The following is a 113,570-nucleotide window of genomic DNA, read 5'->3' on the forward strand; positions in this document are numbered from 1 at the left end:
TGGTGGCCAGAAACGCCGGTGAGCGCGGCTCATGAATCGACAGCAGCTCACCGGTCGTCTGTTCGGCGCGACCGTACATGGGCGAACTGTCGATCACCTTCCCACCCTTCTCGAACAACGCGCGCAGCACCGCAGGCAGTTGCTTGTAGGCCGGACTTGAAGGCACGACATCAAAACCGCGATACGTGCCCAGCCCAACGATCGGTAAGCGTTCGGCGCTGGATGGAATGGTCCGGGTCAGCATGTTCTTGCCTCCTGTTTCGGTCGACGGCGTGGATGCTGCAAAAGCCGGATCGAAGGTGAAAACCACCGAAGCACCGGCAGCCAGCGTGAGTATTTTTCGACGCGTGTAGCCATCAGTGTGGCTCATGAAATTGCCCTTCCACATTTTTGCTGTCAGCCACGGTCCACTGCACGTCTCGCGCCGCACGCACGAGGCTGGCCACATCAGCATAGCTACCGGCGACTGCGCCGCTTTTTCCGACGGCAGGACGTTGAGCCATTTCACAGCGACGGGCATGGGTGCCCCTCCCGGTGCGTCGCGCGATCGGTCTACTACACTCTGACAGCGATCAAGCGATAGCCGTCTTCAGGCCAGAGCCGCCAATGCCGCCCACTAAAGTTAGCCGAATGCCACGCATCCTGGTGTCAACCGTCGTCATCATCGCCGTCGTGTATCTGGCGCTCTGCGCTGCGCTGTTCGTGTTCCAGCGCGCCCTCATCTACTTCCCGCAACCCCGCGCCGTCGGCACCTCGGCAACGCTGCTCACGCTATCGGTCGACGACGCGCAGGTGCTGGTGTCTGTCAGGCCTCACGAGGGGCCGAACGCGTTGATCTATTTCGGTGGGAATGCCGAAGATGTCTCCCGGAGCCTGCCTTCGTTTTCCGCAGCCTTTGCCGATCACGCCGTCTACTTGCTGCACTACAGAGGCTACGGTGGCAGTTCCGGATCGCCCTCCGAGGAGATGATTTCGCGCGACGCCCTGACCTTGTTTGATCTGGTCTACGCCACCCATCCACACATTACGGTGGTCGGTCGCAGCCTGGGCTCGGGCGTCGCCGTGCGCCTCGCCAGCCAACGCCCGGCGGCGCGTCTGGTGCTGATCACGCCCTACAACAGTGTTGAAGAACTCGCCGCCCGGCAGTTCCCCATTTTCCCGGTGAAGTGGTTGCTCAAGGACACCTTTGAATCCTGGAAATACGCCGCCCACATCACGGTGCCGACGCTGTTGATCGCGGCGGAGCACGACGAAGTGATACCGCGTTCCAGCACCGAGCGGCTCTTCACGCATTTCGCCAAGGGGGTGGCGTCGCTGAAGGTCATACCGGGTACGGGGCACAACTCGATATCCGAGAGCCCCGAATACCTCAAGGTGTTGGGCGCTGGTTTGTAAATGGCGGCGACTAGCGCAGCGACCGGAACGCAGTGCGAAGCTCCTCGGTAAACAGCTGCGGCTGTTCCCAGGCCGCAAAGTGGCCGCCCTTGTCGGCCTGATGGAAGTAGATCAGGTTGCTATAGGCGCGCCGGGCCCACGACTCCGGCGGGCAGTAGACATCCTCTGGAAACACGGTGACGGCCACCGGCAGCGAAATCTCGGTGGTTTTCTGTGCGGCCGAAGAAAGCGGGCTTCGTCCCATGTTCTCCCAGTAGAGCCTGGCTGCCGAGGCGGCGCTATTGGTCAGCCAGTAGAGGGTGATGTCGTCCAGCACTTCATCCTTGGTCGGCAACTGTTGCGGGTCGGCGCCGTATGTCCACCGGGCAAAGCCTGGATGCACGAGCATGAGCGCGGCGAGGAAGGCCGGTGAATCCGTCGCGCCGTAACCGATCATCTGTGGCCGCGCGGCCATCATCGCGCTGTACGCCAGGTTCCCCTGTTTGACGAGCGTGGCGACGGCGTCATAGGTCGCGCGTTCCTTGTCGGAAAATCCCGCCGGTGCCGGTCCGCCGACAGCGAGCGCCGCGCTCGCTTCCGCCGGTATCGTGGCGGGCAGGTTAAGGTGAATGCCGCGCAACCCGGTCGGCGCCTGGCGCGCCATCGCGCTGGTAATGGGCGCGCCCCAGTCGCCACCCTGGGCGACGTAGTGGGTGTACTTGAGGCGCTGCATCAGTTGCGCCCAGACCCGCGCGATGTGGTCCGGATCCCAACCGATACCACTCGGTTTGCCGGAGAAGCCGTAACCAGGAATGGAGGGAATCACCACATCGAAGGCATCTGCCGCATTGCCCCCGTGCGCGGTCGGGTCGGTGAGCGGACCAACGACCTTGATGAACTCGAATACCGAGCCTGGCCAACCGTGGGTCATGATCATCGGCAAAGCGTTCGGATGCGGGGAGCGCACCCAGATAAAGTGGATCTCGACCCCGTCGAGGGTGGTCACGTACTGCGCCAGATTATTGAGCTGCGCTTCGGCCTTGCGCCAGTCGTAGTCCGTGCCCCAATAGCGAACCAGTTCCTGCAGCTGTGCCAGCTGTGCGCCCTGTGATCGATCGGAAACCGTCTCTTTGTCCGGCCAGCGGGTCGCCGCGATACGGTTGCGCAGATCGGTGAGGTCCTTGTCCGCAACATTGAAGTGGAAGGGTTGAATGGCCTGGGGATCGGCGGCGGGAGCGGCGCTGGCGAGGGCCGAGACACAAAGCACGAGGATAGCGATAGCAACCGCGAATAGGGGCTTCATCTTCATTACCTCAGTTGAGGGTCACGATAAGTGATGAGTTTGCGCTTATCGGTCACCGAAGACGCTTTACCAGCCGGTCAGAGAACGCATTGGGTAATGCCATATCGCAAGGGCGAGAGCTTCGCCACGCGTCAGGGCGCTTGCGTAATCTGCGGCGGACTGGACCTTTCAATATAGATGGCGGTGGGCGACTTCGGGCTATGAATAGGCACCAATCACCCACTTCACTTTTTCCAGCGCCTCCCGCAGTGCGCCCATCTCTGCCGACCCCAGCGCCAAGCGAATTGCATGCGGTACATGGGCAGAAGTCGCAAAAGGCTCAGCGGTTGAAATCGCGACTTTTTCACGCAGCAGCGCCGCGGCGATCTGGTCGGCCCTTGCATCTTCAGACAGAGGCAGCCAAAGAAAATAGGACGACGGGTGGCGAATGCACGGAAGCCCCGCCAGCACTTCTGCGGCGATGGCTTGCCTGGCCTGCGCATCCTGGCGTTTTTCAGCTTCCAGTTGCATGACGGTGCCATCGTCGAGCCACGTGCTCGCAATCGCCGTCAGCACACCCGGAGTATTCCAGGTGGTTGCCCTGATCGTGCGCTCCAGCGCGGGGACTTTTTCGGCCGGGGCGGCGACGAAACCTACGCGCAGTCCGGTGGCCACACTCTTGGAGAGTCCTGAAACGTAAACGGTCCGCTCGGGTGCGAGTTGCGCTATCGGTACCGGCGGGTTCTCGGCAAGGAACGCATAGGCGGCGTCCTCGATGATTTGCAAGTCATGCTTGCGCGCAATCGTCACCAGCGAATCGCGCTGATCGGCACTCATCACCCACCCCAGTGGATTGTGCAGCGTCGGCATCGAGTACACCGCCCGCACGCGGCGACTTCGGCACAGACGGTCCAGCGCCTCCAGATCAGGCCCCTGTTCGGTCACGGGAATGGGCACGATTTCAAGGTGCAAGGCTTCGGCCAGCACGATGAACCCTGAATAGGTCAGCGCATCCGCAGCAATCACATCACCGGGTTGCAGCAGCGCCATCATCGTCACGGCCAGCCCATGCTGAGCGCCACTGACTATCAGCACTTGCTCGGCCTCCACCGTCAGCCCTCGGGCGAGTAAATGACGCGCCACCGAGGCGCGCTCATGCAGGCGCCCGGCGTGTGGCTGGTAGCGCAACAGGGATTCCAGATCACCGCCCGAGGCGAGTTGGCGCAGGGCATTTCGCAAGAGTTCTGCCTGCCCCGGCAGCGAGGGATAGTTGAAGTTGAGGTCGGTCATTCCCACGGCAACGTTTTTCTGGTCGATGCCCAAACCCGGCGGCAAAGACGTCTCCCGCACGAACGTGCCTCGCCCCGTCTCGCCGCTGACCAGGCCCATGGCTTCGAGCTCTGCATAGACCCGGCTGGCGGTCACCAGCGCCAACCCTTCTGTCGCCGCCAGTTGGCGATGCGTCGGCAAGCGCGTGCCCGGCAACAATCGGCCTGACCGGATGTCAGCCGCCAAAGCATCCACTAATGACTTGTACCGTGAGCGAGGCATGTCGAGATGTATCCATGACAATTTTTTGATTGTAGTGATCATCGACCATACGATGGATCTCTGCAAATTCAGAGAGCCCTCACATGGAACGGACCCTGCAAAACCCAACGACGGAAAAGACCGCGAGCGGATGGCTCAACGGGTTCATCGGCGTGCTGATTTTCAGCGGCTCGCTGCCGGCCACACGGCTGGCCGTGCTGGAATTCGATCCGGTGTTCCTTACCGTTGCCCGAGCGGCGATTGCCGGGCTCCTGGCCCTTTGCATGCTGGTGCTGTTTAAAGAAAAACGCCCCGCCAAGCATCAGCTTATGCCTTTGGCGATCGTGGCAATGGGCGTTGTAGTAGGGTTTCCGCTGCTGACGGCGCTGGCGCTGCAGTACGTGACGTCGGCGCATTCCATCGTCTTCGTTGGCTTGTTGCCACTCGCCACTGCGGTGTTCGGCGTGTTGCGCGGCGGGGAGCGTCCACGGCCGGTGTTCTGGTGCTTCTCGGTGCTGGGCAGCGCGTTGGTCGTGGGATTTGCCGTCTCCCAAGGCCTGACCGCTTCGCCGACCGGCGACATCCTCATGCTGCTGGCCATCCTCGCCTGCGGGCTGGGTTATGCCGAAGGTGCGAAGCTTTCAAGAACCCTGGGAGGTTGGCAGGTGATCTCTTGGGCATTGGTCCTGTCGCTGCCCGTCATGATCCCGTTGAGCTGGTTCATGGCCCCGGCTTCGTTCTCGGGAATCACCCCATCCGCGTGGTTGAGCGTGGCTTACGTGTCGCTCTTCAGCATGCTGATCGGCTTCGTATTCTGGTACCGCGGGCTGGCCCAAGGAGGGATTGCCGCCGTCGGCCAGCTGCAACTGCTGCAGCCATTTTTTGGGTTGGCGCTGGCGGCCACGCTGCTTCACGAGCACGTCAGCATCGGCATGCTGGGGGTTACCGTCGCGGTGATCCTTTGCGTGGCCGGGGCGCGAAAGTTTTCGAGGTGAGTGGGCGCGACAAGCGTTGTTGCCAGTTTCCGCCATTGGCGCGCTGGCAGGCTTCTTCAGAATCGAACTGCACATGGGCCGATACCGGGCTCACGAGAACGTCCGCTTCGCTTAACGCAATGGCAGTCAACTCGAGCATGCGCTCGCCCTGCCCGCTGGCCAGCGCCTGATCTTTATTGGCCTGCGTATCGAAGACCCAGATGACCCGCAGACTGGAGGGAAACAGGTCGTAATCGACCTCGTGGGTCAGCCAGCAGAACCCGACGATGTCCGCCTTGGCCGTCTCACACGCCTCGGTCAGGGTGGCAATCAGGCGACGCTCGATCTGCGCCTGATCGCGTTTGCTTAACGGCATGGGTGATCCTTGTGACGGGTAAAAAGGAGCCATCATACGACACTGCTATGTCCTCGTTAGCGGACGCACTGCGCCCAGCGCAAATATGTCTCTTTCGCCCGTGAACCTTGTGTTGAAGCGCCAGTCATAGCCGAGCCGTGAATTCCACTTGCCCGCTCAGAGCTATTCATCCATGCGCCAAACCCGCCCGTTCGTTCGCGTTGCCTCGCTCTGTTTCATTCCTCTGTTTTCCCTGTTCGCCAACTCCGCCCACGCCGGTGCCGAAAGGCAGTTGGTGGAAGCCATCAACGACTACCGCGCTCATCCCGATCGCTGCCTGGGGCGCGCGGGTCGTGCGTTATCGCCGCTGGCGTTGAAGTCGAACCTGGCCTTGCCGATCGGCTATGGCGGCGGTTTGCGCGATCGATTGAAAGCATCGGGTTATCAGGCAGTGACGGTGCGCACGATTCGCGTGGTCGGTGCGCAGGATGCCGATGAGGCCTTCGACATGCTCCAGAGCGATTACTGCGGGGCGTTGCTCGATACCCAATATGCCGACATTGGCGTCAGTCGCGCCCGGAGTGAATGGCAGGTGGTGCTGGCGCAGCCCGTGCTGGACAGTCGTGTGGGTGATTCGCGAGCCGTCAGCAAAGCGTTGCTGGCACAGGTCAATGCGGCACGCTCCACGCCGCGACTTTGCGGTCGTCAGCGCTTCGCCGCCGCACGGCCATTGGCCTGGAACGCAGCCCTGGGCGCAGCGGCGCAAGGGCACAGCAAGGCGATGGCCTACGGCAACTACTTCGCCCACAAGGACCCCGACGGTGACATGCCCGCAGACCGGGCCAGAGCCGCAGGTTTCCGTGGTCGGCAGATCGGCGAGAACATCGCCGCCGGCCAAGGTTCACCGAGCAAGGCCATGTCGGGCTGGCTAGCCAGCCCGGGACATTGCGCCAACCTGATGAACCCGATGTTTACCCAGATGGGCGCAGCCTATGCGGCGGATGCGCGTAGCGATGAAGGCGTTTATTGGACGATGTTGTTTGGCGCGCCTTGAGTGATTGAGCGGCGCCTTATTCAGGGCGCCGCACCGCCCTCACCTTCCCACTGCCACCACCGCCGCAGAAAAACTGATCGCCGCCGTCCGATTCAAGCCCCGACACCCCGACGCCAGCCGGCAGCTTCACACTCTCCAGCACCTCGCCGGTGGTCGAATCGATATGGCGTAACTCACTCTCGTCTTCTTCCCAGGTGCCATGCCACAACTGACCGTCAACCCAGGTCACCCCGGTGACAAAGCGGTTGGATTCAAGGGTGCGCAGAATCGCGCCGGTCTCGGGATCGATCTGATGAATCTTGCGATCCCGATACTCGCCGACCCACAGCGTCCCTTCCGCCCACGTCAGCCCTGAGTCACTGCCGCCAGGCGCCGGAATTGTCCCGAGTACACGGCCGGTCTGCGGGTCAATTTTCTGGATGCGGTCCTCGGCGATCTGGAACAGGTGCTGGCCGTCGAAGGCGGTGCCGGCATGGGCAGCGACATCGATTGAACGCAGTGTCTTGCCGCTCGCCGGGTCCAGGGCGTTGAGTTTGTCGCCGGTGGCAAACCACACGTGCTGGCCGTCCCAGGTGACGCCGTGCACCTTGTCGACACCGGCAAAGGGTCCATATTCACGAACGATTTTGGCTGCTGACTGTTTCATGTTGGCATTCCTCGTTTCGGGTGGGTGACGTTCATCCTAGTCACCCGGCAGAGGCACCGGGAGTAACAAGGTCGTCGCGAAACCCGGCACCGGCGGGGTCATCCAGCGACGCGCCCGACCACGACCGAACGACTGCACCTTGCCCGCGCGGGCCAGTTCGTCGAGCGCCCGTTGCACCGTGCGCTGGCTGGCGCCAAGGGCCAGCGCCAGGGCCGAGCTCGACCACGACTCACCATCGACAAGAAAAGCGAACACCGACCCGTGCTTCTCTTCGACGTGTTGCGCCAGCACCACAACGTCGGAGGCAACCAGCGACACCAGGGCAAACCCGCGTTGGGTAGCCGTCACGCCGGCCAAGGGTTTCAGCGCCGCGCGCAGTCGCCCGACTTCGACTCTCAACCGCGCGCGAAGGGACTCATCGGCATGCTTCAAACGAAAGGCCCGGGCAATCAGCATTTCCCTCGACACGTCGGCTGGCCACGCTTCGGCCAGTGCCCGTGCGAGGGCGAACAAGACCGGGCGTGTGGCGAGGGAGACCGACATGCCGGCGCCACGCACCACGTAGCGACACGCATCCACGACCAGCGACGTCGACGCTAGCAACGCTTCAACCTCCTCCAGCAACAGAGGCCGTTCTTCGCCATGGGCAATCAAACGCGCGACGGGCGTGTTCAGGACAAGGGCAGCGTTTTCCACCTCGGCCGTCAGCGCAGGAATATCGGCATCGCGCGCGGCGTGCTCGGCCCTTGTGAGTGCAGACCGCGCCTTGTTCGTCTCGAGTCGTCGCATCGCGATCCCCGCCACGACCAGTTCATGGGCGGCGCGCAATGCCGGCGGCAATGGCGCGGGGTCAAGCTCGGCGAGCAGCACATCAGCCTCTTCGAGATGCCCGATCAGCAGCAAACGCCGAATCTGCAGATACCGCGCATGGGCGGCGTTCACTCGATCGCCGTGCGTCTCAAGCGTCACCCGCGCTGACTCGAGTGCCTTCACCGGCCAGCCCAACTCCCGGGAGGCCAGCGCGATCTCGGCCTCGGCGACCACACAGCGTGCTCGAGACAAGGCTTCCTTCGGTCCGAAGGCCCGCGCCGCCCTCTGCACCAGCGCCTTGGCTCGCACCAGATCGCCGAGTTGCGCCATCGCAATCCCGCGCAACGCCAGCGCCGGCGCATCGTCGCGCAACGCGACCCGGTTCAGCGCGCCGAGCGGATCACCCGCTGCCAGCGCCTGCGCTGCGGCCGTGATCAGCGAGTCCATCGCAATCCCGCCACCGTTGTCACTCCCACTGTCGGATGTTCGCTGTTGAGTCTATCTCACGATGCACCATCACGAGGGCGTGACTCTAAAGCCGCAAGTGCCTGCCTCGCCGCTGGGAAATCCTTAAGCGGGTATCGGTTTTTCTTATCGGGTGATTTAAAACGGTTGCTCAGCCTGAGGAACGGCGCGTTTTTGCTTGCACAGCAAAACCACACACTCGCTGACGAAGGCGCCGACCACCGCCAACGCCATGTCTTTCTGTGAATCCCAGGGATCGTTCTGCGCACCGACGAAGGCACGCGAAGTGTCGTCGCCGAGGTAGGCGCCGCCGATCCATTCCACCATTTCGTAAATGGCCGACGTCGACAGAATGATGTTCAACGCCATAAACACCAACCAGAAACCCCGCAACGGCGTCAGGCGCACCAACACTTCTCGAATGGGATAAACCATAAACAGCCCATAACTCAAATGGACCAGCCGATCAAAATGATTGCGATGAAACCCCAGCGTTTTATCGAGGCTGACCCCGGTCAAAGCTGAACACCATTGGTCGTACGGCACCTTGGCGTAGGTGTAGTGAGAACCGAGTTCGTGAATGCACAGGAAAACGAATACCAGGCTGATGGCAACCGCCGACAGGCGAAACCGGCCAGAAACCGCCACCAGTGTGCCCACCAGGAACAGCACCAAGAGGTTTTCCAGTGCCCAATCCACTCGGCTGCGGGGTGAATAACCCGACACCACGACGATCAACACAAACAGCATCAGCAGCGTCAGGTCGTATCGCTGGTGTGCCTTGGGCTGCATGGTTTGAGTTCCTCAGTCGGAGAGTGACGACGGCTCCCGGGGCCTTCTATATTGATCAATTGATCGCGAGTCCGGTTCAGGCACACCGACTAAAGGCAGCCCTCGCAACCTCATCGTCCCACCGAGCGCAGGCCGGCGGTGTTCAGTGGCAACTGATACGCCGTCGTAAAGTCCCGTGATGTAAGCGCTTTCGCCTGCGAGCCGCGTCTATGGGTCCAGATAGACGCGGCCCCGCCCCGTGACGCCAGTAAAAGACTCTGCCTATCACGACCCAATACTCCCCCTATTAGCTGACTTCCCAACTGGGGTCTAACCTTATTCGAGCGCCGGCACCATAAGCCGGCCGGTCAAGAGCTGATAAGGAGATAGGAATGGGTCAGAAACCTGACTAAACCTGCCGTAGGCCACCGTGCAGGCAACTCGATTGCCGCTGTTCAGAATTCCCCTGTGATCAAAACAATCAGTTGATCAAACTGCTGGCCCTGCAGCCTGTGTCATTGGTTTCGCCCGTTGCTGTTTAACGCCCACGTTGGGCCGGATAGCCGGATGAATACGACCAAAGGTAGCTCACACATGGCAAACGAATCGAAATGCCCGTTCATTAGCGCCGCTGGCGGTGGCACGACAAACCGCGACTGGTGGCCGAACCAACTGAATCTGAAAATCCTCCATCAGCACTCGTCCCTGTCCGACCCCATGGACAAGGACTTCAACTACGCCGAAGCCTTCAAAAGCCTGGACTTTGAAGCGGTCAAAAGAGACCTGACTGCGTTGATGACCGATTCCCAGGACTGGTGGCCGGCAGACTTCGGTCACTACGGGCCACTCTTCATTCGCATGGCCTGGCACTCCGCCGGTACGTACCGCACCGGTGACGGTCGTGGTGGCGCCGGTTCCGGCCAGCAACGCTTCGCGCCGCTCAACAGTTGGCCGGACAACGTCAGCCTCGATAAGGCACGTCGGCTGCTCTGGCCGATCAAGCAAAAATATGGCAACAAAATTTCCTGGGCTGATCTGATCGTCCTCACCGGCAACGTCGCCCTGGAGTCCATGGGCTTCAAGACCTTCGGCTTTTCCGGCGGTCGTCCGGACGTTTGGGAACCGGATGAGGACGTCTACTGGGGCTCGGAAAACAAGTGGCTGGGCGGCGACACCCGCTACGGCAAAAAAGACGAGCCCATGCAAGAACCCGGCGAAGGCCCACTTGTAGCTGAGCCAGGGGAAAACGAGGCAAGCCGCACTGAACAGGGGCGCAACCTGGAGAACCCGCTCGCCGCCGTGCAAATGGGCCTGATCTACGTCAACCCGGAAGGCCCGGAAGGCAACCCGGATCCGGTCGCTGCGGGCAAGGACATCCGCGAAACGTTCGGTCGCATGGCGATGAATGACGAAGAAACCGTGGCACTGATCGCTGGCGGCCACGCCTTCGGCAAGACCCATGGCGCCGGACCTGCCGACAATGTCGGGGCCGAGCCCGAAGCCGCTGGCCTCGAAGCCCAAGGCTTTGGCTGGAAGAACAGCTTTGGCACCGGCAAAGGCGCAGATACCATCACCAGCGGCCTGGAAGTGACCTGGACCACCACGCCCACAAAATGGAGTAACAACTACCTGGAGAACCTGTTCGGCTTCGAGTGGGAACTGAGTAAAAGCCCGGCCGGTGCGAACCAGTGGATACCGAAAAATAACGCCGGCGCTGGCATCATTCCGGATGCTCACGATCCGTCCAAGCGTCGCAATCCGACCATGCTGACCACCGACCTGTCGCTGCGATTCGACCCGATCTATGAACCGATTTCGCGGCGTTTCCTGGCTAATCCAGACCAGTTGGCCGACGCGTTCGCCCGCGCCTGGTTCAAGCTGATCCACCGCGACATGGGTCCCCTCTCCCGCTACCTCGGCCCGGAAATGCCGAGCGAAGAGCTGCTGTGGCAAGACCCGATTCCAGCGGTCGACCATGCCTTGGTCAACGACAGTGACGTCGCCGCGCTCAAGAGTAAAATCCTCGATTCTGGCCTGAGCGTCTCGCAGCTTGTATCAACGGCTTGGGCGGCGGCTTCGACCTTCCGCGGCTCCGACAAACGCGGTGGCGCCAACGGTGGGCGTTTGCGTCTGGCCCCGCAAAAGTTCTGGCAGGCCAACCAGCCTGAGCAACTGGCGAGCGTGCTGGCGAAACTCGAGGGTATCCAGAGCGAGTTCAACAACAGCGGCAAGAAAATCTCGCTGGCAGACCTGATTGTGCTGGCCGGTAATGCCGGCGTCGAACAGGCGGCGAAAAATGCCGGTCAAACCGTGACGGTGCCTTTCTCACCTGGGCGGATGGATGCCTCCCAAGAGCAGACGGACGTGGAATCTTTCGGCTTCCTCGAACCCATCGCCGATGGCTTCCGCAACTACCTCAAAGGCAAATACAGCGTCCCGGCCGAGCATCTGTTGATCGACAAGGCGCAACTGCTGACACTCACCGCGCCAGAAATGACCGCGCTCATTGGCGGCATGCGGGTGTTGAACACCAACGTCGGACAAACCAGGCACGGTGTATTCACCCAACAGCCGGAAGCATTGACCAACGACTTCTTCAAAAACCTGCTGGACATGGGCGTGGAATGGAAACCGGTGTCGGAGGCTAATGAGGAGTTCGAAGGGCGTGATCGCAAAACCGGCGAATTGAAATGGACCGGCACCCGCGTCGATCTCGTGTTCGGCTCGAATGCGCAGTTGCGAGCGTTGGCTGAAGTCTATGCAACCGCTGATGCGCAGGAAAAGTTCGTGAAAGACTTCGTCGCCGCCTGGGCCAAAGTGATGGACCTGGATCGCTTCGACCTCAGGTAACACGAGCGGTATCGCTGAAACTGCAACGCCTCCCACGGTGGAGGCGTTGTGCTTTTTGTCACTTGACGCTTCACGCCGTTAAATGGGAAAACGTGCGTGGCCCGGATGCAAGCGTTGGGTTCAACATGAATCAAGGAAGACTCATCAAACCATGAAAACCCTATTGTGCTTGCTGATCGCCACCGGCGTCGGCACCGCGTTGCAATATGCCGGTCTCCCTCATGGCCTGTTGCTCGGCTCAATACTCGCCACTGCATTGATCGCCAGCAATTTGCGTTTTTCCCCCGCGCTGCCCTTCAGCCTTGTTTATGTGCAAATCGTGTTGGGGATCGCGACCGGCCTGATGTTCACCTCGTGGAACAGCCAAACGGCGGCCGCCATGTTGCCGAGCCTGGGCTTCATGCTGCTGGGCTTGATGGTCCAGAGTACCGTGGCCGGTTTGTGGCTGCTCAGCGTCTCGGGATGGAACCCGAAGGACTCCCTGTTAGCCGTGTATCCGGGCGCACTCGCCGCCGTATTCGATTTACTCGAGTCCGAGCGCGCGTCCAGCAAAGTGATCGTCGTCCACCTGGTGCGACTGCTGTCGATCACCGTGCTGGTCAGTTTCTGCATTCCCGGACAGACCGACGTGGCACTTGCCGAGAGCAGCCCGCTACTCATGAGCACGGTGCTGACCCTGCTGTCGCTGATCGCCCTGTGCCTGTTGCTCGGCCGCTTGCTGTTGCGCGTTGGCGTTCCAGCACCGTTCATGCTCACCGCGATCGTCGTCACCGGCGTCTACCTCAAGATGGGCTATCTCCAGGCCTTCCACCTGCCGTCATGGAGTGTCGACACCGCCGTGGTCCTCCTCGGTGCGCTGATTGGCTCGAAATTCAAAGACATCAGCCTCGCAGAACTTGTCCGCCACGGACGAGCCGGGTTGATGGCCGTCGCCTTGATGCTGCTGATCGCAGCGGCGTTTGCCGCAGTGGCCGGACGGGTCCTGGGCAGCGATCCCTTGTCGCTGTGGCTGGCGTACATGCCTGGCGCCATCGAAACCATTGCCCTCGTCGCCTTCAGCGGCGGGCTGAACGTGGTGTTCATCCTGACCCATCATTTGGTGCGCATGGTCGTGCTGCACTTTGCGCCAGCGCTGGTCGTTCAGGCGCGGCGCTGGCGGGAGGACGTCTGATCGCAGAAAGGACTAAGTCGGAGAGATCGTGGCCAGGGCACCAATCAAAATGGTCAACACCAGAAATCCACCCAGGAAAATCGCCATCTTGCCCATTGGGCCTCCTACATTATGAGTTTGCGGTGCAGCAGTCGCCGTGACTGCGGAGCGTGCCGTTATTGTGAGCCGGCGGCTGTGTGCATTACAGATGCAGATGGCGATGGAAAATACGGATCAGAACACCGAGTCGGCGCTAGATCGCCTTTGAACGTCAATTGCGCCAGGATCTATTTATGCCGCTGAGCTTTCATAAAATGCACGCCAATGGCGATGACTTCGTCATTGTCGACTCGCGAAACGCGGCCAATCCAATGACAAGTACCCTGGCTCGGCGAATGGGTGATCGGAACCGAGGCGTCGGATTCAATCAACTCGCGGTGGTGCTCGATTGCGAGGATGCAGATGCGCGTTTGATGTTTTGGAACGCAGATGGCTCCACGCTGGACGTTTGTGGCAGCGCAACGCGGGGCGCAGCGGATATGTTGATGCGCGAATCAAATACCACTTCGATAGCGCTCCGAACCAACCGTGGTCTACTCACTTGCGAACGAACTTCAACCGGCGCAATTTCCGTCAACATGGGAGAGCCACTTTTCGGCTGGTCGGATATTCCGCTGTCTCTGGAACTGGATACAACTGTTTTGCCACTTGCTGGTGCCCCAACAGCTTGCAGCATGGGAAATCCGCACTGCACTTATTTCGTGGATGATCTAACAGCCATTGATATAGCGACCATCGGCCCGACAATTGAAACAAATCCCCTATTCCCCCTCAGGACGAACGTGCATTTCGTCCAGATCATCAACCGAAAACACATTCGGTTGCGCATTTGGGAACGCTGGGGTGGCATTCCGCTCGGTTCAGGTTCCTGCTCTTGCGGTGCCGCAGTTAATGGAATTCGTTGTGGCTTGTTAGACAACTCCGTTGAGGTTGAATGTGATGGCGGAACTGTGACGGTTCAATGGGATGGCGTGGGACCTGTGTTTCTTATTGGACCGGTAGAGGCCGCTTTTTCGGGGACAATCGCGGATAACCTGTTACACGTTTTATAGTGACTCAAGTTTGCGCAGCAGCCAGGCCAGGTCGTAAAAAACACTGTTCGATCACCCTTTTGCCCCATTGATCCCCCTCTTGTTCCTGTTCCAACTTAAAACCAAAGCCTTCATACAGTTTACGAGCGGCATCAAGACCTTTGAACGTCCAAAGCCGCGTCGCGCAAAAACCCTGTTCGTCACAGAAATTTATCGCTTCAACCAACAAGCGTTTGCCTGCTCCCTTACCTCTCGCTGAGTCATCAAGAATGAAACAGCGGAGAATCGCTTCGCCGCCCTCTCCTTCGCCGTCTATCGCGATGGAACCTACAATTCGCTGGCCGTCCAACGCCACCCACACCTCGTTGCGTGGATTGTCCAAACGCCCCATCAACTCCGCCATGTCTGATGCAACCAGACTTTCAAACGGCTGACCGAAGTCCGAATATCTTGCGTAGTAGTCAGCATGCATTTCGACAATGCGGCCGATGATTCCGGGACGGTAGCCCCGAGCAATGTCCAATTGCGCGGGAGGCAATTGCTCTGTACCAAGTCGATGGGCTTGCAGCGCGACCGCATAGTGGGCGATACCCTCACTCACTGCCTGCTGTTGCTCATTCGTTAAGTGAGTCAAGGCAGCGCTCACCTGTTCTTTCGCGAATGAATCAATGGCTCGAAGGGTCTTCTTGCCTTTCGCCGTGAGTCGCAGTTTCTTGGAACGTGCGTCATCCTCGTGTGGAGCCTCTTCTATCTCGCCGGCCTCAATCAGCTTGCGCACCATACGGCTCACGGTGGACTTTTCCAGGCCGAGGAGCTCCACAAGCTCCACTGCCGTCATCGAACTCCGCTCCCCAATCTCCACAATCGTGTGGACGGACGAGGGTGGATAGTCCGTCGCAGCCAGCGTGGCTTGCATGAACCCCAACTCTCGCACCATGAGACGCGACACCGAACGGACTTGGTTAATCAGGTTTGATTGGGAATGAATCACGAGAAGCACCTCGAACGAAACGTCTGATTAGTTGTATAGCACAACCAAATAATCGTCAATTGAGGCTGGCTTCTGACCCAGTGCAACCGAGACACTGAGAATTCCAAACGCCCACAAAAAAACCCACTGACTGTCACCGGTTCAGTGGGCTTTTGATCAGGCTTCTAGTTACAGAGCCATATCAGTCGCAGCATTAGCCTTCGGCGCCTTGGCCGCAGCAGCCGGAGCCGGAGCCGGAGCCGCCACCTGACCAATCACCGGCGGCGGAGTTCGACTTTTTCTGCTTAACCGCTACGCGGCAAGCTCCACGTAGCTCGACTCCCCACCTCCGGTCGCGCCCGACAACCAACCCCATACGAAGGTCAGCGTGGTACGTCCTGCGTGATCAATGCCTACCGTGCCACGAGACCAGCCGGAAAGAATCTCACCATCCGTGGTCAAGCACTGATAAAGAAGCTCAATGGTATCGGGGCCTGTCACGCGCCCGACTTGATTACCCCTGCGGATATGACCACCCTGGTAAGTACCCCAAATAGCACCTTCCTCGACATGGTAGTGAAATACTGTGCGTGCATCAGATAGCCCGTAGGCGTTGTCTGCTACCGAAAATCGGCGATTGTTCAAACGCTCGCTGATTTGAGAAAAGGGGATTTCCATAAATGTCGCGTCCTTTAGTCGAGATGTTCCATTCCAGCCTTTGATGATCTTAAGCCATTTTGTCGCGACGGATGAGGCACTGCTTTGGCCATCTCTGGAGATGCGAGCTCACGACGATATAAAGCAAGATGGGTTCACCGCACGCTTAAGTACGACGAGGAGTAAATCCGCCCTATTCAGGTCTGCTTCGCAGCCCAACGGGGGCAAGCCCCCTCGCCACAAAAACTCGTCAGTCTTAGCATTTCGTGATCTGCAAGATCGAATTGCGGACACAAAAAAGCCCACTGACCGTCACCGGTTCAGTGGGCTTTTGGCTCACCGAATACCTACAGGACTGAGACAGATCATGAGCATTTTTAGTCGTATCAAAGCCCTCATAAAGCAGGAACCGAAAGAACAAATCGTCGGATATTCCATACCAGAACTGAAGTTGATATTCACTAAGTCTTTATTAAACATTGATCCTCCCCTACCCGACTATCCGCAAAACACGTCTTTGGAGGACATAGGCATTCCAGCCTACTACTCTCCATTTTTAATCGGCAACGAAGATACTCATAAGCTCTTGACGCTCGTCGAAGACAACTTCACGTATGCGACTGAAAAAACGTTTAACGAACTACCCGTAAAGCAGTATGTAAACACTCAAAAAACTGAGCACTTGGTGTTTTTCATATCTACCAGAGAATTCAATTCTGTGACTGTACGACTAGTCACCAATAGTGTTGATTTCTTGGCCATCATTGCTCGCGAGAAATTCTCCGTGCCTCCTCCATGGGTTGTTTTCGAGGGGTATAACCCTTCTTGGTGGGGAGGCGATATGCAAGGCGCTCAGGGCTACTATAACGACAGCTACTTCTCGCCGTTTTTCACAAATTTAAGCGCCGCAGAAAGGGAAATTTATTACGCAAGATACAGCGCGACGAATGAATGGATAAAAAGCTTGGAATTGATGTACGACGTTGAGTGATCGTTTACCTTTCTGGGGCTGCTTCGCAGCCCAACGGGGGCATGCCCCCTCGCCACAAAAAACTCGTCAGCCTAAGCAATTCGTAATCTGCAAGATCGAATTCCAGACACAAAAAAGCCCACTGACCGTCACCGGTTCAGTGGGCTTTTGATCAGGCTTCTAGTTACAGAGCCATATCAGTCGCAGCATTAGCCTTCGGCGCCTTGGCCGGAGCAGCCGGAGCAGCAGCCGGAGCCGCCATCTGACCAATCGCCGGCGGCGGAGTCAGCTGCAACATCTTGGCGGTGTAAGCCCACTCTTCAGCCACTTTCTCAGGGTTGCCATTCAACTGAGTGCCATAGCTCGGCACGATCTGGTGCAGCTTTTCCTGCCAGGCAGGCGATGCCACCTTGTCCTTGAACACCTTCTGCAGCACGGTCAGCATGATCGGTGCAGCCGTCGAAGCGCCCGGCGATGCGCCCAGCAGACCCGCGATGGTGCCGTCTTGCGAGGCAACAATCTCGGTACCCAACTTCAGCACGCCGCCCGCGGCTTCATCACGCTTGATGATTTGCACGCGTTGGCCGGCTTGCCACAGGCGCCAGTCTTCGGCTTTGGCGTTCGGGAAATATTCTTTGAGGGCGTTGAGGCGGTCTTCGTCAGACAGCATCAGTTGGCCAGCAAGGTACTCGACCAGCGGGTATTCCTTGATGCCGACTTTGGTCATTGGCCACACGTTGTGCGTGGTGGTGGTGGTCAGCAGGTCCAGGTACGAGCCTTCTTTGAGGAACTTGGTGCTGAAGGTCGCGAATGGGCCAAACAGGATGACGCGCTTGCCGTCCAGGACGCGGGTGTCCAGGTGCGGAACCGACATGGGCGGTGCGCCAACGGAGGCTTTGCCGTAGGCCTTGGCCAGGTGTTGCTCGGCGATGGTCGGGTTCTCGGTCACAAGGAACGAGCCGCCAACCGGGAAGCCTGCGTATTCCTGGGCTTCAGGAATGCCGGACTTCTGCAGCAGGTGCAGTGCACCGCCGCCCGCGCCGATGAACACGAACTTGGCGTCGGTTTCGGTTTTTGTGCCGTCTTTCAGGTTTTTGTAGCTGACGCGCCAGCTGCCGTCTTCGTTCTTGGTGATGTCTTGCACTTCGCTAGACAGTTTCAAGTCAAATTTCGGCGTGGTTTGCAGGTGCGCAACGAACTGGCGGGTGATCTCGCCAAAGTTCATATCGGTACCGATCGGGCTCCAGGTGGCCGCGACTTTCTGGTTCGGGTCACGCCCTTCCATCATCAGCGGAACCCACTTCTTGATCACAGCCGGGTCTTCGGAGTACTGCATGCCGGCGAACAGCGGGCTCGCTTGCAGGGCTTCGTAGCGCTTCTTCAGGAACTTGATGTTGTCATCGCCCCACACAAAGCTCATGTGCGGCGTGGAGTTGATGAACGAACGCGGGTTCTTCAGCACGCCTTGCTGAACCTGCCAGGCCCAGAACTGACGGGAGATCTGAAAGGCTTCGTTGATTTCAACGGCTTTCGTGATCTGGACGTTGCCTTTATCGTCTTCCGGGGTGTAGTTCAATTCGGCCAGGGCGGAGTGACCGGTACCGGCGTTGTTCCAGCCGTTGGAGCTTTCCAGGGCAACGCCGTCGAGGCGCTCGATCATTTCCATCGAAGTGCCAGGTTCCAGCTCATTGAGCCAAACACCGAGGGTCGCGCTCATGATGCCGCCGCCAATGAGCAGCACATCGACTTTCTTTGCCTCTTCCGCGTGAACGGACGTGATCCCCATCGACAAAGCCAGCCCCAGCAGGGCCGTGTTCATTTTCTTAAACATCTGTAGCACCTTTGATAAAACGCCATCCGCCCTTCCATCCCCATGCTTGATGCCCCTGGTTCACGGCATGCAGGCAGCATGCTGCGGGTTGCGTACGCATAAGGATTGGAGGGTGGGCACACAAGGCCGACGTGTCTCCATCGACCTCAGTTTATATGTCCCTACTGAACTGACTTTTTATCGTTATTGGCTTCAGCTACTTGAGCGACAGTGATTCTGTTGGCGCGTCTCAAGGACGCACAAACTGAATAGGTCAAAGCAAGTTGGCGCGCAGAATATCACGACACGGCAAACCCGCGCGTCTGTTCCCGACTTGATAGTCCGCCTCGGCCACTATACTCATCGTGCTTTTCTCGATGAGCCGGTGAGGAGATGTCATGAGCGACACAGTTGATCTGCGCAAATATTCCTCCCAAGTGGTCGACGGCGTGGAACGCGCGCCCGGACGATCCATGCTGCGTGCCGTGGGTTTCACCGACGAGGATTTCAAAAAACCGCAGATCGGTATCGCCTCCACCTGGGCGATGGTCACGCCCTGCAACATGCACATCGACAAGCTGGCGATTGAAGCCGAAAAAGGCGCGAATGCCGCTGGCGCCAAGGGCATCATTTTCAACACGATCACCATTTCCGATGGCATCGCCAACGGCACCGAAGGCATGAAGTATTCGCTGGTGTCGCGTGAAGTGATCGCCGATTCCATTGAAGTCGTGGCCGGCTGCGAAGGCTTTGACGGCCTGGTAACCGTGGGCGGTTGTGACAAGAACATGCCGGGCTGCCTGATCGGTATGGCGCGGCTGAATCGCCCATCCATCTTCGTCTATGGCGGCACCATCCGGCCGGGCGCCGGCCACACCGATATCATCTCTGTGTTCGAGGCCGTGGGTCAGCACGCGCGGGGGGATATCAGCGAGATTCAGGTCAAGCACATCGAGGAAGTGGCGATTCCGGGCCCCGGCTCCTGCGGCGGCATGTACACGGCCAACACCATGGCTTCCGCCATTGAAGCGTTGGGCATGAGCCTGCCTGGTTCCAGCTCTCAGGACGCCGTCGGCAGCGACAAGGCGTCGGACAGTTTCCGCGCCGGTCAGCAAGTCATGGAGCTGCTCAAGCAAGACATCAAACCGCGCGACATCATGACCCGCAAGGCCTTTGAAAATGCGATTCGGGTGGTGATCGCCCTCGCCGGCTCGACCAATGCCGTGCTGCACCTTCTGGCCATGGCGCATGCGGTGGATGTCGAGCTGACGCTGGATGATTTTGTCGAGTTGGGCAAAGTGTCCCCGGTGGTGGCCGATCTGCGTCCCAGCGGCCGATACATGATGAGCGAACTGGTGGCCATCGGCGGCATCCAACCGCTGATGAAGCGCATGCTTGCCGCCGGCATGCTGCATGGCGATGCGCTGACGGTCACCGGCAAGACCCTGGCCGAAAACCTGGAAAACGTGCCCGACTATCCCGAGGGACAGGACGTGATCCTGCCCTTCGACCAACCGATCAAAAAGGACTCCCATTTAGTGGTGCTGCGCGGCAACCTTTCGCCCACCGGCGCAGTGGCCAAGATCACCGGCAAGGAAGGTTTGCGCTTTGAAGGCTCGGCTCGCGTGTATCACGGCGAGGAAGGTGCACTGGCCGGCATCCTCAACGGCGAAGTCAAGGCCGGTGATGTGATCGTGATTCGCTACGAAGGCCCCAAGGGTGGGCCCGGCATGCGCGAAATGCTCTCGCCGACGTCGGCGGTCATGGGCAAGGGGCTGGGCAAAGACGTTGCGCTCATCACCGACGGCCGCTTCTCCGGCGGTTCACACGGGTTTGTGGTGGGCCATATCACGCCCGAAGCCTTTGACGGCGGGCCGATAGCGCTGATTGAAGACGGCGACAAGATCACCATCGACGCCGAAACTCGGCAGATTACGGTCGATGTCTCCGACGCCGAACTGGCCGAGCGCAAAACCCGTTGGGTGCGCCCGGATTCCAAGTACAAACGCGGTGTGTTGGCCAAGTACGCGAAGACCGTGTCCAGCGCCTCGGAAGGCGCGGTGACGGACAAGTATCTGTAATCGACGTTGTCAGGACTGAAGAGGCCTTCAAAATCACCGAAACCAACTGATCGGTACGCAAGCCTTAAAGCCTGAACCGATCCACCGACTGCGAGAGTTTGCCTGCCAGGGTGGACAGCTCATCGGTGGTCGAGGCGGTCCGGCCGATGACCTTGCTGTTGCCTTCGGACATGCCGGCAATCATTTCGACCTGATGGGCGATTTCGTTACTGGCCAGGCTCTGCTCACCGATGGTGCGGGTGATGTCATTGACCAGTTGCGTGGTGTTCAGCGTGGCGTCGAGAATTTCGCGGATGGCGCGCTCGACGTCGGCGGTCACAGCCATGCCTTTGTCGACCTGCGCCACGCCCGCCTCCATGCTGGTCACCGCCTCGCGGGTGCTTTGCTGGATGCGTGAGACCATCGTGGCAATTTCCTGGGTAGAGGCGCTGGTGCGTCCCGCCAGGCTGCGCACTTCGTCTGCTACCACGGCAAATCCACGGCCCTGCTCACCGGCACGAGCGGCTTCGATCGCGGCGTTGAGCGCCAGCAGGTTGGTTTGATCGGCGATGCCCTTGATCACCTGAATGATGCTGAAAATCCCTTCGGACTCCTTGTCCAGCGTGCGGATCACTTGGGCCGATTGCTGCGCCGAACGCGCAATGCCGTCCATGTCGTTGACCACCTGATGGATCACGCGACCGCCATCCTTGGCCAGTGCCTCGGCCTGATTGGCCATGTTCAGTGCGCGCTCGGCATGCCGGGTGATTTCCTCAATGCTCGCGGTCATTTCGCTGGCGGCAGCCGCCATGGTGCTGGCCGCTACGCTTTGTTGCTGACTGCTGCCGGCGACTTCGTGGCAGCCGCTGCTCAATTGTTCGCTCATGCCGCTCACGCCGTGGGCGTTGCTGCGCACGGCTTCGATCATGCCGCGCAGGTCGCGCTGCATGGTCGCGAGGCTGCGAATCAGGGCGCTGGCTTCGTCGTTGTGGGTGGGTTCGACAATCGGTTCGCTCAGGTTGCCATGGGCGATGCTGTCAGCAATGCGGCTGGCGGTCTGCAACGGCCCCATGATGCTCAGCATCACTGAGCGCCCCTGGGCCAGCAGCAATAACAGACTGGCGATCAGGACACCGCCGAGGGTGAAATTGGCATTGCTGATGACGTTCTGAGTGTCGGCACGGGTCTGTTGGGTGTTGGTCTCAATCAGTTCGCTGAGGGCGGCCAATTGACTTTCCAGCTGGCTGAATACGCTACTGAAACTGCCCAGTTGTTGCTGCGCGGCCTGCGGATTTTCCAGCGCCACCCCAACAATGCCTTCGGCTGCGCTGATGTAGGTATCAAGGCTGGGCTTGATCTTGTTCAGGGCCCCTTTGATGGTGTCGTTGACCGGCTGCTTAAGGTTTTCACCAAGCATTTCACGAAAATGCGCCGCATGTTCCTCGATGGAACTGCGCACCTCGGCTTTGCTGCTGGTGCTTTTGCCCAACCCGACCAACATCGCGGACAGCACGTCGGCGCGTAACGCGTCGTGCATCATGTCGGCTTCGAGGTGATTGCGCAGCACGGTCATACTGACCTCGTTGTCATTCACCGCAGCAGCCATCTGGGTATTTCCCAGGTAACTGACCAGGCTCATGATCAACGCGGTAGCCAGCCCGGTGCCAATCAGCAGAATCAAACGTAATTTTATGGACACTCTGTGGTTCCTCTCTCGGCACGTTTGTCAGTTGCGTTGAAGCCAACTGCGGATTGGTTTGCTAAAGAGGTTATCGACCGGCACGAGTGGTTAATGAAGCGAAAGTCCATACGCGCATGTCTTTACGACATGCGGTATGTTTTTTCGGTTTTGAGGACGCCTGAATCAGGCAGCGGAGAAGAAGTAGCGCGTCAGGTGAAAGAAGATCGGCGCGGCGAAGCAAATCGAGTCCATCCGGTCGAGCATGCCGCCGTGACCTTTGATCATGGTGCCCCAGTCCTTGGCGCTCAGACTGCGTTTGATCGCCGACATGACCAGACCACCGAGGAAACCCATCACCACGATGACGAACGACATCAGCAGTGACTGCCAGAAGCTGAAGGGGGTCATCCAGAACATGCAGCCGCCAATCAGCGTTGCGGACAGGCCGCCACCGACCAGACCTTCGACCGTTTTTGACGGACTCACCAACGGCGCAACTTTGTGCTTGCCCAAGAGTTTGCCGAACACGTACTGCAACACATCACTCAACTGAACGACGAACACCAGATAGAACAGCAGCAACGCGTTTTGACCCGCGAACCCTTCCAGATCCAACAGCAACAGCGCGGGCGCATGGCTGATGCAATAAATGCAGATCATCACGCCCCACTGAATCTTTGCCGTCCTTTCCAGGAAGCCGTCAGTGTCCTGGCTCAGCACCGCAATCGCCGGTAGCAGCAGGAATGAATACACCGGAATCAGCAGCGTAAACATCGAATACCAGTGCGTACCGATCAGAATGTATTGCAGTGGAATCAGGATGAAAAACGCCGAAAACAGGGCGTTATGGTCACCCCGCCTGGTCGGAGTCAGGGTGATGAACTCCCTGAGCGCGAACAGTGAGATGAATCCGAACAGGACGACCGTTGCATTGCCGCCCAGCAGGTAGGACACGAAGAAGATGATGACCATCCCCCACCAGGCATTCACGCGCTGATTGAGGTTTTCGATGGTCGAGACAGCGCCTTCCGTTTTGGCCCGCCGGGCCAGCAATCGACCGGCCAGCGAAGCAATCGCCAGCAAGCAGGCCAATCCGAAAAAGAACCACAAAAACTTTGCTTCAAGACTCATTTCGACAACCCCACAATGGCGTTACGCGCGCGTTCCAGAAACACCTGTTTATCCTCGCCAGCAATCCTTTCCATCGGATTGCCGATACGGATCGTGCAGATGATCGGCAGAGGGACGTGTTTGCCTTTGGGCATGGAGCGATGAAGGTTTTCCAGGTAGATCGGCACCAGGTCGACATCGGGGAAGGTCTCGGCCAGCCGGTAAAGACCTGATTTGAATTCCCCGGGCAGTGCCTCGGATGAGCGCGTGCCTTCCGGAAAGAAGATAATCGAATGACCCGCCTGCACCACATCGAAAATGGGCTCCAGCGCGTTTTTACCGGGCGCCGGTTTACGGTCGATCAGCACAGCATTCAGGCCTTTCTGGGAGATGTACGAGAGAAATCGGTTCTTCCCCCAGTAATCGGCAGCGGCGATCGGCTTCACATTCAACCTCGCCTCAGGCGGCAGGGCCGCAATGATGGCCAAGGTGTCCATGTGACTGGTGTGGTTGGCGAAATAGATTCGCTGACGCGTCAGATCCGGCGGGCTCTCCCATCTGGCCGTGACGCCAATCAGCAGTCGAAGAACAGAAATCAGCGCATTACTGATCCACATGGTCGGCCCCCTTCAACTGCTTGGCGATCGCCAGCGTTCGCGTGACGCACGTGGCGACTGAACCAAGGGCGATGACAACCAGCGCGATCAACAGTACGTAGTGAGTGCCATAAAACTTTGCTTCGATGGCATTCAGCAGCAGTCCTGCGGTCATCACGGCCATTCGATGCTGCTTGGCCATAGGGCCGATGAAGGTCTGCTTGAGGCCAATCGAGCCGCCGAACACCCTGACATAAGCAGTCAGTGCCGCCGCCAGGGCAGCAAACCATCCGAGGTCGGATTGGCCAATGGCATACCCCAACCCTACGATCAACAAACTGTCGGCGATCCGGTCGGGGAATTCGTTGTAGAGGCTGCCGATGTCGGACTTCTTGCCGCCCTCTATCGCCACCATCCCATCGAAAAGGTTGCACAGCAGGCGCAACTGAATGCCGATCGCGCAGCAGATCGATCCAATGACACCGCTATCAATATTGAGCGCCACGACGCCGGCAAGCGCGAAGGCGATGCTGGCGACGGATATCTGATTGGGGGAAATGTCTCTTTTCACCAAAATGTCGGTGATGTGTTTTGCCCAGCCCGCAGAGCGCGTCTTGATGGGCCTTCTGTTGTCATCCACTGGCCAATATCCCTATAAGTGATGAGTTACTACGTGTTGCATTGTAATGGCGAGTCGCGCTGACTACCCAGGAATATGAGCCCTCAACGCAAGTTCGTTTTTTTCTCGGCTGCATGCTAGGTTGTACGATGACCGATAAGTGATATTTTTCACTCTCGCTCCTACAACCCACAACAACAAGGAAACACCGATGAAAAAAGTGAAACTGCTGATTGGATTCTTGTGCCTCTTCAGCGGCTACGTAGCCGCCGCCCCCGCTTCCGCGGACAAGGATGTTGCGCAAGCCGTCGATCATCTGACGCAAGCCATGCTGCACAAGAACATTGCCGAACTGAAAGCACTGACCGCCGAGAACCTGACCTACGGGCACTCCAGCGGAAAGATCCAGGACAAGAAAGCATTCATCGACGATATCGAAACCGGCAAAAGCGCGTTCAAAACCCTGGAGATGCAGAACCAGACCATCACCATCTCGGGTGACGTAGCGTTGGTCCGCCATCACTTCTCGGCTCAAGCACTCAAAGGCACCGAAGTGGTTCCGACCGAAATCGAGAACTTCCAGATCTGGCAAAAACAGAAAGGCCACTGGTTGCTGGTCGGCCGACAAGCGTTCAAGTTCTGATTTTTGTGTAACGAGGGGACATCGGTTAGCCCGGCTACGATGTCCCCTGCCTTCTCCTTCACTACAAGACGACCGTTGATCCGCGAGTGCGCGGCGGAAATGTCTGTCGATTCAAACTGCGACCACTCGTAGAAAAGGCCAACGAGCCTGATAACTCCGGGCCTTCTGATCGAACAGATCGGGCTGATGATTCACCGGATTGATCCGCAAAAGCCCTTCTTCGACATCGCTCAAACCGTAAGGCGCGTACACTTCGCCGGTCACCACATCCAGACCGATACACGTCCCCGCAATCAGATACCGATCAATGCCATCCTTTGCCGACTGAAGCTTGGGATAAGCCCTGCCAAATCGCTGACCGTACCAAAGGTGAACCCGTGCCTGGTTCTTGATTTCGATGTTCACGTCCAGGTCGTAAAAGAGCTTCCGGGCGGCAACGATGACTTCATTCTCGGCCTCCCACGACACGTCTTCATCAAAGTAGAAAACGTCGTAATCCTTGATGCCCCAAGCGGCGGGAAGCCCGGCTTGATGATTCCAGACCGCCTGAAAAAGACAGCCCGCCGTCAACATGCATTGGTCCAGGCCAATAGAAGGCAAGCGCCGGGCAATCTCGGCGTTTGCCGGATTGGCCATCGCGATCTCAATCAACGTTTCAGCGGTTAACGTCATGTTCTCTCCATGGGTTGCCTCAACTCCTGGGGGCTGACGATACATTAAAACCGCCTGACGAAAGACCGGACACCTGGGTTTCACTCCACTCGGCAGACCGCTACAGTGGCGCGACCGAGACTTGAGAAACGATGAACATGGATGCACTTCACCAAGGAAGTTGCCTGTGCGGCGCAGTGAAATATCGGGTGGCCGCCGAGCTGAAAGCGGTTACCCATTGCCATTGCAGCCAATGTCGCAAGGGCCACGGGGCAGCGTTCGCGACGTATGCAAGCGCACCCAGGACGTCTATTACAATCATTGCGGGTGTCGAGACGCTGAAAACCTATCACTCATCTGAACGTGTCGTCCGACAGTTCTGCGGCGATTGCAGCTCTTCGCTGTTCTGGTCTGATTCCAAAGGCGAGTATTCGGATTGGATGTCCGTGGCGATAGGCACGCTGGACACACCGTTCCTGAGTGAAAAACAGAAACACGTGTGTGTTGCATCGAAAGCGCCGTGGTACGCAATCGAGGATCGGTGGCCGCGGATGGAGTGAGCGCTTTCGGCCAAGAAGCGAAAGCACATGAGGTACATTGATACCGGACGCTAAATTCACTGATGGGAGGGACCGTATATGACGACGCGAACTGAAACTGCGATCCTGGCCGGCGGTTGCTTCTGGGGCATGCAGGATTTGCTGAGACGCTACCCTGGCGTGCTCTCCACGCGGGTAGGCTACTCGGGCGGCGATGTACCCAACGCGACTTACCGCAACCATGGCACCCACGCGGAAGCGATCGAAATCGTGTTCGATCCGGACCAGATCAGCTATCGCCAGATCCTCGAGTTTTTCTTTCAGATCCACGACCCGACGACGAAGAATCGTCAGGGCAACGATGTGGGTATGAGCTACCGCTCGGCACTCTTCTATCTCAACGATGAACAGAAGCAGGTGGCCGAGGACACGGTGGCCGACGCTGATGCATCCGGCTTGTGGCCTGACAAGGTCGTCACTGAAATCGTGCCCGCTGGCCCGTTCTGGGAAGCAGAACCGGAACATCAGGACTACCTCGAACACTATCCCAACGGTTACACCTGCCATTTCATTCGGCCAGACTGGAAGCTGCCTAAACGAGGGTGATGGTGCGGCGCATCGGCGAAGGGTCAGGAGGCAAGGTGATTTGTATCGCTCTGTATGTTCGCGGGTGATCTTACAGAACGATACATAATCGCCGGATCAGGACACATACGCATTACATGAAGGTGGAAAAGTGGGCGGCGTCGAACACCTGGCGTTCTCCGATGAACCCAGGCTAATGAGCCCAACACCCCAGCAGGAGCCACCTCATGATCAATGAAATCGATACCGTGCTTTACACCGGCAAGACCCACACGACCGGAGGCCGTAACGGCGAGTCGCGAAGCGACGATGGACGTTTGGACATCAAGCTTTCCGCACCTGGCTCGTCAGGGAGTGGCACCAATCCCGAACAGCTGCTGGCTGCAGGTTGGTCGGCCTGTTTCATCGGTGCAATGGGTAAGGCGGCTGTCGCGTTGAAGGTGACCTTGCCGAGCGACGTCGCCGTCGATGCCGAAGTGGACCTGGGCAGGACCGAAGACGCCTTTTTCCTCCAGGCGCGCCTCAATGTCAGCCTCCCGGGTCTGGATCCTGCAGTCGCACGAGCGGTGGTGGATGGTGCCCACCAGCGGTGCCCGTACTCGAAGGCTACCCGTGGCAACATCGACGTCACGATTAATCTGGTTTGATCAAAGGACCCTGTGCGGCGCTGTTCACTTAAGATCGGGGGCATATCCGTTTCTGCGGTAAGGCGGCTGGCGGTTTCTTTCTTACAGCGAGTCACTTGGAAGAGCCCCAAGTAACCAAGGGCTCTTGCCCCTGGCGTACGGCCTTCCGACGGGGCAAGAAGATCAAAAACAAAAGCGAGGCGGCCTACCGGCCGGCCTATCCTTCGAGCCCGCTCCCGCAGATCATCGGCGGCGCCCCCCCAATCCATGCGCCCGGCAAAAATCCAAATGTGGGAGCGGGCTTGCTCGCGAAGGGGCCGTGTCAATCGACATCAATGGCGGATGCCAGTCCGCCTTCGCGAGCAAGTCGAATCGTCGCACCGCCGCTCCCACATAAAGCAGATCGGTGTACAGCTTTTGCTTTTCACCACTCAATAGGCCGAGCGTTAGCTCGCCTGCAGCTTTTGATCTGGATGCACCGCCCCCTCACGCCCTGAGCCTGTCCGTCAACCTGTGACTATCTCCATCGGCGCTGGCCACTGCCCTCAATCGTCCTCATGCAACTTGATACCGCGGGCGTGAAGCAGGTGCGGAACCACCAGCACCAGCAGCGTCAGCGCGAGGAACGCGGCTGATATCGGTTGCGTCACAAACACCAGCCAGTCTCCCTCGCTGATGGACAACGCATTGCGCAGCTGCTTTTCAGCCATCGGCCCCAGCAACATGCCGACGATCACGGGGGCGACGGGAAAATCGAAACGACGCATCAAGACCCCGCCCCACCCAATCGCCAACATCAGCAACAGGTCGAAGGAAGAGTGCCGCATGCCATACACGCCGATGGTGGCAAACACCAGAATGCCGGCGTTCAGGTACGGACGGGGAATCTGCAGGAGCTTGACCCACAGGCCCACCAACGGGAGATTCAACACCAACAGGATCACGTTGCCGACATACAGCGAGGCCACCAGGGTCCAGACCAATTCTCCCGACGTCTGGAACAGCATCGGCCCCGGCTGCAGGTTGTAGTTCTGGAACGCGGCCAACAGAATCGCCGCGGTGGCGGACGTCGGAATGCCGAGCGTCAGCAGTGGCACCAAAGAACCCGTCGCACTCGCGTTGTTGGCTGCCTCGGGACCGGCAACCCCCTCGATCGCCCCCTCGCCCTTGCTGCCCGCAAACTCTTTCGGGTACTTGCTCAGTTTGCGTTCCGCCGAATAGGACAGGAACGTCGGAATTTCCGCGCCCCCTGCCGGAATCGACCCAAATGGAAAGCCGATCAACGTGCCCCGTAGCCAGGCGGGGACCGAGCGTTTCCAGTCAGCGCGCGTCATCCACAACGAGGTCAAACGGTGCCGGCCGGACGTTTCTTCTTTCTGATAAAGCAGGCTGTACAACGCCTCACCCACTGCAAACAAACCGACCGCCACGAGCACGACTTCGATGCCATCCACCAACTCCGGCACCGCCAAGGTGTAGCGGGCAATGCCCGAGGTCGAGTCCAGGCCGATCAAGCCGATGGTCAGCCCAACCCCTAGCGAGGCAAAACCGCGCAGCATCGAAGCGCCGAGTACCGCAGACACCGTCGTGAAGGACAGCACCAGAATCGCGAAATACTCCGCAGGACCAAACTTGAGCGCCAGCGTGGCAACAATCGGAGCAAACAACGTCAGCAACACCGTCGCAATGGTGCCGGCAACAAATGAGCCTATCGCGGCGGTGGCCAGGGCCGGTCCTGCCCGGCCGTTGCGCGCCATGAGGTTGCCTTCCAGGGCCGTGACCATGGAGGACGATTCACCGGGCGTATTGAGCAGGATGGAGGTGGTCGAGCCGCCAAACTGCGCGCCGTAATAGATACCGGCGAACATGATCAAGGCGCCCGTGGGATCGACCTTGGCGGTGATCGGCAACAGCAGCGCCACCGTCAGCGCCGGTCCGATACCCGGCAAGACACCAATGGCGGTGCCGAGCAGACAGCCGATAAAGCCCCACATCAAATTGATCGGTGTCAGCGCAGCGGAAAAACCAATGGCCAGGTTTGCGAGAATTTCCACCTTGTTTACCTCCTTCGGCCCGGGTCAGATCCAGGCGTTGACAAGGGGCGGCAGGGAAACCCCTAGCCCGGCGTTGAACAGCCAGTAAATCGGCAGGGTCAAGGCAATGCCGATGGCGAGGTCCTTCACTGGGCGACGACTGCCAAACCCCCGCGCCGAACAGGCAAACAGCAGCCCGGCGGCCAATACGAAGCCGATGAGGTTAATCAGCACGGCCACCCCCACCAGTCCCGCCGTCACCCAGGCTGCGCCGGCTTTGCCGCCGGGCAGCGCTTGGGCAGCTTCGTCATCATGGTCTGCCAACTCGCGAAAACCACCGGTGGCGGCCTGATAACACAGCAACAGACCGACCACGCCCAGGAACACCGCGACGGCGTACGGATAGACGTGGGCTCCCAGGATCACGAAGCCCATCTCGGGCGGAAACCGGAATGCGCCCACCGCCAACACGGCGCTGATGGCGATCACTCCGGCGCCGATCGCCAGTTGCACCGGCACGATTGCGCGAGGCTGGGTCATTTCGAAACCAGTCCGACCTCGACCAGCATCGCCCGCAGCCGCACATGCTCTTCGTCGACGAATTTGCCGAACTCATCGCCGGTCAGGACGTTGGGTGACCATTTGTTGGTGTCGATATTGTCTTTCCAGACTTTGCTGTTGGTGGCGGCCACGACGGCGTCGGTGACTTCTTTGCGCTGCTCGGGCGTGAGGTTCGCGGCACCGTAAACACCCCGCCAATTGCCGATGGTCACGTCGTAGCCTTTTTCTTTGAGGGTCGGTGCATCGATGCCTTCAATGCGTTCAGGGGCGCCGATGGCGAGGACACGGAACTGGCCGTTCCTGATGTATTGGCCCAGCTCGGCATAACCACCGGTGATCACCTTGATCTGCCCGCCCAATGCCTGAGCAACGACTTCACCCCCGCCCGCGAAGGCCACGTAATTCACCTTGTTGACCGGGACACCCATTTTCGCGGCCAACTCGGCAATGCCGATGTGATCGATCGACCCCTTGGAGCCACCGCCCCAGGAAATACTGGTCGGCTTGTCCTTGAAGACCTTCAGCAAGTCCTCCAGGGTTTTGAATTCAGACTCCTTGCGCACGGCAATCACGTTGTACTCGGTGAACAACCGGGCAATCGGCGTTACGTCCTTCAAGGTGATTTGCGGTGTGTTCTGTTCAATGGCAGTGACCATGATCGCGCCGACAACCAGCAGCGCATTCGGATCGCCCTTGGTGCTGTTGGCGAACTGCGCCAGCCCCAACGTCCCCCCTGCTCCGCCCTTGTTCTCGAAGGTGGTAGATTTGGCCGTGTTGGCCTCGATCATGGCTTTGCCCAGAACCCTGGCAGTCTGGTCATAACCTCCACCCACAGAACCCGGGGCCATGAACTTGACGGTGTCCAGCGCAAAGGCCGGTGTCGCGAGTGCGGCAGCGGTAACGGCCGTTGCGATGCAGCGGCTGAATCGACGGAACAAAGCGGACATAAGTTGTCTCCCGATTGCATTGTTTTTATAGGTGCCGGGTGAACGTCGATCAGGGCGAAAAAACCCTGCTCAATGAACATTGGCCTGCGGATAAGCGTAGGCCATGGTTAGGGAGACAGCATTTAACGAATTCGCTATCGTCACTCACCTATGAACCGGACCCGCTCGAACCAGGAAGGTGGACTCATGACCGCCCCACATGCCGATCACCGCAGCAGCGCATGGTCGGTGTTTCTGATCTTCCTGCGCCTCGGACTGACTTCTTTCGGCGGGCCCATTGCCCATCTGGGTTACTTCCGTGATGAGTTCGTCACACGACGGCGCTGGCTGACCGAGCGCAGCTATGCGGATCTGGTCGCGCTCTGCCAATTTCTACCGGGGCCGGCCAGCAGTCAGGTCGGCATAGCGGTGGGTCCGGCTCACTGGTGTTCGGTGGTGGGCACGTTGTTTTGCCATTGCTGCAAGCCGAGGTAGTGCCCTCTGGCTGGGTCAATAACGAAACCTTTCTTGCCGGATATAGCGCCGCGCAGGCCGTACCCGGTCCCTTGTTCACCTTCGCCGCGTTCCTCGGCGCCTCGATGAACCTCGCCCCGTCGGGCTGGATCGGCGGCATGATTTGCTTGCTGGCGATCTTCGCACCGTCCTTTCTGTTGATCGTGGGGACCTTGCCTTTTGGGGAACGCTTGCGCCGCAGTTTGCGCACACAGGCCGCGCTGGCCGGTGTCAATGCAGCAGTGGTCGGCCTGCTGTTGGCGGCGCTGTATCAGCCTGTCTGGACCAGTGCGATTTTCAAGCCGCAAGATTTCGGTTTGGCACTGGTCGCCCTGGTTGCATTGATGTTCTGGAAACGCCCACCATGGCTGGGCTGCGGGGTCGCGGGGTCGCTGTTGCCCCTTTTATAAGTCTTGCCAACGCACGTCGCCTTGATCCTCGATTCCTTTACGGCATTTACGCTTTGAACCTGCAACCTTCCGCCGCCGCACATCCTGGCTGTTCGCTGATCATGCAATGGTTCACCCAACAGGCCGAACAGCCAGTAGCTCGAAGTGCCTCCAGGGATTGACCACTACGTTCCGCGCCCCAACCCTTCTGTCGCATTGGCAAAAGCAGCGCTCGCCTCTTGAACCAGCCTGCGCCATTCAACGCTGCTGATGAGTCCGGTGCGCTCCATCTCATCGGCAGCCTTGAGCAACTCGTCATATTGCTCTTCGGCATCCATGCGGATTTCGGGCACTTTCAGGAGCTGATACCAAGCCGCCAGGGCTTCGCTCTTTTGATCACCACTCATGCTCAAACTCCCTAAGACAGACAGTCTTCAATTGGAAGTTTTCTCACGGGTGACGTTCCTCGCTCCCGACATACGGCTCCAAAGCAATCGCTGACCTGATACTCGAAGCCGCCGGTCACCCACCGTCACTTCGGCGCCGTTTCATTAGAAAATTGTCATTCAACTGTGGGTCGGTTGTGCGGATCGCCTGGTTAACCTTAATTCACTGCCGGGCACCCCATCGGCAGCCAACCCGCCTCTGAATAGAGGAAGTCATCATGAAAATGTTAATCCTCGGGTTTGCTGCTCTCCTCGCCACGGGTTTTGCGTTTGCAGATACCCAGACCGCCGAACCTGTCATCCACGACAAGACCGGTTCCTTCGTCCACCTGGATATCGCCAAAGACCTGTCCAGCAATATCATCACGCAAGAATGCGGCATCGTCCCCGCGCAGCTGATTTACCTCGACCATCAGGGTCGCAAGCACGTGCTGGATTATCAGGTCCAGGGCATGAATTGCATTGGTGATAACTGATCAGACGCCTGTACTCACAGAGGATCGGGCTACTCTGGCGCCACTGGCTGACCTCTGTAGCCCGCCGCTGCGAGAGGTATGTTGCTGAACCGAACCAGGCAGATCCCATCCCCGCCGAACACTCGCCCAGCCGGCGCAGTAATTGGATGAATGATGTCGGTTCGGCCTGTCGCATAAACTAAATCTGTCCATCGCTGCTCCGCTAAATGTCTCATTTTATTTCCCTGCTTTGACAATCGGCGCTTGAGCTTTAGTCTGTCGCAACCTATAAATACTATAGATAATCATGAGCGACCTACTGCCGTTTCCGCTGTCCAAAAAGAAAGCCTTGGAAATCATTAGGGAGCTTTCGCATAGATCTGAGCGTGTCTTTTACTCTAAGCACGCACGGTCCCGCATGATTGAGCGAGAGATATCCATGCCTGACGTAATGGATTGCCTTCGCAGAGGACAGGTCACTGATGGTCCCTATCAAGCACCCGGGGGCGATTGGAGATTCACTATTTCATGGTTCAGGGCTGGGTCACCCCTCCAACTTGTCGGCGCAATCGATGTCGACGAAGACGGGAGATATCTCGTCAGAGTGACCACGATGCAAAGGGAGAGATAATTTGATGTACCACTACGTTGAAAGCGGGCTACCGAACGTCTGGCTTAGCAACGGCTACAGGGTGAAAGAGACTGCCTATGGCGAGTCGGTTGCTATCACGGATGTCGAGGGCCTTCATGACTTTATCGGCAAGACGATTGCGCAAAAACCGGCAGCTCTGACCGGTGCAGAGTTTCGGTTCCTGCGTAAAGAGCTGGGTTTGTCTCAAGAAAGGCTGGCCGGCATTGTCGGGCTGACCTCCCAAGCGGTGGCGATCTGGGAAAAGACTGACAAGATTCCGACTGTAAATGATCGCTACTTGCGCGGGCTTTACCTGGAAGCCAAGACTGGCGAGGCGGATCTGATGGCCGCCATTAACTCGATCAACGAACTGGATCATGAGCTTCATAAGCTCAACCTTCAGTTTGAAGATGGGTGGCACAAGCAAGACCAGACGTGCGCCTGACAAAGACCTGAATGACAAAGCCCGGACGTGTATCTAATGCTGTTCACTTAAGCGCGCTCTTGGATCGTGCACACCTCTGTGGCGAGCGAGCTTGCTCGCGCTGGGCTGCGTAGCGGCCCCAAAAATCTGACAATCATTGCCGATTTTTGTGAGTGCTACGCACTCAAGCGGGAGCAAGCTCCCTCGCCACAGGTTTCTCCGATTCAAGACTCTCTTAAGTGAACAGCATTACGGACGTGCCCCCGGCTTTTTTCTTTCCTGCGCTTCTGACCCGATCAGACGAATCAAAAAGCGACTTCAACTGAAATGGCCAAAAACGCCATCCCCCTTGAGCAGTTTTGGCATAGGCCAAAATCATCACGGTGTCTAGACTCACCCCATATAACAGTGCAAAAGCACACTTGAATCCAGGCCTGTTCCAGGGGAACCCGCATGAACCCATCCGACATTTTTGTTATCAGCGCCGTCCGCTCAGCCATCGGCAGCTATGGCGGCTCGCTCAAAGATGTGCCGCCCATTCAACTGGCCACTGACGTTTGCCGCGCCGCCATTGAACGTTCGGGGCTGGCACCTGAACACATCGGTCACGTGGTGATGGGGCATGTGATCCCGACGGAAGCACGCGACGCCTACATCTCTCGTGCCGTGGCGATGAATGCCGGCCTGCCGAAAGAGACACCCGCCTTCAACGTCAACCGCCTCTGCGGCTCTGGCTTGCAGGCCATTGTCAGCGCAGCACAAAGTTTGATGTTGGGAGACGCAGGCGCTGCGCTGGCGGGTGGCGTCGAATCGATGAGCCGAGGCCCCTATCTGTTGCCGCAAGCGCGCTGGGGCGCACGCATGGGCGATATGCAAGCCATCGACTACGTGCTCGGCGTACTGCAAGACCCGTTTGGCGGTTTCCACATGGGCATTACTGCGGAAAACATCGCAGAGCGCTATGGCATCACTCGTCAGGCTCAGGATGAGTTGGCACTGCTCAGCCAGCAACGGGCGGCCCGGGCGATTGCTGAAGGGCGGTTTACCGACCAGATCGTGCCGATCGAAGTGGCGTCCCGCAAAGGTACCGTGACGTTTGCGACAGACGAGCATGTCCGCGCCGAGGTTAATGCCGAGCAATTGAGCAAGATGAAACCGGCCTTCAAAAAAGACGGCAGCGTCACCGCCGGCAACGCGTCGGGCCTCAATGATGGTGCCGGAGCACTGATCATGGCCACGGGTCAGATGGTTCTCGACCAAGGCCTCAAGCCCATCGCCCGACTGGTCGGTTACGCCCATGCCGGCGTGGAGCCAGAGCTGATGGGGTTGGGACCGATTCCCGCCACCCGCCTGGTCCTCAAACGCGCTGGTCTGACCGTTGCCGACCTGGATGTCATCGAGTCCAACGAAGCATTCGCGGCCCAAGCGTGTGCCGTGGCGCAGGAACTGGGCTTTGACCCGGAGAAGGTCAACCCGAACGGTTCGGGAATTTCCCTGGGCCATCCGGTAGGCGCAACCGGTGCGATTATCGCCACCAAGGCGATTCACGAACTGCACCGTGTTCAGGGTCGGTATGCCCTGGCGACCATGTGCATCGGCGGCGGCCAAGGCATCGCCGTGTTGTTCGAACGCGTCTGATCGGGCCAAATGAAGACGGCGCCCATTGTGGACGCCGTCTCGTTTTACCACGATGGAATCAGTGCGCAATGCACGTAGATTTCAACACGGTGTAAGCCTCGATCACTGCGCGACCACACTCGCGCCCCCTACCCGATTGCCGACCAGGCACTACCTTGCTGCAGACACTGCGGACCGCCCTGCTGCCGGCCTGTCGGTATCTCGATGGGCTTCATTTTTTCAAGCCCGAAGGTTCTACTAAACTACTCAGAACTACGCAGATTCAGTGAATGATTTCACAGTACTGCTAAAGTGATAGCACGCGTCGCCACATGCTCCCAAAGCCCCCATTTTCGAAGGCGAGTGGCTAATCACGGTGACGCCAACGCTCTCAAGCGAGGGCAGCATGAACTGAATCGCGTCATCAGCGAGCGCGAGGGGCAGCAGGCATGAGGTCTAAATATGATATTTGAGCCCAACAGTACCCGCTCCGTTCTCCAGCGAAGAAGCAGTACGAGTATCGTTATTCAGGCTGGTCTGGATTGTGTTGCGGTGACTGGTGTTGCGTGGTTCTTGATCAATTATCATATCGGCTTCATAACGCAGTCCTATGTCATCCTGCTCCTGTTGCTACTGGGGGCGTTGGCCGTCGTGTACGACCACTATGCTATTTACCGCAGCAACGTTGGTTTTACCGTCAAAGCCTTCAAGCTTTTGAAAGCATGGACTGCCACGTTTGGCTTTCTCGTTGCCATGGCCTTTCTTACCAAGCAAAGCGAACAGTACTCGCGTTTATTGGTCGGGCAGTTATTTGTTGCTGGATATTTTGCTCAGATGCTTTTGCACCTCGCGACACGCGAGATGCAGAAGAAATTTTTGGCCCACTCGACCCAATTGGAAAACTCGCTCATCATTGGCTCGGGCGAACTGGCCAGCTATCTTCACAAGAAAATCAGCAATAATCCCTGGCTCGGTGAGCGCATAGTCGGCTGTGTGTTGATTGGCGCGGACGATGATCGGGGAAAGGAAAGTCTGGAAGGCGCGCAACGTCTGTCGATACTGGGCGATATTTCCGACCTTGATGAATTAGTTGTCAAACATGCCATTCGTACCGTCTATTTCGTGACCCCTTTAGGTGGATCAGAGGTCATCCAGGATGTTTATTTAAGGCTGTTCGATAAACACATCTCTGTTAACTGGGTGCCTGACATTTTCTCGTTGCGCCTGATCAACCACAGTGTTCGCGAAATTGCCGGCATTCCCGTGCTGACCTTGTCTGAAACTCCGCTGATGGGGATGCGTCTGTTTCTGAAGAACCTTGAGGACAAAGTCCTGGCCTTTCTCATTTTGGTTCTTGCAGCACCGGTTCTGGTAGCCGTCGCCATTGCCATCAAGCTCGACAGCCCCGGCCCCATATTCTTTCGTCAACAGCGCATGGGGTGGAGTGGAGAAGCTTTTCGGATCTGGAAGTTCAGAAGCATGGTCGTCCATCAGCCTGAAGATGGCATCGTCAAGCAGGCGCAAAAGAATGACCCGCGCATGACCAGGGTTGGGGCTTTTATTCGGCGAACCAGCCTTGACGAGCTACCGCAGTTGTTCAACGTTTTGATGGGGGAAATGTCTCTGGTGGGGCCTCGCCCGCACGCTATTCAACACGATGTTCAGTACTCGCCCGATGTCTCGGGCTACTTTGCGCGTCACAACATTAAACCGGGCATCACAGGCCTGGCTCAGGTACGTGGCTATCGTGGTGAAACGAAGGATATAGATCAGATGATTCGGCGTGTTGACTCGGACATCGAGTACATCAACAACTGGTCGCTATGGCTCGATTTCGTCATTCTTGTACGAACGGTGTTTGCCTTCTCCGGCAAACATGCTTACTAGCCAGTCTTGAGTGCCTGGGTAATCTCAAGGTCCATTTGACGCGCAATAAAGGCGAGGCCTACAGCCTCGCCGTATCAGGACGGAAAGAGATCCAGCGTGCGCTCAACTTCATCGGGGTCGATTCTAAAACCATTTCCCTCTGGTGTACCGACCACAAAACCAAAGTTCTGCTGATCACGATCCGTTAGATATTTAAAGAAACAGATAAAGCGATTAGGCGGCTGCAATACCAGCAGCGAACCACCTGGCGGGAGAACATTAACCCCATGGATAAGTTGACTCCCCTCGACCCCTATCACGGTTCTGGCCCCGGCGCAGGCCGCCACGATGGTCGAAACATCGGACGTCGCAGGGTTGAGAATGCGAAACCCTCTGCGGTCACGTAGCCGTTCAGCCAGCTCCATCTCATTGCGTAACAATCGCAGTTCACCCGTGCCACCTCGCAGAATGAACACGCCGGGGTGGGAGCAAACTGTTACGTGTGATAACAGCTTTTCCCCCATCTCACGGAAACGCCGGTGCTTATGTCTGTTTTGGCATAGATCGTCAAAGATCACGAGTTCACGAAAAAATGCGTTACGTAAATAAACGGGCCTCATATCAAGCCAGTTCTCATAACCGCGAGTGTGAAGCATGCCCTGCCTTGCTGTGGAAACACTATCGGCCGAGGGTAACGCGCTCACCGGAACGCCTTCTTCACATGCCAATCGATAGGTTAAACAATCATCCATCAACCACGTTCCAAACCACTTGATTCCCCCCGCGGTGCAATACAACGCCCCGCGATCGATCTCGTTTTCTACTCGAATCTTTGGTAACCAACCGGAACCCGGTGACAACCAGGATTTGGCATTGCCTTTGTAGAGCGTGCCATCGATTAACCAGACATCTTTAAGCAGGTAACCTTTAGTCGGACCATGTTCAACACGACCGACGCCTTCCATTGTGCGGCGGGGATGCTCGTGAGGATAAAAAAGCTTCTCTTCCCATCCGGTTACACGCTCAAGCTGATTTGGCAAGAAAAAAGCGGGGGGAGCAATCGAGGTGTCGCCTGGATAAATTTCCCACGTTTTCACGGCTTGGCTTTGCAGGGTCAAGGACGGTTTTCGGGTGAGCCGTGTGTTAAACATGTATTTATACGCAGCAAGGCTCCACTTTGATTGGCCGTCAATCGTCAATGCATTGAACTCCGACATAGGCACCCCATCCAAATTTAGTTATACAGAAACAGCGTTCATGCCAAAACTGCACTTCTTTAAAATCAGCAACCTGTTCAGGTGGATACGATACTTTCCAGGACAGGGGGTGACTTCAGATGAGCGTAGCGACTACGCAAGGTGCCGAGAAGCGTTTCTCCCGGCGTCCTGGAACAATGAAGGTATATTTTAAAAAGGCCGCCAAAACCCATCTCGCGGTATCGATTTGCAACTTCCTCGTCACTCGGACCGTCCGGCAACCCAAGATGCAGTGTCAACTGCTTGCCTTCGACAGCAAACAGAGGCGTCTCCCAAAGAAATTGCGCTGCGCCCACCTTGGGCAGTCGAACAAACAAATAACCGTAATTGCCCAGCGTATCAACATCACCGCCTCGCCTTCTTTTCCACTCAAGAAGTCCATCGTCCGGGCGAGCCAGGCACGTTCCGATATCATAATAGTCAAAACCGTTTTCTATCGCCCACTCCAGTGCCATGAACGTAGTAATTGAGTTAACTTCACGTAACTTTTTAGTATCTGAAAACACAGCATCAGGGTAGCCGAAACGCACGGTGCTCCAATAGCGCTTGCCTGCCCGGGTCACTACGCAGCCAAGATGGCATGCAACAATCTCATCCTCCAACAACACCAGATCGAGTCGCCCGGCAACTTTCGCCACCCGTTGAACTTCATGCGCTTCAATTTGAGAGGCGGCCGTACCATGCCTTGCCTTGGCGTAAGGTCGAAGCATTTCCCGGTCTGCACTTTCAATCTCGTCATCGTTCAACGCTTGTTTCATACGGTAGCGCAACCGGTTCTTGCGCAGATTTCGACGTAACTCAGTGTTGTATCTTGCTGTGATCTCGTCGATTGACTTGCTCAGCGGCACGACGGCACTCAAATATTGAGGCACATACAATGCCCCCACCGTCGGCATTTCACTGACCCACACCGTCCGGTCTGACGTGTCCAACTTTAACTGACTATCAACCGCTTGAGATTTAGCACCCAGTAGAACCTTCACAAATTCCCGCTGTGTTTTCCTGCCTACATAGAGAATGTCGTGAAGGCTATCTTCCCGCAGTCTGAACCTGACAATTTCCCAACGCCAAAAACAGGCTCGTCCAAGTATATCCCGTAACCAGGCAACCGCTTTCCTTAGCTCAAATCGCATCGAAGGAGATATTAACTTACGAACTAATTTTGCTATATATTCTTTCATTTGGTTATTAGCACAATTCAAGGAAGGGGTATTTCAGTTTGCAAATCACAAACTAAATACTCGAAATGAGCGCTCGACAACTGAGCACGTCACCTTTCTTTCGCGCGAAAAACTCGCCATTCCCTCCCTGGAATCAAGATTGTTCGACAACATTTTATTGACGCCAATCCTAATGAACAAAACAACCACGAACACCCATCAACTCGACAATTCCAACTTGAGTAAAGGTGCTACACCGGGGTTTGGCAAGATATTTCAGCCGTGTTTTTACGCCGCAGGGAAGTCCTGCCAGGTGTCAAATTACTGTCACGTCAAGAGTCCCTGTAGATCAACGTACGCAACAAGAACTTCGGATTACCCACCACATAGCGTTTGAATAATCGCTTTGGCTCACCCAGTAGCCTGAACACCCACTCACAACCGAGACGACGCACCCATTGCGGAGCGCGAGTCACCTTGCCGCCGAGAAAATCCAGGATCGCCCCTCCGCATACGACCAGGCAAGGCACGCCACTGACGGCTAACCTGGCAGCAACGGCTTCTTGCTTGGGCATACCCATACCTAGCACAACCAGTTCCGGCTGAAACTGCCGGGCAAGGCTTATATAGGTATCCACCGGCGCGAAACCATGGTGAGCAGAGACGATGTTGACCGCAAATATCGCTTCGCTACGCTGCACCGCATTGGCAAGAAAGGGCTCTTCAGTACCCCAGAAAGCCACGCGCCGGCCCTTGAACGCGGCCAGCAATTTGGGAATGAAATCGGTGCCATTCATATTCAGCCCCGGCTCCAGGCCGAGACGACGAAACAGGATGGCCATGCCGGAGCCATCCCGCAATAACACGTCCGCAGCCAGCAGTGCGTTAAAGTAGTCGGTATTGGCCGCCACCAGATTCATGGCATGGGCATTGGCGAACCCGAGCACTGTCGTCACGTCAGGTCTGGATAACGCATCAATCAATGCTTGCTCGTCTTCAGCATCGCTGACCACCCTGAGTTTGCGGGTAATCATTTGCCAGTTGTGCTGCCAGGATAAAGCGCGCATTAGTTGTCATCTCGCTTCGAACGCACCCATTCAACCTGGCGCTTAAGCAAAAAGCCGAGATACAGAGGGATTTTCTTCATCGCGTAGAACGGCGCATACAACAAGGCTGCAAAAGAAATAATCCTGCGACCAAACTGGCTCCATGCCAACAAGATAGTTACCCCCAATATTGCCACCCCGCAAGAAGCTATCAAGGCTGGCGCCAAAGCTCCGGACAGCATGAATACCAACCACGACAGACCAAATGCCGCCGCCAAGGCCAACGTCAATAAGGCCAACGGTGGGACCAACAAATCCAGCGTCATCGCCAGCAGACGCCAGTTGCGCTGGCCAATCGACTCCAACAGCAACTTTGGCGTATCCCCAAGGATGACCCCTAGATGACCATGTTCCCAGCGCGTACGCTGGGTTGTTAAGCCTTCATCGCTGCGCGGAAAATAACTGGTTACCAGAGCATCGGGGCAGAACACTGGCGGCTTGCCGCTTCGGCATAAATCCAGACCCATCTTCAAATCTTCAACGATGTGGCCACTGGCCAAATTGATCAACGTCAGATCCCGCCAGACGAAAGCCATTCCCGTGCCCATTAGCTGACAGGGCAAGCCAAGCCGGGTCCAACCTTGCGGCCGAACCCGATTCTTCACACACCAGGCAAACTCGGCAAGCCGCACTTTTAGCCCGGAACCTGCTGGAGCAAGCATTAAATTAAGGGCTTGCGCTGGCCGCCCTGAGTCGATGCAACAGATGGCCAAACGCTCAATAGAACCCTCGGCGACCTGGCAATCCGCATCGACAACAATCATGACCTCTGGCGCATCACTCGCCAAATGACGCACCCCGCAGTCCAGCGCATAACCCTTGCCACGCTGCTGATCATTGCTGCGCTCCACCACCTCGGCGCCCGCCGTGCGAGCCTGCGCGGCGGTGTCGTCAGAACAGTTATCCGCCACCACCAACAGGCGATCACCCAAAAGCAACTGCGGCCGAATGCTGTTTAACGTCGCGACGATGATCGAGGATTCATTGTGTGCCGGTATCAACACCGCCACCCGCGGTCGCGGTCCTTGCGCCGACGAGCGCCACCGTGCAGGCAGGCAGGCCATCAGCACCTGTACAAACAGCACCAACACCGGCAGTAGGATGAGTATCAGCAGGGAGCTGAACAGCCAACCAAGTAATGTGATCATGCTTGCGCCCTAAACAAATTAGCCAACTTGGCCGCTTCGGTATCGATGTCGTGTCGCTCCAGCACTCGCTGATAGGCCGCCTCGCCCATCCGCTGCAACACCTCGACAGGTTGCGCGAGGCAGTCCGCCAACGCCGCCACCAACTCATCCACCGCTCCAGCGGGAAACAACCAACCGTTCACACCCTCTTGTACTAACTCGGGAATCCCTGCCACATAGCTCGTCAATACTGGCCGGCGCAAAGCCATGGCTTCCATGATGACCACCGGCAAACCCTCGGCGAAGCTCGGCAGCACCAAGGCCCGGGCCGCAAGAATTTCCGCCCGCACCTGCTCACTGCTGATCCAGCCGGTAATCCGCACCTGCGCCTGCAAGCCATGCCGTGCAATCAGGGCTTCGATTTCCGCGCGCATTTCTCCATCGCCGGCCAGTACTATTTCGAACTCCACACCTTGAGCTGCCAGGATGCGGGCAGCCTCAAGCAACAACAATTGTCCCTTCTGTTCACACAAACGACCTACGCAAACCAACCGCGGCGCAGATGGCACAGCAACAGCCGGCACATCGTGAAACGCCCGCTCCAGCCCACAGTGCACCACCTTTACCCTTGGCCAGTGCGCATGAGCCACCCAGCGAAACAGCTGGCTACGCCCATAAGAACTGATCGCCGCGACAAAAGCCGCACGCCGGACTTTCTCGCCCAAATGAATAAACTGCGGTTTGTCGAACTCCTCCGGGCCGTGCACGGTAAAACTGTACGCCGGCCCACCAAGCACATTGGCCAGCATCACCACCTCGGTTGAGTTGGTGCCGAAATGCGCATGCACATGCTCGGCCCCAAACGCCTGCAACCAGATCAGCACGCGACACGCCTCGGACAAATAAACCAAATGGTACGGCCAGGGGCGATCGGCACGCTGGCCCATGCGCAGCGCCAGCCACAGCGCCGAAAAAAAACGTCGCGGCTGGGCGCGCAGCACCTGCAGCACAGGCACTAACAGCTCTTTGACTCCGCCCTGCAGCACATACTGGGTTTTATCGCGTTCAGACACGTCTTCGGCATCCACCAATTCGGCATCCCAGCCACGCAGAGCAATGCGCTGCACCACAAACCCCTGACGCTCCAACGCCAAAATCTCGCGACGAATGAAGCTATGGCTGACTTTGGGGTATTGATTGATGAAATAAGCGATACGCATAGGAACCAGACTTAGTTGTCGTTGCGGTGGATTATTACTGCAAGTAATCCCACAGTAGTACAGCTCTCGGGAACGTCAACTAGCCACACGGTTGCTGCTATAACTACCGATCAACACGCTGTCTATCTTTTTAAAGGTGTCGTCCAGCAGCTCATAGCGCCTGCGATACATGGCCCGTTTTTTTGAAGCAATACTGTCGAGCGGCTTCCTGGACAGAACCATGGGAATCTCAAAAAAATCTTCGCGCTCTGAAGGAGTCGCTCCATGTTCTAACCAGATCACATCATAATTTGCCGCCAGCTCCAGAGCTTTGTGAGCGCCAAAATACGGATGACGATGGTGGCGATACCCATCCCCTACCGCATAAATTTTTTCAACACCGATATTGATGGCAATGTATTTAATAACTTCGATCAGAAAGCTTCTTGGCCGCAGGCCTTCAAAGTCTTTTGTCAGGTCCCTGTAGATACTCAACGACAGTTCACTCTCGACGCCTTTATGTATCCCTTGAACAGCACCGATAAAAATACATAACTCAGTGTCCGTGCGACACAACGTGAATGCTATTGACGCAATGCGCAGTTCCCCCTGAAACAAGTTCAGCACCAACTCCCCTTCACGCATAAACCAGAAGGGACGATCGAGCACCAGGGAACAGCCAGCCGCAAACTCCGACAAATCACTCAGCAGCAAACTGTCACTTCGCCCCAACAGCAATAGCTGCGGACAGCTTTTGGTAACGACTTCGTAATGCGAGGCTAAAACACTAAGCTTATTCTTGGGGCTCCAGCTTTTACTGATGTATGGCCAATGAACAACGCCTACACAATCCCCGCCTAACTTCTCAACACCGGACTTACCCAAGGCGTTAGACATACGCCCGCAAAACAACTTCAGCTCGGACCAGTTTTTTGCAACTAAAACCAGCATTTTAAACTTATTATTCAATGCCCTTAAGGAATACCCGGCATGTAAAAAAAACACGCTCTTCAATATCACCCAATTATTCATATAAGTCTCACTTGTATTCGATCAACGCGGTCTTGCCGGCGCCGAATCTGTTCAGTAGAAACTTGACTTGGCCGAGCATCTCGGGAAATTTCCCCAGCACGAGAAAGAAAGCCCGTAGCCAGTTTTCGCGTGTGGATCTATCGCCACCGCGGGCGAGGCGCACGACCTGCAATGGATAGACCAGCAGAAGAAGCAGCCCAAACCCTCCAAACACCAAACTCGCGATAACAGTCGCCAGCGGGACACCCAATCCCCAAAACCAGACACGGCGCGACTCGCGCAACCAATGTCGCTCCGGTGCAGCCCCATGCAAAAATGCGCCCTCGGCAAAGGCATAACCACCGCGCAAGGTACGCTGCCACCATTGGCCGAACCGGGTCATGGTTGCATCGTGCAAGGTCATTTCCTCGCCCAGACGCCAGACCTTCCAACCATTCCCACGCAGACGCACACACAATTCAGGCTCTTCCCCGGCAATAAGGCCCGGTCGAAACCCGGACGCGTCGGCAAAGGCGTCAGCCCGCATCAACGCATCGCCCCCACATGCCTTGGCCTCACCTACCGGCGTATCCCATTCGAAATCACACAGTAAGTTGTAAACAGAGTGCTGCGGAAAACGTTCACGGCGCCGTCCACAGACCACCGCGACGTCAGGATGTGTATCAAGAAAGGCCTGCGCCCGGGGCAGCCAACCGCCGACAATTTCACAATCACCGTCAACGAACTGCACATAACGCATCGCCGGCAGTGAGCGTTGCAGGCAGGCAAATCCTTCATTGCGCGCACGCGCAGCCGTAAAGGGAATCGTCATGTCCAACTCGATCACCTCGACCCCAAGTCTCAGTGCCATCTGCACTGACCCGTCGGTTGATCCAGAGTCGACATAAACAACTTTCTGCGCCGAACCGGCGAGGGAAGTCAGACAACGCTCAAGCCGTAGGCCTTCGTTGCGACCGATAACAACGACACCCATCCCCATAGCCATGGCGCTCACTCAGCGACGCAATTGAAGTAATCCATCGGGTGGTTCATGAGAACTCCCTCGATTCTGCGTACTTCCTTTTCTTGATAGTCGCAGGCACGCCCACGGCCACAGAGTCGTCCGGCACATCGGTCAGCACCACAGCATTGGCACCAATCACGACATTGTTACCAATGCGGATATTGCCCAGCACCTTGGCCCCTGCCCCGATATCAACATTGTTACCCATCACCGGAGCAATCGGCTCACTCACATTCTTGAGGCCCACGACGACGCCATTGCGGATACGGCAATCATCGCCGAACTGCGCAAAGCCACTGATCACGATTCCGCCGAAATGATCGATGACGAAGTTGCGCCCGACCACCACCTCACACGGCAACTCGATACCCGTGACGATCTGCACCAGTTTGAAGAGCACTTTGTATATAAAGGAGAACAACTTGCGTAGCAGTGCCGGTCGCACACCGTAACGCCAGCGCCCAAAGCGATAAACTACCATCACCCAAAACCCCTGAGCCCCCCAGTCTCCGGCGTATGCATGTAAATCCGCACGTATGTTTTCGAACATAACTGGCCCTACCGTGTTGGTTGGCTAGCGAATTTGGTATCACGCAGCAACGCCCAGGTCACACGAGTATGCTGCCAACACGCCCCTAAAGCGGCCCGACCGCGGCCTTTCAATAGCGCCTTGAGCGCCACAATCAAATCACCCAGACTCACCAGCAGCATATGTACGGCCAAACCGGGCAGACCGTGGTGCTTGCGGAAATACAAAAGCTCACTTTCGATTTGTATCGTGGGGAGCTGACGACTATCCGCATTGAGTTTGTCGACAGACTTGGCACTTTCACCGCCGATATGCACCACCGTGGTATGCGGGTAGTAAACGACCTTCCAGCCTGCCTGTTTAACGCGTTTGCAGTGATCTATCTCCTCGAAATAAAGGAAGTAGCGCGGATCGAACAAGCCAACCTGGTCGATGACTTCACGGCGGATCAGGTAATAGCACCCGGGCACCCAGTCGCACTCACGCACCGAAGCATGATCCCAGGCCATGTCGTCGACTCTTTTCACCACAGGGAAAAAGCGCTCAAGCCCCGTATGCGAAAGGAAGACATTCAACGGCGTTGGAAAATAGCGACAGGAGGGCTGTAAATCACCCGCTCGTCCAACCAATCGAACGCCGAGGACACCGCAATCAGGATGAGTTTCCATATAGTCGAGCGTCTTGCTCAGCGTATCCGCAGCAACAAAGGCATCGGTATTGAGGAGCAGCGCATACTTGCCCTGCAGGTGTTCAACCAATTGATTATTGGCACGCCCAAAGCCAACATTATTTTCATTGGCGAGTTGCAATGCCTCTGGACAAATAGTTGCCAGGCACTCCAGCGAATTATCGACAGAGGCATTATCCACCACCAAATAGCGCGTGCGATCCACGCTAGTTGACTGGCGTAACGCATTAAACATCGGCTGCAACAACTCCGCTGTGTTGTAATTAACTACCAACACGTCAAGGGGAGCACTAGCCATTGGGTTGTTCACCAAAAAAGTGTTTCGCTCTCATTTTTATAAGCTTCGGTTCAAATGTCGGGTCGTATACACCATTGCGCTGCCTGATAAGGTCAATCCATGGATAAGTGGCGCTACGCTCTTCGACTTTCGCCAACACTTCTTCCAAGGTACAGATAACTTTGGCTGGATTACCCCCAACCACTACCCCAGGCGGAACATCTTTTACGACTACAGCACCGGCTGCGACAATCGAATTAGGGCCAATAGTCACACGCGGCATGATGATAGAGCCATAGCCGATAAAACAATTATCAAGAATATCGATAGGGCCGACAGAGTCCAGTTTTTTATCAAAGCGCACCTCGAGCATGCCGATTATTCCATCGTGGCCGAACAGCGTGCAACAAGATAAACCTACATTATTTCCGAGTCGTACCAGCGAAGGGTCAGTTATATTTGCAGCAGGATTGATCCATACGCCTTGACCGATGGAGTGCAAAGATCCCCATCGCACCATATGTTTAGCCCATTCATACCCGTCCGGCTTACAGAATTTTTTATAGAGCGGGGTCCCATACCCCGTTGTTTTTGCAATATAAGCAATCGTGCGTTTTAGTAGACCAATCATCCTCTCAGCCTCATGAATTCAGCGATAGACACCTGTGCCAAGGTTAGAGACACCCTGATTCTTCATTACCACTTCCCTAAGAGTAGACGCTCCCTAAAATCCAACACTCAAATAATCAACACATGCTCCCCCCTCAGGAATACCTGCCCATCTGATGGTTAAGATGTTCCGCCAGCCTTAAAACAATTTGCAAAATAGGCATTGTGGGGTTGCAGGCACCGCCTGTAGCGAAAACACTGCTACCCGCCACGTAAAGATTCTCGACACCGAACACTTTGCAGTTCTCGTCGACAACGCCAAACTCAGGCGAAGCCGCCATCCGTGTGGTCCCCATATGATGAGCATGGGGATTGAGCCTCAGAGGCAAATCGACGTCATAAACGTAGTCTTCCAACTTGACAAAGCCCAACCCTGTTTCGGCAAAACACTTCGCCACTTCGAGCCCTATGGACTTGACGGTATTTCTGTCTGCCGGGGTCAGTTCCCAATGAACATTTGCCTTCCTCATCCCTAACGCATCTCGCTCGTCGAGCAACGAGATTCGGCTATTGGGGTTGGGAAACTGTTCGATCAGCGTGCCGAGCACTCCGTCTCCAGGGCAATCGAACTTGGCAATAAATTCAACCTTGCGCTCCGCACCCACTTCGCAAACGAGGTTCTCGAAAAAGCTCTTGATGGCAGCCATTCGCCCATAGGATTTCACTTCGGCTACAAGCGTTGCCGTCACATTCCCTTTACCTGACTTGTGCTCCATCACGAATGCATCGGTCGTGAAGTACTCCTGCCGAGCATCTGTACCCTGCCCGTCGTTCAGAATGAAGGTTCCCATTTCGACATTCAGGTGCTCCATGAAGCATCTACCGACGAAACCATCCTTGCTGACGATACCGCCAGTTGCCAGAGACTCGCTGTTGAGCAGGTGCCTCGCATTCTCGATCGCGCCAGTCGCCAGAATGAATTGTTTTGCCGTGACTCGCTCTCGATGCAACTCATAGTCCGAGACGACTATCGTTGCTATGCGGCCGGCCTTGCTGTCGAACTCAAGATCGACGCAATTGCAATGGATGAAGACATCCAGCCCCTCGGTCTCATTAAGTTCCTTGGCATATTTTTGTGCAAATCGCGTCGGCGGGCTTAGCAGGAAACGATCAGCGTAAAAGTCGTTGCCATCCAGACTCGCATTGATAGCCTTGAATCCGGAGTGCGGCGGAAGATCGACAATATCCATGGCCTCCGGCAGATTGCGCTCGATCTCGGAAAACGCGATGGGCCAGCCCGGCACAGGCACCGGAGGGGCCACGATAAAGTCCGACGGTTCGAATGGACGGCATCGCCCGGCCCAGTGATTGGAGGTCCCGCCAAGATAACGCAGGCGTGTTTCCTGAGCATACAGCTCGAGGCCTGATGATGAGACCTTGTAGAGGTTCTGCGAGACCGGCGAATACTCGAGCCCACCGCCCTCGACAAGCACCACACGCCGACCATTACCGGCTAAACGCAAGGCCAGCGTAATGCCAGCTGGCCCACCGCCGATGATGCAGGTGTCATAGTGATCGCGCAGTTCTTTCTGCGATTGGTAGTCTTTGATCATGCGTGTGTTTGCCGAAAATGCCGGGCAGGCAGCACCCATCCGTTGATTACAATGAACTCGGATTTAGCAGCGGAAGGCCGGGCGGCTTTGGAAAATCCGAACATGATCCCTCCAAGACTCAATAGAGCAGAAGCCTGGAGGAAGCTTCTGCGCCCCATCACAGAGGTATTCAAATCAGTCTCTCTCATGATTCAAAGCTCCACGACATCGAGATTACATTGGACATTTCAACGGCTACATCAAGGCCACAATTTGGCGACGGCCATCAATATCTCAATGGCGACGCGGTGCCGCAGCTTTGGAAACATCAAGAGAAATAGATCAAAGCCATTTAAAAAAAACCGTCAATAACTCCCCACACAATGCCCCCACTGCCAGCATAGGCAGCACCACCAATTCACGCTTGAGACTGAACATCCCCAGACGACAATTGACATAAAAAACCAGGAAAAGCGTAGGAAACGTGTACAGGGCAGCGCCCCAAATCGCGTATTTGACCCCGCCAATCGCCAACAGCAGCGGCAGCAGCACCCACAACGAGACCACGCGAATAATGTTATCCATGGCCTGGTACTTGGTGAGTCCCAAGGCAATCCAGACCTGATTCGCCAGCATGTAGCGCATTGTGAAAAAAGAGAGTGAAAGAATGGCCATCATGTTGCCGGCCTGGGCGTAACGCTCATCGTACAAGATGCTGATGAGCAGTGGACTGCCGGTCAGGAACAGTCCACAGAGAAACAGGCAGGCCAGATCGAGCATCAATTTCAAGCGGTAATACAAAGCGTGGAGCCGTACGGTGTCATTCGTTCTTGTGGCCTCGCTGAAAGCCGGCAAGGCCACGGCCCCGACTACCTTTTGCAATGCAAGCTGAACGGCTCCCAAAATCAGCACGGCAATGGAGTAAACGCCCAGTTCGCCGGCCGTCATGCTGCCGCCGAACCAGACACGATCACCGTACATGGCCAATACGCCCACTGCCGACGACAACAGTATCCAACGGCCGAAGCCGACTAATTCATTGAGCGCAGAACGCTCCCACTGTAGACGGTTAGACGGGCCTTCAAACCAGACATGCCCCAGCAGCGTGCTGACCATCGATTGGACCAGACCTGCAATCACCAGCGACCAGATGGACCTGGTGAAATAACCGATGCCCAGCATGACCACCAGCCCGACGACCTGAGACCCAAACTCGGTGAGTACCACTTTCTTTTGCTGGAAAGAGCGCACTGCCAGGTCGATTTTGGTCGACTGAAAACCAACGATGATTGCCGAGAAACCGGTCACGGCCAACACCAGCGGCAACTCGGGTGCGGCGTAGGTGGAATTGGGCGACCACAGATTGAGGGCCTGTGCATACCAGGCGAGGGCCGCGAGGAGAAGTGTCGAAGCAAAAAGGATAAAGCCACGCACGATCTGCACGGTCCAGATGGTATTGAGAAAAACCGGATCGTTGCCACGCGGGCTCTGGATGATGTTCTGGCGCAAACCGACATCGGAAAGCATGTGCAGAACCAGGGAAACGGTGATGGCGATCATCATGATGCCGAACATCTCCGGCATCAGCAGACGGGCCATTATCAGGTTGCCGCCCAAGCGAAAGGCTTGAGACGTAACCAGCGCCCCGAGATTCCATGCCCCGGCAGAGATCGCTCGCTTACGAAGGCCCAACGATGGCGACAAATCGACTAACGACATAACATCATCCCCGGACTCGATGGCTCAAAAGGAACTATAGTCGCGTTTAGCCATTCCACTAGCCGTCGCTCATCAATCAATAAGTCCAATCATCCATGCCTGAGCACTTCCGAGCGTTGATTGTCATTCTGGTCCTTACTGGCATCGTTTTTGCCATCGCACGTCGACCAGCGGCAGACCTGATTCCCGACCGTAATTTCACTCGTCGGCGCAATCTGTGGTTCGTATTGACGCTACTGGCATTTGTTTCGCACAGTTTCTGGGTGTACGCAGGCATTGCCGCGATCGTGTTGACCTTCGCACGAAATCGCGAGCGCAATCCCGTGGCGCTATTTTTCCTTCTGCTGTTTCTCATCCCGCCGGCCACGGCGGAGATTCCGGGCTTCGGCCTGGTCAACTATTTTTTTGCCCTTAACCATATTCGTGTGCTGGCGCTGTGTGTGTTGCTTCCGGCTTTTTTCACTCTGCGCAAGCGCGCCGACACGGTCTCTTTCGGGCGTACCTGGCCTGACAAAATATTAGCCGCCTACCTCCTGCTGACGAGTCTGCTTTTCCTGCGCGAAACCACCGTCACCGACACCTTGCGCCAAACGCTCTACCTGTTCATCGAAGTTTTTTTGCCTTACTACGTTGCCAGCCGGGCGCTGAAGAACCTCAGCGACTTCAAGGACGCTCTGTTCGGTTTTGTACTCGCCGCCATGGTGCTGTCGCTTATAGGTCTCTTCGAATATGCCAAGCACTGGCAGCTGTACAGCGCGGTTGTCTACGCCATGGGCATGCAATGGGATTCCGGCTACTTGAGCCGGGGTGGCTCATTGCGCGCCAGCGCCACTACCGGCCAGGCCATTGCGCTGGGCTTCGTCATCAGCGTGGCCATCGGCTTTTACCTGTACTTGCAGGAGGAGGTCCGTAGCAAATTGCAGCGCAGCCTCGGCGCACTGTTGCTCGCCGGTGGTCTGTACGCACCGCTGTCGCGTGGCCCCTGGATCGGTGCAGCCGTCATGATCGTCGTGTTCATCGGCACCGGCCGTAAAGCAATCAAACGCCTGATGCTGCTGGCCGCCGCCGGGGCGCTCACCCTGCCCGTGCTGGCCATCGTGCCGGGCGGGCAAAAAGTGCTTGATCTGCTACCGTTTATCGGCACGGTGGATGTCGAAAATATCACCTACCGGCAGCGTTTGATTGATAACGCCGTGATCGTTATCCAGCGCAACCCTTGGCTGGGTTCTTTCAATTTCCGCAGCACACCGGAAATGCAGTCCATGATTCAGGGCCAGGGGATCATCGATATCGTGAACACCTATATCGGCATCGCACTGTCGTTCGGTTTGATTGGCTTGACGCTCTTCGTGGTTTTTTTCGCCAGTGTTCTGCAGGGCATCCGCAAGGGGATGCGTTCGTTCCCCAACGAAGACGATGAGGCGCGCCGACTCGGACGTGCACTTCTGGCGACACTGGCCGGGATCCTGATCACAATCGTTACCGTTAGCAGTATCACGGTCATCCCCGTGGTGTATTGGTCGGTAGCTGGACTGTGCGTGGCCTACGCTCAGATGGCACGCAGGCTCAAGCACACCTCGACGGCCGTCTCGGCGAGTACCCATCTCCAACTCAGGTAGACCCCATGATCCAGTTGTCTCGCCGCCCCCAGATACTGCTCCTGCTGTTTTTGGCTATTTGGCCGATTCGTATCTGGGCGTCGGACTGGGTCGTCAGTGTGGATGAGCGCAACGGCCTGCCAATGCTGGAGCGTGGTGGTAGTCCGGCAATCGCTACGACATTCTCGTTCTTTGGGCGCAACTGGGACTGGACGTATTTGCAGACCGAATTCAAGGTAAACGCCCCTTATCGATACTCCCTTGCAGGCAAAAACAAAGCGCTGGATTTCGACTTGACTGCGCAGATTCAGAAGCAAGACGAACAAAAGCTGACCTGGAACTTTGCCGTGGATGCACACAGCGGGAAGTCGGGCGTTTCAGGTGGTGGCATTGTCTTCGAATTCGACCCCGCTCTTTTCGCTGGAGAAATGGGCGAGCCCACTTTGCTGCCCGACAACCGCGGCTGGACCTGGGGCAATGCGCAAGGGCGACGCATCGAAATGCGCTTCGAGCCCGCACTGGCGAGTGTGTACTTGGAACCGGGCAGTAAATCCGAGGTGCGTGCTTTTTTCTACAAGAACACGATCAAACCTGGCCGCCAGGAATTCACAGCGACCTTGAGCGTTTCTGGCGATGTGGCGGTCGGCCCAACCATTACCGAGCGTTTCGGGCTATCGGACCCAAAGAGCTGGCCGACTGACAAGCTCGACTGGAAAACCTCGCCGGTCGACCTGTCTTTTCTCAACGCTCAAGAAAAGCCTGCAGGCAAGCGCGGCTTCGTCAAAGCCTCCGGCGAGCAATTGCTATTTGCCGACAACACTGCGGCGCGTTTCTGGGGCACCAACCTTTCGGCCTACGCGCTGTTCCTCACGTCAGACGATGCAATCAAGCTGCAGGCCAAACGCCTGTCGGCACTGGGTTTCAATCTTGTACGACTGCACCACCATGACTCGCCATGGGTCTTCCCGAACATCTTTGGCGATGGCAGGGTCACGCGCAGCACCCAGCAACTGAGCCCGGAATCGCTGAAAAAAATCGACTGGTGGATCAAATGCCTCAAAGACGAAGGCATTTATGTGTGGCTCGATATGCACGTCCAGCGAGTCTTTACTGAAAAGGACAACATTTATGGCTTCGATGAATTGCCGAAAGAAGAACAGAATTTCACCTATCTCAAGGGCTATTCCTATGTGAATGTCACCATTCAGCAAGCCATGAAGCGCTTTACCGAAGCCTACCTGACCCATGTAAATAGCTATACCGGTCTCGCCTACAAAGACGACCCGGCGATTGCCGCCGTACTGATCACCAACGAAAACGACGTCACCAATCACTTTGGCAATGCCCTGCTGCCAGACAAGAATTTGCCGAAGCACAACCGCGTCTACATGGCGGAGGCCGAGGCTTTTGCCAAACAGCACAATCTGTCTGCAGACCAGACCTGGCGATCCTGGGAGCCTGGCCCCTCCAAGATGTTCCTTAACGATCTGGAGCGACGTTTCAACGTCGATATGATTCAACACCTGCGTGGAATAGGCGTGAAGGTCCCCATCGCCACGACCAGTAGCTGGGGCCGCAATGGCCTGAATTCCCTGCCGGCCCTTACCGCCGGCGACGTAATCGATGTCCATAGCTACGGTGGCTCGGGACAGGTCGAGAAAAACCCGCTCTACAGCGACGGCATAGTGAATTGGATTGCCGCCGGCCAGGTCATCGGTAAACCCTTGACCGTCACCGAGTGGAACAATGAGCCCTTCCCGATACCAGACCGTCACTCACTGCCACTCTATATCGCCGGCACCGCCAGCCACCAAGGCTGGGATGCACTGATGCAATATGCCTACAGCCAGGAACCCATGGGGGGCGTAGGGATGAGTGCCAACAACTGGCACGCCTATAACGACCCAGCAATGCTGGCCACCCTGCCCGCCGCCGCCTTGCTTTATCGCCGTGCAGACGTTCGCGAAGCAACAACGACATACGTCTTCGCGCCGACGTCAGCCACCCTGTTCAACCAAATGATCACACCGGCCAACTCTGCTCTCCTGCGCACAGCCATGGAGAAAGGCAAGCTGGAAATCGCGATGCCACAGACGCCGGAATTGCCCTGGTTGCAACAGAGCGTTATCCCAAGCAATGCACAGGAATTTCATGACCCTGGCCAATCGCTGCTGGACGCCAATGCCATCGAGTCCACGACCGACACCGGTGAGCTAAAGCGCAACTGGAAACAAGGCGTCTACACCATCAATACGCCGCGCACCCAGGCCGCTACCGGTTGGATCGGGGGTGAGTCGATCAGCCTTGGCAACATTAAGATTCAAGTGAAGACCACCAACGCCAGTGTGGTGGTGCAAAGTCTGGACGACGCACCTTTGGGCCGATCGCAGGATTTACTGATTTCGTTAGGCACCCGTGCCGTCCCCCAGGACGGCGACAAAATACCTTTTTACGTTGAGCCCCTCGAGGGCACGCTAACCATCCAGGCGCCGCAAGGCTTGACACTGTTCACCCACGGCATTCTGGGGCAAATGAAGAAGCTGCCCGCGACCTACCTTGATGGCCGCTATACCATCAAGTTCGACGGCTTGCAGGCGTCGAACTGGTTGTTCTTGAAAAAAGACGTCACGCAAGCACAACCTTAGGCGACGCGCAGCCAGCCTCAACCTGATGGAACAACGCCTTGCGGCGTTGTTCAGCGAGGGTTATTTAAATGGCGTCAAAATCAAACGATGGAACATAGCCTGCGCCGAGCAGATATGGACATTTCGATAATACAAAATCATCACTCAACAAATCATCCGAACTTTTATACCTGTTCGTGAAAACCCCTGTGATATTTAAAAGCGTATGCGACAAGGAGGATATGCTGATTTTCTGACTCTCTCGCTCCTTCAACTTTAAAAGCTTGAGCGATTGCTGGCTCGAAACATTATCAGACGCCCAGATAAATGCCGAAACCGGGAGATCATGTTTATTGCCAATGCCATGACCCAAGAGCCCGCGACTGTCATCCATCATGTTTTCACCATGATCCGATGAATAAAACAAGACAGATGGTTTTTTGCTTGACTTCAACTGATCAATAAGGGTGCCCAATAGCCAGTCCGTATACAAAATACTATTGTCATATTCTGCAGTAATCTTGTCTTTGAAGCTGTTTGTTGACGGCTTGAACTTAACGAAACTTTCCGGGTATCGGCGTGAATACTCGAAATGACTACCCTTGACATGAATAAATATGGCTTTCTTTTGTGTATCGCTTTTATTTAGTATCTTTTCATATTCTGAAATCAATGCTCCATCATAGCTTCTCTCAAAATATTGACGGTATTGTGCCTCTGCGGCTATTTGTGGAATTATCCCGCCAAAACTATCAACCTCTTGCACAGACAACCAATAGGTCATGTACCCGGCCGCGCGATATATACCCACCAATGATTTTGTCGACGCAATGGCGTCCCAATCCGATATAGGCTCAAGGCTCAGCATTGAAGGAACCGCAAACGAGGTATAGGGGGCTGTCGTGCAGATCTGATTAAACTTGAAAAGCCCTGCCTGCTTACCGAGATTCGGGGTTGTTTCCTTGTTATAACCGTAGAGGGACCAGTTCTGCGGCCGTGATGACTCACCGATGACAAAAACAATGGTTTCTATATTTGATTGATCCGACATACTGGTTATTTTTACATCCGATTCCCGACGGCGCTTGATAAGGTTCTCCGTCCCCAAATACAGGTTTGCAGTCAGGGCAACTTGTGACAAATAACCTACTGGCGTGCTTTGGTCTTTTGCAAAGAGATCCATGACTGCAGATTTCCCGAAAGAATTAAGTTTAACGGTTTTATAAAAATACGCCCCATACCCCACTACCAAGGCGCTAACAACTAAAATAAAAATACCTTTGTTTTTATATAACTCGCGCTTATGCAGGCCTATTAATCCAGCCCCATAGCACAACATGAAAATCACCAAAACGACACTGATGGGCTGCCAATAGGTCGGCAGAAACTCGCTGGCTTCCTGGTAGTTTGTCAAGCCAATAAACATATAGGCAGCTGTTAATCTCGAGTTGAAATTCAACACCAAAAAGAGATCAATAGCGGCTACCAAATAGAACGGCAGCAGAATAATGTGGACCTTGAATTGACTGGATGAAACAAATCTAATTACCAAAAGCCACAACACCGACATACCAAAGGTATAAACGACCAATAAATCAATTTTAGAGTATTGATAGTTTGCCAGCGTTCTAACAATCAACGGTGATAGCAGAAAGGACCACAATACTAAATTTGGCCATTCTGCTTTAACTACTCTTAATGAGTAATCGATAATTTTGGCAGGATTTTTCATTTGATAATTATCCTCGCAGGATGCCCAAATGCCTCTTCAGAGGGTAGCTTCAATTGGCGCGCTCGCTGAATCGTATTCGAAATATTCTCTCCTTTGGCGTTCCAGACGTCGCGAGTCGCAAGGCTTGGCACTCCTCACACGTGGCATTGCGGGGCAAATGAAGAAGCTGCCCGCGACCTGCCTTGATGGCCGACTACAATCAAGTTCGACTGGCAGTAGCTTGCACAGCGATAGTGCCCAGGAAATCGGAGATCAGGATGAAATTTTTGGTGGTGGGTGGCGCGGGTTATATCGGCTCGCACATGGTGAAGCAGCTACTGAGTTCAGGTCACGATCTTGTGGTGGCAGACAATTTCTCAACGGGTTATCGCAGCGCGTTGAGGGGCGGGACATTGGTCGAACTGGACATAGCCGACAAACAGGCGATGGATGCCCTGTTTGCGGGACACCACTTTGATGCCGTGTTCCACTTCGCCTCCTTTATACAGGTGGGCGAATCCGTCGCTGAACCTGCCAAGTACTATCAAAACAACTTCGCCGCCACCCTGACGCTGCTCCAGGCGATGGTTCGCGCCAGGGTTAAAAACTTCATTTTTTCCTCGAGCGCCGCCGTCTACGGTGACCCGGTGTATGTACCGATCGACGAGGAGCATCCCAAGGCCGCGATCAACCCTTATGGACGCAGCAAGTGGATGGTGGAGCAGATGCTTGAAGATTTCGACCGCGCCTATGGGCTCAAATCGGTCTGCCTGCGCTACTTCAATGCCGCCGGAGCAGACCCTGAAGGACAGTTAGGTGAACGCCATGAACCGGAAACCCACCTGCTGCCCCTCATCCTGCAAGCAGCCTCCGGACGGCGCGCCACCATCACCGTCTATGGCCGTGATTACGATACGCCTGACGGCACTTGCATTCGCGACTACGTCCACGTGGTCGACCTCGTTGCCGCTCACGCGCTGGCCGTGGATTATCTGCTGGCAGGAGGTGCAAGCACGGCGTTCAACCTTGGTAACGGTCAAGGTTTCTCAGTACAGCAAGTGATAGATACCGCGCGCTATGTGACCGGCCAGGATATCTCTGTCAGCGAAGCGCCACGTCGCGCGGGCGATCCACCACGCCTTGTGGCCGATCCCCGCAGGGCCAACACATTACTGGGTTGGCAACCGCAATTTGACTCACTTGAACAGATAGTGGCGCACGCCTGGAGCTGGGAGCAGAAGTACCCTTGGCACTGACCGTCGGCGCTAGCCAATAGCGCCGACTTCCTGCGGGTGATGCTCTAGTAGTAAGAGCGATTTTCGGGTTCGGCTTTGTTCAACACCGTGCCAATCAGATTGGCTGTCCCAAGATGATGCAGGCTTTCCTCGATCTCTTTCCTGCTGTTCAATCCGTTAGCGACAACGAGCAGGACGCAGTCGAACCTGGGCAGGACGTTAATCACATCATCGGAACTCAACAACGGCGGCAAGTCGAAAATCACGATGCGTGAGTTGTAGCGCTCGCGCAGATCAGCAATCAAATAGCTTACTGCAGGCGATGACAACACCTCGGTGGAAAGAGGAATCGGCTCACGCGTCGGCAGAACCACAAAGCGCGGCAAGGTCGGATTGACCAATACTTCTTGCAGTTCGGCTTCATCTGCCAACAATTCATTAAGCGATTTATCCATCGGCAGACCCAGGTACTCACCCACCTTCGGACGACGCAAGTCGAAGTCCACCAGTAACGCCGTCTTGGTCGTGTGATGCGCGATACTCATCGCCAGGTTTATAGCCAACACCGTCTTGCCTGCCTCTGGAGTCGGCGAGGTGATGGCGAGCGTGCGCCAGCCATTTTCCTCCATGATTTTTAGAACTTGTGTACGCAGTAGATCGAATGCCCCGCTCATTCTCGAATTTTTGTTGTAAGCCACAATGCGGTTGCGCTCAAGGTGATCTGGCCGCAAAGGTACAACCTTGGTTTGCACATAACTGAGTGCATTCAGACCTGTGGACTGCGCGGTCGGCGTCATGGCTTTTGACGAGGTCTGTTGCTCGGTTTTTTCGGTATCGGGATTGAACATTTCCATGGCTATATTCCTTACGCAAACCGGCCCAGAGCTTTAAACATCAGAAGATCCAGAGGCATGTAGAGGAAGTGCAGGAGCACCAGAAAGATCGCGATTGTCGCGACTCCAATGACGATCAATAGCATTCGCCACTTCCTGCGGCGTGCCAGTTCAGCCTTGGTGTGAATGTAGGGAATGGAAACCAATACGCGTCTACCCAGCACGCTGGCCAAGGCCTGGGCACCGCGCACACGCTGACTCATCATCTCGAGGAGCATCACCAGCGCGCCAGCACCCACCGGGGCAAGCAAGAAACCCATGGCAACCACTTTTTTACGGTTCGGCCGTACCGGCTTCTCGGGCATCAGCGGCGACTCCAGAAGAACAAAACGCTCGGCTTTGTTTTCCTGCTCCAGGCTTTCGGAAATTTTCGCACTCATTTCCTTCGTGCGAATCTCCTCATATTTTTTACGAGCATTATCATGGTCACGCATCACCGTGACCAAGCCGCGCTCGACTTGCGGCGTCTCAATAATTTGCGCCTCGTATTCGGCTATTTTTCCAAGTATTTGCTGCTTTTGATCGGCCAGCGACTTGATACGTGCTTCCGCTGCGGTGATCCGCGCCTGGGCCTTGGCAACGTCCAGATTGACCGAAGCCGCTGCACCGGCACCTTTGCCAGCCTCAAGTGCAGCAATTTTGCGTTTGACGGCACGCACGTCGGGGTGAGCTTGCGTATACAGCGACTGCAACCGGGTGTACTCAGCTTTGAGGCTAGCGAGATCCTGTGGTTTATCAACTGCCGCACCGGGTGTTCCAGGCTTGGTCGCTAGCCCGGCATTCGCGGCGGAAAGCTCCAGCTCATTGAAGCGCAAGTCTTCACGGGCAGTTTTGTAGTCACGGTCGACCTCTTTAAGCTCGGTTTCGGCGCGCGTCAACATATTCATGCGCAGCTCTTGATGCTCGGGCAATGCGTTGCTATGTGCCTGCTTGAAGTCCGCCAACCGGTTCTCAAGGGCTTCCAGTTCCACCCTGAGTTTGTCCGCCTCCTGCGTCAGGAACTCGGTCGTCTCACTGGCGCGTTCGGTGCGCTGCTTGATGTTTTCATCCAGAAACAGCGTCACCAGCTCCTTGGCAACTTTGTTCGCAATCTCGGGCTCCCTGTGTTCAAAGGAAAGACGGAAAGCAATCGTCACCTCTCCGCGCCCCTTGACGGCAGCACTGACCAGCGAGACCACAATCGCATTTCGCATTTCTTCGATCTTCTCGCTAACGCTCAGTTGCCGGCTTTGCGAAGCAAAAAGATTGTATTTGTCGATGATCCCTTCCAGATGATCACGGGTCATCACGCGCTGGCGAATAACTTCGATGCGCTCATCGGCAAAGGTATTGTTGTTGGCCGCCACCAGGTCTGGCGAAATCTGTTGAGACTCCACCAGAATCGTGCCGGATGACTCATAGGTCGGCGGGAGAGAGATCGCTACTGCTATGCACACGCCGAGTATGACCACGAAACTCACGATCAACAGCAGGGCGTGGTGCTTGATGATAGCTAGGTAGTCGTTGAACGACATTTCGTATTCAGTGGCCATATTTCTCACGCAGCTGAATTTCAGAGACCGGGATAACTATAGGTCAACGTCAGCCCGACGACGTTTGCAGTGGCATCCGGCAAGCCATCTTGCTGGCGTTGTTTGTATGTGTAGGATAGGCGTGCAATCCAAAAAGGCGAGAGTTCTTGGCTAAACCAGGCACTGTAATTTCGCAGGGTATTCGGCGTCCGGCCTTTGGCATCTTGCCAGGAGGCATCGAAACCGGTGCGCCGGGTCTCGTCGACTGCATAGCTCCATGTCCCCCTCAGGGCATCAACCTCGACGAAACCGCCGTCCCCACTGGCGAGAGTGCTACGACTGGCGTCGATGCTGGTATCAATACGCTCACCGGCATATTGCAACAATAAACCGCCCTGGCCTTTAGGGCCGCTACCTGTGCCGGAGACTTGGTTGAGACCGGCGTAGGCCGTCCCCTTAAGCCGCTCGGAGAATTGAACATTCAAGCCGACCGTGGGGGTGTAGCTGTTCGAGGAAGCCACTGCGGAGCCCTTTTCCGGCTCATAGCGCCTCACGCCCAAACGGGTGAACAGCTCGACCTGCTCACTCCATGCATAGTTCAAGCTGAAGCGGGTTGCCAGCTCGTCATAGTTGGTCAGAGAAGCAACATCGTAAGTGACATGAGTGTAGTCAGTCTCGTTAACCAGGGTACTTCGCTCGCTGAGAGCAGTGCTCCAGTTGCCGCCCACCAAATACATCTTTTGCGTGCCATCGGAAGCAACTACGCCGGTTTCCTGAACCACCGTGGAAAGCGTAGAGTTTTCTTCATATCTCGCCGTAAGTCCAAAAGCACCCGTTTCGGTCGCGCGCTGCCACCCTAGCTTTACCCTGGGATCTTCACGGTCCGAAACGACGGACGTATCCGAAGAACGCACGATATTTACCCCCAGACCGAACTGGAACTCATCCCGTCCGGAAGTACCCACAAGGCTGTAATCGGGGGCGATGATGGTGCGAGTCACCCCTTTCTCATCACTCGTGAGCAGCAGTGGATTGCTGTCGTACTCGACCGTCGAAGGCACTGCTATAGCTGATTGCCAAGTAGCAGCATAGGCCATGTCCGAACACGACAAAGCCAGGATTGCCGTCGCGATCCCGGTCGTTCGAAATTCAAGCAAGATAGTCCTTAGTGCCTCGCGCAAGGCTAAGGCACGACCAGCGTATCGCCGGCTTCAAGTTTATAATTGGTGGACATGTCATCCCCCGACATCAACTTGCTGTAGTTGACGTGCAGGATCTCTTGTCTAGCCCCATTGAGTCGCACGACCTTAATGTCGTCTTTATCGGCGAATTTGTCGAGCCCACCCGCCATGCTTATTACCTGCAGCACTGACGTATGACCGGACATATGCACGGTGCCAGGCTTCAGCACTTTGCCCTGGACGTAGACGACATTACCTTCGGTGCCGGTGACGACAACGCTCACCTGCGGATCAGGTATGAATTTCTCAAGCTTGGCAGCGATTTGCTGCTCGACAGCGGTGGTGTCAAGCCCCTCAACATCGACTCGCCCTACCAGCGGGAAGGTAATGCTGCCATTGGGGAGTACACGTACATCCTGTTTGAGCTTGTCTTCGCCCCAAACGGAAATGGAAAGGTTATCTCCCTGATTCAGCCGGTATGCCCCGTCCTTTTCGACGGCATTGGAAATGCTGGGCCAAACGGCCAGCGCGCACAGCACAGGTATCAATGAACGGAACATCGGGATCCCTCCGTCTAAGTAGCCATGCAAGGAGTTTAGAACAAAAAAACCTAGTCAAATGACTCTAGCCTATTTCCCGCCAAAGAAACTAAAACAGCAATCACGTTGAGCTTGCGGGCGGTCAATTCCGCCAATGCAACACACCCGAAACCTGAACGTTAGTGCAAAACAGCAGAATCGTGTTATTTAACAATAGGTTGGAGCGAGCAAATCACCTTCGACGTATTTCGCGCCAATATTAACGACATCATGCCTGTTTTAACCGGCTCAAGCGCGCCACTGTCACCTTGACGATGGCTACGTTTGCCTGCGCAACTAACTGATATCAACAATTACATCGCAACAGACATCATCCGCAAAAACTATATATAAAGCTGTGTATCTACCCAGCCACCAGAGTGACCGTCTAAACACCTTATTTCCAAAAACGGTAACAACCCGCTATATCTTCCGTCGGTTGGCGACCACAATAAAACCTAACAACGCAGAAGAAAATAACCAGGCTGCCGCAGAAAGCGGTACTGCATTGGGTTGGTTGATATCAGATACCCCAACCAGACTTTTATCCTGGAGAGAGGAATCAATTTTGAATTTCTTATTATCAACCGCCGCCATTAATCCGTCACGGGAAGAAGAGTTGACGGATACATCCACGCCAGAGTCAGCGTGATGATTGACACTGTTAGCTTTCGCAGAAGGGGCATCTTCGACATAAATATCAGTGGTCAATGAAGGCAAGCCAAGGCCCTTTCCAAAAGTAAGCAGTGCGCCACCCGCGTGATCTTTGAGAGCACTACAAAGTTGAGGCCCTAACTCCTCGCAAGCGCTGCTTATGCGACTAATTTCATAGGCCAAACTGGTCGCCTGAGCACTAGCAACGGCTGCACCATTCAGGATCACAGACAACAACACAAATTTAATGACAAGTGTTGAGCGCATAACACCGCCTCCTTGCGCAGGGGGTTATTCTTTTGTCGGTTGAAGGAATCTTTATCGGCTAAATTGAGCCTATAAGCACATCGCTATTACGTCAATGGTCCGTCACAATAATAAATCGAAATTTCATTTTAGGGGGGTGGCGTCAAAATAACGCCACAACAAGCACGTCAGTCCCGTGAATTCTATCCATGTGAAAAAGCTTCACGCCTGGACGTCGGTTCGCACCAGGATGCTGGCCCACGCCCCGGCGCAGCGCCCTCCACCGGGCAACGAAGCACCTTGGCAATGGCATGGGTTCGATCGACGACGCCTGTAAAGGTGGAGTGTCTCGGCGACTTTCTGAAAGTACCTGGCGGTCGAGAGTTTTTGACGCATGAAGACGGCATGGCAGGTAAAGGCTCCCCGTGCATTCTCAGCCCTGGAACACTGTGGAAGTCTCGGCGCTGCGCCAGGAACCCTGCTCAACCTCCCTGGCACCCACGCCGAGCCGATCAATGCAATGCGCGCAAAAGGCATCGCGATTGAATACCGGATGAATGACTGACCATTACTTCGGTTGCGCCACCGTACGCAAATAAGGTTTCACCGTCTTGAAGCCATCCGGGTACTTCTTCCTGGCGTCGTCGTCGGATACCGACGTAGGAATGATCACGTCCTCTCCCGGACGCCAGTTCACCGGTGTGGCAACCGTGTGCTTGGCGTTTAACTGGATAGCATCGAGCAGGCGTAACACTTCATTGAAATTGCGCCCGGCACTCATCGGGTAGACCAGCATCGCCTTGATCTTTTTATCCGGGCCGACAATGAACACTGAACGCACCGTGGCGTTGTCCACGGCAGTACGAGCGCCGCCACTGGCGTTCGGGTGAATCATGTCGTAGAGCTTGGCCACCACCAGATTCTCGTCGCCGATCATGGGGTAGTTGACCGCATGGCCCTGGGTTTCTTCGATGTCTTTGGCCCAGGTCTGATGGTTACCGACCGGGTCGACGCTGAGACCGACAATCTTGGTGTTGCGTTTGTCGAACTCCGGCTTGAGCCCGGCCATATAGCCAAGTTCAGTGGTGCAGACCGGGGTGAAGTCCTTCGGATGTGAGAACAGGATGGCCCACTTGTCGCCAATCCATTCATGGAAATGGAGCGTGCCTTCGGTGGTTTCGGCGGTGAAATCCGGTGCTTCGTCGCCAATTCGAATGGTCATGTGCGTTTTCCTCGCTGTGAAGGGTAGGGAAACTCTCGGAACGGACCAGTATAGGAGACCTTGAAGACTTCGTTTTTCACCCCCGCCGAAGGGCTGGCATCAGCGGTACATGCTCGGACCTGTCGTGAAGCTGTTCACTTAAGCTCGGTGTTTTCAGGCACACACATGTGTGGCTATCGGCTGCACACCGATTTTTAAGAGACGAAAACTTCATCCACAAATGCTGCCTATACTGCATTCCGGGGTCGATAGGGAAAACGGACAACACCACCAAGCACTCAGCCTGTCAGATTGAGGTCATGGAAGTTGACGCCGAGCCGTCAGGAAATGCACAAAGTGGCCCCTGCTCTGACGCTGCGCGAGTGAACCGCCGGACGCCTGGTTGATGAGGAGTATTTCAATCGGACACAACCCAGAAGACGTAAGGGATTGCCTCCTGCCGGCAGTGCTTGCGTATGATTTTTTCCGAATTCTGCGGGTTCCCCAATCCAACGGCCCCGATTGTCTGCGCTAAGGACCTGACAGATGAATGTGATCGAATATTTTGATCGAGTAAGAATCATCAATATCTCGTCAAGAACGGATCGCCGTTTAGAAACAGTCGAAGAATTCACTCGCAACGGCTTTCACATTGATGATGAAAAAATAGGCTTTTTTGAAGCTGTTACACCCAGTGAGGGAAATGGTTTCCCCAGCGTCGGGGTCCGAGGCTGCTTTTTGAGTCATCTGGGGGTGCTGGAAGAGGCAATGCGCCTGAATTTGAACAATATCTTGATCCTGGAAGACGACATACAGTTTTCCAGACACATTTCTCAATATGGCAAAGAGGCCATCGAGTCCCTGGAAGGTATGGAGTGGGACATCGTCTATTTCGGGCATCCGTTTGAAGAAAATTCAAACATGCCCGCTTGGAAAGCAGTCGACCGGCCAATATATTTAGCCCATTTCTATGCTGTAAACGGGAAATGCTTTGGGAGATTGAGGGATTTCTTGTTCCAGATTCTGGAGCGGCCGCCGGGACATCCTGACGGAGGTCCGATGCATTATGACGCTGCTCTCAATACGCTTATTCATAAGAATAAAGAAATTTCCGCTTACTATTTCACCTGGAATTGTGGCTATCAAAGGCCCTCGCGGACGGACCTGCATGAGCTTTCCATCCTTGACAGGGTGCCCCTCCTGCGGCCGGTAATGGGCATGCTCAGGAAGTTAAAGGCAAAAAACCTGAGAAGAACCCGATAGTTTTCTCTCTTCAGGGAAGGTCTGAAGTACCCAATGCCTGACGTAATCCGCCCGGCACGGCGCAGGAGCCGTGCCGGAGATTTTGGCGGACTGCCCTCGTCATTTGCGCGCCAACTTGTACCGGACGCACTCCTCGTAAAAGCTCTCGCGCAGGGCCGCGGGTTTCATCCGCGAATGACTGTCATAGGTCTGCTCGGTAATGCCCATCGCCATCATGTGCATCCATGGCTTGCTGAATTTGTAGGTATGTAACTTCTGCCGCGCTGCATACAGTGAAACCCCGGACAGCTTGAGTTCCTGGGCTCTCGCCGCAGTACCTGCGCCCCAGCTGCAAATGTAACGATCATTCGATGCCAGCTCTTTGGCCTGGACAGAGGCGGCAACGCTCGCCAGGCCTAACGAAATCAGCGCAACCATCACATTCCGCATTTGCATTCGATCCTAACTAACTGAAAATAAATTGATTCTGGTCAAAAGTTTCAGTCTTCGGGGCCAGCAAAATGCCTTAAGTGCGCTATAGCCTGTTTTCTCCGTGTTCTTACGGACGTTTCTTGCGCCAATTCAATCCTTTGCTATAGCTAATGCTCTTCTCCCGCCAACGAATGAGGCAACGGAATGTCAGTCGCAAAGAAAATGACCGTAGGGCAACTGACGATGTTGACCGCCGTCAACATGTTGGGCTCCGGCATTGTGCTACTCCCCACTAAGCTTGCAGAAGTCGGCGGTATTTCCATCCTTTCCTGGCTGATCACGGCTACCGGCTCCCTGGCGCTGGCCTATGCCTTTGCACGCTGCGGGATGCTCAGCCGAAAGACCGGGGGCATGGGCGGCTATGCTGAATACACTTTCGGCAAGGCGGGCAACTACATCACGAACTACACCTATGGCCTCTCGCTGTTGATTGCCAACGTAGCGATCAGTATTACGGCGGTCGGCTATATCCAGGAGCTGTTCCATGTTGAACTGGATTCACTGCAAGTGGGTCTGGCGACCATCGCTCTGTTGTGGATCACCACATTCGCCAACTTCGGCGGCGCGCGGATTACCGGCCGGATCGGTGCGGTTACGGTTTGGGGGGTGATTGCGCCGGTGGTGCTGGTATCCACCATTGGCTGGTTCTGGTTCGACAGCAGTGTCTACGCCGCCGGCTGGAACCCCCACAACATGGGCTGGTTAGAAGCCGCAGGTGCGTCGGTGGCGATCACCTTATGGGCATTCCTCGGCCTGGAGTCGGCGTGCGCCAACACTGATGCCGTAGAAAATCCGGAAAGGAACGTACCCATTGCGGTACTTGGCGGCACCCTCGGCGCGGCGGTGATCTACATCGCCTCCACCAACGTCATCGCCGGTATCGTCGGCAACCCGGAACTGGCCTCCTCCACTGCACCGTTCGGGCTGGTCTTTGCCAAGATGTTCACCCCTATGGTCGGCGACATTGTGATGGCTGCGATGATCCTCGCGTGCATCGGTTCGCTGCTGGGCTGGCAATTCACCATCGCTCAGGTCTACAAAAGCTCAGCGGACACCGGTTACTTCCTGTCGATCTTTGCCAAGTCCAACAAGGCCGGAACACCCATCATCGGCATGCTGGTGCTGCTGGCCGTGCAGACGGCGCTGGCTTTACTCACCATCAGCCCAGACCTGAGCAAGCAGTTCGACACTCTCGTCAACCTCGCGGTGGTCACCAATCTGGTGCCCTACATCCTCTCCATGGCCGCGTTGATGACCATTCAAAAGGTATCAAACGTTCCGGCGGGCTCGGCGCTGATAACCAACATCATTGCGTGGGTGGCGGCGGCTTACAGCTACCTGGCGCTGTACAGTTCGGGCGCACAGGCACTGATGCTCGGCGGCGTGGCAACGATCTTTGGTTACACGCTGTTTGGCTTCGTCAACAACCGCCTGATCCGCCTCGAAGCGCTTAATAACAGCGTACCGACACAGACCGTCAGCGCTCAGCACCTCATGGGTAAGCCGGTGCCGGTCAATAACTTGCAAGCAGTGACCGTGGAGGCTCAATTATGACGGAATATAGACAAACACTCGGGATGCTCGCGCTATTGGTCAGCAGCCTGCCAGACAAGCGCACCGTCTTCGGACGCGCCCTGACGCAGTTGGTCAATGATGTAGAAGAACGCGCCGTTCACGTGCTGGCGTCGGAAACCCTGAGCGACGCCACGTCGATCCTGTGTTCGGACCCGGCCATTCAATGCGTGCTGCTCAGCTGGGAGATGGACAAAAGCGAAGGCCATGAGGAATGCATCAAACTGCTCGTCAGCCTGCGCGAACGCAACACCCGGGTGCCGGTTTTCCTGATTAGCGACCGCAGCACCGCGTCGAGCATTCCGCTGGTGGTCATGCAACACGCCGATGACTTCATCTGGCTGCCCGAGGACACCAGCCGCTTCCTCAGCGGGCGCATCCTGGCGGCCATCGAACGTTATCGACAAGCCGCGCTGCCCCCCATGTTCGGGGCGCTGGTAAAGTTTTCCCGCACTTATGAATACTCGTGGCACACCCCTGGACATGCCGGCGGCACAGCGTTTTTGAAGAGTACCGCGGGGCGCGCCTTCTACGAGTTTTTCGGCGAGAACCTGCTGCGTTCGGACCTGTCGATTTCGGTCGGTGAACTCGGTTCGTTGCTCGATCACAGCGGCCCCATCGGCCAGGGCGAGCGCTACGCCGCCAAAGTGTTCGGCGCCCATCGCACCTATTACGTCACCAACGGCTCGTCGATGTCCAACCGCGTCATCCTCATGGCCAGCGTCACGCGCAATCAGATTGCCCTGTGTGACCGCAACTGCCACAAGTCCGCCGAACATGCGATGACCCTGTCCGGTGCCATCCCGACCTATCTGGTGCCGACCCGCAATCGCTACGGCATCATCGGCCCGATCCTCCCGCAAACCCTGAGCGCCAGCGGCGTGAAAGACGCCATCGCCAGTAACCCGCTGGTCAAGCAAGGCATCGACCCGACCCCCGTCCACGCGATCATCACCAACTCCACCTACGACGGCCTGACCTACAACGTCACCCGCGTCGAAGAGTTGCTGGGGCAAAGCGTCGATCGTCTGCATTTCGATGAAGCCTGGTACGGATATGCGCGTTTCAATCCGCTGTACCGCGAGCGCCACGCCATGCACGGCAGCCCGGACGATCACGACGACTCGAAGCCGACCGTGTTCGCCACCCAGTCGACCCACAAGTTGCTGGCCGCCCTCTCCCAGGCCTCGATGATTCACGTGCGTAACGGCCGCAACCCGATCGATCACGGGCGCTTTAACGAGTCGTACATGATGCACGCCTCGACTTCGCCGAACTACGCGATCATGGCTTCGTGCGACGTCAGCTCGGCAATGATGGAAGCGCCCAGCGGGCAAATCCTCACCACCGAATCAATCGAAGAAGCCATCAGTTTCCGCCAGGTCGTCTCGCGCATGCACAACGAGATGTTGAGCAAGGAGGAGTGGTTCTTTACCTGCTGGCAGCCGCCGACCGTGCAGGTTGGCGCGGCCACCGTGCCGTTCCATGAAGTCGACCCGGTGCTTTTGAAAACCGAGCCGAACTGCTGGGTACTGCACCCCAACGCGGTATGGCACGGCTTCGGTGACATCGAAGAAGGCTACTGCATGCTCGACCCGATCAAGGTCTCGGTGCTCAGCCCCGGCATGGGCGACGACGGCAACCTGCTCGACTCGGGCATCCCGGCTTGTGTGCTCACGGCCTACCTGGGACGTCAGGGCATCGTGGTCGAGAAAACCACCGACTTCACCATTCTGTTCCTGTTCTCTATCGGTATCACCAAAGGCAAATGGGGCACCTTGCTCAATGCCCTGCTCGACTTCAAACGCGACTATGACGACAACGTCGAACTGGAACTGTGCCTGCCGGATCTGCTGGCCGCCAACCAGGCTCGCTATGCTGGCCTGGGCCTCAAGGACCTGGCCGACGAAATCTTCGCCGCCATGAAGAAACATAAAACCACCGCCAACATGGCCCAGGCGTTCGGCACACTGCCCAAAGCCGAATTCAGCCCGGTGGAGGCCTACGAAAAACTGGTCAGAAACGACATCGAACGGGTGATACTCGAAGAAGCCGCCGGACGCGTCGTGGCGACCGGGATCGTGCCGTATCCGCCGGGCATTCCATTGCTGATGCCGGGTGAAAACGCCGGGCCTGCGGACGGGCCGTTGCTGGCCTATCTCAAGGCGCTGGAAGCCTTCGACAAATCCTTCCCGGGCTTTACCCATGACACCCATGGGATCGAAAGCGAGGGCGGAGTTTATAGCTTGCTGGTGTTGAAATGAGCTAGCGCCTGTACGTACTGCGAAGTAAAAAAAACGGGCGCCCTGAAGGTGCCCGTTTTTACATGTCTTTTCCTGAGCAGGTAATCCATCGGGTTTAAACCCCTTGCATTGCGTCCCGGCAACGATGATGGCTGGCTGGTTTACCAATCCTGAACCCAAGGCGATACCCGGATCCAGCGTCGCCAAGCGTCGAATCATGATGCCAACCCGCAAGAAACCTCAACACTGCCTGCAGTCAACCTGATCAAGGCGTTGAGCAGTGGTGAACGGCGCGTCCTTATGACTGGATTCGATTCCCCTTGAAAGCCTCACGCCGTGCGTTTCGTTCTTCGATGTAGGCGGCGCTCGGCTCGCTGATCAGCTCTTCACGGCGCAAGAGTTCGCCGCAATGTTCGCAAAGCGGCCCTAGCCCGGCGGGTTGGCCACAGGTTTTGTGGGTATAAACGACCGCCAACTCCTCCTCCGGCGACTTGCACCAGGTTTCTCCCCACGCGCGCAGTGCAAGCACCACCGAATAGAAGGCCTGCCCTTTCTGGGTAAGGTGATATTCGTAGCGTGGCGGCCGCTCGTTGTAAGGACGGCGTGCGACGAGTCCGTCAGCCTCCATACTCTTCAGGCGTGCGGCGATCATTTGCGGAGTTCCTCCGGTCTGCGCCTGGATCTCGTCGAATCGATGGCTCCCCATGAACAACTCACGCAGGACCAATACGGTCCAGCGGTCACCCACGACCGCCTCAGCCCGCGCAATCGGGCACAGGGTTTGCGCAGCACTTGTGTTTACCGACATAAGGACTTGCCTCTTTTGCAGTTGCTATGATTATCATATCTAAAGCGTGCCTGGGCAAGCCCTCGGCGCGAGTCATCCAAAATCCCTGGAGAAAACCGCCATGCCCAAAGCCATTTATCCCCTTAACAGAACCGCATACCTGCTGGTCGATCCTTACAATGATTTCCTGTCGGAAGGCGGAAAGGTCTACCCCTTGATCGAGCCGATTGCCGAGCAAGTCGGCCTGCTCGAGAACCTGCGCGCCCTCGACCGCGTCGTGCGTGCACTGGATATTGCGGTGGTCATCGTACCGCACCGCCGTTGGGAGCAAGGCGACTACGAAGGCTGGGATCATCCAAGCCCTACCCAGTGCAAGGTCATGCACATGCATCACTTCGCACGCGGAGAATGGGGCGGCGAATGGCACCCCGATTTCGCGCCAAAGGATGGCGACATCGTCGTTCAGGAACATTGGGGCTCGAGCGGCTTTGCCAATACCGACCTTGATTTTCGCCTCAAGCAGAAAGGCATCACGCACGTGATCATCGTTGGCCTGCTGGCGAATACCTGCATCGAGGCAACCGCGCGCTATGCCGTGGAACTCGGTTACCACGTCACACTGGTGCGTGATGCGACCGCTGCCTTCAAACCGGAAATGATGCATGCCGCGCATGAACTCAACGGTCCCACGTTCGCCCACGCCATTGTGGCGACGGACGAGCTGATCGCGTCCCTGGCGCAGCAGGGGTAACACACATGAAATTGACTGGACACCTCATTATCGGCGCAAACGAAGTCCCGGCCACTGAAGGGACGATGAAGGCGCTCAACCCCGCAACCAACCAGTTGATCGAGCCGGTTTTCGCATTCGGTGGCGTGGCGGAAGTCGACCAGGCGGCGACGCTCGCCGACGAAGCATTCGACCATTACAGCCATACCTCGCTCACCCGGCGCGCGGCGTTCCTGGAAAGCATTGCCGACAATCTCGACGCTGTCCGTCATGAGCTTGCCGCACGGGCCGCGCTCGAAACGGGCCTGCCTGAGGCTCAGCTTGAGGGCGAAGCGGCAAAAGCCGCCACCCAGTTTCGCCAATTCGCGGAGGTCGTACGCAAAGGACGCTTCCTCCAGTTGGCCATCGATCCGGCACAGCCACATCGTCAACCCCGCCCACGCATGGATCATCGACTTCAGAAAATGGCGATCGGCCCAGTGGCTATTTTCGGTGCGAGCAATTTTCCCATTTCGTATTCGGTCGCAGGAGGCGACACCGCTTCGGCGCTGGCAGCCGGTGCGACCGTCATCGTGAAGGCGCATAACGCCCATCCAGGCGCATCAGAAATTCAGGCGCGTGCCATCCGCAAGGCGGTGCAAGAGAATGGACTGCCCGAGGGGGTTTTCTCGATGGTACGTGGCAGCGGCAACACGATTGGCGAAGCCTTGGTCGATCATCCGTTGATCAAGGCTGTGACGTTCACCGGCTCGGAGCATGGCGGCATGGCGCTGTACCGGCGTGCGCAGCAACGCCCCGACCCCATTCCCGTGTTCACCGAGATGACCAGCGTCAACCCCACGTTCATCCTGCCCCATGCACTGGCCGCACGTGGAGCGCAAATCGGTGATGGCTTTATCGAACGCATGCTGGTCAATGTGGGGCAAGCCTGCCTCAGGCCAGCCATCCTCTTCGCCATTAAAGGGGCTGGCTATGAAGCGCTGCGCGCCGCCATGGTCAAGCGCGTCACCGAAGCATCGGCGCGCACCATGCTGACGCCGGGTATTCATGCGTCCTACTCGAGCGGCCTCGCGGCAATGGAGAGCGTTGGTGCAAATCGTGTCGCCGAAGGCTCGCCAGCCAACGCTGATTTTGATGGCCAGTCGGTGTTGCATGAGGTCGACGGCCAACGCTTCCTGACCGAAACGGTACTTGCGCAAGAAGTATTCGGTCCTTCAGCACTGCTGGTGAACGTCGAGGATGAGGATGAACTGCTCGCCGTCGCTCGCTCGCTCAAGGGCCAGCTCAGCGCCGCCATGCATCTCGATGAGCGCGACATGCCACTGGCTCATCGTATGCTGCCGGTCCTGGAGCGGCGCACCGGGCGAATCGTGGTCAACGCCTTCGCGCATCCTCAGGAGGTGTCTTTCGCCACTATCCACGGTGGACCGTTTCCGGCCACGTCGGACAGCCGCTTCACCTCGGTGGGCATGACGTCGATTGAACGCTTTTTGCGCCCGGTGTCCTACCAGGGTTTTCCTGATGCGCTATTGCCTGAGTCATTGCGCGAGTTTGATCCCTTGGGGCTGCCTCGCCTCGTCGACGGCCAATAAAAGCCATCCTTGAAACAGTCTTTGCCAACCCGCCCGGTGGCGCCCGCTCGTTGAGCGGGCCCGCCGGATATGTCCGCGGACTCAGCCCTTGGCCGCCATCGCGGTGACTTCCACGCGCATGCCTTCAACCGCCAGGGAGGCCACGCCAACGGCGGCCCGAACCGGCCAGGGCTTGGCGAAGAAGCGCTGGTAGACCTCGTTGAAGGCGGCGCGGTCGGCCATGTCGGTGAGGTAGATGGTCAGATGCAGAACCCGGTCCATGGAACTGCCGGCGTGCTCCAGCGCTACCTTGAGCGCATGCAGGGTGCATTCGCTTTGCAGGGCGATGTCGCCCAATTCCAGACTGCCATCGGTGCGGGTAGGGATCTGAGTGGAGACCAGCAAGCCGCCGAAACCGGCGACATCGGAGGAGATGGATTGCGGATCGGGGTCGGGAAGAAAGGTGATGTCGTGGTTTGCCATGGGTGTCTCTTGTTTGAGGGGGTAAAGGGGCTGTCGAGTATATAGCGGCTGGAAAACCCAGTGTGGAGCGCCCCGTTTGATAGCGATATCTTCAGGCTTGAGACACCAATGCTTGTGTAGTCAAAACACGCCAGGAAAAGCTCATTCCAGTAACGAGACCAGGCGCGGTTCAATTGAGGTCTCAAACACCTCAAGCAGAGCCAGCGTCACCGGCAGCTTGAAGCGCCGGCGTCCCGCGCTGCCGGGATTGAGGTGTAGCCGTTCGCCGCGCCATTCTATGCGGGGCTTGTGCGAATGGCCGGTGATCACCAGCTTGATGCCGGCATCAAGTACGCCTGGGAGATCGGCACTGTCGTGTACCAGCAAGGTCTGCCATCCGTTCAAATCGAAACATAGGCAGTCGGCGAGATTTTCCGCCCAAGGGGCGTCCAGGTCATTGTTGCCGCGGACCACGTGCAGCGGGGCTATTGACGCCAGTTGATCGAGAATTTCGGGATTGCCAATGTCGCCCGCATGAATAATCCGTTCACAACCCTGCAGTGCAGCAAGGGCTTCGGCGCGGAGCAAGCCATGGGTATCGGAAATCACGCCCACTTTCATGCAACGCTCCAGACCCGGTTCATGCATCGGTACCTATTCCTCAAAGCGACCCGTGGCATCACGATCGCGCTCGTATCGTCTCGCGAGCGGAAACGGCGGCAACCAGGACTCGCGACGCACGATCCAGCTTTCGTAGGTTGGCATCAGTTGGTCTGGGGCATCCAGGGATCCCAGGTTCACTTCGATTTCGTCGTCGGTGCGGGCAAAAACGGACGAGCCGCAGCGGGGACAGAAAAACCGCCCGGCGTAGTCGCGTGTTTCACCTTCGATCGTCACCGCACGTTGAGGGAATATCGCAGAAGCATGAAAAAGCGCCCCATGATGCTTGCGGCAGTCGAGACAGTGACAAAGGCCGACCCGATACGGGAGTCCCGACGCCTCAATCCGGACGTTGCCGCACAGGCAACCCCCCGTAAATCGCTGCATGCTGCGTCTCCTCTGAAATCAAGCGGTCGGAACGTGATGAAGCCTATACCCAGCGTGCCCCGTTCGCCAGAAGGGCAAAAACCCTATGGGCAAACCGGATTGCAGCACTCTATGATTGAACCCCATGACCACCACGCCTGCGATCCGCCAACCCTGCCCGCCCGGCGCCTGCGACTGCGGGCGTGACCCGCTGCTGGAAACACCGGGGGCGGACGTGCGCATTCTGTTTCTGACCCGCTCGGAGGAAAAGCGCCTGATCGAACGCCTGGAAAACCTCCAGAGCCTGAGTGATCTGGAACGTCTGCAACAGCGGATGTATGAGCAGTTGGGCATCCGCGTCGACATTGCCCCCGGTTTCAACGAAGTACGCACCATGCGCGGTATCGGTATCAACCTTGGCGAACAACCGGGGCTATGCCGCAAAACCCGTCAGTCGATCCCGGCCGCGATTCGTCGCGCACTGGAGAAGCGCCCGGAGATTGCCTACGCGCTGCTCAACGCCAACGACCTGTTGCGCGATGCGTGAACATCGTCCTCGAAGCACCTGAAAAATTCGTTGCTTGCAACGAAACAGGATCAGCGGTCATACGCAGAGTCTTGGCCGCTGCTATGCCTTCTCATGGGAGCAGTGGTTTCAAGCCAGTCAGGGATGAAGCTGGACACTCAAGCGTGACCGTGGTCCCGGCACCCGCCAGGCGTGCGCGAAGAACAACAGGTGCCAATCCGTAGCAGGAGGTGGCCAATGTTATTCATAGTCAGTTGGTCTATCAGTTCGGCAAATCGTAACAGCGCGATCGAGCGTTTCCTCAAGACCGGGGGAGCTCCACCCGCTGGTGTCAAAATGCTGGGACGCTGGCACGCCATCGGTGGTGCGTCCGGTTTTGGCGTGGCAGAGGCCGGTGATCCGGCAGCCATTCAGAAGTGGGTGCTGGAATGGAGCGACCTCATGACCATGGAAGTCCAGGCGGCACTGACCGATGAACAGATAGCGCCGCTGCTGGCAGCCGCTGTCGGCAAGCAATAGTCGTTGAGGCGGCGAGCCAGGCTCGCCGCCTCATGCCCCCCCCCCGCGATTCGAACAACACATTCCCTATAATCGATCCAGGCACAGGTTGAGGACTTCGCCTGGTTGAAATGTCAGCGATCATCTGAATCCACGACCGCAGCGACGGCCAATTCAAATACAAGGACCAGGATTGGGGCTTCGGCGCGAATGTGGGGGGCATCTATGCCCCGCAACCCGGCACCCGCATCGGCCTGGCCTACACAGCAAGGTCGATCTGGAGTTCGAGAATGGGCTGGACGTCAAAGGCGACGGGCCCGCTCTGAATCGTCTGGACGGCCTGAACACCCGACTCGACATGACCGTGCCGCAAACTGCAACGCTGAGCCTGTTCCAGCAACTCGACCCGCAATGGGCCCTGCTGGCCTCGGTCAATTGGCAGGACTGGTCAGAGTTTGGCGACATCGCGGTGCAAGTCGACACCACCGCGTTTGGCGCTCAATCGACGACGGTCGACGCCCATTTCAAAGACACCTGGCAACTGGCACTCGGCGCGCAGTATCAAGCCACGCCGCAACTGTTATGGAACGTCGGTGTAGCGTATGACAGCAGCGCCGTTTCGGACGCAAACCGAATTTTTACCGTGCCAATGGGAGAATCCTGGCGCATTGCGGCCGGAGCCACCTATGCTCTGAACAAGGTCACCGACATCAATGTCAGCTGGGCCATGGTTTGGTTGGGCGATATGCCGGTGGACCAGACCAGGTCCACGTCGGGTATTCGAACTTCCGGTCAGTTTGACAATGCCTGGATTCAAGCCGTGACCGGCAATATGACCTGGCGTTTCTGATGCCCTGCTACCGAAAAAAATGACTTAACCCATGGAGCAAACACCACTATGAATCTGTCCCGAAAACTGTTTATTGGCGCTGCGCTGACCAGTCTGCTGCTCGGCGGTTGCACCTCGAAAGTCACCGAGCGTGAGCAGTATTCCGGCTTCCTGTCCAACTACAACAACTTGCAGCAGGTCACCACCACCAGCGGCGAAACCGCCATGCGCTGGGTGAGCCCGTCCTGGAATCCAGATGCCTATAACACCGTGGCGTTCAATAAGCTGGAGCTTTACCCGGCGCCCAAACCCAATGAGCGGGTTAACAAGCAAACCCTGGACGAGTTGCAGAGCTACATGACCAGTAAGGCCAAAGGTGTACTGGGGCAGAAATATCGGGTGGTATCGAGCGCAAAATCAGCGCCAGCCGGTTCAAAAACCTTGATCATGCGCGCGGCGATCACCGGGGTGAGTGCCGAAAACGAAGGCATGAAGTGGTATGAAGTGGTGCCGGTTGCCGCCGTCGTGGGGGGTGTTTCCGCTGCCAGTGGTCACCGCGATCAGGACACTACCCTGTTCATCGAGGCCGAGTTTATCGACGCCAGCAACAACCAGACCGTGGCCAAAGTCGTGCGCAAAGTCTTTGGCACCACACTGGAAAATGCCAGCCAGAAGATCACCACCAAGGATTTCAAAGTGGCGATCGACAAGCTGACCAGTGACCTACAGGCATTTATCAAATAGCTTGTTGCAGGAGCACGGCTTGCCGGCGATGGCGCCCTTGAGAACGCCATCGCCGGCAAGCCGTGCTCCTGCAAGGGCGTACATGGCTATTTTTTCATCCCGACCCGCCGCCGCATCTCGGCGGTGATCGACTGCCGGGTTTTCTTCAAATCCTTCCACGGCTCGTCGCCGACTTCGGCCACGCGCTCATGCAGGGTGTGGATGTTCCACTGATTGCCGCCCTTGAGCTCGGCCACCTCCTCGCGAAAGATCGGTACCGACACCGGCAGCCCTTCACGGGTGCGCACGGCGTAGGCGCAGATGGTCGTGGCACCGAGGCCGTTGCGCAGGTAATCGATGAAGATCCGCCCGACCCGGTTCTTCGGTCCCGACACGGCGGAAAAACGCTCCGGCAGCAACTTGGCCATATGGCTGACAATCGCGTGGCTGAAGTCTTTCACCTCATCCCAACCCAGCTTGCGAGTCAGTGGCACCACCAGGTGAATCCCTTTGCCACCGCTGGTCTTGAGAAACGCCTTGAGCCCCAGTTCATCGAGTACCGAGAGGGTCAGTTGAGTCGCCTCGACCATGCTTTTCCAGGGCAGCGCCGGGTCCGGGTCGAGGTCAAGGACGAAGCGGTCGGGTTTGTCGAGGTTGTCCGAGGTGGCGTTCCAGGTGTGCAACTCGACGGTACTCATCTGCACGGCGCCGATCAGGGCCTCGGCGTTGTTGATGATCATCACCGGTTGGCCGGTGAGTGCCTTGTCCAAGGTGGTGATCCCCGGAATGGCCAGGCGCTCGGCGTTCTTCTGGAAAAACAGTTCGCCGGCGATGCCGTCCGGGGCACGCACCAGCGCCACGGGCCGGTCCTTGAGCTCGGGCAAAATCCATTCGGCGACGCTGGCGTAATACTCCGCCAGTTGCACTTTGGTGGTGCCGCTGCTGGCGTCGATCACCCGGTCCGGGTGAGTGATGCGCACCTTGCCCTCGCCCAGGCCGATTTGTGAGGGCGCGGGCGCGGCTTTCTTTTTGTCAGGGGTGGAAGTTTTTCCGGCAGTGGTTTTTTTCGCGGCTGAAGTCTTCACGGCTTTCGGACGCTCCTCGGTAATGTCTTCGGCAGGCTTGTCGTCACGCAGGCCATGGAACACCGCATGACGGACTGAACCTTCTTTGGTCATTTCGGCAAAAGCGACCTCCGCCAGCAGCGTGGGCTTGAGCCAGTGCACACCCTTGGCGTCAAAACCGCTCGGCGGGTTGACCACTGAACTCTTTTTGGTCTGCAACGGTTTCAGTTGCTCGTAGATGCGCTTGAGCGTCGTCTCGTTGAACCCGGTGCCAACTTTGCCCGCGTAACGCAACTCACCGCTGTCGCGGTCATGCAATCCGAGCAGCAGCGCACCGAAGGCATTGCGCGAGCCTTTCGGGTCGGTGAAGCCGACAACCACAAATTCCTGCCGATGCTTGCACTTGAGCTTGATCCAGTCGCTGCTGCGCCGCGACACGTAAGGCGTGCCCAGACGCTTGCCGATCAGCCCTTCCATCTGCATTTGGCAGGCGCTGTTGAGCAGCGCTTCCGGTTCTTCGCTAAAGGCATCGGAGAAGCGCAGCAGCGGATCTTTGTTGGAGTTGAGTACGGTCGACAGCGCGACCCTTCGCTCCTCGACCGGCACCTCGCGCAAGTCCACGCCATTCAGGTAAGGCATGTCGAACAGGTAGTAGACGATGTTGCCGCTGCGGCCCGAGTCGAAGGCGTTTTGCAAGGCTTGAAAGTCCGGCACGCCCTGCTCGTCGGCGACCACCATTTCCCCGTCGAGCCAGGCGGACTCGAGACCCAGCGCCGCTAACGCCTCGGCTTGTCTGGGCAGTTTGTGGGTCCAGTCGTGGCCGTTGCGGGTGAACAGTTTGACGTCGTCGTGATCGATGCGCGCCATGATCCGATAGCCATCGAACTTGATCTCATAGCTCCACTCGCCGCCCGGGGCCTTTTCGACCAGCGTCGCCAGTTCCGGTTTGAGCAGCTCCGGCAACTTGGCTTTGCGGGCGCCCGTCAATGGCGCCGATTTTTCCTCCCGCGCCGGGGTGGCGGGTTTTTTGACGGCTTTGGGTTTGGCAGCGGTCTTCGGCTTTTTGGCAACGATGGTCCGGTCACTGAGCACGCTGTCGGGCTCGGCGGCGACCACGTCGTAATCGCTTTCGGGTTTGGCCGCTCCGTCCTGATGCTTGATCAGAAACCATTGCTCCTGCTTGCCTGGCAGGTGCGTGCGCACCAGGTTCCACAGGCCGCCAAGCTTCTCGCCCTTTAGCTCGAATTTGAGCTTGCCCTTGGCGTACGCCTCGGCCGGATCGCCTTGAGGAATCCACACCCCACGGTCCCAGACGATCACGTCGCCGGCACCATAATGCCCTTCGGGAATGCGGCCCTCGAAGGTGGCGTAATCCATCGGATGGTCCTCGACATGGACCGCCAGGCGCTTGACCTTGGGGTCCAGTGACGGGCCTTTGGGCACCGCCCAGCTTTTCAGCGCGCCATCGAGTTCCAGGCGAAAGTCGTAATGCAGGCGCGAGGCGTCGTGCTTCTGGATGCAGAACTGCAAGGCATGGTCTTTCGCGGTTTTTTTGCCCGAACGTTTACCGGCAGCCGGTTCAGAGGTCGCCGAGAAATCTCGCATGCGATTGTAATCGTCCAGGCTTCTGGTCATGGCGCACCTGCTGACGAGCTCACGGTGCCCCCGATGCCGGGGCCGATACGCGTGACAATCAGGGCAACGACGGCAATGCGTTCCACCCGCTGATAGCCAGGGGTCAACAGTTCTTCACCGAACACATCGGGGTCGATTTCGCGGTAGGTCCAGCCAAACATCGGCGATTCCAGACGCGGCGTCACCGCATCCAGAAACGGGTCGAGGCCATCGATCATCGCCACACCGGTGTACAGCACCAGCGAACCACCGGGGGCCAACCGATACAGGGCCTGCTCGACAATGCGCAACGACAATTGCGCGCCGAGCGCCCCGCCGCCATGTCGGTAAGCACGCTCGGCCGGGTCGGCCATGTAGGGCGGATTGGCGACGATCAGGTCGAATTGGCCGTCGACGTCTTGCAGCACGTCGCTGGCTTCGATGCTGACGTTAGCCACCTCGGCGAGGGCGACGTTGACCGCCGTCATGCGTAACGCCAACGGGTTGATGTCCACCGCCAGGACTTCCGCTTCCCGGCGTGCGCGGGCAATCACAATCGCCCCGACGCCCGCGCCGCAACCGATGTCCACGGCGCGCCTGATCGGCGCGAAGCTCTGTTGCAGATGGGCGTGAATCAACTGAGCAAAACGGTAGGTGTCGGGGCCGAAAAACACCGCGTCAGCGGCATCAGTGGGGTAACCCGAATGCACGAACAACAGGTCATCGAGGCTTGACCAGCGCACATGACTTTTCAGTCGACCATTGCATTCATCGAGGACGCCTGCCTGTTGCAACTGCCGCTGCTCATCCACCGACAACAGACCGGGCTCAAACGGCCGCGACCAGCCGAAGACTTCACGCAGGGTCCGGGCGCTTTGCCCGAAGGAGCGATCATTGACCCGCTGATGGGTCAGCGGCGTTGGCGTGATGAAACGGTAACCGTCGGCCTGCAAGCGGCGCCCCAGCTGCAACAACGCCAGATCGGCGGCGCCAAGGTGTTCTTCCTGATTCATTAAGGGCTCCCTATCGAAAACGGATGTGAGTTCGATGAACCGTCGCGTGGCCATCAGGCCAGCGGGGTGGGCGTGCCGATGGGCGGACAACCACGGAATCAAGACCTGCATTTGCTCGTCGGCGGCAAGCCCTTTAAGTGTAGCGTGCAGGCTTATCCGCTGAATCAGCACGTCTCTACATCAGCAGAGCGACACCCCCGGAAGAAAATTCCATCGGCGTTGAAATCGCCCGGACAGACGGGCTTGTGGCGCAGCTCCGGCGCCAGATCAAGTGAATATACTCAGCGGGTATGGACTCATCATTCGGAGAGCAATCATGCGAACGATTCATGTCATCGAGACCGGAAAAAAACCCGACCCGGTCAATGTCGTGGGTGAGACCATCACCATTCTTGCGGGTGGGGATCTGAGCAAACCTTTTGAAATGCATATCCAGGAAGGCGTGCAAGGCGGCGGGCCACCCGCGCATTTTCATCCTTGGGACGAAGCGTTCTACGTCATTGACGGGCAGGTGGAAGTGACGATTGCGGGCAAGGCCACCACTGTTCTCCCCGGGGGTTATGTGCATATTCCCGGTGGGACTATTCATGCTTACAAGAACATCAGTGAGACGGCGAAGATGATCGGCGTGGTGTCTGATCCGCGCGGTGGTCAGTTCTTTGCCGCGCTGGATCAGCTCAAAGTGCCGCAGGATTTACCGCAGATACTGGCAATCGCCGAGAGCTTCGGCGTTACGTTTCTGCTGCCGAAAGCCCCTGCCCCCCTGTAAGGGCCAGCGCTCTCGTTGATCGTTCCCACGCTCTGCGTGGGAATGCCTCTCGGGTCGCTCCGCGTTCCTTTCACAATGCCTGCGTCACACCCGGCCTATCAGGGCTGCATTCAGGCCACGCCACCTTTGGCCTGTTGCTCCAGATGCACTTGCAGGTCCGGATCGATATTCAGCGCCGCCGCCAGTTCATCCAGATAGCTACGTTCGGCGTCCTGCTGATCGTCCACCAGCATCACACTGGCCAGGCTGACCCTGATGACCATCGGCTGCGAGTGTTCTACCCTCGCAGACCCAAAGCCCACAGGATCACCGAACACATGGACCGCCATCTGATTGTCGTCAGCGACGTCATCGAACCTGAAGTCGAGCACGTACTCAGCGCCGGGCTGAGTGCCTTCAATGATCAGATGACCGGCATCAACGACCGCCAGTCGCTGGCAGTCACGGTCCGCAATCCGGATACCCATCAGGTGCTGGGCGGTATTACCGGGCGTACGTCGCTCGGTCTGTTGTTTCTCGATTTGTTCTATTTGCCCGAGTCACTGCGCGGCTCAGGGCTCGGTTCTCGACTGCTCAACGCGTACGAGGAAGAAGGCCGGCGTCGCGGATGCCGCTCGGCGGTGCTCTATACCCTCAGCTTTCAGGCCCCGCAGTTCTATGAAAAACACGGCTGGCAGCGCTTCGGCGAAGTGCCCTGCGACCCGCCAGGCACGAGTCGGGTGTTCATGAGCAAGGCGCTGTGAATGAGCCTGTCTGCAGCCGATCCATTCGCTGATCACTGCGCTTGAGTAAAACGTATCGCCCTGCGCCGATGTTTCATTTAATACCCCCGGATTTATCCGGGGTATTTTTTTGCGGCCCAGCTAAGATTTACTGGTGGTGAACCTTATCCCCGGATTCCCGGTCGATACATGCAACCTGACTAGGTTTGCCGACACCCCCATTGAAGGGGTGATAACAGGCTTGCTTCACTTTCTGGAGAACGCCCCCGTGATATCGACCCTACACATCGCCAGGCTAAAAGCATGGGGCGCCCATGGTTTTACCGCCACCGGCGTGGTCACTGCCTTCCTCGCGACCCTCGCCCTGCTGGAAAACCAGGCCACAAACTGCCTGCTGTGGCTGGGCGTCGCCCTGATTGTCGATGGGCTGGATGGCGCGTTGGCACGCAAGGTCAATGTCCAGTCGGTACTGCCAAGTTTCGATGGATCGATCCTCGATCTGGTCATCGACTACCTGACGTACGTGTTTATCCCCGCGCTGTTCATTTATCGTTACATCCCCTTGCCGGACTACACGCTGTTGCTGTCCGTGTCGCTGATTCTGGTCTCGTCGCTGTTTTGCTTCTGCAACGTCAACATGAAGAGCAAAGACAACTACTTCCAGGGCTTCCCCGCCGCGTGGAACGTGGTAGCCCTGTGCCTGTACATCATCGCCCCGTCGCCGTGGATCACTTTGCTCACCATCATCGGCCTGGCGCTGTTGACCGTGACCCGGATGAAGTTCCTCCACCCGTTCCGTGTGCGCAAGTTCATGCCGATCAACATCGCCGTGACGGCCATCTGGCTGCTGTGCAGCTTGTCGCTGGTGGTCAACCATCCGGTGATCAACCCGATGGTGATGGGGCTTTGGCTGCTGATGTCGGCTTACTTCCTGGGGATCTGCATCTGGCGCACGGCGCTGGAGTGGTTCGAAAACTCGCGGTAATAAAGGAAGGCAGAGCATGCCCATCCATATCGTGCGCCTCGGCTCACCGCGCGCTGCCAATGAAGGCCTGCGCCTGGGCACGGTGCGTCGCCCGCCGCGTGGCGTGCCAAAAGCCGAGTTTGCCCGTCGGGATTTTTATGACGTGTGGCAGCCGCTGCTGTCTCCCAGCGCCGAGCTGGTCGCAGAAGCCAAAGCGGCGGAAGACGACAAGGCGTGGGAAGCCTTCAAGCGCAAGTTCAAAACCGAAATGAACCACCCGGCGCCCAGCCAATTGCTCGATTTGTTGGCGGCGTTGTCCCACCAGACGTCACTGGCCATTGGCTGTTATTGCGAAGATGAAGGGCATTGCCATCGGTCGGTATTGCGGGAGTTGTTAAAGGCGCGAGGGGCGCAGATCATCTAGTGGCTGCCGTCATTGAGCTGCTCTCCCCTCCAGATCTACTCTTCAATCAACCTGCAACCCCACCTTGACGTTGCTCATGGATACCAGCGTCTCGAACCGCGTCAGCTCTGTGTACTGCTTCATGTTGCGCACCGCCAGCACCAGCACAAAGTCCCACTCCCCGGCCACGCAGTAACACTTCGGCTCTGCAACGCCAGCACATCTGGCTGCAACGAAAATAAGGTGTGGCAGGAGGTTATCAACTTGTCAGTAGAATGGGCTGACATTCAAAGCAGGTAGGAGTCGATCCATGCGCATCGCCTTGCTGTCAGACATCCACTTGTCCGTCAACGCGTTACCTTTTCCCGATGTGGATGCCGACATTGTCGTTCTCGCCGGAGACATCGCTCGTCCGGCTGCGGCCATTGAGTGGGCCAAATCGTGCCCTCTTCCGGTGGTGTACGTGGCAGGGAATCACGAGTTTTATGGCAGTGACCTGATTTCTACCTACGAGCACTTGAACAGGTTGTCGCAAGGGACACAGATCCACGTATTGGAACGCTCGGAGTATCTCCACAACGGCGTGCGGTTTTTGGGTTGCACCCTGTGGTCTGACTATCGTCTTTTCGATTCTGCAGAGGATCGGGCACAGGGCGTCGATCTGGCGACGAAGCTCATGCGGGACTTCACCCACATAAAAATCTCGCCCGATTTTCCAGACCTGTTCAGCCCGGCAGTTTCCCAACTGGTTTTTTTGCAGACAGTCGCCTGGCTGGAAGACTGCTTCACCCGCGACAGAACGACGCCCACGGTGGTGGTTTCGCATTTCGCACCGACACGGTTGAGCATAAGCCCGCTGTTTGAGAACTCGCCGATTAACGCGAGTTTTGTTTCAGACCTCGAAGACCGGATCAACGTCTGGCAACCGGCGCTTTGGCTACATGGCCATACCCATGGGAGCTTTGACTACGCGGTGGGCAAAACCCGGGTCATTTGCAATCCCCGGGGTTATGCAAAAAATGGCGTTAATGAAAACCCGGAATTCAATGGCTCATACGTAATTGACCTGGATATCTGAGGCAACACGGCCCTGCTTCCTGCAAGCCGGATCCAGAAAACCGAGCAAGGCCTGGCGGGTGTCATGCAAGGCCGCCGGGTGTTCCATATCGAGGAAATGCCCGGCGTTCTTGATGGTATGGAAGCAGGACTGAGGGGCATGATCGGCAAAAATCCGGGCGTCTTCTACCGAGGTGTACTCATCCCATTCGCCGTTGACAAACAGCAGCGGGATTTCGATCGCATTGGCACAGGCGACATAGCAATGGGTGTCTTGGGTCAGCACCTCATTGACGTGAAAATGCATCTGCCGGTACTCGTGCTCGGCCAGGCTGCTGACATGACGGTCATTAAAGCGTTTGAACAGCGATGGCAGATGCTTGCCGATCGTGCTGTTGATCAAGCGACTGACATTGAGACGGTCACACGCCTGGAGATGGTTCAGGCCGCGCTCCAGGTAATCGCGCATCGGCGCATTGACCCGTGCGGCGAATGAACTGATCACCGCTTTCTCGATTCGTCGCGGCTGCTGGGCCAGCGCCAACAAGGTAGCCGCACCGCCCCAGGAAAAGGACAGTACATGGTGTACACAAAAGTGTTCGATCAATTCCAGCAGAATCGCTGCCTCGTCTTCCTTTCGGATCGGTTGGCCGTGGAGGTTGTGTTGCTTCGACTGACCGGCGTAGGGCTGGTCGTAGAGGACCACATTGAATCGTGGTTGCAGGTAACGCACCGTTTGAGCAAAGGATGCTGTTGTTGCCAATGAGCCGTTGACCAGAATGATGGTCTTGTTAGCGGCGCTGTTGAGATAGTGCTCGGTATAAACCTTGTACTTCCCGCAGATCTCGACGATGGCAGTTTTCGGCATCATGTTACTTTTCCTTGTACCAATTTGAACTAAGCGCACAGCATGACGGTGCCCGGATGGCCTCCGTGACCACCTAGTCACGGTTTGACCACTGATTCAGAGTTAAGCAGGGATTTCCCCGTCTGCAAGAACCCGGACGAGTTAGTTCGGATGCCGTCGCGCTACTGTCGCATTGGCCTTTGCGGCCACCCTCCAGGCATCGTCAATCACGAGCGGCACGAACCTTCCCGCTAAAGACCTTGAAGCCGTACGTGTTGTAGATGAGCGTCACCGGTATCAGCACGGCGAAACCGACCAGCATGAAAACCTGGCTGGCCCAGCTGGAGGCAGCCGCTCGCAACGTCAGATTCGGCGGGACTATTAGCGGATAAAGCACGGCGATCATCATTGCGAATGCGAGGATGAAGACGCCCAATGCCGCGAACAGGGGAAGATATTGCCGGCGGCTGCGAAACCCCAGGATGAAACCACTCAGCAGTGCAATGAGCACTGTTACTGCCGGCAGCCAGACAAGACGATCTGAAAGCCGCTGTGCATATCGAGTATCCAGTGTCGCTGTCCAGGCAACCAACACGGCCAAAAGCACCAGGGTTACGATGGCCAATGCCTTCGCCTGACAACGTGATCGCTGCTGAAGATCGTCTTCAGTACGCCAATAAAGCCAGCACGCGCCCAACCACGTGTAGCCCAGCACGAGTACTGCGCCACAGTACAACGGAAACAGACCCAGCCACTCCCAGCCGTCACCACTGTATTGCCCGCCATCATTGGGTACGCCTTGAACAAGCGTACCCAACACAATCCCTTGAGATCCGCCGGCGAGCACGGAACCGACCAGCAGCAAGCCATCAACCGCGCGCTTGATTGCATCGCTGGGGGCGTAGTCACGAAATTCCAGCGCGACCGCTCGAAGAATCAACGCCAAAAACATCACAATAAACGGCAGGTAAAGTGCGGGCAGCAGAATGGCGTAGGCCAATGGAAATAATGCCAGCAGGCCGCCGCCCCCCAGCACGAGCCACGTTTCATTGGCATCCCAAATCGGCAAGATGGTCACTGCCATGGTACGTCGCTGCTGACTGCAACGAGTAAGGCCCAGCAGTACGCCAACCCCCAGATCAGTGCCGTCCAGCAGCACATAGTTCAACACTGAGAAGCCCAAGGCGGCTGCGCAAAGCAGTGTTATCCAGTCATTGTCGAACATGGGCCATGCCCTCAGGATTTACCGGTCTCGTCAGCCAGCGCTGGTTGCGGGCCGGGCTCGTCTTTGTGAGGTGGCTCACGCAGGACGCGCATCAGCACCCAAAGGCCAACGCCGAATATCAGCAGGTAAAACAGCAGGATGATCCCTGTCGAAGCGATCACTTGCTGTCGAGACACCGATGACAGACTGTCAGCCGTGCGCAGCAGACCGTAGACGGTGAAGGGTTGGCGGCCCACCTCGGTCACCACCCAGCCATTGAGCATCGCCAGAAACCCCGCCGGGGCCATCAGCACACACCCTCGCAGCCACCAACGCGCAACGTACAACCGTTGTCGCCATCGCAACACCAGGCTGGTCACGCCCTGCACCACCATCAATAGGCCCAGCCCGACCATGAAGCGAAAAGCAAAGAACACCACGGGCACCGGCGGAATGTCTTGTGGCGCAAATTCATCCAGCGCAGCGATGGTGCCACTCAGGTCATGCCGCAGGTACAGCGAGCCTATGCGCGGAATCGCCACCTCCCAATGGTTGCGCCGCTCAGTCATGTCTGGCAGGGCAAACAGGCGCAGTGGCTCGCCTGCCCCCTCGGCCGGGCGAGTCCAGGAACCTTCGATGGCAGCGACCTTCTGCGGCTGAACCTCGAGGCTGTGCTGACCATGAAGGTCTCCCACTACGATTTGCAGGGGTGAGAGCCCGACAATCGTCCACAACGCCATGGAATATTGAAGGCGTGCTCGCGGATTTTTCGGCACCTTCAACAGTTGCCAGGCGCTGACACCGGCCACCAGTGTGGCGGTGCCGAGCAACGCCGCCAACGTCATGTGCACCAGTCGATAAGGGAACGACGGATTGAAGATGATCGCCCACCAATCCTCGGCAATGAAGCGGCCATCGGGGCCTATGGAGTAACCGGCGGGTGTCTGCATCCAGGAATTGGCCGACAGGATCCAGAAGGCGCTGATCAGCGATCCGAGGGCCACCGCGCAGGTGGCGAAGAAATGCAGACGAGGGCCGACCTTCTTCAATCCGAAGAGCATGATGCCGAGGAAGCCTGCCTCCAGAAAAAAGGCCGCCAGCACCTCGTAGAACATCAATGGACCGAGAATATCTCCCGCCTGAGTTGAAAGCCGCGACCAATTGAGCCCGAACTGGTACTCCAGAATCAGGCCCGAGGCGGTGCCCACCGCCACGTTGAGGGCAAACACTTTGAGCCAGTAACGGTAGACGTCCAGGTAGATCTTTCGCCCACGCCACAACCAAAGTGCTTCCAGTACCATCAGAAAGTTGGCCAAACCGACGGTGAACGCGGCCAGCACAATGTGAAAACTGATGGTGATCGCGAACTGGGCACGCGCCGCCATCAGCGCCGAGTCAACTGCGTCCATGCTGTCCGCTCACCGTTAGCCAACACATGCAGGATTGAGCGGCCGGCAGCAACAACAGAGGGTCACTTCGACAGTCAACGATGTAGGCGGAAATAGGCATGACACCTGTCCGTTGGAGTATTTGTCGGTTGACCCTCCTCGTTGCCAATGATTCCGGAAGGCAAAAGCTTGAACCAGAAACTCGCTCTTTGTTTTCCCCCGAACCGGGCCGGACGTTTTTCGCCCGGGTGATCAGCGGTGCCCAACAGGCTGCCCAGGCCATTCAAGGCGCTTACCGGTCGGCAGCATTCCTACTTGACCAGTCGCTTTTCCTTGGAAGGTCTGTAGCCGAAGTACGAGCTGTAACACTTGCTGAAATGGCTCGGCGAAACAAAGCCACAAGCCACCAACACGTCCACCTGGGACAGTTCGGTGTGCTGGAGCAGCCGACGCGCCTCGGTGATCCGCAATTCCATGTAATAGCGTTGCGGCGTTGTGCCCAGTTGCTCCTTGAACAAGCGCTCGAGTTGTCGACGCGAACGGCCGGCGTAAACCGCCAACTGCTCCAGTTCCAGAGGTTCTTCGAGGTTGGCATCCATCAGCTTCACCACCTCGCGTAATGGCGCGCTCACACAGATATTTTCAGTCGGTTTTATGCGCCGATAACGCGACTCCTCGAAAGCCAGGATGTCTTCAATCCCCTCGACGAGGGCTTTGTCGTGCAAGCCTTTGATCCAGTCCAGCGCCATGTGGAACGCCCCCGAGGGACTGGAAGCCGTGAGCCGGTCTCGATCGATGACGTAGGGTTCACTGGTGACATGCGTCGCCTTGGAGATTTCCGCGAGCGCGGGGCGATGTTCGGGGTGAATCGCGCAACGATATCCGTCCAGCAAGCCTGCCCTTCCCAGGAACCATGCGCCATTCCACAACCCGGCCAGAATGACGCCTTGGTCTGATGCAGCCCTCAACAGGGAGATGAGTTCATCCGTCGCTTTGAGTTCTGTCCTGTATCCGCCGCAAATGACCAGAAGGTCCAGGTCCTGGATCGTTGAGCCAACGAAACGGCTATCCGGGCGAATGACCAGGCCTAGGTCACTGATGACTTCCTCATCGGTCAAGCCGAACGTTCGGGAAGAGAACAACCCGGGTCGCAGAAGATTCGCGGTGACTATCGTATCCAGTGCTTGCGTGAATGCGGGCAGCGAGAAATGCTCAAGCAGCAGAAATCCTGCCCGGACCACTTGAGCCTTCTCGTTGGGGTTCTCATTCAGATAGCGGAGATTTTTCCCCTTCATGCCTCCGCTAAATTGACGTCGCTCGATCAATGTTCGGCCTGCTCGGTTACGTTACCCAACAGGTCGCTGGGTGCGTTGATAAACCTCAATGCTAACTGTAGAAGTTTCAAAACCACTAGCGCCATTTTGCGCCTAAACGATGGCGGGATACCCATCGACACTATCGGGCCAACGAGTCAGCACCTCGAAGCCGTCGTCAGTGACCGCGACCATATGTTCCCACTGAGCCGAGAGTGAGTGATCCTTGGTGACCACGGTCCAGCCATCGGCCAGGGTTTTCACATGGCGTTTGCCAGCGTTCAACATGGGTTCAATGGTGAAGATCATGCCGGCTTTCAGTTTCAGGCCCTGGCCTGGGAGGCCGTAGTGAAGGACCTGCGGCTCATCGTGATAAATCTTGCCGATACCGTGACCGCAGTATTCGCGCACGACGCTGAACCCGTCTCTTTCGGCCACCTTCTGAATGGCATGGCCAATGTCACCCAGCGTCGCGCCTGGGCGGACGACGCGAATACCGGCGCACATCGCTTCATAGGTCGTCTCTGCCAGACGTCGGGCCTCCGGGCCGGGCTCACCCACGAAGTACATACGGCTGGTGTCGCCGTACCAACCGTCCTTGATCACGGCAATGTCGATATTGACGATGTCGCCATCCTTGAGTGGCGTGGCCGAAGGAATGCCATGACAGACCACTTGGTTGACCGAGGCACACACGGTTTTCGGGAAGCCGTGATAGCCGACATTGCCCGGAATGGCTTTCTGCACGTTGACGATGTAGTCGTGACAGAGCCGGTCAAGTTCGTCGGTGGTGACCCCCGCTTTGACATGCGGAACAATCATGGCCAGGACCTCGGCGGCCAGCGCGCCCGCAGCGCGAGACATGGCTATTTCTGCGGGGGTATTGAGCTTTACATTGGCCTTCATGGCTTGGCTCCTGATGCGGCATCAACCTGGGCGCTTTGCGAACAATCGGCGAGTGCGCACAGCTGTTTTACATCGAGGCCGCCCGCCAGTTCGGCACGAATCAGCACGCGGCAGAGGTCGCTGTGGTCCAGGTTGGGATGTAACTCCGCAAGCATCCCAATGCGCATCCAGTGCTCGGCTTGTGCGTTGATCGAGCGACTCAACGCATCGCTGGCGACGCGCAGATTCTCGTGCATGGCTTCTGAAATTTTTACGATACCCACCGCTCAATCCAATATTAAATGTATATGGATCGTATATTAATCGGTAGTCGTGTGAAATTGCAATTTCACGATTTACAGCCATGACTGAAGCATAAAAAGTCACTGGGTGACTTGAAGCCCGACTTCAATAGCTGAGGGAATGAAGTGCTGAGCAATCATCGTTTGTACCCCTTCTCGATGATGCTCAGAATTCGTGGCGCAGACGTTAGCCGTTGTTCTTCCAATTGATCGAGTCAGTACCTGTCAGAAAGAGCGCGATTCACCCTTTCACACCGCACCATTCGACTCAGGAGATAACAATGAATAAAACCATTTCTCGTCGTAGCGGAGGTCAGATTTTGGTGGATGCCTTACGCATCCATGGCGTCAAAAGAGCTTTTTGTGTTCCGGGAGAAAGCTACCTTGCGGTGCTCGATGCATTGCATGACGTGCAAGAAGAAATCGAGCTGGTGGTGTGCCGTCAGGAAGGTGGGGCGGCCTATATGGCCGAAGCCTACGGCAAGCTCACGGGAGAGCCAGGCATCTGCTTCGTGACCCGCGGCCCGGGTGCAACGAACGCTTCGGTTGGCGTTCACACGGCGTTCCAGGATTCATCGCCGATGATTCTGTTCATTGGCCAGGTCGCTCGCGATCAGCAGTATCGCGAAGCCTTTCAGGAAGTTGATTTTCGCCAGATGTTTGGCCCTTTGGCGAAATGGGTCGTGCAAATAGACGACACCCGCAGAATCCCCGAATTGATCAGCCAGGCGTTCCACCGAGCGGTCAATGGCAGGCCTGGGCCTGTAGTGGTCGCCCTACCGGAAGACATGTTGACCGAAATGGCGGAAGTCAGTGACGCCGGGCCTTTCAAGCGCGTATTGATGACCCCCGCTGCCGAGCAAATGGCCGCCATGCAGCAACTGCTTGAGCAATCAGAGCGTCCATTGATGGTGCTGGGTGGCAGCGGTTGGGACACCGAGTCAGTGCACGACATCCGGCTTTTTGCTGAACAGCAAAACATCCCGGTTGCGGCCTCCTTTCGCTGCCAGGACCTGATCGACAACCGACACCCGAACTATGTCGGCGATCTTGGTTTCGCCGCGTCAGCGCAACTGTCCTCAGCGGTAAAAAACGCCGACCTGCTGCTGGTCGTGGGCTCCAGAATGGGTGAGGTTTCAACGGGCGGCTATGCGGCCCTGGACATCCCGGTACCGAAGCAAACCTTGATCCATGTTCACCAAGGCATCGAGGAACTGGGGCGGGTTTACCAACCTGCGTTAGCGATCAACAGCAGCATGTCGACCTTTGCCCAGTCAGCCGCAAAGCTTCCAGCGGTGACCAGCCCGGTAAAGAGTGAATGGACGCGCACCCTCAACAAAAGCTACCGCGAAAATCTGCAACACTCGCCTTCCCCTGGCGATGTGCAAATGGCCGAAATCATTGAGTGGTTGAATTGCAGACTTCCAGACGATGCGATCCTGACCAATGGAGCCGGAAACTATGCCGTATGGCTTCAACGCTTCTATCAGTTCCGCCAATACCGCACTCAGTTAGGCCCTACCAATGGTTCCATGGGCTACGGCGTTCCTTCGGCGGTGGCCGCCAAACTGACATGCCCGGATCGAGTGGTGGTGTCGTTTTCCGGGGATGGCTGCTTCTTGATGAACGGTCAGGAGATAGCGACCGCAGCACAATATGGCGCCCATGTGATTTTCGTTGTGATCAACAACGGAATGTACGGAACCATCAGAATGCACCAGGAACGCAACTACCCTGGACGCGTGTCAGGCACTGAATTGCACAACCCGGATTTCGCCGCACTGGCCCAAGCCTATGGACTGCATGGCGAGGTGGTCACCGCCACGGCGGAATTTGCCCCGGCGTTTGAACGCTGCCTGGGTATGTCCCGGCCATCCTTGATTGAGGTCAGAGTCGACCCTGAAGCATTGACCCCGCGGCTTAGCCTGACGCAGATCAGAGAACAATCAAGCAAGAAGTAACCGGTTTCTTCCGTTTTTGGCGCCTGATTCACGATGTACAAGGCGCCTTTTTTTGAGCTTGTGACTCAGCAGTTCATCGACCTGTCCCACCTACAACAGCAGTCGATCAATGGCCTGAACAGCATGCATCCGCAACGACAAACCCTGCACAACGAACTGCACGCGCGTCCGTCGCTGTATTTCGACGAACCGGCCCATGTGTTTCATCTGGCCTTCCTTGGCGGGGAGCCGGAGTGCAATGCGCTGCTGGAGCGCTGCTGCCCTGCTCCGATCGATCCTCATGCCGCCCAGGGCATCACCCAACTCGATGGCCATGCCCTGAAATGGGAACGCCACGCCGAGTTCTTCACCCTGACCCTGGTGGTCACTTCATCCTGCGATGACCTGTCCTGGACATCGCTGCCCGAGGTGTTGGCGCAAAAGGTCGAAGCGCATTTGCCGCAGCTGATCAACTCGGTGCAGATCGTCGTGCGTGGCGAAGCCGGCCTGGACCTCGCCGGCTACGGCTTCAAGGACCCGTGCGGTTCCTGCGTGGGCGGTGGCGATGCGGTGGTCTGGAGCGATTTTCGTCTCAGCGAGGAGGGCAACAACCACATCCTGTTCATCAACCGGCGCCTCAACGCTTACCGCCAAGGGCGGATGATCCGTCGTCTGCTGGAAATCGAGACCTACCGCATGATGGCCTCGCTGTCGTTGACCATGGCCAAGACCTTGAGCGCGCAACTCGATATCTTTGACAAGACCTTGGTCACCCTCTCCGAGCGTAACGCCGACGCCGACAGCGGCAACGCGAAAGCCCTGCTGGCGGACATCTCCAACCTGTCAGCCCAAGTGGTCAGCAGTACCGCGAAAACCCGCCACCGCTTCAGTGCCACCCAGGCCTATGCCCAACTCGTGTACGAGCGCCTGGGCGAATTGCGGGAAAGTCACGTCGGCGATTGCCAGCGGCTCGGGGTGTTCATCGAACGCCGTTTCAAACCCACCGTCAGGTACTGCACCGCCACCGAACAACGCCTGGAGCACCTGGCGAAAAGCGTGGCCAATCTGGGCGACCTGTTGCAAGCCCGGGTTCAGGTGGAAATGGAAGAACAGAACTCGGAAATTCTCAAAAGCCTGAACGCCCGCGCCGACGCTCAGATCAAGATCCAGCGCGCCGTGGAAGGTCTGTCGATTATCGCCATTACTTACTACCTGCTGAACCTGCTCAAGCTTGGCTACTCAGGGTTGCACCTGCTCGGCGCCGAGGTGGCCCCGCGAGAGGCGATGCTGGCGATGACGCCCCTCGCGATCGCGATCCTTGCGCTGATTATCTTCCGCATCAAGAAAGTCAAAGAACACTGATACGGTGAGGCGCTGGGGGAGTTGTCGTGTTTTCGCCCAGCCGTCCTTAGTCAGCGCCCGAAGTAATTAACGGAGTGACGTCAGTGCTTGAAGGAGAGACATTAAGAAAGGCATTCCAGATCTCGTAAGCATCGTGATGCCGTTTGGTCGCCTCTTCCCATTCTGGTCCTGAAACACATTTGGAAGAGACCAGCGTCATCATGCCCATCGTTGCGGCGTCCAGTTCGATCAGGAAAGCGTGAGACTGGATTCTGAAATCTTCGACCGATGGCATTACGTGTTCCCCCGGCGGATTACACCGCCATTAAGTAGCGACTGCTCCTCGGACGGTGGAGTACCGCCCGGCGGGAAAATTCAGGCGGTCTGACCGCCGGTAGGTTTCATGGCCCAAGCTGATCGACGCCGACAAAAAATCTCGAACTCAAGCCACGGCGTCGAATCCAATGTTCAGGTCAATGGAGGTCAGCGATATGAACAACGATGACAGTGTTAACGACGTCGAACCAGAAGCAACGTCAAACGCCCCGCCCACCGATACGTCTGGCAAGCCCGTCAACGTCGATCAGACCAATACGCCCTCTCCAACTCGAACCAAAGAGCTGGAAGCTGAGGAACTCCGTCGGAAAATAGCGGAGATAGAACGCAAAGTGGCAGACGGCAACTAGCGGGACGCCGAGGGCTGTGAGGCTACAATCTTGAAGACACGCCGTTCCTTCACTACTGTAATTTGCATTGACATTGGACCGGGCTTGGCCGGGTTCCGGTGCTACGCTTTCAATTCCTCGAATAGAGAACGAAGCGATGTCCGCCGCCCCCTCAATCCCCAGACTTTCACGACTGTAGCCATGAAACGGATCCTGATCGGTGGTATCACCGTAGCGATTATCGGCACGATGACCTATGGATTTTTCCAATGGAAAATCGTCGAAAGCCAAAAACACGACTTGCTGTGCGGGCAGGCCAAGCAGACGCTCCAAGGCGTGGAAATCCGGGCGCGGGCGTTGGCTGCCGGACTGTCCGTAGAAGCCTATGGCAAGGCTGAAGAAGATGAAGTCGCAACCCTCATTGGTGCGCTCGACGCCGCCAAGAGCGAGGCGGAAGTCGACTCGGTCATTGAGGCTCACGCTGCCACCATAGAAGCAGTGGATGCGGCTATTGACGCTCAGGTGGATACCCGAGGCGATCAGACATTCCTCGAGCAACGACTGGTGAAACAGCGGATACCGGTCGACGTCAAACAAGAACTGCAACGCGCCGCGAAGGCCGTTAGCGTCATGTGCAGTTAGTGTTCATTCAATAGTGCCCTACCCCACGGCCCCAAGTAATCGTTCTGGATATCCTCGCGCCCGGCCAACGCATCCGGCACCCGCACGAACCTCAGCCAGCACCCGGTTTACGGACGGAAGGTTGATCATGGTCAATACTTAGAGCCTGGATGTGCGTCGCACGAGCCGCACGTCGGGCGGCTAATCCACGGGAGGTTCGTCATGTCTGGTCAATCCCGCTTCATGCTGGTTGCATCACCGCTGATGGAGCACAGCCCCGCTTTCGACAGGGCCGCTGCGCTGGCCAAGGCCGAAGACGCGGCGCTGCACATCGTCGCCTTCGATTACCTTGAAGGCCTGGCGACCGCCAGTCTGGTCAACGAAAAGGCCCTGGAACAGATGCGCGTGGGCTACGTCGAGCGCCACCGCCAATGGCTTGAGGAACAGGCCCGCCCCTTGCGCAAAATCGGGGTCCACGTCACCACCGAAGTGGCCTGGGTCGAACGCCCGTTGGAGGAAATCCTGATTCACCTCAAAGAGCAGCCGATGGATGTGCTGATCAAGGCGCTGGAGCACGAATCGCTGCTGTCGCGGCTGATGTTTACCCCGCTCGATGTGCACTTGTTGCGCGAATGCCCGGTGCCGCTGCATTTCGTCAGCCACGCCGTGCACGCCTTGCCGAAAAAGATCGTCGCGGCGGTCGACCCCTTTCATCGCGATGACCATTACAAAACCTTCAACGACCGGATCCTCCACGAGGCGGCAAAACTGGCGAGCGCCTGTAATGCCGAGCTCGATCTGGTCTACGCCTATGACCTTTCATCCATCAGCGCCGACGAATTCGGCTTCGATAATGGTTCGGCGTTCTTCTCGTCGGGCAAGGCCAGGACCGTATTCGATTACCAGGAAGATGCCTTCAACGACCTGGCCGAGCGCAACGGCATTGCGCCGGAGCAGCGACACATGATCATGGGCAACCCGTCCAAGGTCCTCACCCGCTATGTCGATGCCTATGACATTGACGTGATTGTCATGGGCCGGATCGGCCATCGCGGCATGGGCCGGCTGATCGGCAGTACGGTGGAGCATCTGCTGTACAAAATGCCGTGCAGCGTTTGGGTGGTGTACACCGAACGGCTGGATGAATAATTGCCCCTCGACAAAACACCACAAACCCTGTGGGAGCGAGCCTGCTCGCGATGGCGGACTTTCAGTCAACATCAATGTTGAATGTAAGGCCCTCATCGCGAGCAGGCTCACTCCCACCGGGGTTTTGTGTTGCCAGATCAACGCCGGGTGATCACCACCTCCAGGTATTCACTCGGCACCACCAGCGATTTTTCTCCTGCTCTATTCATGCGGTTGATCAGTTCGGTCAGGTCGTTTTCCAGCGCTTGGGCGCCTTCAGGAGGCAGCGCTGCGAAGGCTTTGTGGACCGGGCCGTACCAGGTGCGGAACGTGTCGATGAAATGCTCGGCCGAGCGGTAACGGAAGTTGAAGGTCTTGCGCGCCACCTGGAGGAGAAAGTCACGTTCGTCGAACTGCGTGTTCAGCCAGGCTTCGGTGCCCCACTGCGAAGGCGGTTGAGCGCCCGGCGGTGGCGGCAGGTGGCGGCCGAGTGTCTTGAACATCTGGCCGACAAACCCTTCGGGCGTCCAATTGGCGAGGCCAATCCGCCCTCCTGGGCGACAAACCCGCGCCAGTTCCGCCGCCGCCTTGGGCTGATCCGGGGTAAACATCACACCGAAGGTCGAAAGCACGGCATCGAAGCTGGCATCCTCGAACGGCAAGGCTTCAGCGTCAGCCACTTGAAACATCACGTCCAGGCGTTCTGCCCTGGCCCGGTCTTCGCCGCGTTCCAGCAGCGCGGCCACATAGTCGGTCGACGTGACGTGGCAACCACGGCGCGCGGCAGCGAGCGTCGCGTTACCGTTGCCGGCGGCCACGTCGAGCACGCGTTCATCGCAAAGCAGGTCGCAGGCCTCGGCCAGTTGCTCGCCAACGATCTGCAAGGTGGTGCCGATCACCGCATAGTCGCCGCTGGCCCAAGAGGCCATTTGACGGTTTTTCAAGGCAGTAAGATCAATGGGTGTACTCATGGATTCTTTCTCTGGCGGAGTTGGATCACTGAGCAGGAACCGGCGGACGCTTACTCCGCCGTCGTGGGATCGATAATGCTCATGACCTGGGACACGCTGTTGGCAGGGAAACCACCCTGCCTGGCGTGTTCCCGGATGAGCTCAGCGTTCGGCGCGATGTACACGCAGTAGAGCTTGTCACCGGTGACGTAACTCTGAAGCCACTGCACCTCTGGCAGATCGCGCAACACCTTGCACGATTTTTGCGAGACGGCTTTCAAATCCCTTTCTGACAGTGTTCCAGCACCTGGAATCTCGCGTTCTATAACGAACTTAGGCATGGCAACCTCTCATTCTTGTTATTGATGACAGGGTCGGCTGACCCTGTGTGCCAACTATCGCGCCGAGCAACGCTGGCGTCCTGTCCGATCGTCGGCCAACCCTGCCCGATCGTCCGGAGATTTCACGCTGTGCGGCGACAGGCTCACAATCCAAAGAATCTGCCCGCACGGAAAAACCACCATGGACGCCCTGTCCCAGACGCTGCGCGTCGTCCGCCTGGTCGGCGCGATTTTCATCAATGCCAGGTTCACTGCCCCCTGGTGCTACCAATCGCCGAGCGCCGACACGGCGGCGCCGTTTCTGGAGCCCGGCGCCGAGCGCGTGGTGATCTTCCACTTGATCACCGAAGGCGAGTGTTATGTCGAACTGGGTGATGATCCGCCGCTCCTGCTGACGGCCGGCGATGTGGTGGTTTTTCCGCAGGGAGACGCCCATCGCATGAGCTCACAACCTGGGCTCGCGCCGGCCACCGGTGCGCGGCTGGAAGTGGTGCTGGCGCGGCGTCCACGGCAATTGAGCTATGGCGGTGGCGGCGCGGTAACGCGGTTGGTGTGCGGCTATCTGGCCTGCGATACCCGTCTGGCCGGCATGTTGCTGACCGGGTTACCGGCGGTGGTCCGGGTCAATGTGCGCGGCTCGAATGCCGGTATCTGGCTGGAATCGTCGGTCCGTTATGCATTGGCCGAAGCGCGCTCGCCCCGCCCCGGCGGCGAAGGTGTGCTGGCGAAACTGGCCGAGGTGTTGTTCATCGAGGTGCTGCGCCTGTACATGCACGAACAGGGCGAAGGTCGCACCGGTTGGCTGGCGGGTGTGGGCGACCGGATCGTTGGCGCCGCCCTGAACGCGTTGCACAAAAAACCGTGTCACGCCTGGACCCTGGATGAACTGGCGCGTACTGCCGGCACGTCAAGATCGGTGTTGGCGGAGCGCTTCCAGCAACTGGTGGGAAGTTCGCCGATGCAGTACCTGACGCAATGGCGGATGTTGCTGGCGGCTAACCTGTTACGCAGCAGTAACAGCTCGTTGATGCGGATTGCCGAAGAGGTGGGCTACCAGACCGACACGGCGTTCAGTCGGGCCTTTCGCCGAGAGTATGGAGCGCCACCGGCGGCGTGGCGGCGCAGTCAGGAGAAAAAACCAATGGCCCACGGCGCGCAGCCTGTGAGCCATTGATTTGAAGGTTTATGCGGCGGGTGCTTTAGCCTCTTCCAGCAACTGCTGAATCACTTTCTCCTGGGTCTCGTAGCGGCCTTCACCAAAGTGGGTGTAACGCACCTGCCCCTTGGCGTCGATCAGGTAGTGAGCCGGCCAGTACTGGTTGTCGAAATTGCGCCAGATCGCGTAGTTGTTGTCGATGGCCACCGGGTAGGTGATGCCGAGCTTTTTCACCTGATCCTTGACGTTGTCGATGATGCGCTCGAAACCGTATTCAGGGGTGTGGACGCCGATCACCACCAGGCCATCCTTCTCGTATTTCTTCGCCCAATCCTTCACGTAGGGCAAGGTGTGCTGGCAGTTGATGCAGTCGTAGGTCCAGAAATCCACCAGCACCACTTTGCCTTTCAGGGACTCGTTGGTCAGGGCTGGCGAGTTAAGCCATTGCACTGCGCCGGAAATTGACGGCATGGCGCCTTGGGCATTGTCCATGGACGAGTCTGCGCTGACCTTGCTGACCAAGTAATCGACAACCTTCGGCACGGTTTCCAACAGCCCTTTCTCGATGCTGCTGACGCCTTCGGATGAAGTGCCGGCCAGCAGTGTTTTGTCGGCCCCGGTGGAAATCACCGCCGCAGCCGCCAGCACCGCAACACCCGTACCACGACGCAGCCAACCGGTGACCGGAATCGATGCTTTCAGGCGATTGACCAGGCCGCGACCGGCGAAGATCAAAGTGCCCAGGGACAATGCACTGCCCAGGCCGTACGCCACCAGTAACAGGCTGGTTTGAGCGTTTGCGCCTTGCAGCATGGCGCCCGTGAGGATGACCCCGAGGATCGGTCCGGCGCACGGTGCCCAGAGCAGGCCGGTGGCAACGCCGATCATGATCGAACTCAACGGGCCGGACATTTTGCGGGTGTCCGGATCGAGACGGTTGCCCAGCGCCACGAAGGGACGGGCCAGCCAGTCACCGACACGGGCGGAAATCAGCGACAGGGCGAACAGCACCATCACGATCAGTGCGACGTGACGGCCGGTGTTGTTGGCGTGTATTACCCACTCGCTGCTGACCACGGCCAGGCTGGAAATCAGGGCGAAGGTCAGGACCATGCCGCCGAGGGTGAGCAGGATCGAGGATCGTGTGCGTTTAACACCGGCGAACAGGAACGGCACGACCGGGAGGATGCAAGGGCTGAGGACGGTCAATATGCCGCCCAGGAAAGCGATGAGAAACATGGATGTCACCTTGAAAATGGTGGTTAGTATTCGAAATCCACCCCTCACCCTAACCCTCTCCCCAGAGGGGCGAGGGGACTGACCGAGTGGTTTGGTAGAAATTCTGCGACCTGAAAGTCCGAGTCGAACTCAGATTTTGAAAAGCATGGAGATCTACCCCCTTTCCCCCTATCCCCCTATCCCCCACAGGGGAGAGGGGGCTGACCGAGTGGTTTGGTCAAAATTCTGCGACCTGCGATTACAAGTCGAACTCAGATTTTGAAAAACATGGAGATCTGCCCCCTTTCCCCCTCTCCCCCATGGGGAGAGGGCTGGGGTGAGGGGTGGCTCTCACTGACATCCTCAAGCCGTCTGGTTTTCCAGCTGCTGGCCCTGCGGCGTCCGGCTCGAACCATCCTCTGCCAGAAAGGCGCTCCCACCCGTCTCCCCCACCGGCGTCAGCTGAAAGCAAGTAGCGCTGCCACAGCTTTTCTGTTCAACAGCCGCGTTGGCATGGGCAGCGGCGCCAGCCGCGGAGAAGGCAATGGCAGTCAAATAGCGGGTGACGTTGTTCATGATGGGCTTCCTGTTTCAATGGGGATGGGCCATGGGTCAGCGCAGGACTCAGTTGTCTGAGTTGCAGGCATCAGCCAATTTGCGATAGTCCAGAACCTGGGTTTTGTTATGGGAATCCAGGTAAGTCAGCTGGGCATCCACCACCCCACAGGAAGGCGAGGCGTCCTGTTTCAGCGACACCACTTTCTTGATGTCCAGGTGCGTGCCGTAGGTGTAGGTTTTAGCGGAAACATCGGCTTCGGCGCGGGCCGACAAGGTGCAGATGTTCAGGGCGGCAAACAGGCAAGCGGCGTAGACGGCTTTGGTGTTCATGGTGGTTTCCTCAAGGCTTCGATAGGTCAATCGTTTAGTGGGCCGAGGCGGTTTGATTTGCCTCGATGGAACCTATTAGAAGCCCGCGAGGTATCCCGACTGTGTCGGGAACAGGCGCGGGTAAATCGGTACGTATCAGAACCGGGCCGGGATACAGAGCGATACAAAAGCCCTGAAAATGAGTGTTTTTGCGTCCACGTGTATCCGCCGACAGGCCAGATACACTGCAATACAAAGGACTGCGGGCGAGCGGGCCAAGGCTCGATAGACTGCGCGACATCCCCCATCTACAGAGGCCTGGCCAAATGGAACACGTCGATCACATTCTCATCGTGGACGATGACCGCGAGATCCGGGAACTGGTAGGCAACTACCTCAAGAAAAACGGCCTGCGCACCACCGTCGTGGCGGATGGACGGCAAATGCGCAGCTTCCTGGAATCCACGCCGGTGGACCTGATCGTGCTCGACATCATGATGCCGGGCGACGATGGCCTGATGCTGTGCCGTGAGTTGCGCGCCGGTAAACACAAGGCCACGCCGGTGCTGATGCTCACCGCGCGCAACGATGAAACCGACCGCATCATCGGCCTGGAAATGGGTGCCGACGATTACCTGGTCAAGCCATTCGCCGCCCGTGAACTGCTCGCCCGAATCAACGCCGTATTACGCCGCACGCGAATGCTGCCGCCCAACCTGGTGGTCACCGAAAGCGGTCGCTTGCTGGCCTTCGGGCGCTGGCGCCTGGACACCTCGGCCCGGCACCTGCTCGATGAGGACGGCACGATGATCGCGCTCAGTGGCGCGGAATATCGGTTGCTGCGGGTATTCCTCGATCACCCTCAGCGGGTACTCAATCGCGATCAATTGCTGAACCTGACCCAAGGCCGCGATGCCGACCTGTTCGACCGCTCCATCGACTTGCTGGTCAGCCGCTTGCGCCAGCGCTTGCTGGACGATGCCCGCGAACCGGCCTACATCAAAACCGTGCGCAGCGAAGGCTATGTGTTTTCGCTGCCGGTGGAAGTCCTCGGGGCGCCCTCATGAACCTCTCGATGCACTGGCCTCGCACGCTCGCCTCGCGGCTGTCGCTGATCTTCCTGATCGGCTTGATTCTCGCGCAGGCGCTGTCTTTCGGCGCGCAGTACTACGAGCGCTACCAAAGCACGAAAAACACCATGCTGGGCAATCTGGAAACCGACGTCTCGACCTCCATCGCCATCCTCGACCGCTTGCCGGCCGAAGAACGCATGAGCTGGCTGCAACAACTGGATCGACGCAACTACCGCTATTTGTTGAACGAAGGCTCGCCGGGCGTGCCCATGAGCGATTCACCGATGGCGATGACGTCGATCAAAGAGGCCATCGGCAAGGATTACCCGATGACGATGACCGACATCCCCGGGCCGGAAAAACATTATCAGGTCCACCTGAAACTGGCGGACGGCAGCCCGGTGACCATCGACATTCGGCCCTCGATGGTGCCGTTGTCGCCGTGGCTGCCCATCGTGTTGCTGGGGCAACTGGCACTGATGCTCATCTGCACCTGGCTGGCCGTGAGAATCGCCATCCGCCCTCTCACCCGCCTGGCTCAGGCGGTGGAGACGCTGGACCCTAACACCCACGCGGTGCACCTGGACGAAAAAGGCCCGACCGAAGTCGCGCATGCCGCCAAAGCGTTCAATTCGATGCAGGCGCGCATAGCCGCTTACCTCAAGGAACGCATGCAACTGCTGGCGGCGATTTCCCACGACCTGCAAACCCCGATCACCCGGATGAAACTGCGCGCCGAATTCATGGACGACTCCGCCGAGAAAGACAAACTCTGGAATGACCTTGGCGAGATAGAACACCTGGTGCGCGAAGGCGTGGCCTATGCCCGCAGCGTTCATGGCGCCACCGAAGAAAGTCGCCGCACCAATCTGGATTCGTTCCTCGACAGCCTGGTGTTCGACTATCAGGACATGGGCAAAGACGTTCAGCTGGGCGGCAAAAGCGACGCGGTGATCAACACCCGGCCGCACGCCTTGCGGCGGGTGCTGGTGAACCTGACGGACAACGCGCTGAAGTTCGCTGGCGCCGCCGAGTTATGGGTGGAAGCGAAGGCTGACGGCAGTTTGTCGGTGAAGGTGATGGACCGCGGGCCAGGGATTGCCGAGGAGGAATTGGCCCAGGTGATGGAACCGTTTTATCGCGTGGAGAATTCGCGTAACCGCAGTACCGGCGGGACCGGGTTGGGGTTGGCGATTGCACAGCAGTTGGCGTTGGCGATCGGGGGATCGTTGACGTTGAGTAATCGTGAGGGGGGTGGGTTGTGCGCGGAGCTTAAATTGCCGGCTCAGTAGCTGATCGTTCCCACGTTCTGCGTGGGAATGCAGCCCGGGACGCTCCGCGTCCCTTTCGAGAGCTGGAACGCGGAGCGTCCCTTGAGGCATTCCCACGCAGAGCGTGGGAACGATCAGTTCAGGGTCAGGCCGGGTAGTTGGCGCGCAGGGCTTCGAGGCCGCCCTGGTAAATCCCGGCAAACAAATCCTCAACCTCTTTATTGCTCACACCGACAGGCGTAAACCGCCCGGACCACGTCACTCGCGCGCCCTGCCCCTGCGCTTCAACACTGATAGTCGCCAGATAGTCAGTTGCCGGAAACGGTGCCTGCAAAATCGAATAGCTGTAAGTCTTCCCGGCGTTATCAAACGCCTCCAACCGTTCAACCACCACTGCCCCGTCCGCCGTTTGCAGGCTACGCACCCGGCCGCCTTCACTCAGCTCGCTTTTGGGAATAAACGGCAGCCAGTCCGGCAGCGTATTAAAGCCGCCAATCAATTGCCAAACCTGGTCGGTGGTCGCCGGGATATCAATAAACGCTGATGCTGTAGCCATGAAAATATTCTCTCTCAATCAATAAGGTTCAAATCGCCATGCTGTCGACGACGCCGCCGTCGACCCGTAAAGCTGCGCCAGTAGTGGCCGAAGACAGCGGCGAGGCGATATAGGCCACCAAGTTGGCGACCTCCTCGACATCCGCCACGCGCTGGATGATCGAGGTCGGCCGAGCCTTGCGCACGAAGGCGTCGGCTTCTTCCCGAACGCTGCGCCCCGATTTGTCAGTGGCGTCCTTGAGCATCTGCTCCAGGCCATCGGTCAACGTCGGGCCAGGCAGGATGGCATTAACCGTCACCCCAGTGCCCGCCAGCCGTTTGGCCAAACCATGGGACACCGCCAGGTTGGCGCTTTTGGTCACGCCGTAGTTGAGCATGTCGGCCGGTGTTGCGACCCCGGATTCCGAGGACAGGAAGATCACCCGACCCCAGCCCTGCTTGACCATGTCCGGCACGTAATGGCGGGACAGGCGCACGCCAGAGATTACGTTGACCTCATAAAAACGCGTCCACTCGCTGTCCGGCGTGTCGAAGAAATCCACGTCGTTGAAGATCCCGAGGTTGTTCACCAGAATGTCCGCCCGTGGTTCGGCGGCGAACAACAACTCGGCGCCTTCGGCAGTGCCGAGGTCTGCGGTCAGGCCACGCAACTGCGCGTCCGGCACGCTCTGGCGAATGCTTGCCAGCGCCTGTTCGACCTTGGCCGTCTCGCGGCCGATCACCACCACCGTGGCGCCGGATTCGGCCAGCGCCTTGCTGATGCCCAGGCCAATGCCGGCGGTGCTGCCGCTGACAATGGCGAGTTTTCCACTCAGATCGATTTTCATGCTCAACCTCCAATGATCGGCAATGGCGCACGTTCGGACACCAGTTTCGCCTCGCGCATCGCCTGCCAGAAAGCAGCGGGAATGACCGCCGACATCGCGGCAACGTCTTCAGCAATCCGGTCGGGACGGCTGGAGCCTGGAATCACTGCCGCCACGGCCGGGTTAGCCAACGAGAATTGCAACGCAGCAGCCTTGATGTCGACACCATGCGCGGCAGCGATGCGTTTGATCTGCTCGACTTTATTGATGATCGCCGGGCTGGCCTTCTGGTATTCGAAGTGTGTACCACCGGCCAGAATGCCCGAGCTGTAAGGACCACCGACCACGATCTCGACGTTCTGCGCCAGCGCGGCGTCCATCAAGCGTTGCAAGGCACGATCGTGATCGAGCAGCGTGTAGCGACCGGCCAGCAGAAAGCCGTCCGGCTGGGCTTCGGTCAAATCCAGGGTCAGCTCGCACGGCTCAACCTTGTTCACGCCCAGGCCCCAGCCCTTGATCACGCCCTCTTCGCGCAAACGGGTCAGTACCTTGAAGGCGCCGGTGCGGGCCTGGTTGAAGTATTCCAGCCATTGATCACCGTAGAAGTCCTGGGCGATGTCATGCACCCAGACGATGTCCAGACGATCGGTTTGCAGGCGCTTGAGACTGTCTTCGATGGAACGCAGCGTGGCGTCGGCGCTGTAGTCGTTGACAATCTTGTTCGGGCGGCCGTGTTCGAATACTCCGCTTTTTTCGCCCAAGTCACGGGCCGCGGCGTCTTCGACTTCATCGAGAATCACTCGGCCAACTTTGCTGCTGAGTACGTAGTCGTCGCGGTTGTACTGGGCCAACGCGGTGCCCAGGCGAATTTCCGACAGGCCCGAACCGTAAAACGGTGCGGTGTCAAAGTAACGCACGCCGGCATCCCAGGCGGCGTGGACGGTAGCCAGCGCCTCGTCTTCAGGAATGGCACGGAACATGTTGCCCAATGGGGCGGTGCCGAAACCGAGGGCGCCAGGTAGTTTGTCTTTCAAGCTCATGGGGTTTTCCTCTTGAGTGTCAGGGTCAGCAGAGGTGACCGTTGAGCAGATCCTAGATTGCGATGTTCGGACCGTCCAAGACATAATGTGCAGCACTTGAGTCCCTATAGGTCTGACATGATCGACATCCGCCAATTGCGCTACTTCGTCGCCGTCGCCGAAGAAGAACACGTCGGTCGCGCCGCCGAACGCCTGCACATTTCCCAGTCACCCTTGAGCCGGCAGATCGCCCAGCTCGAAGAGCGCCTGGGGCTGACCCTGTTCGAGCGCAGCCAGCAACGCATTCGCCTGACCCGCGATGGCCAGACTTTCCTGGCCGAAACCCGTGCCCTGCTGACCCACGCCAATCGCCTGGAATCCCTGGGCAAGCGCCTCGGTCGCGGTGAAGAAGGCGGCTTGTGCATCGGCTACATCGAAAACGCCATGCACGCCGGCGTCTTGCTCAATGCCTTGCGGGTACTGCGGGTCGACCGGCCGAACGTGCACGTCGCGCTGTACAACCTCAATTCCGCCGAACAACTCGAAGGCCTGCGTCAGCGTAGTCTGGATATCGCACTGGTCAGCGAACCGCCCGTCGCCGACGATCCGGACCTGCTGGGTTTTCAGGTGCTGGACGATCCGATGCTGCTGGCCCTGCCCGAGCATCATCTTTTGGCGAACCACACCACACTGACCCCGGCGGACCTGGCCGATCAGGAATGGATCGGCGTGCAACCCCGCCAGGACGCCGCCAGCCGCGACGACTTCGTCAGCGCCTGCATCCGCGCCGGTTTCACCCCGGACATTCGCATGGAAGCCACTGAACCGTTTACCGCGCTGGGGTTAGTCGCATCGGGGCTGGGCATCGCCATGATCCAGAAAGGCCTGAGCCGCAACGCACCACCCGGCGTGGTGCTGCGGGAAGTGCCATGGATTTCCTTCACCACGCCGCTGTGGGCCGCGTGGCACCGGATCAATTTGCGACCGCTGGTGGAAACGTTCAGGAAAGTGCTGACAGAATCCGGCCCGGGTCACCCCCAGACTGATGTGTAACAACATTTTGGGAAGCGTCTGACATCAATTCCTATGCACCCTTGGTAGCGTTGCACCGAACCCGGCTCCAGGACGTCCTGTTGTGATCTGGCCATGGAAGGCCTTTCACGCGTGTTGCATCAACGTCCCGGAGCCTGTGCCACGTCACAGGACAAGGAATCATGGATGTTCGACGCTAACCCTCACTCCCGTTTCAGCCTCACGATCAAAGACATTGAACATGACCTTCAGGTGCTCACATTCACCGGCAAGGAGTTCATCAGCCAGCCTTACGCCTTTGAAATCGAACTGGTCAGCGACAGGCAGGACCTGAACCAAGACAGCTTGTTGAACAAACAAGCCTTCCTCGCCTTCAACGATGCTGGCAACGGCATTCATGGGCAAATTCATTGCGTGGGCAAAGGCAGCCTCGGTAATCGCCTGACCCGTTATACCGTGACCCTGGTGCCTCGATTGGCGTATCTCGACCACCGCAACAATCGCCGCATTTTTCAGAAAATGACCGTCCCGCAAATCATTGCGCAGGTACTGGAAGGCCACGGCATCAATCGTGATTTTCACCAGTTTCAGGTGGGCGGCGACTCTCCGGACCGAGAGTATTGCGTTCAGTACGACGAGTCGGATCGCCAGTTCATAGAACGCCTATGCCAAGAAGAAGGCCTGCACTACCACTTCCAGCACAGCCGCGAAAAACATGTGTTGGTGTTTGGTGACGACCAGACCGTTTTTCCCAGGCTCGACCGTCCAACGCGCTATAAGCATCACAATGGCATGGTCGCCGAAACGCCTGTGATCAGCCACTTTGACGTGCAAGTGAAAGCAGGTACCAGCCGCACCACTCGCCGCGATTATGACTTCAACAAAGCGCGTATCTTGCTGGAGGCCGAGAGCAGGTCTGATATGTCCAGGACTCAGCCGGATCTGGAGGATTACCAGTACCCCGGCCGTTTTTCCCAACGTGATCGCGGCAAGCTGTTGAGTCGACGCGCACTTGAGCGTCACCGCGCCGAGTGCCGTGTGGCGCGGGGTAAAAGCGATCAACCCGCGCTGCTCTCCGGGCACTTCCTGCCGCTGTCCGAACATCCGGACGAAGAATGGAACGACCTGTGGTTGCTGACCGAAATCGAGCATGAAGGGGCGCAACCGCAGGTCCTGCAACAGTACGCGACCTACACCGGCACCGACGATCAAAATGGCTTTCAGGGTTATCGCAACCAATTCCTCGCCACGCCTTGGGATGTGATCTACCGCTCGCCGCTGACCCATGACAAACCACGCATCGCCGGCAATCAGAGCGCAGTGGTCACCGGCCCGAAAGGCGAGGAAATCCACTGCGACGACTACGGTCGGGTCAAGGTGCAGTTCTTCTGGGATCGCGAAGGCTGTCACGACGATAAAAGCAGTTGTTGGCTGCGGGTCTCCTCCCTCCTAGCCGGTAATGCCTTTGGCGGCGTCGCCGTGCCTAGAGTCGGCATGGAGGTCCAGGTCAGTTTTCAGGAAGGCGACCCCGATCATCCCGAAATCATTGGATGCCTCGCCAACAGTGCCAACCCGGTGCCCTACGAATTACCTGCAAATAAAACCCGTAGCGTATTCCGCTCCCGCAGTTCGCCGGACAGCACGGGGTTCAACGAACTGCACGTTGAAGACCGTGCCGGCCAGGAGTTGATTTACCTTCGCGCCCAGCGGGACATGGAACAGCGGATAGAGAACGACAGCCGAATGGAGATCGGCAACGAGCAGTGCACCACCGTCAAGGGCGACAGTTTTACCGTGCTGCAAGCCACCGAACATCGAACAACCACCGGTGACCGGCACATACAGCTCAAGGCCAACGATTATCTGCAAGTTGCCGGCAACAGCCACACCCACGTTGATCAAGCGCTGGTGCTAGGCGCTGGCCGTCTTATTATTGCCGAGGCAGGTGATCACGTGATTTTTAACGCCGGGTCAAGCTTCACAATCAACGCAGGTGGAGAACACTTGGTGGTGGGCGGCGGTGGGATTTTCGGCAGCAGCGAACTCCAGATTGGCGGAGCTCCCATGCGTGCGCCAGCCGCCTCAATCGCAATGCCTCGGTCAGTTGACGGCTTGTCTGTACCACCTGAACTGCCGCCTATGCTCGCGTCGTCCCAGCCCGCACTGATGGCGGCAAGCAACGCGCTGGCGGCGGACTTTTGCCCGATCTGCGAAGCCTGCCGTGATGGCGTCTGCCTCACGGAAGGAGCGGCCGCATGATCAACGTACTCCCCCGCCAATGGATGAACGAACAACGCCGCTCGGGCCATGAGTTGTGCCTGGTGCTGGACTCGCAGAACGAACGCGAAACCCGTCAGCTGTTGTTGAAGGCCAGCGGACATGACCAGTACTTGAGCGTCTACAACGGCACGACCCTCGCGAATCTGGCCGATGCCGGTCCGTTCATCTTCACGCTGGATCCGTCCGGCGACAGACGCCTCGATGACCTGCTGGATCATCCAGAACGCAACTGGGGCTGGCTCGCGAGCGTGGAAAAAGGCGCCTTGCGCCAACTGGTCAGTCACTGGCAAGAGCGGTTGATTGTCGGGACGCGCCCCTATCAGGCGCTGTACCGCTTTCACGACAATCGAGTCTTGAGTCGGGCACTGCAACATTTGCCGGTCGAAGCGTATCCGGCCTTACTCGGGCCGGCGATCAGCGTGTGCTACTGGGACGGCACAGCCTGGAAAACAACGCTTAACCCCGCCCCCGGCACGCATCCGGTGCCGGACAACCCCCTCTGGTTGCGCACACCCCTGCCTCAACCCCAGGCCTCGGAAATTCGCCGGCTCAACGCCCACCGTTACTTGTTGGCCGAGCACGTGGAGGCCTACGCCAAGCTCGCCGAAGTGCATGACCCTGACGCGTGGTTGCGTGAGCGCTTGGCCCTGGCGGATGCATGGGGCTGGTTGGAGCCGCAGCAGTTGGAATTTCTATTGATTCAGAGTTTGCAGGCGCCAGGTTTTACGTTGTCACCGCAGTGGGAGGTGCGGGGGGATGAGAGTCCGGTGGAGCACTTTGAACGAGTGCGGCTGTTGGTGGGTTTTTGGCGGGGGGATGTGCCGATATGAAACGGATAGCAGGCATTGCAGGTGTGGGTTGTTATCTTGCGTTAGTCACGGGTTGCTCTACTGGGCAGCCTAATACATTCACTTTCACCGCCGATTTACCGCCCGATTTTGCCTATAAGGCCATCGCCGAGTACGTGCCCGCCAAAGGTGAAACCTGCACCGTGCCGGGGGGAAGGAATACGGCCGTTGGGTACAACATGAAGTGGCGTGAAAGTTACGCGCCGGATTCTGAAATTGCCATCTATCGGACGGTAAGTGGCTGCCCGCTGGTGATCAGGCGCATCAACCTGGAAATCAACTCTTCGTATTGGATACATCGGGGGGATTTCGGTGGAGATGGCGCAGTGGTCGTCATTCGCGATGATTTGGAGGAGCGGTACAAAGGCACTTTCAGCGAATCGGGTGAAAGTACTTTTTATGGTCAGTGCCAGTGGCTGTTCCGTACTTCGGGAGCCCAGCGACGCATCGTCAAAATCCTAGATTGCAAAGAAATCAACGCCCGAGGCGAGCTGGAGCGTGGCCACCCATATTCGGGGTACAGCCTCGATCAGCTACCGGGTAAGACCGTGAAGATGAAGATTACGTTGGCTGGCGAGGAAAGGCCTTATATGGATGATACCTGGGTAAAAGTTCCCAAAGGCTGGAAGCGCTGCATGGGAGACAACTTTGAAGATCAATACGCCTTTTGCCTCGGCAACTTCAAAGACTTCAGCAGTTTCCGGATGCCGGATGGAAGGCAATGCACCATTTACCCAGGCTGCACAGAATAAGGAGCGTTTGACATGGCGTCATTGGAAAAAGATCTGGAATCACGGTTGAGCAGTCGTATATTGGCCTGCCCAGTACAGGGGAAGTCGAGCAGTTTTCAGTTGGTTGACGAGGCGGGGTCGGGCGAACCCTACGCTGGATTGGCCTACACAGTTACTGACTCAGAAGGGCAATCCTACGGTGGCTATCTGGATACTAACGGCATCGGTAAGTTCACTAACCACTTTGCCGGCCCAGTAATGCTCCTCCTTGATCAAAAATATCAAGGACATGAAAAAACCTATATCGAACTGCAAAGCAGAGATAGTTACCCGCTCGAACTCACCGAACTGCAGGTCCGCGCCGAACAAACCCGCTATCTGAATCACAACTCAACCCGCACCCGGACAAATCCGGCACAAGACTGCGCAGATGAGTTCCTCCAAGTAGAAGTACGTCACTTGGTCAAGTACGTTTCCCACCTGCCGCCCGAGGTCTATCGTCATTATCCCCATAGCCCAAACCGAGCAAAAATCATGGGTGAATATGGAAAGCTCGGCATTGCGCTGATGCCCCTTAAACACACGGTTCTGGAAGTGCGTCCTCTGCGAGCGTTGCGACCAATGCTGTCGACCGCCCCAGAGTTTTGCGCGCTGAATCTCTACCAGCTCGCACTGATGGCTACGCTGAGCTATTGCCCTTTCGGGCAGCAGCCAGACGGTCATCCGGTTAAAACGACGACCGTAACCTTCCCTATACAACCCAGCGTGGGGAATTGGTTCGGCGATGCGTTGGCCAAGTTTGATGAGTTGTGGCGTGTCGATGCGGAGCAAAAAATAGCCTTCTACCCACTGTATGAAGATGTGCCGTACTCCAAGCGTCTCGAAATCGTGCCGTTCGATCCGGGCCTCTATGAAGTCAACAAACTCGATAAAGTAGATGATCAGGAGCACCCTGCCAAAACTCACTTTCTCGATGACAGGACGCTTGGTTCTGACGCGACTGATACACAAGCGTTCATCACTCACAACGACGAACTGATTCTGGTCGCCGTGCGTGGCACTTCCGAACTCATGGCGGACGGGCTGCGCGATGCCGACGCCTCTCAGGTGCCGTTTGAAGATACCGACGGCAAAGTACACCGAGGTTTCTACGAGTCTGCGCAGACCGCCTACGACTTCGTAACTAAATACCTCGAAAAATTTTACGCCGGACAGAAGCTTATGATCTGCGGTCACAGCCTCGGCGGCGCCGTTGCTTTGCTGCTTTCCGAAATGCTGCGTCGGCGTCCAGGCTTCGACTACACCCTCCAGCTCTACACCTACGGCGCCCCGCGCGCGGGCGACGCCAACTTCGTCAAGGGCGCGAAGGACCTGGTGCATCACCGCATCGTCAACCACAACGACCCGGTGCCGAGCGTGCCAGGCACCTGGATGGACACCAAGGCCGGTGTGTTCGGGGCGGGGTTGGCCTTGACGTTTGCCAACGTGCCGGCGGGTCTGTCGGTGTTCTTTGCGGGCATCACGAACTGGACGGGCGAGCCCTACGATCACCATGGCAAGTTGCAGCACTTCATGCCGGTAGAGTTTGAGCGTGGGAAAAAGTCCGCGATCCTGTGGGAACCCGGCTGCGACACCATCACCCAACATGCGGCATGCTCCTTGGCGATTCAGCAGAAAAACGGGCTGCCGCATCGGCCGCCATTGCTGGCGCAGATCCTCCAGGCCGGGAATCATTTGATGACCAGTGGGTATGTTCCGGCGTGTTGGGCGGTTCTGCTGCGGTGGAAGCAGGCGCACGATGAGAAACTTACGCGGATCACTGATAGCGAGTTTAATTGGGTCGAGGGCTCACTGGCACTAATCACCAGTCAGCTGCGTGAGATAGAACGTGATTTAAGGGGGCGTTCGCAGGCTTACGCTCGCACCCAGGAGAACAACATCCGCGCACTCAGCCTTGAAAAAAGCAAGATTGAGACCACAGTCGCACGCCTGAAAAGCATTCATCCTCAGAGGATTAGCGCACAAGCGCTTTACGGATCGCTGTCAGAACAGCCCGAGGAACTGACGAAAAACGTCGATCGTTGGCTGGCGCATCCTGAGAACAAGGTCAAGAACCCACTGGCCATGGCGCCGGTGGACCCGGATCAGGACGCGCTGATGGGTTCGATCTATGGGCATACCATCGGGGCGCCGTATACGCTGGATATCGATTCGATCTGTTAAACATTCCCTTGTTTAAAAAGCTTTCCAGGTTACTTCGCGAAAGCTACAGCGCCTTGCGTCATTGCCTACAGTTACGCCAGAATCCGCCGGCTTGTGCGCCTTGGGCCTGGGTTCTATCGTTTGCCGGTCGCTGCCAATTCAGCGTCCGGATTTGACCGTCCGAGTCAATCAAGGCGTGCACATGCCCAAGAAAAGTTCAGGCTTTTTTGCGGTGGCTGTGCGCGGGACACCTCCGGGTGTGCCGGATACCTTGATTTCCGGTCGGTCAACCCGCGTACAGCTGCCACCTTATTCGTTTGACCGCGGACGGTCGCAGCTCCACTAATCAAGGAGCACCACTATGTTCAAAGCCACACCCAATCCCCCGGAAACCGACGATGTTTCCCCCTACGCTTCCCTCGACTCCAAAAAACTCCACGAAGCCGCCGATCGCGCCCTCGACCACTACCTCAAACTGGCTGCCCACATCAAAGCCACGCCGCGCACACCCAGCACCCTGTTCATCGTCAATCCAGAGCTCGATACCGAAACCTTGCTGGCCCATGCGTGCGAATCGCTGGCCTCGGCCAATGTCATGACCATGGATCTGGCGGATCATATGGACGGGCCGAGTCGCAACTCCCTGCTGGGCATTGCGCAAGTCATCATGCTGGGTGAACTCGCGGTAAATCGGGCGCTGGATCAACTCGACCCGCCGGAGTAGCCCCTAACCCCGTGGCGAGGAGCTTGCCTCATCGCCACGGGTTTGGTGCTTTACTGAAAAGACCCCGAAATCCTGCGAGTAAACCCGCATGAACCGCA

The 113,570-nt window shown here is 57.3% G+C and carries 109 protein-coding genes and 5 pseudogenes (2 of these 114 running past the window's edge); 51 read left to right on the forward strand and 63 right to left on the reverse strand.

The window, feature by feature from the left end; translation table 11 throughout:
• Positions 1–370 carry the start of an aldo/keto reductase gene (locus DFS28_RS04115; protein ID WP_111449111.1) on the reverse strand. It extends 575 nt beyond the left edge of the window, so 370 of the gene's 945 nt are visible here — the first part of the coding sequence; it begins with the start codon at positions 368–370; the stop codon falls past the left edge of the window.
• Positions 371–606: 236 nt separating this feature from the next.
• Here DFS28_RS04115 and DFS28_RS04120 point away from each other — a divergent pair, with 236 nt between their 5' ends.
• Positions 607–1,395: an alpha/beta hydrolase gene (locus DFS28_RS04120; RefSeq protein WP_111448675.1), complete on the forward strand. Its 789-nt coding sequence runs from the start codon at positions 607–609 to the stop codon at positions 1,393–1,395.
• A 10-nt stretch (positions 1,396–1,405) separates the two neighbouring features.
• On the opposite strand, the gene DFS28_RS04125 is transcribed toward DFS28_RS04120, so the two are convergent.
• Together DFS28_RS04125 and DFS28_RS04130 are read right to left on the reverse strand one after the other, a co-directional pair.
• The gene (locus DFS28_RS04125; protein ID WP_111448676.1) at positions 1,406–2,677 is read right to left on the reverse strand and encodes an epoxide hydrolase family protein; all 1,272 of its coding nucleotides are present in this window, start codon (positions 2,675–2,677) and stop codon (positions 1,406–1,408) included.
• Positions 2,678–2,875: 198 nt separating this feature from the next.
• Positions 2,876–4,207 carry a PLP-dependent aminotransferase family protein gene (locus DFS28_RS04130; protein ID WP_111448677.1) on the reverse strand — a complete coding sequence of 444 codons (1,332 nt, stop codon included), beginning with the start codon at positions 4,205–4,207 and terminating at the stop codon, positions 2,876–2,878.
• 83 nt (positions 4,208–4,290) lie between these two features.
• Between DFS28_RS04130 and DFS28_RS04135 the strand changes: the two genes are divergently transcribed.
• Entirely contained in the window at positions 4,291–5,181 is an 891-nt protein-coding gene (locus DFS28_RS04135; RefSeq protein ID WP_111448678.1) for a DMT family transporter, read from the forward strand.
• Here the strand turns inward: DFS28_RS04135 and DFS28_RS04140 are convergent.
• Entirely contained in the window at positions 5,129–5,536 is a 408-nt protein-coding gene (locus tag DFS28_RS04140; RefSeq protein WP_111448679.1) for a hypothetical protein, read from the reverse strand. The two genes, DFS28_RS04135 and DFS28_RS04140, sit on opposite strands and share 53 nt — an antisense overlap.
• Positions 5,537–5,708: 172 nt before the next feature.
• Here DFS28_RS04140 and DFS28_RS04145 point away from each other — a divergent pair, with 172 nt between their 5' ends.
• Positions 5,709–6,569 carry a CAP domain-containing protein gene (locus DFS28_RS04145; RefSeq protein WP_111448680.1) on the forward strand — a complete coding sequence of 287 codons (861 nt, stop codon included), beginning with the start codon at positions 5,709–5,711 and terminating at the stop codon, positions 6,567–6,569.
• Positions 6,570–6,585: 16 nt separating this feature from the next.
• On the opposite strand, the gene DFS28_RS04150 is transcribed toward DFS28_RS04145, so the two are convergent.
• From DFS28_RS04150 to DFS28_RS04160, 3 genes are all read right to left on the reverse strand, one after another.
• Positions 6,586–7,215, reverse strand: coding sequence for a glutaminyl-peptide cyclotransferase (locus tag DFS28_RS04150; protein WP_111448681.1), 630 nt, complete (start codon positions 7,213–7,215; stop codon positions 6,586–6,588).
• 36 nt (positions 7,216–7,251) lie between these two features.
• Entirely contained in the window at positions 7,252–8,472 is a 1,221-nt protein-coding gene (locus tag DFS28_RS04155; protein WP_111448682.1) for a helix-turn-helix domain-containing protein, read from the reverse strand.
• 156 nt (positions 8,473–8,628) lie between these two features.
• Positions 8,629–9,282 carry a DUF2238 domain-containing protein gene (locus DFS28_RS04160; RefSeq protein WP_111448683.1) on the reverse strand — a complete coding sequence of 218 codons (654 nt, stop codon included), beginning with the start codon at positions 9,280–9,282 and terminating at the stop codon, positions 8,629–8,631.
• 573 nt (positions 9,283–9,855) lie between these two features.
• Between DFS28_RS04160 and katG the strand changes: the two genes are divergently transcribed.
• The 3 genes from katG (at position 9,856) to dapF (ending at position 14,373) form a co-directional block, all read left to right on the forward strand.
• Positions 9,856–12,111: a catalase/peroxidase HPI gene (katG, locus tag DFS28_RS04165; RefSeq protein WP_111448684.1), complete on the forward strand. Its 2,256-nt coding sequence runs from the start codon at positions 9,856–9,858 to the stop codon at positions 12,109–12,111.
• Between the two features lie 151 nt (positions 12,112–12,262).
• A complete protein-coding gene (locus DFS28_RS04170) occupies positions 12,263–13,282 on the forward strand; it encodes an AbrB family transcriptional regulator (protein ID WP_111448685.1) in 1,020 nt (339 codons plus the stop codon).
• 272 nt (positions 13,283–13,554) lie between these two features.
• Positions 13,555–14,373: a diaminopimelate epimerase gene (gene dapF / locus DFS28_RS04175; RefSeq protein WP_111448686.1), complete on the forward strand. Its 819-nt coding sequence runs from the start codon at positions 13,555–13,557 to the stop codon at positions 14,371–14,373.
• 4 nt (positions 14,374–14,377) lie between these two features.
• Here the strand turns inward: dapF and DFS28_RS04180 are convergent, their stop codons facing one another.
• Both DFS28_RS04180 and DFS28_RS04185 read right to left on the reverse strand, forming a co-directional pair.
• Positions 14,378–15,289, reverse strand: a complete 912-nt coding sequence (locus tag DFS28_RS04180; RefSeq protein WP_111448687.1) for a bifunctional helix-turn-helix transcriptional regulator/GNAT family N-acetyltransferase — start codon at positions 15,287–15,289, stop codon at positions 14,378–14,380.
• Positions 15,290–15,634: 345 nt separating this feature from the next.
• Entirely contained in the window at positions 15,635–16,000 is a 366-nt protein-coding gene (locus DFS28_RS04185) for a hypothetical protein (protein ID WP_111448688.1), read from the reverse strand.
• Between the two features lie 346 nt (positions 16,001–16,346).
• On the opposite strand from DFS28_RS04185, the gene DFS28_RS04190 reads away from it, so the two are divergent.
• Positions 16,347–16,970, forward strand: coding sequence for a hypothetical protein (locus tag DFS28_RS04190; protein ID WP_111448689.1), 624 nt, complete (start codon positions 16,347–16,349; stop codon positions 16,968–16,970).
• Positions 16,971–17,133: 163 nt separating this feature from the next.
• Here DFS28_RS04190 and mqo read toward each other — a convergent pair whose 3' ends face one another.
• Complete coding sequence (mqo, locus tag DFS28_RS04195) at positions 17,134–18,780, reverse strand: malate dehydrogenase (quinone) (protein ID WP_111448690.1); 1,647 nt, start codon at positions 18,778–18,780, stop codon at positions 17,134–17,136.
• Positions 18,781–19,157: 377 nt separating this feature from the next.
• Here mqo and ilvD point away from each other — a divergent pair, with 377 nt between their 5' ends.
• Positions 19,158–20,840 carry a dihydroxy-acid dehydratase gene (gene ilvD / locus DFS28_RS04200; RefSeq protein WP_111448691.1) on the forward strand — a complete coding sequence of 561 codons (1,683 nt, stop codon included), beginning with the start codon at positions 19,158–19,160 and terminating at the stop codon, positions 20,838–20,840.
• Between the two features lie 64 nt (positions 20,841–20,904).
• Here ilvD and DFS28_RS31065 read toward each other — a convergent pair whose 3' ends face one another.
• The 5 genes and pseudogenes from DFS28_RS31065 to DFS28_RS04220 all read right to left on the reverse strand — a co-directional run bounded on the left by DFS28_RS31065 (position 20,905) and on the right by DFS28_RS04220 (position 24,846).
• On the reverse strand, positions 20,905–21,768 hold the full coding sequence (locus tag DFS28_RS31065; RefSeq protein ID WP_371922120.1) for a methyl-accepting chemotaxis protein: 864 nt from the start codon (positions 21,766–21,768) through the stop codon (positions 20,905–20,907).
• Positions 21,763–22,518 (reverse strand): annotated as a pseudogene (locus DFS28_RS31070) (MCP four helix bundle domain-containing protein); the annotation flags it as partial. The pseudogene DFS28_RS31070 and the gene DFS28_RS31065, both read right to left, overlap by 6 nt.
• A 165-nt stretch (positions 22,519–22,683) precedes the next feature.
• The gene (locus DFS28_RS04210) at positions 22,684–23,631 is read right to left on the reverse strand and encodes a phosphatidate cytidylyltransferase (RefSeq protein ID WP_111448693.1); all 948 of its coding nucleotides are present in this window, start codon (positions 23,629–23,631) and stop codon (positions 22,684–22,686) included.
• Positions 23,628–24,227 (reverse strand): 1-acyl-sn-glycerol-3-phosphate acyltransferase, encoded by a 600-nt coding sequence (locus tag DFS28_RS04215; protein WP_008156442.1) that lies wholly within the window; start codon positions 24,225–24,227, stop codon positions 23,628–23,630. The genes DFS28_RS04210 and DFS28_RS04215 overlap by 4 nt, the downstream gene beginning before the upstream one ends.
• Positions 24,214–24,846 (reverse strand): CDP-alcohol phosphatidyltransferase family protein, encoded by a 633-nt coding sequence (locus tag DFS28_RS04220; RefSeq protein WP_111448694.1) that lies wholly within the window; start codon positions 24,844–24,846, stop codon positions 24,214–24,216. The genes DFS28_RS04215 and DFS28_RS04220 overlap by 14 nt, the downstream gene beginning before the upstream one ends.
• 190 nt (positions 24,847–25,036) lie before the next feature.
• Here DFS28_RS04220 and DFS28_RS04225 point away from each other — a divergent pair, with 190 nt between their 5' ends.
• Positions 25,037–25,468, forward strand: a complete 432-nt coding sequence (locus tag DFS28_RS04225; RefSeq protein ID WP_111448695.1) for a nuclear transport factor 2 family protein — start codon at positions 25,037–25,039, stop codon at positions 25,466–25,468.
• 111 nt (positions 25,469–25,579) lie between these two features.
• On the opposite strand, the gene DFS28_RS04230 is transcribed toward DFS28_RS04225, so the two are convergent.
• Positions 25,580–26,140, reverse strand: a complete 561-nt coding sequence (locus tag DFS28_RS04230) for a nucleotidyltransferase family protein (RefSeq protein ID WP_111448696.1) — start codon at positions 26,138–26,140, stop codon at positions 25,580–25,582.
• Positions 26,141–26,277: 137 nt separating this feature from the next.
• Here DFS28_RS04230 and DFS28_RS04235 point away from each other — a divergent pair, with 137 nt between their 5' ends.
• The 3 genes from DFS28_RS04235 (at position 26,278) to DFS28_RS04245 (ending at position 27,890) form a co-directional block, all read left to right on the forward strand.
• Positions 26,278–26,679 (forward strand): GFA family protein, encoded by a 402-nt coding sequence (locus tag DFS28_RS04235; RefSeq protein ID WP_111449112.1) that lies wholly within the window; start codon positions 26,278–26,280, stop codon positions 26,677–26,679.
• A gap of 78 nt (positions 26,680–26,757) precedes the next feature.
• On the forward strand, positions 26,758–27,264 hold the full coding sequence (gene msrA, locus DFS28_RS04240; RefSeq protein ID WP_111448697.1) for a peptide-methionine (S)-S-oxide reductase MsrA: 507 nt from the start codon (positions 26,758–26,760) through the stop codon (positions 27,262–27,264).
• Between the two features lie 206 nt (positions 27,265–27,470).
• Positions 27,471–27,890 (forward strand): organic hydroperoxide resistance protein, encoded by a 420-nt coding sequence (locus tag DFS28_RS04245; RefSeq protein WP_111448698.1) that lies wholly within the window; start codon positions 27,471–27,473, stop codon positions 27,888–27,890.
• A gap of 524 nt (positions 27,891–28,414) precedes the next feature.
• On the opposite strand, the gene DFS28_RS04250 is transcribed toward DFS28_RS04245, so the two are convergent.
• The 3 genes from DFS28_RS04250 to DFS28_RS04260 are packed head-to-tail and all read right to left on the reverse strand — an operon-like array spanning position 28,415 to position 31,410.
• The gene (locus DFS28_RS04250) at positions 28,415–29,923 is read right to left on the reverse strand and encodes a tripartite tricarboxylate transporter permease (RefSeq protein ID WP_111448699.1); all 1,509 of its coding nucleotides are present in this window, start codon (positions 29,921–29,923) and stop codon (positions 28,415–28,417) included.
• A gap of 24 nt (positions 29,924–29,947) precedes the next feature.
• Complete coding sequence (locus DFS28_RS04255; RefSeq protein WP_111448700.1) at positions 29,948–30,442, reverse strand: tripartite tricarboxylate transporter TctB family protein; 495 nt, start codon at positions 30,440–30,442, stop codon at positions 29,948–29,950.
• Complete coding sequence (locus tag DFS28_RS04260) at positions 30,439–31,410, reverse strand: tripartite tricarboxylate transporter substrate binding protein (RefSeq protein WP_111448701.1); 972 nt, start codon at positions 31,408–31,410, stop codon at positions 30,439–30,441. The genes DFS28_RS04255 and DFS28_RS04260 overlap by 4 nt, the downstream gene beginning before the upstream one ends.
• 186 nt (positions 31,411–31,596) lie before the next feature.
• Between DFS28_RS04260 and DFS28_RS31075 the strand changes: the two are divergent.
• Positions 31,597–32,312 (forward strand): annotated as a pseudogene (locus DFS28_RS31075) (chromate transporter).
• A 164-nt stretch (positions 32,313–32,476) separates the two neighbouring features.
• On the opposite strand, the gene DFS28_RS04275 reads toward DFS28_RS31075, so the two are convergent.
• Positions 32,477–32,698 carry a hypothetical protein gene (locus DFS28_RS04275; protein ID WP_111448703.1) on the reverse strand — a complete coding sequence of 74 codons (222 nt, stop codon included), beginning with the start codon at positions 32,696–32,698 and terminating at the stop codon, positions 32,477–32,479.
• Positions 32,699–32,955: 257 nt separating this feature from the next.
• On the opposite strand from DFS28_RS04275, the gene DFS28_RS04280 reads away from it, so the two are divergent.
• From DFS28_RS04280 to DFS28_RS04300, 5 genes are all read left to right on the forward strand, one after another.
• Positions 32,956–33,213 (forward strand): DUF2790 domain-containing protein, encoded by a 258-nt coding sequence (locus tag DFS28_RS04280; protein WP_111448704.1) that lies wholly within the window; start codon positions 32,956–32,958, stop codon positions 33,211–33,213.
• 286 nt (positions 33,214–33,499) lie between these two features.
• A complete protein-coding gene (locus DFS28_RS31080; RefSeq protein ID WP_111448705.1) occupies positions 33,500–33,823 on the forward strand; it encodes a DUF4258 domain-containing protein in 324 nt (107 codons plus the stop codon).
• A gap of 4 nt (positions 33,824–33,827) precedes the next feature.
• On the forward strand, positions 33,828–34,268 hold the full coding sequence (locus DFS28_RS04290) for a DNA-binding transcriptional regulator (RefSeq protein ID WP_008156715.1): 441 nt from the start codon (positions 33,828–33,830) through the stop codon (positions 34,266–34,268).
• A 432-nt stretch (positions 34,269–34,700) separates the two neighbouring features.
• Positions 34,701–35,885 carry an acetyl-CoA C-acyltransferase family protein gene (locus DFS28_RS04295; RefSeq protein ID WP_111448706.1) on the forward strand — a complete coding sequence of 395 codons (1,185 nt, stop codon included), beginning with the start codon at positions 34,701–34,703 and terminating at the stop codon, positions 35,883–35,885.
• Between the two features lie 441 nt (positions 35,886–36,326).
• On the forward strand, positions 36,327–37,751 hold the full coding sequence (locus DFS28_RS04300; protein ID WP_111448707.1) for an undecaprenyl-phosphate glucose phosphotransferase: 1,425 nt from the start codon (positions 36,327–36,329) through the stop codon (positions 37,749–37,751).
• Positions 37,752–37,825: 74 nt separating this feature from the next.
• On the opposite strand, the gene DFS28_RS04305 is transcribed toward DFS28_RS04300, so the two are convergent.
• The 12 genes from DFS28_RS04305 to DFS28_RS04365 all read right to left on the reverse strand — a co-directional run bounded on the left by DFS28_RS04305 (position 37,826) and on the right by DFS28_RS04365 (position 51,027).
• Positions 37,826–38,947 carry a glycosyltransferase 61 family protein gene (locus DFS28_RS04305; RefSeq protein WP_111448708.1) on the reverse strand — a complete coding sequence of 374 codons (1,122 nt, stop codon included), beginning with the start codon at positions 38,945–38,947 and terminating at the stop codon, positions 37,826–37,828.
• Positions 38,948–39,024: 77 nt separating this feature from the next.
• On the reverse strand, positions 39,025–40,167 hold the full coding sequence (locus DFS28_RS04310; RefSeq protein WP_111448709.1) for a hypothetical protein: 1,143 nt from the start codon (positions 40,165–40,167) through the stop codon (positions 39,025–39,027).
• 311 nt (positions 40,168–40,478) lie between these two features.
• Entirely contained in the window at positions 40,479–41,213 is a 735-nt protein-coding gene (locus tag DFS28_RS04315) for a WecB/TagA/CpsF family glycosyltransferase (protein ID WP_111448710.1), read from the reverse strand.
• On the reverse strand, positions 41,213–42,400 hold the full coding sequence (locus DFS28_RS04320; protein ID WP_111448711.1) for a glycosyltransferase family 2 protein: 1,188 nt from the start codon (positions 42,398–42,400) through the stop codon (positions 41,213–41,215). Before DFS28_RS04320 ends, DFS28_RS04315 begins: the two co-directional genes overlap by 1 nt.
• Positions 42,397–43,599 carry a glycosyltransferase gene (locus tag DFS28_RS04325; RefSeq protein WP_111448712.1) on the reverse strand — a complete coding sequence of 401 codons (1,203 nt, stop codon included), beginning with the start codon at positions 43,597–43,599 and terminating at the stop codon, positions 42,397–42,399. Before DFS28_RS04325 ends, DFS28_RS04320 begins: the two co-directional genes overlap by 4 nt.
• Before the next feature lie 75 nt (positions 43,600–43,674).
• Positions 43,675–44,610, reverse strand: a complete 936-nt coding sequence (locus tag DFS28_RS04330) for a DUF535 family protein (protein WP_111448713.1) — start codon at positions 44,608–44,610, stop codon at positions 43,675–43,677.
• Positions 44,611–44,617: 7 nt separating this feature from the next.
• The gene (locus DFS28_RS04335; RefSeq protein WP_111448714.1) at positions 44,618–45,595 is read right to left on the reverse strand and encodes a glycosyltransferase family 2 protein; all 978 of its coding nucleotides are present in this window, start codon (positions 45,593–45,595) and stop codon (positions 44,618–44,620) included.
• A gap of 43 nt (positions 45,596–45,638) precedes the next feature.
• A complete protein-coding gene (locus DFS28_RS04340) occupies positions 45,639–46,163 on the reverse strand; it encodes a serine O-acetyltransferase (protein WP_111448715.1) in 525 nt (174 codons plus the stop codon).
• Positions 46,164–46,171: 8 nt separating this feature from the next.
• A complete protein-coding gene (locus DFS28_RS04345; protein ID WP_111448716.1) occupies positions 46,172–47,128 on the reverse strand; it encodes a glycosyltransferase family 2 protein in 957 nt (318 codons plus the stop codon).
• On the reverse strand, positions 47,121–47,738 hold the full coding sequence (locus DFS28_RS04350; protein ID WP_111448717.1) for an acyltransferase: 618 nt from the start codon (positions 47,736–47,738) through the stop codon (positions 47,121–47,123). Before DFS28_RS04350 ends, DFS28_RS04345 begins: the two co-directional genes overlap by 8 nt.
• A 133-nt stretch (positions 47,739–47,871) precedes the next feature.
• Complete coding sequence (locus DFS28_RS04355; RefSeq protein ID WP_111448718.1) at positions 47,872–49,329, reverse strand: FAD-dependent oxidoreductase; 1,458 nt, start codon at positions 49,327–49,329, stop codon at positions 47,872–47,874.
• Positions 49,330–49,650: 321 nt separating this feature from the next.
• Positions 49,651–51,027, reverse strand: a complete 1,377-nt coding sequence (locus tag DFS28_RS04365) for an oligosaccharide flippase family protein (RefSeq protein WP_111448720.1) — start codon at positions 51,025–51,027, stop codon at positions 49,651–49,653.
• Between the two features lie 95 nt (positions 51,028–51,122).
• On the opposite strand from DFS28_RS04365, the gene DFS28_RS04370 reads away from it, so the two are divergent.
• Positions 51,123–52,646, forward strand: coding sequence for an O-antigen ligase (locus DFS28_RS04370; protein ID WP_111448721.1), 1,524 nt, complete (start codon positions 51,123–51,125; stop codon positions 52,644–52,646).
• Positions 52,647–52,651: 5 nt separating this feature from the next.
• On the forward strand, positions 52,652–55,270 hold the full coding sequence (locus DFS28_RS04375) for a glycosyl hydrolase family 5 (RefSeq protein WP_111448722.1): 2,619 nt from the start codon (positions 52,652–52,654) through the stop codon (positions 55,268–55,270).
• 64 nt (positions 55,271–55,334) lie between these two features.
• Here the strand turns inward: DFS28_RS04375 and DFS28_RS04380 are convergent, their stop codons facing one another.
• On the reverse strand, positions 55,335–56,981 hold the full coding sequence (locus DFS28_RS04380; protein WP_111448723.1) for a phosphoethanolamine transferase: 1,647 nt from the start codon (positions 56,979–56,981) through the stop codon (positions 55,335–55,337).
• Between the two features lie 257 nt (positions 56,982–57,238).
• Between DFS28_RS04380 and galE the strand changes: the two genes are divergently transcribed.
• The gene (galE, locus tag DFS28_RS04385; RefSeq protein WP_111448724.1) at positions 57,239–58,216 is read left to right on the forward strand and encodes a UDP-glucose 4-epimerase GalE; all 978 of its coding nucleotides are present in this window, start codon (positions 57,239–57,241) and stop codon (positions 58,214–58,216) included.
• Between the two features lie 44 nt (positions 58,217–58,260).
• On the opposite strand, the gene DFS28_RS04390 is transcribed toward galE, so the two are convergent.
• The 5 genes from DFS28_RS04390 to DFS28_RS04410 all read right to left on the reverse strand — a co-directional run bounded on the left by DFS28_RS04390 (position 58,261) and on the right by DFS28_RS04410 (position 63,279).
• On the reverse strand, positions 58,261–58,992 hold the full coding sequence (locus DFS28_RS04390; RefSeq protein ID WP_256596809.1) for a CpsD/CapB family tyrosine-protein kinase: 732 nt from the start codon (positions 58,990–58,992) through the stop codon (positions 58,261–58,263).
• A gap of 68 nt (positions 58,993–59,060) precedes the next feature.
• Positions 59,061–60,620 (reverse strand): lipopolysaccharide biosynthesis protein, encoded by a 1,560-nt coding sequence (locus tag DFS28_RS04395; RefSeq protein WP_111448726.1) that lies wholly within the window; start codon positions 60,618–60,620, stop codon positions 59,061–59,063.
• A 20-nt stretch (positions 60,621–60,640) separates the two neighbouring features.
• Positions 60,641–61,696 (reverse strand): hypothetical protein, encoded by a 1,056-nt coding sequence (locus DFS28_RS04400; RefSeq protein WP_371922121.1) that lies wholly within the window; start codon positions 61,694–61,696, stop codon positions 60,641–60,643.
• 86 nt (positions 61,697–61,782) lie between these two features.
• Positions 61,783–62,340, reverse strand: coding sequence for a polysaccharide biosynthesis/export family protein (locus DFS28_RS04405; protein ID WP_111448727.1), 558 nt, complete (start codon positions 62,338–62,340; stop codon positions 61,783–61,785).
• Between the two features lie 441 nt (positions 62,341–62,781).
• Positions 62,782–63,279, reverse strand: a complete 498-nt coding sequence (locus tag DFS28_RS04410; RefSeq protein WP_111448728.1) for a hypothetical protein — start codon at positions 63,277–63,279, stop codon at positions 62,782–62,784.
• Between the two features lie 373 nt (positions 63,280–63,652).
• Between DFS28_RS04410 and DFS28_RS30495 the strand changes: the two genes are divergently transcribed.
• A complete protein-coding gene (locus DFS28_RS30495; protein WP_158539663.1) occupies positions 63,653–63,823 on the forward strand; it encodes a hypothetical protein in 171 nt (56 codons plus the stop codon).
• A 3-nt stretch (positions 63,824–63,826) separates the two neighbouring features.
• Here the strand turns inward: DFS28_RS30495 and DFS28_RS04415 are convergent, their stop codons facing one another.
• Positions 63,827–64,480, reverse strand: coding sequence for a peroxiredoxin (locus DFS28_RS04415; protein ID WP_111448729.1), 654 nt, complete (start codon positions 64,478–64,480; stop codon positions 63,827–63,829).
• Between the two features lie 525 nt (positions 64,481–65,005).
• On the opposite strand from DFS28_RS04415, the gene DFS28_RS04420 reads away from it, so the two are divergent.
• Positions 65,006–65,722 carry a glycosyltransferase family 25 protein gene (locus tag DFS28_RS04420; protein WP_111448730.1) on the forward strand — a complete coding sequence of 239 codons (717 nt, stop codon included), beginning with the start codon at positions 65,006–65,008 and terminating at the stop codon, positions 65,720–65,722.
• 99 nt (positions 65,723–65,821) lie between these two features.
• On the opposite strand, the gene DFS28_RS04425 is transcribed toward DFS28_RS04420, so the two are convergent.
• Positions 65,822–66,151, reverse strand: coding sequence for a hypothetical protein (locus tag DFS28_RS04425; RefSeq protein WP_008146735.1), 330 nt, complete (start codon positions 66,149–66,151; stop codon positions 65,822–65,824).
• A gap of 186 nt (positions 66,152–66,337) precedes the next feature.
• Between DFS28_RS04425 and potE the strand changes: the two genes are divergently transcribed.
• Both potE and DFS28_RS04435 read left to right on the forward strand, forming a co-directional pair.
• Positions 66,338–67,747, forward strand: a complete 1,410-nt coding sequence (gene potE / locus DFS28_RS04430; protein ID WP_111448731.1) for a putrescine-ornithine antiporter — start codon at positions 66,338–66,340, stop codon at positions 67,745–67,747.
• Positions 67,744–70,029, forward strand: coding sequence for an Orn/Lys/Arg decarboxylase N-terminal domain-containing protein (locus tag DFS28_RS04435; RefSeq protein WP_111448732.1), 2,286 nt, complete (start codon positions 67,744–67,746; stop codon positions 70,027–70,029). Before potE ends, DFS28_RS04435 begins: the two co-directional genes overlap by 4 nt.
• 277 nt (positions 70,030–70,306) lie before the next feature.
• Here DFS28_RS04435 and DFS28_RS04440 read toward each other — a convergent pair whose 3' ends face one another.
• Positions 70,307–70,816 carry a helix-turn-helix domain-containing protein gene (locus DFS28_RS04440; RefSeq protein ID WP_111448733.1) on the reverse strand — a complete coding sequence of 170 codons (510 nt, stop codon included), beginning with the start codon at positions 70,814–70,816 and terminating at the stop codon, positions 70,307–70,309.
• Between the two features lie 100 nt (positions 70,817–70,916).
• Here DFS28_RS04440 and DFS28_RS04445 point away from each other — a divergent pair, with 100 nt between their 5' ends.
• Together DFS28_RS04445 and DFS28_RS04450 are read left to right on the forward strand one after the other, a co-directional pair.
• A complete protein-coding gene (locus DFS28_RS04445) occupies positions 70,917–71,546 on the forward strand; it encodes an isochorismatase family cysteine hydrolase (RefSeq protein WP_111448734.1) in 630 nt (209 codons plus the stop codon).
• A 5-nt stretch (positions 71,547–71,551) separates the two neighbouring features.
• The gene (locus tag DFS28_RS04450) at positions 71,552–73,117 is read left to right on the forward strand and encodes an aldehyde dehydrogenase (NADP(+)) (protein ID WP_111448735.1); all 1,566 of its coding nucleotides are present in this window, start codon (positions 71,552–71,554) and stop codon (positions 73,115–73,117) included.
• A gap of 81 nt (positions 73,118–73,198) precedes the next feature.
• Here DFS28_RS04450 and DFS28_RS04455 read toward each other — a convergent pair whose 3' ends face one another.
• From DFS28_RS04455 to DFS28_RS04465, 3 genes are all read right to left on the reverse strand, one after another.
• Positions 73,199–73,579: a RidA family protein gene (locus DFS28_RS04455; protein WP_111448736.1), complete on the reverse strand. Its 381-nt coding sequence runs from the start codon at positions 73,577–73,579 to the stop codon at positions 73,199–73,201.
• Between the two features lie 141 nt (positions 73,580–73,720).
• Complete coding sequence (locus DFS28_RS04460; protein ID WP_111449114.1) at positions 73,721–74,179, reverse strand: metallophosphoesterase family protein; 459 nt, start codon at positions 74,177–74,179, stop codon at positions 73,721–73,723.
• A gap of 33 nt (positions 74,180–74,212) precedes the next feature.
• Positions 74,213–74,605 carry a GFA family protein gene (locus tag DFS28_RS04465; protein ID WP_111448737.1) on the reverse strand — a complete coding sequence of 131 codons (393 nt, stop codon included), beginning with the start codon at positions 74,603–74,605 and terminating at the stop codon, positions 74,213–74,215.
• 124 nt (positions 74,606–74,729) lie between these two features.
• Here DFS28_RS04465 and DFS28_RS04470 point away from each other — a divergent pair, with 124 nt between their 5' ends.
• The 4 genes and pseudogenes from DFS28_RS04470 (at position 74,730) to DFS28_RS04485 (ending at position 77,181) form a co-directional block, all read left to right on the forward strand.
• Positions 74,730–75,131, forward strand: a complete 402-nt coding sequence (locus DFS28_RS04470) for a hypothetical protein (protein ID WP_033053149.1) — start codon at positions 74,730–74,732, stop codon at positions 75,129–75,131.
• A 216-nt stretch (positions 75,132–75,347) separates the two neighbouring features.
• A complete protein-coding gene (locus DFS28_RS04475; RefSeq protein WP_111448738.1) occupies positions 75,348–75,629 on the forward strand; it encodes a DUF3303 domain-containing protein in 282 nt (93 codons plus the stop codon).
• Between the two features lie 134 nt (positions 75,630–75,763).
• Positions 75,764–76,458: pseudogene (locus DFS28_RS04480) on the forward strand (OmpP1/FadL family transporter); the annotation flags it as partial.
• A gap of 48 nt (positions 76,459–76,506) precedes the next feature.
• Positions 76,507–77,181, forward strand: coding sequence for a DUF3313 domain-containing protein (locus DFS28_RS04485; RefSeq protein ID WP_111448739.1), 675 nt, complete (start codon positions 76,507–76,509; stop codon positions 77,179–77,181).
• 86 nt (positions 77,182–77,267) lie between these two features.
• On the opposite strand, the gene ligD is transcribed toward DFS28_RS04485, so the two are convergent.
• Both ligD and DFS28_RS04495 read right to left on the reverse strand, forming a co-directional pair.
• Complete coding sequence (gene ligD / locus DFS28_RS04490) at positions 77,268–79,859, reverse strand: DNA ligase D (protein ID WP_111448740.1); 2,592 nt, start codon at positions 79,857–79,859, stop codon at positions 77,268–77,270.
• A complete protein-coding gene (locus tag DFS28_RS04495) occupies positions 79,856–80,851 on the reverse strand; it encodes a class I SAM-dependent methyltransferase (protein ID WP_111448741.1) in 996 nt (331 codons plus the stop codon). The genes ligD and DFS28_RS04495 overlap by 4 nt, the downstream gene beginning before the upstream one ends.
• A gap of 316 nt (positions 80,852–81,167) precedes the next feature.
• Between DFS28_RS04495 and DFS28_RS04500 the strand changes: the two genes are divergently transcribed.
• Complete coding sequence (locus DFS28_RS04500; RefSeq protein WP_111448742.1) at positions 81,168–81,620, forward strand: cupin domain-containing protein; 453 nt, start codon at positions 81,168–81,170, stop codon at positions 81,618–81,620.
• Positions 81,621–81,730: 110 nt separating this feature from the next.
• Here DFS28_RS04500 and DFS28_RS04505 read toward each other — a convergent pair.
• Positions 81,731–81,868, reverse strand: a pseudogene (locus tag DFS28_RS04505) (DUF533 domain-containing protein); the annotation flags it as partial.
• 69 nt (positions 81,869–81,937) lie between these two features.
• Between DFS28_RS04505 and DFS28_RS04510 the strand changes: the two are divergent.
• The 3 genes from DFS28_RS04510 to DFS28_RS04520 all read left to right on the forward strand — a co-directional run bounded on the left by DFS28_RS04510 (position 81,938) and on the right by DFS28_RS04520 (position 83,730).
• Positions 81,938–82,363 (forward strand): N-acetyltransferase, encoded by a 426-nt coding sequence (locus DFS28_RS04510; protein ID WP_111448743.1) that lies wholly within the window; start codon positions 81,938–81,940, stop codon positions 82,361–82,363.
• Positions 82,364–82,610: 247 nt separating this feature from the next.
• Entirely contained in the window at positions 82,611–83,327 is a 717-nt protein-coding gene (pcsA, locus tag DFS28_RS04515) for a phosphatidylcholine synthase (protein WP_111448744.1), read from the forward strand.
• A gap of 16 nt (positions 83,328–83,343) precedes the next feature.
• Positions 83,344–83,730, forward strand: a complete 387-nt coding sequence (locus DFS28_RS04520) for a DUF488 domain-containing protein (protein ID WP_111448745.1) — start codon at positions 83,344–83,346, stop codon at positions 83,728–83,730.
• 42 nt (positions 83,731–83,772) lie between these two features.
• Here DFS28_RS04520 and DFS28_RS04525 read toward each other — a convergent pair.
• Positions 83,773–83,910 (reverse strand): annotated as a pseudogene (locus tag DFS28_RS04525) (Lrp/AsnC ligand binding domain-containing protein); the annotation flags it as partial.
• A gap of 109 nt (positions 83,911–84,019) precedes the next feature.
• On the opposite strand from DFS28_RS04525, the gene DFS28_RS04530 reads away from it, so the two are divergent.
• A complete protein-coding gene (locus tag DFS28_RS04530) occupies positions 84,020–84,787 on the forward strand; it encodes a metallophosphoesterase (protein ID WP_111448746.1) in 768 nt (255 codons plus the stop codon).
• On the opposite strand, the gene DFS28_RS04535 is transcribed toward DFS28_RS04530, so the two are convergent.
• The 6 genes from DFS28_RS04535 to DFS28_RS04560 form a co-directional block, all read right to left on the reverse strand.
• Entirely contained in the window at positions 84,761–85,636 is an 876-nt protein-coding gene (locus tag DFS28_RS04535; RefSeq protein WP_111448747.1) for an alpha/beta fold hydrolase, read from the reverse strand. The genes DFS28_RS04530 and DFS28_RS04535 overlap by 27 nt on opposite strands.
• 199 nt (positions 85,637–85,835) lie before the next feature.
• Positions 85,836–86,837: a cytochrome d ubiquinol oxidase subunit II gene (cydB, locus tag DFS28_RS04540; RefSeq protein ID WP_111448748.1), complete on the reverse strand. Its 1,002-nt coding sequence runs from the start codon at positions 86,835–86,837 to the stop codon at positions 85,836–85,838.
• Between the two features lie 11 nt (positions 86,838–86,848).
• Positions 86,849–88,225, reverse strand: coding sequence for a cytochrome ubiquinol oxidase subunit I (locus DFS28_RS04545; RefSeq protein ID WP_111448749.1), 1,377 nt, complete (start codon positions 88,223–88,225; stop codon positions 86,849–86,851).
• Positions 88,226–88,515: 290 nt separating this feature from the next.
• A complete protein-coding gene (locus DFS28_RS04550) occupies positions 88,516–89,529 on the reverse strand; it encodes a GlxA family transcriptional regulator (protein WP_178082196.1) in 1,014 nt (337 codons plus the stop codon).
• A 102-nt stretch (positions 89,530–89,631) separates the two neighbouring features.
• Positions 89,632–90,423 (reverse strand): type I methionyl aminopeptidase, encoded by a 792-nt coding sequence (map, locus tag DFS28_RS04555; protein ID WP_111448751.1) that lies wholly within the window; start codon positions 90,421–90,423, stop codon positions 89,632–89,634.
• Positions 90,420–90,686, reverse strand: a complete 267-nt coding sequence (locus DFS28_RS04560; RefSeq protein ID WP_111448752.1) for a ParD-like family protein — start codon at positions 90,684–90,686, stop codon at positions 90,420–90,422. The genes map and DFS28_RS04560 overlap by 4 nt, the downstream gene beginning before the upstream one ends.
• 299 nt (positions 90,687–90,985) lie before the next feature.
• Here DFS28_RS04560 and DFS28_RS04565 point away from each other — a divergent pair, with 299 nt between their 5' ends.
• A complete protein-coding gene (locus tag DFS28_RS04565; RefSeq protein WP_111448753.1) occupies positions 90,986–92,665 on the forward strand; it encodes a thiamine pyrophosphate-binding protein in 1,680 nt (559 codons plus the stop codon).
• Positions 92,666–92,788: 123 nt separating this feature from the next.
• Entirely contained in the window at positions 92,789–94,006 is a 1,218-nt protein-coding gene (locus DFS28_RS04570) for a DUF3422 domain-containing protein (protein ID WP_111449115.1), read from the forward strand.
• 46 nt (positions 94,007–94,052) lie between these two features.
• On the opposite strand, the gene DFS28_RS04575 is transcribed toward DFS28_RS04570, so the two are convergent.
• Positions 94,053–94,280 (reverse strand): hypothetical protein, encoded by a 228-nt coding sequence (locus tag DFS28_RS04575; protein ID WP_111448754.1) that lies wholly within the window; start codon positions 94,278–94,280, stop codon positions 94,053–94,055.
• A gap of 196 nt (positions 94,281–94,476) precedes the next feature.
• Here DFS28_RS04575 and DFS28_RS04580 point away from each other — a divergent pair, with 196 nt between their 5' ends.
• From DFS28_RS04580 to DFS28_RS04590, 3 genes are all read left to right on the forward strand, one after another.
• Complete coding sequence (locus tag DFS28_RS04580) at positions 94,477–94,671, forward strand: hypothetical protein (protein WP_111448755.1); 195 nt, start codon at positions 94,477–94,479, stop codon at positions 94,669–94,671.
• Positions 94,672–94,851: 180 nt separating this feature from the next.
• Complete coding sequence (locus DFS28_RS04585) at positions 94,852–95,292, forward strand: hypothetical protein (RefSeq protein WP_111448756.1); 441 nt, start codon at positions 94,852–94,854, stop codon at positions 95,290–95,292.
• Positions 95,293–95,493: 201 nt separating this feature from the next.
• On the forward strand, positions 95,494–96,420 hold the full coding sequence (locus DFS28_RS04590; RefSeq protein ID WP_111448757.1) for a universal stress protein: 927 nt from the start codon (positions 95,494–95,496) through the stop codon (positions 96,418–96,420).
• A 137-nt stretch (positions 96,421–96,557) separates the two neighbouring features.
• Here DFS28_RS04590 and DFS28_RS04595 read toward each other — a convergent pair whose 3' ends face one another.
• Both DFS28_RS04595 and DFS28_RS04600 read right to left on the reverse strand, forming a co-directional pair.
• Entirely contained in the window at positions 96,558–97,370 is an 813-nt protein-coding gene (locus DFS28_RS04595) for a class I SAM-dependent methyltransferase (protein ID WP_111448758.1), read from the reverse strand.
• A gap of 50 nt (positions 97,371–97,420) precedes the next feature.
• Positions 97,421–97,690 carry a DUF4242 domain-containing protein gene (locus tag DFS28_RS04600; protein ID WP_008156937.1) on the reverse strand — a complete coding sequence of 90 codons (270 nt, stop codon included), beginning with the start codon at positions 97,688–97,690 and terminating at the stop codon, positions 97,421–97,423.
• Between the two features lie 181 nt (positions 97,691–97,871).
• On the opposite strand from DFS28_RS04600, the gene DFS28_RS04605 reads away from it, so the two are divergent.
• Complete coding sequence (locus DFS28_RS04605; protein WP_111448759.1) at positions 97,872–98,864, forward strand: AraC family transcriptional regulator; 993 nt, start codon at positions 97,872–97,874, stop codon at positions 98,862–98,864.
• Between the two features lie 9 nt (positions 98,865–98,873).
• Here the strand turns inward: DFS28_RS04605 and DFS28_RS04610 are convergent, their stop codons facing one another.
• From DFS28_RS04610 to DFS28_RS04620, 3 genes are all read right to left on the reverse strand, one after another.
• Positions 98,874–100,085 carry a cytochrome c biogenesis protein DipZ gene (locus DFS28_RS04610; protein WP_111448760.1) on the reverse strand — a complete coding sequence of 404 codons (1,212 nt, stop codon included), beginning with the start codon at positions 100,083–100,085 and terminating at the stop codon, positions 98,874–98,876.
• Positions 100,086–100,427: 342 nt separating this feature from the next.
• Positions 100,428–100,640 carry a hypothetical protein gene (locus DFS28_RS04615; protein WP_111448761.1) on the reverse strand — a complete coding sequence of 71 codons (213 nt, stop codon included), beginning with the start codon at positions 100,638–100,640 and terminating at the stop codon, positions 100,428–100,430.
• A gap of 48 nt (positions 100,641–100,688) precedes the next feature.
• The gene (locus DFS28_RS04620; RefSeq protein ID WP_111448762.1) at positions 100,689–100,952 is read right to left on the reverse strand and encodes a DUF2790 domain-containing protein; all 264 of its coding nucleotides are present in this window, start codon (positions 100,950–100,952) and stop codon (positions 100,689–100,691) included.
• A gap of 305 nt (positions 100,953–101,257) precedes the next feature.
• Here DFS28_RS04620 and DFS28_RS04625 point away from each other — a divergent pair, with 305 nt between their 5' ends.
• Positions 101,258–101,998, forward strand: a complete 741-nt coding sequence (locus tag DFS28_RS04625) for a response regulator (protein ID WP_111448763.1) — start codon at positions 101,258–101,260, stop codon at positions 101,996–101,998.
• Positions 101,995–103,296, forward strand: coding sequence for a HAMP domain-containing sensor histidine kinase (locus DFS28_RS04630; protein ID WP_111448764.1), 1,302 nt, complete (start codon positions 101,995–101,997; stop codon positions 103,294–103,296). Before DFS28_RS04625 ends, DFS28_RS04630 begins: the two co-directional genes overlap by 4 nt.
• 124 nt (positions 103,297–103,420) lie before the next feature.
• Here DFS28_RS04630 and DFS28_RS04635 read toward each other — a convergent pair whose 3' ends face one another.
• Genes DFS28_RS04635 through DFS28_RS04645 form a run of 3 tightly spaced genes read right to left on the reverse strand, consistent with a single transcriptional unit; the run spans position 103,421 to position 105,676 of the window.
• Complete coding sequence (locus DFS28_RS04635) at positions 103,421–103,831, reverse strand: SRPBCC family protein (protein WP_111448765.1); 411 nt, start codon at positions 103,829–103,831, stop codon at positions 103,421–103,423.
• Positions 103,832–103,859: 28 nt separating this feature from the next.
• Positions 103,860–104,657 (reverse strand): SDR family NAD(P)-dependent oxidoreductase, encoded by a 798-nt coding sequence (locus tag DFS28_RS04640; RefSeq protein ID WP_111448766.1) that lies wholly within the window; start codon positions 104,655–104,657, stop codon positions 103,860–103,862.
• Positions 104,658–104,659: 2 nt separating this feature from the next.
• A complete protein-coding gene (locus DFS28_RS04645; RefSeq protein WP_074877873.1) occupies positions 104,660–105,676 on the reverse strand; it encodes an aldo/keto reductase in 1,017 nt (338 codons plus the stop codon).
• A 117-nt stretch (positions 105,677–105,793) separates the two neighbouring features.
• Between DFS28_RS04645 and DFS28_RS04650 the strand changes: the two genes are divergently transcribed.
• The 7 genes from DFS28_RS04650 to DFS28_RS04680 all read left to right on the forward strand — a co-directional run.
• Positions 105,794–106,708: a LysR substrate-binding domain-containing protein gene (locus DFS28_RS04650; RefSeq protein ID WP_111448767.1), complete on the forward strand. Its 915-nt coding sequence runs from the start codon at positions 105,794–105,796 to the stop codon at positions 106,706–106,708.
• Positions 106,709–106,873: 165 nt separating this feature from the next.
• On the forward strand, positions 106,874–108,946 hold the full coding sequence (locus DFS28_RS04655) for a type VI secretion system tip protein VgrG (protein WP_111448768.1): 2,073 nt from the start codon (positions 106,874–106,876) through the stop codon (positions 108,944–108,946).
• On the forward strand, positions 108,943–109,797 hold the full coding sequence (locus tag DFS28_RS04660) for a DUF4123 domain-containing protein (protein ID WP_165933966.1): 855 nt from the start codon (positions 108,943–108,945) through the stop codon (positions 109,795–109,797). Before DFS28_RS04655 ends, DFS28_RS04660 begins: the two co-directional genes overlap by 4 nt.
• On the forward strand, positions 109,794–110,567 hold the full coding sequence (locus tag DFS28_RS04665) for a hypothetical protein (protein WP_111448769.1): 774 nt from the start codon (positions 109,794–109,796) through the stop codon (positions 110,565–110,567). The genes DFS28_RS04660 and DFS28_RS04665 overlap by 4 nt, the downstream gene beginning before the upstream one ends.
• A gap of 12 nt (positions 110,568–110,579) precedes the next feature.
• Complete coding sequence (locus DFS28_RS04670) at positions 110,580–112,769, forward strand: lipase family protein (protein WP_111448770.1); 2,190 nt, start codon at positions 110,580–110,582, stop codon at positions 112,767–112,769.
• 340 nt (positions 112,770–113,109) lie between these two features.
• Positions 113,110–113,472 (forward strand): DUF6124 family protein, encoded by a 363-nt coding sequence (locus tag DFS28_RS04675; protein WP_111448771.1) that lies wholly within the window; start codon positions 113,110–113,112, stop codon positions 113,470–113,472.
• A gap of 88 nt (positions 113,473–113,560) precedes the next feature.
• Positions 113,561–113,570, forward strand: partial view of a LysR substrate-binding domain-containing protein gene (locus tag DFS28_RS04680; RefSeq protein ID WP_111448772.1) — the 5' portion only. Its footprint extends 911 nt past the window's final position; the window shows 10 of its 921 coding nt (coding positions 1–10); its start codon is at positions 113,561–113,563; its stop codon lies beyond the right edge, outside the window.

The organism is Pseudomonas sp. 478 (genome assembly GCF_003254125.1).
GTDB lineage: Bacteria > Pseudomonadota > Gammaproteobacteria > Pseudomonadales > Pseudomonadaceae > Aquipseudomonas.

Coding starts and splice junctions, on each gene's coding strand:
- DFS28_RS04225 (WP_111448695.1), top strand. CDS start 25,037: ATGAAAAAAGTGAAACTGCTGATTGGATTCTTGTGCCTCTTCAGCGGC.
- DFS28_RS04230 (WP_111448696.1), bottom strand. CDS start 26,140: ATGACGTTAACCGCTGAAACGTTGATTGAGATCGCGATGGCCAATCCG.
- DFS28_RS04645 (WP_074877873.1), bottom strand. CDS start 105,676: ATGAGCTTGAAAGACAAACTACCTGGCGCCCTCGGTTTCGGCACCGCC.
- DFS28_RS04120 (WP_111448675.1), top strand. CDS start 607: ATGCCGCCCACTAAAGTTAGCCGAATGCCACGCATCCTGGTGTCAACC.
- DFS28_RS04255 (WP_111448700.1), bottom strand. CDS start 30,442: ATGACCCAGCCTCGCGCAATCGTGCCGGTGCAACTGGCGATCGGCGCC.
- DFS28_RS04455 (WP_111448736.1), bottom strand. CDS start 73,579: ATGGCAAACCACGACATCACCTTTCTTCCCGACCCCGATCCGCAATCC.
- mqo (WP_111448690.1), bottom strand. CDS start 18,780: ATGTTTAAGAAAATGAACACGGCCCTGCTGGGGCTGGCTTTGTCGATG.
- dapF (WP_111448686.1), top strand. CDS start 13,555: ATGCCGCTGAGCTTTCATAAAATGCACGCCAATGGCGATGACTTCGTC.
- DFS28_RS04600 (WP_008156937.1), bottom strand. CDS start 97,690: ATGCCTAAGTTCGTTATAGAACGCGAGATTCCAGGTGCTGGAACACTG.
- DFS28_RS04315 (WP_111448710.1), bottom strand. CDS start 41,213: ATGCGCGCTTTATCCTGGCAGCACAACTGGCAAATGATTACCCGCAAA.
- DFS28_RS04190 (WP_111448689.1), top strand. CDS start 16,347: ATGAGCATTTTTAGTCGTATCAAAGCCCTCATAAAGCAGGAACCGAAA.
- DFS28_RS04310 (WP_111448709.1), bottom strand. CDS start 40,167: ATGAAAGAATATATAGCAAAATTAGTTCGTAAGTTAATATCTCCTTCG.
- DFS28_RS04400 (WP_371922121.1), bottom strand. CDS start 61,696: ATGGCCTATGCTGCTACTTGGCAATCAGCTATAGCAGTGCCTTCGACG.
- DFS28_RS04470 (WP_033053149.1), top strand. CDS start 74,730: ATGACCACCACGCCTGCGATCCGCCAACCCTGCCCGCCCGGCGCCTGC.
- DFS28_RS04390 (WP_256596809.1), bottom strand. CDS start 58,992: ATGACGCCGACCGCGCAGTCCACAGGTCTGAATGCACTCAGTTATGTG.
- DFS28_RS04245 (WP_111448698.1), top strand. CDS start 27,471: ATGATCAATGAAATCGATACCGTGCTTTACACCGGCAAGACCCACACG.
- DFS28_RS04375 (WP_111448722.1), top strand. CDS start 52,652: ATGATCCAGTTGTCTCGCCGCCCCCAGATACTGCTCCTGCTGTTTTTG.
- DFS28_RS04650 (WP_111448767.1), top strand. CDS start 105,794: ATGATCGACATCCGCCAATTGCGCTACTTCGTCGCCGTCGCCGAAGAA.
- DFS28_RS04365 (WP_111448720.1), bottom strand. CDS start 51,027: ATGTCGTTAGTCGATTTGTCGCCATCGTTGGGCCTTCGTAAGCGAGCG.
- DFS28_RS30495 (WP_158539663.1), top strand. CDS start 63,653: ATGAAGACGGCATGGCAGGTAAAGGCTCCCCGTGCATTCTCAGCCCTG.
- DFS28_RS04565 (WP_111448753.1), top strand. CDS start 90,986: ATGAATAAAACCATTTCTCGTCGTAGCGGAGGTCAGATTTTGGTGGAT.
- DFS28_RS04665 (WP_111448769.1), top strand. CDS start 109,794: ATGAAACGGATAGCAGGCATTGCAGGTGTGGGTTGTTATCTTGCGTTA.
- DFS28_RS04570 (WP_111449115.1), top strand. CDS start 92,789: ATGCATCCGCAACGACAAACCCTGCACAACGAACTGCACGCGCGTCCG.
- DFS28_RS04610 (WP_111448760.1), bottom strand. CDS start 100,085: ATGTTTCTCATCGCTTTCCTGGGCGGCATATTGACCGTCCTCAGCCCT.
- DFS28_RS04475 (WP_111448738.1), top strand. CDS start 75,348: ATGTTATTCATAGTCAGTTGGTCTATCAGTTCGGCAAATCGTAACAGC.
- DFS28_RS04670 (WP_111448770.1), top strand. CDS start 110,580: ATGGCGTCATTGGAAAAAGATCTGGAATCACGGTTGAGCAGTCGTATA.
- DFS28_RS04350 (WP_111448717.1), bottom strand. CDS start 47,738: ATGATTGGTCTACTAAAACGCACGATTGCTTATATTGCAAAAACAACG.
- DFS28_RS04460 (WP_111449114.1), bottom strand. CDS start 74,179: ATGAAAGTGGGCGTGATTTCCGATACCCATGGCTTGCTCCGCGCCGAA.
- map (WP_111448751.1), bottom strand. CDS start 90,423: ATGAAGGCCAATGTAAAGCTCAATACCCCCGCAGAAATAGCCATGTCT.
- DFS28_RS04395 (WP_111448726.1), bottom strand. CDS start 60,620: ATGGCCACTGAATACGAAATGTCGTTCAACGACTACCTAGCTATCATC.
- DFS28_RS04345 (WP_111448716.1), bottom strand. CDS start 47,128: ATGGCTAGTGCTCCCCTTGACGTGTTGGTAGTTAATTACAACACAGCG.
- DFS28_RS04415 (WP_111448729.1), bottom strand. CDS start 64,480: ATGACCATTCGAATTGGCGACGAAGCACCGGATTTCACCGCCGAAACC.
- ilvD (WP_111448691.1), top strand. CDS start 19,158: ATGAGCGACACAGTTGATCTGCGCAAATATTCCTCCCAAGTGGTCGAC.
- DFS28_RS31065 (WP_371922120.1), bottom strand. CDS start 21,768: ATGCAGCGCGACCTGCGCGGCATGATCGAAGCCGTGCGCAGCAACGCC.
- DFS28_RS04420 (WP_111448730.1), top strand. CDS start 65,006: ATGAATGTGATCGAATATTTTGATCGAGTAAGAATCATCAATATCTCG.
- DFS28_RS04290 (WP_008156715.1), top strand. CDS start 33,828: ATGTACCACTACGTTGAAAGCGGGCTACCGAACGTCTGGCTTAGCAAC.
- DFS28_RS04320 (WP_111448711.1), bottom strand. CDS start 42,400: ATGATCACATTACTTGGTTGGCTGTTCAGCTCCCTGCTGATACTCATC.
- DFS28_RS04260 (WP_111448701.1), bottom strand. CDS start 31,410: ATGTCCGCTTTGTTCCGTCGATTCAGCCGCTGCATCGCAACGGCCGTT.
- DFS28_RS04325 (WP_111448712.1), bottom strand. CDS start 43,599: ATGCGTATCGCTTATTTCATCAATCAATACCCCAAAGTCAGCCATAGC.
- DFS28_RS04445 (WP_111448734.1), top strand. CDS start 70,917: ATGCCCAAAGCCATTTATCCCCTTAACAGAACCGCATACCTGCTGGTC.
- DFS28_RS04590 (WP_111448757.1), top strand. CDS start 95,494: ATGTCTGGTCAATCCCGCTTCATGCTGGTTGCATCACCGCTGATGGAG.
- potE (WP_111448731.1), top strand. CDS start 66,338: ATGTCAGTCGCAAAGAAAATGACCGTAGGGCAACTGACGATGTTGACC.
- DFS28_RS04520 (WP_111448745.1), top strand. CDS start 83,344: ATGCCCATCCATATCGTGCGCCTCGGCTCACCGCGCGCTGCCAATGAA.
- DFS28_RS04510 (WP_111448743.1), top strand. CDS start 81,938: ATGGACCGCCATCTGATTGTCGTCAGCGACGTCATCGAACCTGAAGTC.
- DFS28_RS04440 (WP_111448733.1), bottom strand. CDS start 70,816: ATGTCGGTAAACACAAGTGCTGCGCAAACCCTGTGCCCGATTGCGCGG.
- DFS28_RS04585 (WP_111448756.1), top strand. CDS start 94,852: ATGAAACGGATCCTGATCGGTGGTATCACCGTAGCGATTATCGGCACG.
- DFS28_RS04605 (WP_111448759.1), top strand. CDS start 97,872: ATGGACGCCCTGTCCCAGACGCTGCGCGTCGTCCGCCTGGTCGGCGCG.
- DFS28_RS04295 (WP_111448706.1), top strand. CDS start 34,701: ATGAACCCATCCGACATTTTTGTTATCAGCGCCGTCCGCTCAGCCATC.
- DFS28_RS04580 (WP_111448755.1), top strand. CDS start 94,477: ATGAACAACGATGACAGTGTTAACGACGTCGAACCAGAAGCAACGTCA.
- DFS28_RS04500 (WP_111448742.1), top strand. CDS start 81,168: ATGCGAACGATTCATGTCATCGAGACCGGAAAAAAACCCGACCCGGTC.
- galE (WP_111448724.1), top strand. CDS start 57,239: ATGAAATTTTTGGTGGTGGGTGGCGCGGGTTATATCGGCTCGCACATG.
- DFS28_RS04300 (WP_111448707.1), top strand. CDS start 36,327: ATGATATTTGAGCCCAACAGTACCCGCTCCGTTCTCCAGCGAAGAAGC.
- DFS28_RS04410 (WP_111448728.1), bottom strand. CDS start 63,279: ATGCGCTCAACACTTGTCATTAAATTTGTGTTGTTGTCTGTGATCCTG.
- DFS28_RS04575 (WP_111448754.1), bottom strand. CDS start 94,280: ATGCCATCGGTCGAAGATTTCAGAATCCAGTCTCACGCTTTCCTGATC.
- DFS28_RS04495 (WP_111448741.1), bottom strand. CDS start 80,851: ATGAATCAGGAAGAACACCTTGGCGCCGCCGATCTGGCGTTGTTGCAG.
- DFS28_RS04615 (WP_111448761.1), bottom strand. CDS start 100,640: ATGAACAACGTCACCCGCTATTTGACTGCCATTGCCTTCTCCGCGGCT.
- DFS28_RS04660 (WP_165933966.1), top strand. CDS start 108,943: ATGATCAACGTACTCCCCCGCCAATGGATGAACGAACAACGCCGCTCG.
- DFS28_RS04435 (WP_111448732.1), top strand. CDS start 67,744: ATGACGGAATATAGACAAACACTCGGGATGCTCGCGCTATTGGTCAGC.
- DFS28_RS04140 (WP_111448679.1), bottom strand. CDS start 5,536: ATGCCGTTAAGCAAACGCGATCAGGCGCAGATCGAGCGTCGCCTGATT.
- DFS28_RS04335 (WP_111448714.1), bottom strand. CDS start 45,595: ATGGCTATGGGGATGGGTGTCGTTGTTATCGGTCGCAACGAAGGCCTA.
- DFS28_RS04135 (WP_111448678.1), top strand. CDS start 4,291: ATGGAACGGACCCTGCAAAACCCAACGACGGAAAAGACCGCGAGCGGA.
- DFS28_RS04160 (WP_111448683.1), bottom strand. CDS start 9,282: ATGCAGCCCAAGGCACACCAGCGATACGACCTGACGCTGCTGATGCTG.
- DFS28_RS04330 (WP_111448713.1), bottom strand. CDS start 44,610: ATGAATAATTGGGTGATATTGAAGAGCGTGTTTTTTTTACATGCCGGG.
- DFS28_RS04640 (WP_111448766.1), bottom strand. CDS start 104,657: ATGAAAATCGATCTGAGTGGAAAACTCGCCATTGTCAGCGGCAGCACC.
- DFS28_RS04545 (WP_111448749.1), bottom strand. CDS start 88,225: ATGGACGCAGTTGACTCGGCGCTGATGGCGGCGCGTGCCCAGTTCGCG.
- ligD (WP_111448740.1), bottom strand. CDS start 79,859: ATGACCAGAAGCCTGGACGATTACAATCGCATGCGAGATTTCTCGGCG.
- DFS28_RS04465 (WP_111448737.1), bottom strand. CDS start 74,605: ATGCAGCGATTTACGGGGGGTTGCCTGTGCGGCAACGTCCGGATTGAG.
- DFS28_RS04625 (WP_111448763.1), top strand. CDS start 101,258: ATGGAACACGTCGATCACATTCTCATCGTGGACGATGACCGCGAGATC.
- DFS28_RS04635 (WP_111448765.1), bottom strand. CDS start 103,831: ATGGCTACAGCATCAGCGTTTATTGATATCCCGGCGACCACCGACCAG.
- DFS28_RS04620 (WP_111448762.1), bottom strand. CDS start 100,952: ATGAACACCAAAGCCGTCTACGCCGCTTGCCTGTTTGCCGCCCTGAAC.
- DFS28_RS04675 (WP_111448771.1), top strand. CDS start 113,110: ATGTTCAAAGCCACACCCAATCCCCCGGAAACCGACGATGTTTCCCCC.
- DFS28_RS31080 (WP_111448705.1), top strand. CDS start 33,500: ATGAGCGACCTACTGCCGTTTCCGCTGTCCAAAAAGAAAGCCTTGGAA.
- katG (WP_111448684.1), top strand. CDS start 9,856: ATGGCAAACGAATCGAAATGCCCGTTCATTAGCGCCGCTGGCGGTGGC.
- DFS28_RS04280 (WP_111448704.1), top strand. CDS start 32,956: ATGAAAATGTTAATCCTCGGGTTTGCTGCTCTCCTCGCCACGGGTTTT.
- DFS28_RS04485 (WP_111448739.1), top strand. CDS start 76,507: ATGAATCTGTCCCGAAAACTGTTTATTGGCGCTGCGCTGACCAGTCTG.
- DFS28_RS04405 (WP_111448727.1), bottom strand. CDS start 62,340: ATGTTCCGTTCATTGATACCTGTGCTGTGCGCGCTGGCCGTTTGGCCC.
- DFS28_RS04125 (WP_111448676.1), bottom strand. CDS start 2,677: ATGAAGCCCCTATTCGCGGTTGCTATCGCTATCCTCGTGCTTTGTGTC.
- DFS28_RS04340 (WP_111448715.1), bottom strand. CDS start 46,163: ATGTTCGAAAACATACGTGCGGATTTACATGCATACGCCGGAGACTGG.
- DFS28_RS04425 (WP_008146735.1), bottom strand. CDS start 66,151: ATGCGGAATGTGATGGTTGCGCTGATTTCGTTAGGCCTGGCGAGCGTT.
- DFS28_RS04150 (WP_111448681.1), bottom strand. CDS start 7,215: ATGAAACAGTCAGCAGCCAAAATCGTTCGTGAATATGGACCCTTTGCC.
- DFS28_RS04655 (WP_111448768.1), top strand. CDS start 106,874: ATGTTCGACGCTAACCCTCACTCCCGTTTCAGCCTCACGATCAAAGAC.
- DFS28_RS04530 (WP_111448746.1), top strand. CDS start 84,020: ATGCGCATCGCCTTGCTGTCAGACATCCACTTGTCCGTCAACGCGTTA.
- DFS28_RS04305 (WP_111448708.1), bottom strand. CDS start 38,947: ATGTCGGAGTTCAATGCATTGACGATTGACGGCCAATCAAAGTGGAGC.
- DFS28_RS04355 (WP_111448718.1), bottom strand. CDS start 49,329: ATGATCAAAGACTACCAATCGCAGAAAGAACTGCGCGATCACTATGAC.
- DFS28_RS04275 (WP_111448703.1), bottom strand. CDS start 32,698: ATGAGTGGTGATCAAAAGAGCGAAGCCCTGGCGGCTTGGTATCAGCTC.
- DFS28_RS04155 (WP_111448682.1), bottom strand. CDS start 8,472: ATGGACTCGCTGATCACGGCCGCAGCGCAGGCGCTGGCAGCGGGTGAT.
- DFS28_RS04630 (WP_111448764.1), top strand. CDS start 101,995: ATGAACCTCTCGATGCACTGGCCTCGCACGCTCGCCTCGCGGCTGTCG.
- msrA (WP_111448697.1), top strand. CDS start 26,758: ATGACGACGCGAACTGAAACTGCGATCCTGGCCGGCGGTTGCTTCTGG.
- DFS28_RS04215 (WP_008156442.1), bottom strand. CDS start 24,227: ATGTGGATCAGTAATGCGCTGATTTCTGTTCTTCGACTGCTGATTGGC.
- DFS28_RS04180 (WP_111448687.1), bottom strand. CDS start 15,289: ATGGTGCGAGAGTTGGGGTTCATGCAAGCCACGCTGGCTGCGACGGAC.
- DFS28_RS04170 (WP_111448685.1), top strand. CDS start 12,263: ATGAAAACCCTATTGTGCTTGCTGATCGCCACCGGCGTCGGCACCGCG.
- DFS28_RS04370 (WP_111448721.1), top strand. CDS start 51,123: ATGCCTGAGCACTTCCGAGCGTTGATTGTCATTCTGGTCCTTACTGGC.
- DFS28_RS04595 (WP_111448758.1), bottom strand. CDS start 97,370: ATGAGTACACCCATTGATCTTACTGCCTTGAAAAACCGTCAAATGGCC.
- DFS28_RS04380 (WP_111448723.1), bottom strand. CDS start 56,981: ATGAAAAATCCTGCCAAAATTATCGATTACTCATTAAGAGTAGTTAAA.
- cydB (WP_111448748.1), bottom strand. CDS start 86,837: ATGTTCGACAATGACTGGATAACACTGCTTTGCGCAGCCGCCTTGGGC.
- DFS28_RS04235 (WP_111449112.1), top strand. CDS start 26,278: ATGGATGCACTTCACCAAGGAAGTTGCCTGTGCGGCGCAGTGAAATAT.
- DFS28_RS04535 (WP_111448747.1), bottom strand. CDS start 85,636: ATGATGCCGAAAACTGCCATCGTCGAGATCTGCGGGAAGTACAAGGTT.
- DFS28_RS04145 (WP_111448680.1), top strand. CDS start 5,709: ATGCGCCAAACCCGCCCGTTCGTTCGCGTTGCCTCGCTCTGTTTCATT.
- DFS28_RS04185 (WP_111448688.1), bottom strand. CDS start 16,000: ATGGAAATCCCCTTTTCTCAAATCAGCGAGCGTTTGAACAATCGCCGA.
- DFS28_RS04450 (WP_111448735.1), top strand. CDS start 71,552: ATGAAATTGACTGGACACCTCATTATCGGCGCAAACGAAGTCCCGGCC.
- DFS28_RS04130 (WP_111448677.1), bottom strand. CDS start 4,207: ATGCCTCGCTCACGGTACAAGTCATTAGTGGATGCTTTGGCGGCTGAC.
- DFS28_RS04210 (WP_111448693.1), bottom strand. CDS start 23,631: ATGAGTCTTGAAGCAAAGTTTTTGTGGTTCTTTTTCGGATTGGCCTGC.